This window comes from Bradyrhizobium sp. BR 1432, assembly GCF_051547705.1.
GTDB lineage: Bacteria > Pseudomonadota > Alphaproteobacteria > Rhizobiales > Xanthobacteraceae > Bradyrhizobium > Bradyrhizobium zhanjiangense.
Window position 1 is genome coordinate 807,401 of sequence record NZ_JBPUGF010000003.1, and the last position, 115,343, is coordinate 922,743.

The window sequence follows — 115,343 nt, forward strand, 5'->3', positions numbered from 1 at the left end:
CGGCCTCTCGTCTTCAGACAGCGGCGCCGTCTTCAGCTCAACTTGACTTTGCGCAACGCGATCCAGCTGCTCGAGGGTCTCGAGATCCTTTCTGCCCCCTCGGTGATAATCCAACGTCCTGGCTCTCGCCCGATCAATCTTTGCCCGAACATGTCGAGCTGGGGATCACGGCCTGCGATCCGCGTCATGCGCGCGGGCCACTCTGGCCCGCTGCTGTAATAGATGGCGAGGTACTGTTTGACGACCTCGATGCGCCGCGAATGGCGGCACGTTGCGCGGCGGTTGGGGCGTGGTCGGCGAGCGCGGCCCCGAACTGATCAACGTTCACAAAGGCGGCGTCACCGTCGTTCCGAACCACATGTCCAAGCCGTTCCTCCCGGTTTTGCCGACGGCGGCACGATGTCTCCGAATGGCATGGTCTCGCGCCTGGCGGCGGCGGGTGGTGGCGGCCCGGCCTTGGTCATGCAAGACAACCGGCAAATCAACATCGGCCAGGGCGCACCCGCGCAGACCGTAACGCAACAGCGTGAGGAGTTGGCCCGCGATCGCGCCGCCCGGTACTCCGACACGGTACGAATCGTGCAGAGCGCGAAGAAAAGGCGGGATCTATGACGAAGCCTAAACAACAGCGGCAGCGCGCATCATCATGAGGAGCAATCCCCGTTGCCGGTTGGCGACGTGCTCGACTTGGATTTTGAAGATCTGCACTGAGTAGACGCGGAATGGTGAGCATGGCGATGGCCAACACATGAACGCAGCGAGTGAGACCCAAACCAGCTGGTTTTAAAAAAAAATATATAACTATTTAAAATGGATATTTACTCAAAGTGGCAATCGCGATATTATTCCTTCGGTAATTGCCGCCACCGTCCACCCTGACCCCATTTAATTTGGATTGAAATTCGCTCCCAAATTTTTGTCTGGGGTGGCGGATCTATGGGAAAATAATAGTCACGGGAGGTGCTTCGATGATGTCCAAAAACCTAATTGTTCGTTCACTCCGATCCAAAACTGCCGGGATTATTTTTGGAGTTATATTTTTAGCTCCAATCGCCAACCTTGCCTCCGCTGCCGATCCTAAGGCCGTTGTTGACAAAATACTCGGCGAGGCAATTCCCGCGATCCAAGGTCAAATGGGTTCAATGAGCGAAGGTTGCTCAGGTGGAAGCCACGGGAGACCCCCCGAGAACTGGGGCGCGTTGCAGGTCCATGGTCACACCGCCGTGAATGCATTCAGCCAAGCAAGAACGTCCTTGGCGATAGGCAAGACAGAGACTGCAATTCAACAGGTCAATTCTGGTCTGGGTCAGTACGACTCCTTAATCAACGGTCTGCACGAAAACTGTTCTGGAGGCGCGCACGGGGAAGACCCAGTGAACTATGGTGGGTATGTGGCTTTCAGGAATAATCTGAAAACGCAACTCGAAACCGCGATCCGCTTTTTATAAAGCAGCGGCGCGTCCTTTCCTGCACCGGGACCGATCCAGCGGATCTTCGATGGCCTCCAGCGCGGCCCAGCATTCAGCTGGCTTGCCGGAGGCCATCTCACAAGTCAATCAACTACGGTGATTATCCCGCTCGTCGATACTCCCAGATGCAGTTCAGGAGGGTCTCATCAAGATCAGGAAGCGGCAATAATGTCATGCCTTGATTGAGATCGTCGCGGAAGAACAAACCATTGGACCGCGCTACCAGTTTGCGCCGGATTCCGTCATTCTGATCCGTCCAGCGCGCTACAGTAGCTAGGTTTTCGGAGGATAGGAACGCGTCCGCATCGTTGTAGATTTCCGCGCAGCGCTGCAGGTCTTCGAAGGAACGCTCGACCGCTTTGCGGCGCTTCTTCATGTCAAGCATCAACGCCCTCTCGAAAGAATGGTCGTTGACGCTTTGGATCGCCTGTGCGACCGCTCGATGCGTGTTCAAAGGATCAAAGAAGCCGGATCCGAACAAACTTCCGACAGTCATTTCTTGCGTAGTGAAGCGCTCTTTACTGTCATCGTCATCTCGAGCAAGAGCTTGTTGAAACGCAGAAGCACGCACTTTCCGGTAAACGGTAAGCCTGCCGTCGCCGCGAATTGCAACTTCGTTGAGCCGGGAAGCGACCTCGCCGAAGATCCGCGAGAATGCAGCCTTCCGCCCCTCAAGGTGTGCGAAGACCCGAAGCCACTGCGGCAACTTTACCTGTAGTTCCTCCCGGATCATGGTCAGGCGGTCGTACATCAGAAGTTCGTACTGATGATCACTCCTCAACCGCAAGCGCTTCTCGGCCTCCTCCCAACTTGCGCCGAATTTCTTCTGACCGCACGCGCTGCCGACCAGCACGCGATGCCCCGTCGTCAGCGCGGCTGTGAAGCCTCTCTTATGACGACGGCCTTTGCAGACAACGCAGAATGCCTTCTCAGTCGGGAAGCGTTCGAACTCGTATATGTTCAGGATGTCGAGTAGCTTCGCATGCTCTGGAATGAAGTTGATAAGGTCGCTCTGATCATACGGGTCTGTAAGGCGAAAAACCGTATTGCGAATGTTGTCAGTATTGAAAGCACCTGCCACGTCGGATCTCTCCTCGGCTGTTGATGCGATCACGTTGCCTGTGGACTTCTGTCCGAAAGGGCTTAAAATCGACTTGCTCTTGCAACTAGGGACGCGCCTAGTGGTCGGGCGCGTCCCTAGCCGCAACGTATTGCATCGATCCGCGTGATCTGGTTTCGGTCAAAGAAACGGCACGATCCTCCTTCGGCGACGAATCACCCGCGCCAATCCTCACTTTACCAGTTCCCAGCGCAGAACCTTCCGCGGCGCGTCGGTACATGCGACGTATCCACCGTATTTGTGCGGTCCCGGCGCCGAAGATCGCGTCGAGCTGAGATGAGCGCGCTGCCGTTACGGTGGCGACAACCCTCTCGGGCGTTGGAGCGCGAACACGCGGCCAACAATCGAGCGACTCCGTGTGCCAATCGTGTCACACGGAGTCGCGAAGAGCGGTTTGCAATAGATGCCAGAACGGATGGGAATGCTTGAAAATGTTGCGCAATTTCCGGCCGCCTGCGCCATAGCTTGCGGCACACGGAATCGGTCGAAAACTGAGCGTGAAAATTCAAAAAGTCCTTGTGCCGCAAGGGCATTCGATTGGAGCGGGTGAAGGGAATCGAACCCTCGTATTCAGCTTGGAAGGCTGATGCCGCCTCGAACTCAAGCAATATCGGCGTCCCGTCCCAGCTGAATCCTGCGCGTGGTCCATATGGCGATCGGGTGGCCTTTCGCAGCGCGATTCAACGGCATTGTCTTAACAAGCGACAACGCGAAGATTGTTTGTCGCGCCTCTAAGTCCAAACGGCACTCCAGAGACAATCACAGCCAAGTCGCCCAATCGAACATAGCCTTCGTGGTGCGCGGCCGCCGAGGCGATCCGCGTCATCTCCTCGTAACCAGAAGGATCGCTGGACACGGCACTGTGCACCCCCCATAACAAGCACATGCGCCGAGCCACTTCTCGTCCGGAGTAAGGGCAAGAATCGGCACTGGCGGCCGGCTGCGCGAGATCCGAGCGGCTGTCGTCCCGCCTGCCGTGAACCCGATGATGACCTTGGCGCCAATTGTAGCGGCAAGATCTGCCCCTGCGGCCGCGACGGCATGCGAAGGGGTACTCTCCACGTCAGCTCGAGAAGCCTCGATCAGCGACCGATACAGATGATGCCGCTCCGTGCTTTTGATGATGCGATCCATCATGGCAACAGCGTCGATCGGGTAGGCCCCGCTTGCCGATTCAGCAGATAGCATCACTGCATCGGCTCCATCATAGATGGCGGTTGCGACATCTGAGGTTTCCGCCCGCGTCGGCGTCGGCCCAGCCACCATGGAATCCAACATTTGCGTTGCGATGATGACGGATTTTCCGGCACGCCGACAGGCGCGCACGAGCTCCTTTTGCCGGCCAGGGACCTCCTCGGCCGGGATTTCGACGCCAAGATCACCGCGCGCGACCATAACGCCGTCCGACAAGCCAATGATGTCGTCGATGCGATCGAGCGCCATCGGCGTCTCGATCTTGGCGATCAGACCTGCGGCCTCGCCAATGATGGCGCGCGCCTCGATCAGGTCGGACGGTTTCTGAACAAAGGACAAGGCCACCCAGTCGACCCCAAGATCAATGCCGAACGCGAGGTCGGCGCGATCTTCTTGGTGAGTGGAGATAAGTCGAGCATGGCCCCCGGCACGTTGACCCCCTTGTGGTCCGAGATCAGGCCTCCGACCGCCACTTGCGCAACGATTTCTCCGTCTCCTGGCTCGGTGACCTTCAAGCGCACCCGGCCATCGTCAATGAGAAGTTCTTGTCCGGGATGGACGGCTGCAAAAATCTCCGGATGAGGCAAGGGTATCGATTGCTTTGCTCCTTTGGCTCCATCGATCACAAAGCGGACCGTTTCTCCAGCACGCAAAGCCAGCCTGCCTTCTTCAAGGGAGCCGATGCGCAGCTTTGGTCCTTGGAGATCCTGCAGGATGCCTATCGGCCGGCCGAATTCCCGCTCGAGTTCACGGATACACACATAACACTTGGCGTGCTCGTCGTGGGTTCCGTGACTGAAGTTTAGCCGAAAGATATCGACCCCAGAAAGGTAGAGAGCACGTATCTTCTCAGGCTCGGCACTTGCCGGACCGACGGTTGCCACGATCTTAGCGTGACGCGAGCGATGCAACGTATCCCCCTCTGAAAGAATGTGATTGATCTAGCCATAAAGACCAAAGCCGACCCTTGCGGACTGCCTTCGACGGCAGTTGAGCAAGCCGATGTCCTGTTCGTCAGTCGGTTAACACCATGCGATCGACGCTATTGGCAAAGTAAATCCTGCTTTGAACCGATCCATGACAACCATTGTTTCAATGCGCTTTATGTCTGAACTTTCCTCTGTAAGGCGCCGGGCAAACCGCTCGTAATCTTCCATATCGTTTACCGTAACGAGCAAGACGACGTCGGCCAGACCAGTAACGTAGAATGCGCTCATCACTTCAGGCATCTTTCGAGTTTGCCGCTTTAGACGATCAACGGTATCGGCGCGCGCGCGCTCTAAGGAAATGAGAACCACTGCCGTCACATTCCGCCCAATTGCTTTTGGAGAAATGATGGAAACGTCGGCCTCTATGACGCCCTTGGATCGAAGGCGCTTCAGCCGACGTTGAACTCCGGATGCGGATAGGCCGACCTTACTTCCAAGTTGTTCACTGCAGAGGCGATTGTTTCGTTGGATGAGATCAAGAAGACGAAAATCGATCTTGTCGAGTTGCATCACTGCCTCGCGGCCGGCGGATTGCGATCGCATCGGGGAAGCAGACGCGTGCGCGTCTTGTCCTGACATTTTCGATTCGTCACTACGCAGCCCAGCTGTTGAACGATCGATTTCTCCCGCTGTCATGTGCCTTGGAACACCTATGGGAGCCCAGCTCTTTGCGATCTACCGAAGACAGGTGGTGCGGCCGCCGGGCTCACCACGCTCGAACCCGGCCGCCATCTCGAGAATGTCGCGGATCGGGACCCACGACCGCTGAGAGCTGCTGATGAAGGCTGTCCGACTCCAGTTCTATCGATGCGCGCTCCCGGACCCGTACACATGTTCCCCGCCACACCGAGTGTGGTAGATGGTCAAGCTCCGGAAGCGACGGCTTTTTGCTCCTGATCAGCGGAAAGCATTATTGCGTTGACGGTGCGATATGCGAATACGATGGCGGGACCGATTGTTATGCCTGCCCCGGGATAAATTCCGCGCATCGGCGACGTCATGTCGTTGCCGCAAGCATAAAGACCTTGGATTGTGTTGCCTTGTGCATCCAGGACGTTTCCGTAACTGTCGGTCGCCAATCCGGTCGCCGTGCCAAGCGTTGCCGGAACGATCGGCAACGCGACAAATGGTCCGTCTTTGATTGGTCCAAGATTTGGATTTTTTCCCACGGTCGGATCGCCGAGCGTTCGATTGAAAGCCGATTCCCCACGCTTAAAGAAGGGGTCCCGTCCTTGGGCAGCGTGCGCGTTGTGTTCCTCGATCGTCTTTTGAAGTACGGCGGAATCTAGTCCCAACTGCTTTGCGAGCTCCGAAATCGTTGCACCTGCCTTGATGTAGCCAAGCCGGACATATTTACCGATGCTCAACGTCCAGGGCCATGGCAACAGGTGTCCCATGCCCCTCAATCGCACGAACTGGTGATCGCAGATGAAGTAGAACCGCTTATCTGCGGGATATCCGTTTTCAAACATTGCCAGGCAAATATCGTGGTACGAATTCAATTCATTGACGAAGCGTCTGGCATTTGGACCGACAGCAATGACCCCAGGACGGCCACGGTCGAGCCAGCCGTATGGCACGACCTGCGAGCCGCTGCCGCGTTTCAGGATTGAAACTGGGGTCCAGAAGCCGGCGGATGCAACATCTTTGTCGATGGCGGCCCCGAGCGTGGTTGCAAGCCCAATGCCGTCACCGTTAACATCGACGTGGGCCAACGTAACGTCATGCTGGTGTGCACCACTGAGGTCCGCCCTCAACTGCGCGTTCCCGGCAAAGCCGCCAGTTGCGAGAACAACACCACGCGAGGCGCGCACGCGGACGTCAAGATTGATCCGCCTGACAACGGCACCCGTGACGCGCCCGCCTTCCTTCATGAGTTCGAGCGCTGGAGAAGATGGCCAAATTTCCACGCCGTACTCGCGCAGGCTCACCAGCAGCCGCGCAATCAGGGCATTCCCGCCGCTGAGTTCAGTACCACGCCTGAAGCTGAGCCGATCCCGCGCATAGCGGCAAAGGCGAGTTAAGACGTGCTTGAGCGAGGCAATAGATTGGAGCGGGTTGAGAAAGCTTCTCACCTCGCTCGATGAGATCATCATGCCCCCGAGCACAACCCGAATGGGGTCACCAATCAAATCGAAGTCCTTGCCTAGAAGCCGCCCATCATAGGGAGCGGGACTCAGTGCCCGTCCCCTATCAATGCCGCCAAGTTGGCTCGAGTGATAATCGGGCGTAGAGGCCAAGTTAAACTTGACATTCGTGCCGTTCTCGAGCGCGGTTAGCGCCGCCGGGCCGACTTCGAGATAAGTATCAATGAATTGCGCACGATAATGAGCGCCGAGTTCATGCTGCAGGTATGTCCTCGCATTGGCTATGGTGTCATCGATGTTAGCCGCGCGCGCCTGAGCAGAACAAGGAACCCAGATCATGCCATTCGACAGGGCCGTCGTTCCGCCAAGTCGCGGAGATTTCTCACATACAATGACGCGCAGTCCGGCCTTTGCTGCATAGAGCGCCGCCGACAGTCCAGCCGCGCCGCTGCCGATCACGAGGACATCTGTCTCCCAGTCCTGATCCGACCTCGCCCCTCCTTTGGAGGCGAAAGCGACCGCGTCCGGTTTAGCTCGGTCATTTGGTGTGTTCATGCGGCCTCGCTGCATGTTGCAGTGAACATCAATGAGTTTGCGGAAGCGGGACAGCTTTGAATTCCGCCGCCGCTGTTTTCACTGCCCGTTCAATTGGAATCCTTTCGATTGAGGATGCGCCAACAAAGCCGACACACGCGGTCGCCCGATAGACCTCGATCGTATCTTCAGGCTCGGCAATTGCCCCACCATGGCAAAGCGAGAGGACGTCCGAGCGGACGCTTCGCGCCGCCGCGTTGATCTCATTGATGCGCCGGATCGCCTCCTTTATGGATTGCCCGTCCTCATGACCGACCAGGCCGCCGCGCGTTGCGCCGACATGTGGGACGATGCAGTCGGCCCCTGCACTTGCCATCGCTTTGGCGTCTTGAGGGCTGGCGACATAGGCGAGCGAAAAGATATTCCTCTTGCGCGCGAGAGCGATCAGTTCGACCTCACGTTCAAAGCCGAGGCCGACCCGGCCGCGGCGGTCACGCCAGTTGTCACCCATGGTGGAGATCGTCGGATAGTTGATGACGCCGGAGAACCCAGCAGCCCAGAGCTTGTCCAAAAGAGCATCGAGGTCGAGTCGGAGAGGATCCCAAGCCTCGATACCGCCCACCACCGGCACGGAAGACACCACGTTACGAATTTCCGCGGCAAGCTCCAGCGTGCGTGCGTTGGAATCACCAATCCGGCTCGTGGGAAGTCCCATCAGGCGCGACAGGCCGGTCGAGTAGACCACCAGCATGTCGGCACCTCCAAGAACAGCACATTTCGCGACCAGGCCGCAGCTACTTCCTGCCGCGAGAATTGCTTTTCGCTCCGCCACTTGTCCTTCGATCCTGGAAAGAATTTCGGTTCGCTCAAACATCCGCATGGGATGAACCTTCTTGCGTGAATTGTTCCAGGATCCATGCCGCGGCAGCCTCGGCGAACTCGCCATCGTTAATGTGACAGTTCAGGTCGCGGACCATGACGTGCGCGGAGAGATGTTCCTTGAGCCCATCCAGCCAAGCCTTGTCGGCCTCGGGATCGTAGAAGATGCCGCCTTGGCGGTCGTAATCGGATACGCCTTTCGCCGGCCAAAGGACCATTGTGGGTCCTTTTGCTCGCGATAGCCGTTCTGCCGTGAGCCGGCCAATGCTCGCGTTCTCAGACGCCGTTGTGCGCATGAGCGTCGTGTAAGGCGTATGGGCGTAGAACTGGCGACCGCGAAACTGATCAGGAACGCTCGATGGCAGGCCAAAATTGACCATATCGACCGCACCGGGCGCGATCACTTGCGGAATCTTTTGCCGCGACGCTGCCTTGAGCCGATCCGGACCGGCGCTTGCGGTGCCTCCAACGACTTCGTCTGCGAGCTCCGTCGTGGTCAAATCAATGACGGCGTCGAATTCACCAGCCGCGATCAGCTGCTCCATTTTACGGCCGCCCGCCCCGTTAGCCGGAAAGACGATCGCGTCTACGCCGGCGTCGGCAAGCCGCGCTGCGCACTGATTCGCCGCCGGCGTAGTCACGCCGAAGGCAGTGATCGCAACGATCTTCTTGTCTCGTCCAACCTTGACGGGAACGTAGTGCGTGGCCGCAATGGCACGCCCCGCGTTATCGAGCACCCTTGTGGTAAAGACATTGATGCCGAAGAGATCGACCAGCGTCGGATAGAGGATGATGTCGCTGTGAGTGGCCAATTCGGCGAGTAGCGCAGGCCTTGCGCTACTCACCAGAAGTTTTGGAAAGCCATAAGGCAGCTCAGAAACAACCTCGCCGAAAACCGCGCTCCCCCTGCCACCGGCAACGCCGACAACCGCGCTGATCGCTCCTGATCGCAGGAGGTCACCAACCTTACTGCGCGTCCTTTCAGCAATCTGCTTCAAGAGTTCGGTGGGGGTCTTCGCATCGGCTTGTTTGTCGCCATCACTCCTCTTAGTGCCGATATCGATTAGAATGGTTTTGCGGCCGCACGCCTCGATAATATCGGCAAGGTAAGACGCCTCGCGGCCCTTGGTGTCCAGCGTCGCCACGATCGCGACCGCGTCCGTAGTCGCGGATCCAGTCGCCAGTTCGGACAGGTTACCATCCCGGGCCGACCTCTGGTCGTCCGTACAATGGTGAGACACGATCTTCCTCCCAGAACCATTCCTAACAACAGGTGGTCTAGACCCGGCTCTATCCGGGTATAAGATCGGTGAGGCGTCCAGATGGGTAAGATTGGGTAGACACGGTGAGAGCGAGAGTTCCGGGCAAACTTGCCACACACATGTCGGACATAGCTAAAGGCGGACAATTGCAAGTATACGCGCCTTCTTTGCGCAGCCTTCCAGAAGGCTCCCTGCTGGTCATGGCGACCCTGCCAATCCTCGACTGGAACGACTGTCTTTTGCGAGACTTGCTAACCCTCGACAAGGCAACGTCCGCTCCTCATGTGTATGCGGCGATACTCATGATCGACCCCTTCGCTTGCTGGGAGGATATTGCCGAATTGTTGAAGGATGCAGGCATCACCGGCGTCGCCAATTTCCCGCCCGCATCTATGATCGAGCGGTCGGCGGCGGGCGTACCTGTTGATGCCGGACAGGAGCTCGAACTTCGGCGGATGGAATGGTCACAAGCCTTGGTTTCAAGGCGTTGTTTGCCATCGCGGGCGATTCTGAAATTACCGCAGCGGAGAAGCGACTTGGCTCCCATCTGGACGGGCTCATCCATCTACCAGAAGAGGCTCTTACACGGACGATGAGCGAGCAGATGGAACTGGTGAGCCTTGGCCTGCACGGATCGTCTTTACCGATGTTCGCGCTTTTGGATGGGACGACTTCGAAGCGGCTAGCTTGAGCAAAGTGACGAGCGGGACTGCTCTCTAAGATCCGCAGCTTACTGAGGAGGGGTTAGTCTTGACGACCCCAAGAAACTGGCCGCCTTTCCGCGATGAAGTCTGCTTGATTCAAGCCTTCCATAAATCGCTCTCGCTCGAGAGAATGCATTTTTCGGCTTGACTGTGCGGACTCGCTCAACGGCGGTCTCAGGACGCCCTGATATGCGTATCTGGGAGCGTCAACAGCAGGTTCATGATCTAGGGGGGAATTCAGCGCAGTTTGTGCATTTCCTGCTTGGACCGGCAACGCTGGGCTGCCTCGCGAGGTGATCTCGTCGCTAGCGTCGGAATCAGTCGCAGCTGGCGTTGCAATAGGCATTAGCTAGAAGTTGGATGCGGTCCCGTCGCTAACTGCTATTGCGGCTATTCTCACAGGTATATGGAGGTGATCGTGGTGACGCTTGAAGAACCGCACGGGATCGCAGATTTCCGAGCGCGCGACTTTGTGGCGGCGGTGCACGGCATCGGGACGCCGGGACAGCGCGCGCTTCCAACTCGATGAACTCGCCGGCTCCTTTTGGAGCCTCGGATGGCCTGAATGCACTTGTCACATTGTTTCCGGCGCTGCTCCGTCCCATGATCTTGTTCGTAGCCCGTCTTTTTCGTTACATACGACTTACGCAATGGGCGGGTGTGTCAGGCACGACTATCGTTACGCTGTTCGCCCATCGGACTGGCTGCAATCACCTCAATATTCTCGACTGTGAAGTCGGCATGATGAATCTCCAAAAACACCGCTGCCGGATTTCTCCGGCAGCGGCTCAAGTCTTGGGAGAAAGCAGACGAACCGGTCTGCCAGCGGACCCAAGAGGTCAGAACGGAATTCTGGCCGCCGGTCGCTATTATTCAAATGATGTCGGATTGGTCACGGCGCACGACCTCAGCATCCGGGTAACGTTGGGTAAACCGATCGTATTAGGTGCAGCTGTCTTCCAGGGCTGACGCGACAGTTACCTTCCAACGGCTCTAGCAAAGCGATGTTTGCCGAGCCGTACGGGCACGATTCACTTAACAGATGGCCGCCGGCACTACCGGCCCGCGTGGCCGTCAAAGAGCAACCGACCCTTCGTCAGCACAATAGGCGGGCCAGCTTATTTCCTAATCTAAAGGTTTCTCGCGGCGAGTGATCCGGCCGACGACCAGCGCGGCGTCTTCAGTGCCATCATGCGCGAGCTGTGCCTCCGCTCCGCCATTCGACCCATCATCGGATACGTGAAGCTCCAAGGTCACCTCGGCCGCTGCTGCCTCAAACGCAGTGCCGATGATGCCGCGACGGTCATCCTCTCAGCCGTTGGCCACAACTCACGCCGCACTCTTCCTTGGGTTAGACAACGCTTGGACCTCTTCCCCAACTACTGCGCCGAAACACCCGCCTGCCCCGTCAAGGTCACCGGCGAATGACTCAAAAATCTTCTATCTAGAATTGGCGCTGGAAACCTATGGTGCGAGGTACCGCAGAAGTTCCGGATTGCCGCGGACATCGCCTGCCGCGCCCTGCAGCGCGATCCGGCCGCGATCGAGTACGTACGCGTGGTCCGCCACGCGCAATGCGAGATCGAGGTGTTGCTCGACGATGATGACCGCGATCTCCTTGGCAAGCTCAGTCAAGCGTTCGGTGATCTCCTCGATCACGCCGATCCACACTCCCTCGGTCGGCTCATCCAGCAGCAGCAGTTTTGGGTTTCCAAGTAGCGCGCGCCCGATTGCTAGCATCTTACGCTCGCCGCCCGAAAGCGTGCCAGCCGCCTGATTCAGGCGGTGGCCGAGCTTGGGAAAGATTGTCAGGACCCGATCAATCGCCGAACCGTCGGCGTTGAAGAGCGATCCCATTGCGAGATTATCCCGCACTGAGAGGCGTGCGAACACCGAGTGCTCTTGCGGCACATAGCCGATGCCGGCGCGCACACGCTGCTCGGTCGGGAAGCGACTGAAATCGTGGCCAGCAAAGACCACCTCACCTCTCCAGCTTGGTAGCTCGCCGACAATGGTCTTCATCAGCGTGGTCTTGCCTGCACCGTTGCGGCCAAGCACGGCGACACCGCCACGCCAGGGAATGCCGAGGGTAAGGTCAAACAGCACCTGGCTGCGGCCATAACCAGCGTCAAGATGCCTTATGTCGAGGAATTGTTTAGGCACGGCGTAAGTAGATCTCCTGGACACTCTTGTTGGCCTGGATCTCCGCGACGCTTCCTGTCGCCAGCACCTTGCCCTGATCGAGAACGGTGAGTCGGTCGCAGATGTCGCGGATGAAATCGAGATCGTGCTCGACGATAACGAGGGAGCAATGCTGTTTGATTGGTCGCAAGAGTTCGCCGGTGACGCGGCGCTCCTCCAGGCTCATGCCCCCGGTAGGCTCGTCTAGCAACAGGAGCCGGGGCTTGCCCGCGAGCGCCATCGCAATCTCCAGCCATTGCTGCTGGCCATGGGAGAGCGTTGCGGCGGCATCAAACGCGCGATCGGCGAGACGGAACTGGGTGAGCATCATCATGACTTGGTCGTGCAGCTGTCTGCGGCTGCGCGAGAACACAAGATCAAGCAGAGAGCAGTGCCCCTGCAGCGCGAGCAGGATATTGTCGTAGAGGGTGAGGGTTGGCAGCACCGATGTGATTTGAAACTTCAGGCTCATGCCAGCCCGGGCGCGCTCGCTGGGCGTGAATGCGGTGATATCAGTGTTGATGAAGCTGACCTTGCCTTGCGTCGGCACCTCCGCCCCCGCAATGCACTTCATCAGCGTGCTTTTGCCCGAGCCGTTCGGCCCGATCAAACCGTGGAACTCGTTCTCGCCGACAGTGAGCGCCGCACCATCGAGTGCAGTGAGCTTGCCGAAGATCTTTCCAATGCCTGCGGCTTCAAGAAGCGACATGATGCTGCGCCTTCTTGTCTTGCGCTTTCGCGGCGAAGCTGCCAACGCGCTCACGCTCCGTCAACATCATGCTGATGAGCCCGAGCGGCCGGAAAAGGATCACGAGCAGCAGGAGCAGGCCCAGAATAATCGGCCAGATGTCGCGGTAATTGTCCGACAGCCAGAAGGAGAGGCCTTCGACGATAGCCGTACCGATCACCGCGCCGATCAGCGTGCCGGAGCCGCCGAACAGTACGTAGAGCACGACCTGCGTGGAGACCACAACGCCGACCATATTGGGCCAAACGAAACCCTCGTGGGAGGCATAGAGGCTGCCGGCCAGGCCTGCGATAGCACCCCCGATCGCGAACACGCTGGCCTTCAGATGCTGTGTCTTGTAGCCGAAGAAAGCGATGCGCTGCTCGTTCTCGCGCAGGCCTGCGAGCGCGAGGCCGAACTGCGAGCGCACCAGGAAGCGGCATGCGAGATAGACAATGACAAGAAGCCCCAGTGCGAGATAGTAAAAGATCGGCCCTTCCGAGAATTCGTACGAGCCGAGCGTCATTGGCGGAATCGAGGGAATGCCGTTCTGGCCGCCGAGGTAGTACCAGCCGCGCGCGAGACGATCGGCGGCATAGGCGCCGGTGAGCGTACCGAGTGAAACGAAGATCACGCTGGCCGGATGCTTACCGAGTATGAGGAATCCACCGAGCAGCAGCGCGAAGACGAGGCCGATCAGTGCGCCAGCCGGCAGCACCAAAAGGATCGAGGTGATGTCGAGGTCGCGTGCAAGCAGCGCGACGCCATAGCCTGCCGAGCCGAAGAAGAGGGCCTGCCCAAAACTCATGATCCCGGCATACCCCCACACCAGATCGAACGAAAGAGCGAAGAGCGCCAAGATCACGACGCGAGTCGCAAACACCGTAAGATAGTCATGCAGCATTACCGGGAGGACTAGTGCTGCAATCAGCACTAGCCCTTCGATGATGAGCAGGACCCGTCGCGCAGGGCTAACTTGTCCCGCAAAGCCAGTTTCAGCCAATTCAGCTGTCGCACAATTCACTTCTAATGTGGGCACCGATGGCCTCTCTACCGCGCTTGTCGCTTTCATGGCGATGCGTCAGCATTCCCTGGGATCGACAAGCCCATTGCTGCGTTGCACGATTTCAAAATTCCCGCTCTTGCACACGGCCGTGTACATGTTCATCTTACAGTGGCGCTTGCCCGGCACCATCTCGGCCGGTCCGCCCGGCCCTTCCGCGATCTTAGCGTGATCGAGCGTCGCAGCTACCGACTCGCGATCGACCTTCCCCGCTTCCTTGACGGCGGCTTCCCAAAGTTTCAGCCCGCGATAAGTGCTGGGCGCGGCGCTGCTCGCGGCAAACAGGGAATCGCCTGGATAGTCCTTTTCATAGGCCGCCTGAATTCTGGCGGAGACCGGATCATCTTTGGCGACTGCTTTGTAATAATCGAGACAACTCGCAAGCCCTTCCATCTCATTGACCGCATGGAGGCTGAGATAATTCTCATCCTCATTCACGGCAGCAAGCCGGCCGCCGTTCTTGAGATAACCCGCTTCAGTGAGCTGCTTGAACAGGGGGCCGACGCCGGGTGGAATGACGGTGTTAAAGACAGTATCGGCCTTGTTGGATATAATCCCGTGGACAGTGGCGGAGAAATCGACCTGGTCGAGAGGATAATACTCCTCGTACACCACTTCGCCGCCATTGGCTTCGATCAACTTACGGGCGTATGCGTTCAGGTTGCGCGGCCAGATGTAGTTGGAACCTGGAAGGGCAAACCTCTTGCCGCCGTTTTTGATCAGCCAAGGGATGAATGTGTCGCATTGCTGCGCCGGTGTGGCGCCGCTACAGAACAGGTTTGGTGTGCATTCCTGACCTTCATAGAATTGCGGATAAATATAGAGCGTCTTGCCGCGTGACACGATTACATCCTTGATCGCGTTGCGCATCGAGCTGGCGAGGCCGCCGAGCACCATGTCCACCTTGTCGCGCTGGATCAGCTTGCGCACGTTACCCACCGCGACCGATTCATTGGAGGCGGTGTCTTCGACATACAGCTCGATCGGTCGGCCCAAGAGTCCGCCGGAATTGTTGATCTCCTTGACCACCATTTTGGCAACATTGGCATCCGCCTTTCCGGCAAAGCCGATCGGGCCGGTGAGATCGATCGCGATGCCGACCTTGATCGGACCTTCGGCCGCATTGGCCCAGTCGGGGCGGATCACCCAGCTGCCGGCGCCTGTGGCGATCGCACCAGCCGTGAAAGCGAAGTTCGAAAGGAAACGACGGCGTGTAAGTTGGACGCGATCAGTCATCATATGACTACACTCCCCTTTGCGCGATGAGGCCTTGCGGCCGACACTTGATGAAAGAAATAGCAAGCACGAAGACGAGCACATCGGCGACTACTGGTGCGACAGCCCAGGGTAGCGCCGCGCTGACAGCGCCAATGATGCCGGCTCCTGCGACCGGTCCGATGAAGGAGCCGACGCCACCGACCATGACCGCAACAAATCCCTGGATCAGAAAACGAATTCCGAGATCGGCAAATAGATCGAAAACCGGCACGATAAGGGCACCGGCGAGCCCCGCTAACGCTGCGCCAAACGCAAAGGTGGCGCCATAGATGAACGTCGTCGAAACGCCAGAGGCGCGCGCCAGCGCCGGATTTTCCAGTGTCGCCCGAATGCGCAGGCCGAAGCTCGTGCGCGACAGAAGCAAATAGCAGGCTCCCATCACCAAGCCCGTGATCACGAGTATCGTAAAGCGCCAGGCCGAGATGTGCATCGTGGCGATATTGATAGATCCGCCAATCGGCTCCGGAACGGTCAGATAAAAGCCGCCAATCAGGCCACGCACCGTCTCTCGGATGATAAGACCGAGCGCATAGGTGCCGAGCATCGCCACGATCGGTGCCGCATAGAAGCGGCGGATAATGAGCGCTTCGAGCACAAAACCCAGCAATCCGACCAGGATCGGTGCGGCCGCCATGCCAACCCAAACCGGCAGGCCATGACGATAGGCGAGATACGTAATATAGGCACCGAGCAACACGAACTCGCCTTGGGCAAAATTGAAGATGCCCATCATGCTCGCTATGACACCGAGGCCGAGCACGATCAGGACCATGATCGCGCCGAAGCTCAGAATGTTGAATGCCGCCATGAAAGTGTTAATCATAATCCATCCGCGCGCGATCGCAGCTCGCCTCACATCTTCTTCCAGTCGCCTATCTGTTCGAAGGCATGGGCAGCGCGATAGACGGTGGATTCCTCGAAGTAACGACCGACCAGCATCAGGCCGACTGGCAAGCCGTCGACCATTCCGCAGGGCAGGGACATGGCTGGATGATGCGTAATGTCGAATGGCGCGGTATTGGTGAACATCTCAATCGCGCGCGTGAAATAGTCCTCGCGACTGGCGTCGGCAGGCGGCAGCGGCGTTGCCTTCATCGGCGTCGTCGGCATGAGCAGCAGATCGTAGGTCTCGAGAGCTTTGTCGTATGCTGCAGCGAGGCGGCGGGAAATATTGAGCGCCTTGCCGTAAAACCTGGAACCAAAAGTGTTTTTGATGTGGGTGCCCAGCAACAGGAACAGCTTGTTCGTCTCCGACAACGAGTCCGCCTGCCGCCGCCAACCGCGATGGAAATCCATAAGCGACGTTGGGTACAGATCGCCTCGGCTGAGACCATAGCCGTCGCCGAACATCATGGTCTGGACGGCGCCCTCGGTTCCGATCGGGGTCCAGATCGCCGCCCCCAGGAGATGCATCGGAATCGAGACGGTCTCAACGGTTGCACCGAGATCCTTAAAGCGCTTGGCTGCCTCGCGCACGCTCTCATTAACCGCAGCCTCGGCAGACGGCTGCTCGAACCCTTCCTTGAGGATGCCAATCTTCATCCCTTTGATGCCTGCACCCAAGGCCTTGGTGTATTCATCAACCTTTGGCGCCTTGATGCGCGAATCGTAGCCGTCGTCACCGGCGATCACCTCCAGTAGCAGCGCGTTATCGGCCACTGTTGCCGTGATCGGTCCGGTGTGATCGATAAAGACCTCGATCGGCATGATTCCCGTGTAGGGAACGAGACCCCAAGTCGGCTTCATACCGTATGTGCCGCAGAACGAAGACGGCATACGGATCGAGCCGCCCTGGTCGCCGCCGATCGCCATGTCGACCTCGCCGAGCGCGACCACAACCCCGCTTCCCGAGGAAGAACCGCCGGCCGAATAGCCCATCTTGTGTGGATTGTGCACCGGGCCGGTTGCATTGGTGTGGCTACCGCCGGAGAGACAGAAGGCCTCGCAGTGGACCTTGCCGGCGATCTCGGCGCCAGCGTCGAGCATGCGTGTAACGATAGTGGCGTCGAAGTCGGGTACGTAGCCTTCGAGGGTGGCCGAGCCATTCATCATGGGCACTCCGGCCAACATAATGTTGTCTTTCAAAGCAACCGTCTTGCCCTTCAGCTTGCCGCTGGCGTTGCCCTGGATCGTCGTCTTGCGGTACCAGGCGTTGCGAGGGTTTTCGATCGGAGACGGCCGATAGCCGGGGGTACGCGGATATCTGACCACCGGCAATTCGTCGGGCATCGCAGCGACGAGATTGTACGCTTCGAGTGAGCCCTGCATCAGGCCTCGGAACGAGGCAACGTCCTCATCGGTCAGCGAGAGACCACACTGTTCGGCGATGCTAAGAAGCTGGGTTGGCGTGGGAAGGGCGACTGACATGAGGCTCTCCTAAGAAATTTCGTCCCGGCATTTGGACGTGCCGCCTATCGAGCATTCTACGATGGCCGCTTACCCGTCATATACTGCGGAGCACCTGCATTCGCCCAAAGAGGGCGCGCAACGCGATCTGGGTAATATTGGGTAAAGTGGTCCGGCGCTGAGTGCATTTGCCGGTGAGGAGCCCCTGCCGAGCCGTCAAGCCTTTGCCGGTTCGTATCGCGGTTAGCGCAAGCACCGCGTTAAATGACGAAAGGGCGCGGCGACGCAGGAAGACCAGCGTCGCCACCTTAGAGTTGCAATGTGGCAGCCATCTGACAGAGCTGCGCAAGGCGTTAGCGGCTTAGTTTCCCGAGGAAACACGTAGCTACTTGACATTGGATCAGCAATATCTGCGCGCTGTGAGAAGCCGATGTGCTCCAAATATTGAATGATCAAACGTTGGAAGCTGAAACCGTATTGATTCAATTCCCTTCGGCGCGCCGCCAAGTTCGGGGGGCGGTGCCGGTGCTGCGCTTAAACTCACGACTGAAGTGATAGACATCGCAGAAACCGCAACGTTCGGCGATAGCACCGAGCCCCGCGTCGGTTTCCAGGAGTAGCTTTTGTGCCATCATAATTCGCTCTCGGATCAGCCAGCGCCTCGGGCTTATCTGCAGATACTTTTGGAATAACCGCCGCGTTTGTGCGGCGCTGAGACCGGTGACAGAAGCCAATTCCTCGGCATGCCAGGATCGCTCCGGGGCGTGCCGCATCTTTGAGACGATAGCGCGCAATGGGGCGGGAAGACGCAACTCACCGTGCTTAGGTGAAGGCGCTGCGATCAGGTGCAACAGCTCCGCCACAAGGTGATTGAGAGCCATATCGATATTATCATCTCTGGCGCGCAAAACATCAAACAGCTCGTCGAACCACCGTTCGATGTCGTTCGGCGTCAATATCGTCGCAAGAGTTGCGCCAGCGCCAAACACCTTTCGCCGAATGGCCGCACAGTTCGGTCCGTCGATCCGTACCCATAGAACGGTCCAGGGATCGCTCTCATCCGGCCAGTGCGCATGCGGCGTCTCGTTAGCGATCCAAATCAACTGATTGCGCCCAATACTGAATGTCCTCCTCTCGCTGGATACGAAGCCATGACCCGCCGTGCAGTAGAGAATGTCCTGGCCCGGATAGCTATCTCGCGCGATGTGATGGTCAGGGGCGGTAATGGCTTTACCAGCCCTCAGCACCGTAAAGGCGCAGCGAGCCCAGGCGACATCAGGAAGGACATACTGATGGCTCTCAAGGAAAAGGGTGCGCTGCAGTATTTTCTGCATGCGCGTTTTATATAAATCCGAGCGCGCTTTGTCCATTTCTACCTGCGAGCTTCACACTTATGCTTGCTCATAACGATAACAAGCAAACTCGCCGACGGGCATTTCCGGATGCACGTTTTGTATCCTTTGGCTGCCGCGAGTACTCAGGGAGGAGCCGGTGCCGATACTCAGCGCCTGCGATCAGCGCCACCAAGCTGAGCGTCGCAATTTCCCTGTGCCGATATCGTGGAGGCAATCCACACAAGCGCTGGTCTTAAGCACCTTCAAGGGAGGAGTTGATGGGTAAACCGAAAATCACCGTCGTTGGCAGCTTCGCAGTGGGACTTACCATTCGGGCTCCGAACATTCCGGTCTTCGGCGTGACAATGCTCGGCAGCAGTTTCGATATGGGGCCCGGCGGAAAGGGCTCAAACCAGGCGGTTGCGACCGCGCGGCTGGGGGCGGACTCTTCGCTGGTGGCCATCATCGGCAAGGACAAGTTCGCCGATATCGCAACCGATCTGTTCAAGGCCGAAGGCGTTGGTACAGCAAACGTCAAGCAAATTGCCGAAAGTCCGACGGCGGTGGGCTTCATCATTCTCAACGAGCGCGGTGAGAATTTCATCATCATGGACTATGGCGCAACCAACGCCATGGACCCGGCTTTCGTCGATCGCGCCGAGAGCCGCGTTCGGGAAAGCGATGTCGTGATGGCGGTCCTCGAACCTCCGGTCGAGGTAGCAATGCGAGCCATGGAGCTGGGCCGAAAACACGGCAAGATCACTGTCCTTAATCCAGCTCCCGCGGCGCCACTTCCCGATGAGATCTTCCCGTTAGTCGATTACCTGACGCCGAACGAAAGTGAACTTCGCATTCTGCTCGGTCTGCGACCGGACGATCCACGGCCTTCGCGCGAGCTTATGGAGGTCCTGCGTAAGCGCGGCGCCGCCAATGTGATCGTAACCCTTGGCGATCGCGGTGTGCTCATCGTCACCGACACGATCGATACAGCCATCCCGGCCGCTGAGGTCCACGTCGTGGACACGACAGGCGCTGGCGACGCCTTTAATTCGGGCTTCGCCGTGGCTCTGGCCGAAGGCCGGGATGTGATTGACGCCGCACGCTTCGGGGTTTGCTGCGGCGCCCTGGTCTGCACCAAGCTCGGGGTCATTCCTGGCATGGCAACACGCAGAGCCGCCGACGAGATGTATCGTACAATTTTCGCCTCGGGTTGAAAGGAAGCAGGGAATGAACCCGAACCACACCTTCCAGATTTCGACTCGGCTTGCACCGTGGTCAAGACAGGCAATAGCGAGGTGAGGTGCGGCTTCCAGCCAGAGTGCCGAAACCCGCCGCACTCCTTTTCGCCTGATCTCGCCGTCGATCCAGGGCATCCCGCATATCGAACCGTGTGCGCGGTGATCGAGTAAGCGCGGAGCCGGCGCGCCGAACGTCTGGCAGAACTTAGAGAGCTGATTAACACAAGATGCCGCGAATTTACGATTGGGCCGCGCGCGAAGCTGAGCGCACTCTGACGGTGGCCGACCTGCGGGCGGCCCGCGACTCGGGCAAACGCTACACTCAAGTCACCGCTGAGACGGCGGACGAGGCAGCCGCGGCAGAAGAATCTGGTGTCGAGATGCTGGTCACCCGCGCCCGCAACGTGGAAACCGTGCGCAAAGGCTCGAAACAGCTTTTCGTCACAGCGGCGCTGGGCTTTGCCGACGCCGCAACCCAAGACGATATCCTACGCACCGCATTGAAGGCGCTGATCGACGGCGCCGATGCGGTGATCACCGCACGTGGCATGGCGACCGTCTCTATGCTCGCAGCCGAAGATATCCCGGTCATGGGTCACCTGGGTCTCGTTCCAAGGAAATCGACCTGGGTCGGAAAGCTTCGCGCTTTCGGCAAGAATGCCGACGAAGCCTTGACGCTTTTTCATCGCTTCCGCCGCCTGGAAGAGGCCGGCGCTTTTGCAGTGGAATGCGAAGTTATCCCAGCCAGAGTCATGACGGAGATTCGTCGGCGAACCGGACTAGTGACGGTTTCGCTTGGCTCTGGACCTGATGCGGATGTGATCTTTCTCTTCACCGAAGACATATGTGGCGGGGAAGGCCGGCGGCCCCGGCATGCTCGGACCTATGGAAACCTGCAAGCACTGCAAGAGCGTGTCAAACAAGAGCGTGTGAGAGCTCTCAGTGCATTTCGCGCTGACGTAAGCGCGACTGCTTTTCCGGGGCCGCAGGAAATTTCGCAGATCGACGACGATGAATTCGCTACGTTCATGTCAGCGCTGAAGCGAGAGGGCTTTTGAGTGTTGATTCGCTAGTCGTGCGAGCGATATCCGCAAGAACAGCGATTTCTTGGCGCCTGAGGATTTCGCATAGGCAGGCGATTTCTCATCCGAGAGTTCCATGGAGTGGAGGTAACTATGGATGACACCTTATACGGCACGCGTGACAAACGCGGGAACTGGATGCCGAACAAGAGGCCAGAACGCGCGCCGATTTTTGTTTGGCCGGTGCAACCGAAGAAGATCCTTCGTTGGTTGCCGGGATACCTCTTGCCTTGGAATACCCTTTACTTCGTGATCTCGCTTGTATCGTGGATCTATCTGACGCCTACACTGGATACAATGCGGGAGTTCCGCGCTGACTGGATTTTGCTCATTCTGCTGCGCAATGCGGGGTTAACGCTCTTTGTCTACGGCAGCTTCCACTTCATTCTCTATGTCCAACGGCGTCAGCAAACGCACTTCAAGTATAATGCAAAGTGGCCTGACACCGACAATACGACCTTCATGTTCGGTAGCCAGACAGCTGAAAATGTGTTCTGGACTATGTGTAGCGGCGTGCCGGTATGGACCGCTTATGAGGCCCTCGTCTGGTGGATGTACGCTAACGGCTATGTGCCGTACGTCGATTTCGGAACGCACCCGGTGTACTGCGCTGTCCTTGTGTTGGTGATGCCGGCCTGGCGCGAGCTGCACTTCTATCTGATTCACCGGCTCATTCACATGGGACCGCTGTACCACATCGTACACAAGGTACACCACAAGAATGTCAACCCGGGGCCGTGGTCCGGCTTGTCAATGTCTACTCTTGAACACATCGCCTATTTTTCCGGCGTGCTGATCCATTTCGTCGTGCCCTCCCACCCGGTACATGCAATGTTTCAACTCATGCATGCAGGGTTGTCGGCCGCGAAGTCTCACACAGGTTTTGACCGAGTAGTCGTGGACGATGCGACAGCCATCAACACGGACAACTTTTACCACTACCTGCATCACAAATATTTCGAAGTGAACTACGGTGAGCGACGCATCCCGCTCGACGAGTGGTTCGGCACAGCTCACGACGGTTCTCCGGAAGCGGACGAGAGGATGTACAAACGCATAAAGGCCAAGAAGTGGGCGCGCGGCAGTTAGCTCTGAAGTTGGTGACGCGAGACGGAATGTCCGTCTAGGCTTTTATGAGCGTTTAGCACGCGCGGAGAGCCTCCCTGCCGTCCGCCAACGGCACACGCGCCCAGACGAATATGGGCAAGGCATCGACGCAATTCTTGCGAGTAGATTCAGAGGAACACCAAATGACTAGCCAAGGCGAATGGGTTGCGGCCTGCGCTACCAATGCATTGATGCCCGAAGAAACACTTCGCTTCGATCATGGCAGCCGCACGTTTGTAATTGTTCGCTCTGCCGAAGGAGACTACTTCGCGATCGATGGCCACTGCTCCCACGAGAAGGTCCATCTAGCGGATGGCATCGTCGACGGCGGAATCATTGAGTGTCCCAAGCACTTCGGGACCTTCGATTACCGAACGGGCGAGTCGCGTGCATTGCCTGCATGCGTTGACCTGCGCAGTTACGAGGTGAAGGTCGAGAACGACACCGTCTTCATTAAGCTCTGAACGAAGCCAAAGGGCGGAATGCACGACAATGACGAAGCAGATCTTGCTTGTCCTACAGTCACTCTGGGCGATGGAACGGCGCCAGCCCGATGGGATCGAACGTTCTGTCGACCAGAATATAGAGATGATCCGAGAAGCGGGGTTCGATGGCATCAGCGCCTCGTGTACTAATCCTGCGCGCGTTGCCGAGCTTGGGCGCGCACTCGCCGGCTCAGGACTTGCAGTCGAAGGTATGTGCTTCCCGCAGACGATCGATCACCTAAAAGCCGCCATTGACCTTGCCCGGCATCTCGACGTCTTGCATCTCAACGTCCAGCCTGACATCCGCCCGCGCCGTGTCGCCGACTGTATCGCGCTGCTGGAGGGCTGGATGAGGTTGGCGCAAGATGCGGACATGCCCATCTACTTCGAAACGCATCGCAATAGGATGACGACAGATCTCCTCTTCACACTCGACCTGATGGACCAGGTCCCTGAGATGCGCATGCTTGCCGATCTCTCGCATGTCCTGCTGGGCCGGGAATTCTGGTATCCGATCTCGGACGAAGACGAAGCGCTGGTGCGGCAAGTGCTCGATCGCTCCTGGGCATTTCATGGTCGCGTTGCGTCCCGCGAGCAGATACAGGTCGAGATCACATTCCCGCAACACAAAATGTGGCTGGATCTGTTCCTCGGTTGGTGGAAATACGGCTTCAAGAGCTGGCAAAGGCGCGCCGGTGCGGAGGACCGCCTCACTTTCGCGTGCGAACTTGGCCCGCAGCCTTATGCAATTAGCGATCGCCAGGGCAACGACACCACAGATCGCTGGACGGAAGCTCTCCTACTCAAATCTCTCGTGCGCAACCTGTTCGAGAGTGCGGCAAGCGATGCTCACTCATCGCTCGGAAATGGTTCGCGCCCTTGAGTGACCAATCCACGATAGTTATCGTTGGGGCGGGCGAAGCCGGCACCGCCGCTGCCGTCGCCCTGCGCGAAGGCGGCTGGCGGGGTATCGTGGTCCTCATTGGCAATGAAACTATGCTGCCGTACGAGCGCCCGCCTCTATCCAAGGCGATCCTGATCGACGAGGCGAGCCATGAACCCAAGCTGATTGTGACATCACAGCGCCTCGCCGAGTTGAAAATCGATTATCTCCAGGGCAACGAAGTCGCTTCGATCGATCGTGGGAACAAGTTAGTCGCGCTCTCTAACGGATCAAGGATACCGTATCACCGGCTCCTGTTGGCTACGGGAGCCCGACCTCGGAAGTTGAGCGTTCCGATCGCCGAAGGAGCCAGGGTGGCGACACTGCGCACATACGACGACGCCATGCGTATTCGCCAAGTCACCGGCCAAGGATGCGATGTCGTCGTGATTGGGGGCGGTTTCATCGGGCTTGAGGTGGCCGCGAGTGCGGTCTCGAGAGGCGCTTCGGTGACCGTACTCGAGGCAGGACCACGACTGCTTACGAGGTCGGTGCCAGCTTCTATGGCCGAGCTGATCAGGGCCAAGCACGAACGTTCTGGCGTGCGCATCGAGACAGGCGCTATCGTCGAGCGTATCGGTATCAGCGAAGGACGTACCAAGGTGGTGATAGCCGATGGTCGCTCGCATGTGGCTGATCTGGTGATCGTTGGAGTTGGAGCGACGCCCAATGTCGAACTTGCGCAAGCGGCGGGATTAGCGGTCGACAACGGCATCGTTCTGGATGAGACGCTCGCGACTTCGGATCCGGACGTTTTCGCGGCGGGTGACTGCTGTTCGTTTCCGCATCGTCTCTATGACAAGCGCGTCAGGCTGGAGGCCTGGCGCAACGCGCAGCGGCAAGGTGCGGCGGCGGCGGCGAACATGCTGGGCGAGAATCGTCCCTACCAGGACGTTCCTTGGTTTTGGTCAGATCAATATGACGAGACACTGCAAATCGTCGGCATCTGCCCGGAAGGAGGAATTCCCGTAACCAGACACCTCGGTGCAAGAGGCCAGATCTTGTTTTACCTAGCAACCGGCGGGCGCCTGGTCGCCGCATGCGGATTCGGGAGCCTGGGCCCAGTGGCGAGAGAAATACGTTTCGCCGAAATCATGATCGGGAGGCGACTTAGCCCTAAAGCAGAGGCGCTCGCAGACCCCGAGATGAACATCAAGAAACTATTGGGTTAGAATAGAATTCAGCATCCGACACTGCTTGTGCGCCGATCGTGACGACGGCCGAAGAACTCGATGTCCGGATGCGCGCCCTTTGGGACAAGGCAACGGCGCTGCAGCGGAAAGCCGCGTTGAAGATCATCGTCGGTCGAGAAAAGAGAACCCGCTCAGGCCGCGTAGTATTGTGCACGGAACGGTCAAACACGTAGACAAGCTATAGCGCCCGCATGTTCGAGCCCCGTCTTGTGCTAACCAGGCTGAACAGCGGCGGCAGACAAGGATTCATGTCTATGAAGACAATTCGATGCTGATTCGGGCGCTCCGCGGCTTGGCCATCTGGTTCTCAACGAAGCTGGATTGCCGACCCCTGATCCAGAGCAGCGTGTTTCTTCGCGCGGGATCGATCTGAATGAGAAAGGCCCGTCCAAGGGCGGGACCTTTCGTAATGTAATATCGTTCACGCTGGGACGGCCAAAGCGGGACGAAGCCCTGCCGTGCTTAATCTCCGACGTAGACGCCGCCGCGCTTTTTTGCGATCAGATAAACTAGGATGCTAAGCAACGCGATAGCCGTGCCGTAGAATGGAAACACCCACGAGAGGTTAGAGCGTTGGAGCCATAGCAGCAGGAACGGTGTGGTACCGCCGAAAACCGTTGCCCCGATAGCGTATCCAAGGGCGACGCCAGTGGTCCGAACATTTCTCGGCATCAACGTTGTGGCGATGAAATTATAAAGCGCCATATTGCAGCCGACGAGAGTTCCGCCCACCAACATAACGATTGAGAAAGTCAGAATGCTGTTCTCGGCATAGAACAAAGATAGGAAGAACGATGGGATGAGCAGTAGGCGCATCCCGACGAAGGCCCGCGAGGGCTTCACTTTATCCGCAAAGGCACCGATTGCCGGCGAGAACACCATCCAGATGGCGCCCATTACCGTCACAATGCCATACACGTAGGTGCTGTTTTCCTTGAATACCCCGTTGGCGATGTTGGGCAGACCGAAATTGTACGTGTAGTTTGCGATCTGCACGCCGCCAACGACCAGAATGGCGGCGAAAAGCGATAGCCTCGCCTTCCAAAGTGCTTTCCACACTCCGCCGGTCGTCTCTTGGATGCGCGAGTCCTCGTCCACCCGATGCATAGCGCGAGCGATCAGGGTTTCTGGAAGGGTCTGCCGAAGATAAATGATGAGCAAGCCTAGCACGCCGCCGACTCCGAACGGAACACGCCAAGCCCAATCGCGCATGACGTCACTGGACACCGCGGCGCTGACGAGGAAGGCAACCAAACTGGCTCCGATCGAGCCCACCATAATGAATGTGCCATTGATCAGTCCGAGGTATCGTCCCTCCCGACCTGCTGGTGCCAATTCGATCGCGATCGCATTCGCGACGCCCGCTTCGGCGCCGACGGCGAGGCCTTGCACCAGTCGGAGCGTGACCAGCACGATGGTGGCAGTGATGCCGAGGTCCTTGTAGCCCGGCAGCACTGCGATGATCAGCGACGATAGCGCCATGGCCGAAACAGCGATCATCATCACGGCTTTGTGGCTGATGCGATCAGCGATCGGGCCGAGCAGCGCCGCCCCTATAGGCCGCGCGGCAAATCCAGCGCCGAATACTGCCAATCCCGCGAGCAGGGAGACGACCGGGTCAGTCGCTGGAAAGAAGTGCGGCGACAGGAATGCCGCCATGAAGCCATAGAGCTGCCAGTCGTAGAATTCGAGGGCAACGCCCCCGCCGAGGCCCAGAGTCATTGAACTTGTTGCGACGGACTTTTCAGGTTCAACGATGGTGTCAACGGGATGTGCAATCAGCTGCATGGTTTTGTTTCCGTCTTTAAATCAATTCGTTATGGTTGATGATCGGAGGAGCCGGAGCCGAACGGTCATTGCCGTTCGCGGGCTTCCGTGGCGCTAATGTGGAATACACGCGAGCATCTTCGCGCCGAGCGCCTTGGGCTCAGGCGAGACCACCGACATGCCCGGAGACGTCTCCGAGTTAGTTTGTTTTGATTTTTCAGGCAGCCTGCATATGCGAGCACCAGGCTCATTCTCATCGTTTCCCCTCCTGTTGCACCCGCGGTTTTCCGCGTCGCCCTCCGAGGCCGCGAGTTCGCGGCATCCGTGGCGAAGGGAGCGTCTCGCTCACATTCGCTCTCTCATAACGGCTGGCAATTCCTGCTCTAGTCCATTACACGAAGAGAACACCACGCACATAGGCCAATGTCAACATTGCATCATCTCAATCCTTGACTTAGTACTGCCCAATTAGAATCGAGCGGCATTGACCTCTTCGTGACGCAAAGATGCACAGGCGGCTGCGCTAATAAGTTTTTGTAAACACTACATATTTTTCCTGGCGCGTCCTTCGTCAACCGCACTTGAGCTATCTCATTTGATGTTTTCTTGATACTACGCGCCGGAAAATGAGGGAGCGATCAGTGCAGTTCTCCCGCAACGTCAAGCGCAGTTGACGCAACACCAGGACTTGAATTTGTCGATGAGGAAAACGGAATGAGCAGCGGCGCTGCGCTTGATGGGTTTGTCGGAAGATCGATTGCGATCGATAAGACTATCACTGGAGGTGATCGCGTTCGCCGACATCTCGCTGAACTCGCATCCAAAGCCATCTTGACGAGGCATGTGCAAAGGCAATGGCTTGGGCGGGCGCGTCTTCCAAGGCGCATTGTTGGTAGGCCTCATGGCGGGCGCGGGAACAGCGACGCTTCAGTCGATTGGCCGCCCGGCTGTGTCATACGGCCGCGACCGTTTGCGCTTTTTGCGCGGCGTCCATCTCGGCGAAACCATCACCGCGACGTACACCATCACAACGCCGTCGAACTCAAAATCAAACTGTGAGGCGGAGGTGCGCGTCACGAACAGTGCGTGCAAGTCGGTCGCCCTGGCAACTCATAGCGCCCATTTTACGCATGGACGCGGTTGCGTCTCACCCAATATTGCGAACGACGTCCTTAATCCAAGTCGAGATCGGAGCGTCGTCCGCTATTGACATTCGGGTTGGTGAAGAACGGCGCCGCTTTTGTCGCCTCGTGCCGCTGTCCTTGGCGCCGCCGACGAAAAGCAAAGGCGCTTCCGTCGAGATATCTCACTCTCCCCGAAATCTGGGCGGGCGCTTTTCAAAGAACGCATCCATCCCCTCTTGCTGGTCCGAGGTCGAGAAGGCCACCCGGATTGACTGCCGTTCGAACTCTATACCCGCATCCAGAGGCGTCTGATATGCAGCGAGCACTGATGATTTTGCGAGTTCAACGGAACGCGGCGGCTTCTGCGCTATGACGCCTGCAATTTCGAGCGCCCTCGCGGTCGCCGAGCCGGTGGAGACGATGTCCGCGATGAGCCCGGCCTGCAGCGCGGTCTTAGCAGAAATCGGCTGACCGCCAAGAATCATCAACATTGCCAGTGATTTTCCTGCTACGCGCGTCAGGCGTTGAGTGCCGCCGTCGCCCGGGATCACGCCGATATTGATTTCTGGCTGCCCAAACTGCGCATGTTCGCCTGCCACCACGATGTCGGCGAGCATCGCGAGTTCGTTTCCGCCGCCGAAACATACACCTTCAACGGCCGCAATGATGGGCTTCACGCAGTTCGCAATATCCCTCCAGTCACTCCGCCTGGCTGGATTGTTAATGGCTTCGAACCCGCGCTGTTGCATTTCTTTGATGTCAGCGCCCGCGCAAAAGAAGGCGTCGCCTCCAGTGAGAACGATGCAACGTACATCCTCGTCGGCAATGGCAGTGCGGCAGGCTCGGGCAATATGTGCGATAAGTTCATTGCTCAGAGCATTTCGCTTCGCATGTCTATTCATGATCAAGAGCCGAACATGCGGGGAAGGCGTGGTCGCGATGACGAGATCTGATGTGGTCACAGGATGATCCGTGGAAGTTGGCTCGGAATTATAAGGCGGTTCTTCACGTGAGCCGCGAACGAAGGTCCGCGCCGACTAGCCAAACGCCTTTTTATCGCGTGCCTCGGCAATAGCGACGGCTGTGAATCCGAATGAGGACAGAACCTCGTCGGTGGCAGCACCGATCGGCGCTGGGTGTATCCGGACGGCTGGCGGGGTCCGCGAGAGGCGAACCGGAAGACCGGCCAACGGGACAGTCCCGCGCCCCGGTACATTGACTTGCCACATGATGCCGTTATGCGCAGTTTGGGCCTGACTGACGGCGTCGGCGATCTCGTTGACAGGCGTGCAAAGAAGATCCACGTCGGACAGTCGCTGCACCACCTCGTCCGTCGTGAGCGAAGCTATCGCCTGTGCGCAATGCTCCTGAACAATCGAAAAATTCGCAACCTGACTTTCGCGTGTTGAGAGCTCGGGTCGCGCGCTGATGTCGGGCAAGCTGAGCGCTTGGCACATGAGCCCAAGCGGGTTGTCGCGGAACAGCATAACCACCGAAACCCAGCCGTCGTTCGTCTTGAAGAAGATCGACTGATTGATCCAGTTGGTTTTCGTCCCGTAAATGCTCTCGCTCGCAATTTCACAGAGTTGCATGGCGAGTGCGACATCGTACAGACAGGTCGAAACGACTTGGCCGAGCCCCGAGGTCTGGCGCTCGATAAGCGCGGCGAGAACACCTTGTACAAGCGACATTGCCGCGCCGTAGTCGACGATAGGCGAATTGGTCAGGTGAGGCGGCTGATGCTCTTCGAGCCCTCCGCGAGCCAACCCGCTGAAAGCCTGGGCCAACATATCCTGGCCGGGCCGGCTCGCCAGAGGCCCGCTCTCACCGAAGCCGAACCCGGCGGCATAGACCAACCGCGGATTGCGCGCGCTCAGTTCACCAAATCCGAGACCCAATCGCTCCATCACGCCCGGTCGGAAGTTATGCATAAGCACGTCGGCCTTATCGACCAACCGAAGAAGGATTTCTTTGCCGACTGGATTCTTGAGATCCAAGGCGAGTGCACGTTTATTGCGGCCCATTGCTGCATAGTAGGAGCTCATGCCGCCGACACGAGTTGCCTCGAAATCGAGCCCGCGGGTGATGTCTCCCTGGGGCCTTTCGACCTTGATGACGTCCGCGCCGAGATCGCCCAAGACTTGGCCGGCAAGTGGGACCTGCATCACCATTCCCACTTCCAGCACGACAATTCCTTTAAGTGCGCCGGCTTTGGGGGTGAGCGTGTTGTCTGTGGGTTCAGCGATCACTTGGCGCCCTCTCTAGTAATCTGATCTTGATCGGCCACCAGCCGACGACCAAAGCTACAGTACATCCCGAATAAGGTCAATAAGTACACTATTCCAATTGTAAATTGCCATATCTCAATAGCTACGGGAATTGCAGTGACGCCTCGGAATGCCCGCGCCGACGCCGGTACGAGATAATGAATGCGCCATGACGCCAGCATGGCGTTTTTCAACGAAGCTAACGTTGATGGACACGGATGAATGGCGGACGAGAAGCTGCCGTCCGTTCGCGCTGGAGTGGACGTCGAAATTTTCCGAGAACCCGTGGGCGTTGTCGGGCTCATTACGCCTTAACTCTCCCGTCGCAATCCCTGCCTGGAAGATTGCCCCTGCCCTCGCCTACGCGCACGGGAGGAGATATTCGGAGCCGTTGCAATGCTGATCCGTGCTCGGAACTATGAAGATGCCCTGGAGATCGCAAACGATACTGCGTTCGGACTGTCGTCCGGGATTTGCAGGTCGAGCCTGAAGTACGCGAGCCACTTCAAATCCAATGCTCAAGCCGGGATGATCATGGTCAACCTGCCAACTGCGGGCGTGGACTACTACGTACCGTTCGGCCGTAGCGGCTGTCCTACTCACCGCGTGAACAGGGCCGGTATGCAGCCGATACCTACACGACAGTCAAGACGTCCTATTCCTACGACGGCAACATCTGACCAAGCTCAACTGCCGGAAGAGACAGCACGACCAGATGCGCTCAGCGCATTCTGGGTTCAGATGATCGACATGTCAGCGTCGTTGCTGGCCTCTAAAGATCCGGCCAATTGCCGCAAGGCCCACTCGAGGTCGTCGATGCTCTCCGGCACGCCGATCGAGATTCGTAATCCCGAGATCAGGGACGGATCGACAAGCAGCGCGGAAGACGGCGTGGTGATCACTCCGCGTTGCAATGCTCGTGCAGCAACATGCTCGACGGCGCCACTCGGCAGATCCAGCCAGACGTGGAAGCTCGATGGGTGGTTGGCCCGAACATACGGCCGTAGGATCTGTGAAGCGAGTTTTACGCGCTTCTTCGCTTCTTGCGCCAACGACTGACGTACTTTAGCGGCCATACCGTTCTCGATCCACTCGGAGGCAATCATGGAAGAGATCGGAGATGCCATCCAGACGGTTGCCCGCATAGCCTGATGGATACGGGGAACATACTGTTCGGGCGCGATGAGCATGCCCAGGCGTAGGCCGGGCGCCAGACATTTCGACAGCGTGTTGACGTAGAACGTCCGCTCCGGAGCTAGCGACGCGAGGGGAATGCTGGCCTCATCCAAGAAGCCGTAGGCATCATCCTCGATGATCAGGATATCGTGCTTGCGTGCAATTCGCACAATTTCCTGACGGCGAGCGGCTCCCATGATCGTTGCCGTGGAACTCTGGATCGTGGGCATCGTGAACAGCACGCGTGCATCGCCCGAAGCCGCCGCTCTGTCGAACGCTTCCGGAACGAGTTCCTCGCTATCCATTGGAAGTCCGACCAGCTCAAGCTTGGCGAAATGAGCGTACGATTTCATGCCGTGGTAAGTGGCGGCCTCGACGAATACTTTATCACCCGGCTGACAGATGGCGCTCAGCGTCAACGAGAACCCGTGTTGCGCTCCATTCGTGACGACGAGATTGTCCGGTCCCGTATCGAAGCCGATCTCGCGCAATAACCTGGCGAACTGGATGCGATGATCCAATACCCCGGACTGAGAGAGGTAGCCGACGCAATCGGAGATGTCCTTGGGGAACGTCCATGTGCTATCTGCAAGCACCTTTGGCAACCGCGAAGGGCCAGGTATGTTCAAGCTCAGATCGATGACCCGCCCTCGAGACCGGGCATTCTGGCGCTGTTCTGCAACAAACGTCCCTCGGCCAACATGGCCAACGAGCAGGCTTCTGCGCTGCCCCTCTGCATAGGCCTTGATTACAGTACCGACGCTGAGGCCGATGCGCTCGGCCAAGTCACGCTGAGTCGGGAGCTTAGTCCCGATGGCAAGCGTGCCGGACGAAATGTCCTTCTCAATAGATTCAACTAAACGGAGAAAGGCGGGTGCCTTGCCGGGGCGCAGTTCGGGATACCATTTTTGCATCTCAACTCTTATCTCAGTGGACCTTGACCTTCAACTCCCGAGGCGCAGCTCGCAATCGCGAATTTGGGTGAAAAACGGCTGATTTTCAATAGTCCGAGGTGTATCCGGAGGTCGGTGGACGCTCGAGGATGAAGAAGTCGGTGACCGCCCGGCCTCGCGAATGGTCACCTGCTCCATGCAGAACGCAATCGTTATTTAGGCTCTTCGGGTCTCGATTTTGAAGCTACAACACCTTGACCGAAAGGAGCTCCATCTTTTCGTCCGCGATAAGTGGGTTGCGCAACGGCCGGCCAAACGCCTTCGAATTCCACCTCGAAGACGTCACCGCTCCGCGGCCTGATGCCTGCGGCGAAGCTCAAGACGCTCGCGCCGAAGAAATGAATATGAACATCACCTGGCCGACGGAAACCGCGATACTTGAAATGGTGATGTTCAAGGTTGCGGATGGTATGGGACATGTTGTCTTCGCCGGAAATGAATTTATCAGACCAGATCGTTGAGCCGGCCCTCAACACTCGGACGGTGCCGACTACGTCACGCGGAAGTTCGCCGAGCAAAATTTCGGGACCGTAGGAGCATTGGCGCAATTTTGAATGGGCGAGATAGAGGTAGTTCTGCTGCTCCATCACGTGATCCGAGTACTCGTTGCCCAGGCTGAAGCCCACACGCAGGACCTCCCCTTGGTCGCCGATGACGTAGAGGCCAACGACCTCCGCCTCATCGCCACCATCTTCGGCCCACTCCGGCAAACTCAACGGATATTCGGGAGGCACCGCCCACGAGCCATCCCCTTTGTAGGCCCATTCGGGCTGGACCCCGATGCTTGCACGGTTCGGCTTGCCACCTTCAAGACCGAGCTTGAACATCCGCATCGAGTCGGAAAGATCACCTGCGGCCAATTTAGCGTGCATGGCATCTCGAGATTCGGCGCTTCCGAGATGCGTTAGGCCCGTCACAGAGATGGTGCAGCGGGACGGCTCTGCATGATCGAGCGGCAGAAGCAACCTCTTCTCGGCGACGATCGCGTCATAGTCGACTTGTCCCTCGACCCCGCGCGCCGAAATGAGCTGTTCCAAGGATGCATCCGAGCGCGCGGCTTCCAGCGCAAGGGCGCGGACGCTCGTCGCATCTTTGACGATAACCGGCGGGGCGCCTTCTTTGAGAATGGCGCCCACCTGCCGGCGACCTTCCGAAGTCGAAAATTGAATTAGTCGCATCTCAGGTTCCTTACACGTCGGAGGGCTGCAATCGGCCACTGAGCATCAGCAGCGCCTCGAACAAATAGTAGCTACCGAAAATCAGCTCGGCGTTGCTCACGTAATCCTCGGGTCTGGAATCTTCCCGTTTATTAAAGCAACCTTCGACCAACATGCCGACGGGCCTCTTGTCACTATCTTCCACCGGAGTGAGATAGCCGTCGACGAGGGCGGCGGCCGTTTTTTCCGCAGCATCTTTGTATTTTTGACGCTTGCTGTCAGAGGGCGCGATCGAACTCAGCTTCAACAGAGTGGAAGCCATAAACGCGCTCGCGGCTGTGTCTCGTTCAGTATTAGGGGCGGCAGGATCGTCGAAGTCCCAGTATGACACGCGATCGGCTGGCACGCGATCAATCCACCAATCCGCCCCCTTGACTGCGGCGGTCAGGAAGCGCTCGTCGACGCCTCCTAAGAGGCAACTGATGGTCGCACCCAGCACACCCCACGCCTGCGCCCTCGCCCAAACGCTGCTTCCGCTGTAACCCTTGTGCGTGTAGCGTTGAAGCACTTGGCCACTCTGCACATCGAGCGAAGAGGATTGGACGAAGGCACCATCTTCTCGTTGATGGATTGAGAGAACCCGGGCTGTATGTTTAGCGGCGATGGTCCGCATTTGGCGGTCGTTCAACTCCCTTGCAGCCCAAAAGAGCAGCAGAGCTACGACCAAGCTGTCGATGCTGCTTGCTGTTGCTCCCACGTGCGATCCTTCTTCGGCATTTTCTCCGAGCGGGACCAGGCCGAGCTTGGGGTTGAACCGTTGCTCGATGTCTTTTGCCGCCGCGAGACCCAACTCTCGCGCTGACTTGCTTGCTGCGAGGAGCGCCCCGAGGCCTGCACCGTAGTAGAACGTCGCAGCCTTGAACGCTGTGTCGGCATTCACGCGCGATACGAGACGCTTACAGACCGCCTCTGCCAGATGCTTGTAGCCCTCGCCCCCTTCATCTCGGGATGCGAGCCACAACATTCCAAGCCAGTAACCACCGGTCCAATCTCCGTGAGCCGTCGTTTTCCAGATTCCGGTATTTGGATCAGCCCAATGCGGGAAGCCATCGCCCACCTGCTGCGCTGTCGCATGGATGCGAACTCTTCATGCGGCTGATCGCTTCATCCCAGTTTGTATTCTTCATCTTAGGTCCCTCGTGGGGCGGTATTGGCCGCCGAAGCAGCCCGCCACTGCATGGCAATTCACCCTGCACTGGTTCTTGAGATATAGCAACTTAATGAATGGTGCATCTCTATTTGTTGACATGCGGCATTACTTCGCCTATGGTCCTTCCGACGAAGGTGCCCGCAAGCTATTTCGCCACCTGGCCTGGAGGACGAGCGGCCTGGGTTACGCCATGTTGAGAAGCCGCATTAGGCTTGGATGGGCGGCGGACGTCTGCGATAGCAGTCCAAGAAACAGTCTCAAGAGTAGTCTTGACCCAGGCGAGGATAGGTATGGCCGTGCTTGAGCGTGAACGCGCTCAACTGCTGTCGGACCTGTATTGAACGTGACCGAGATCGCGTATCGCTCGTGACTTTGTGGGACTCCATACGTCCTGAGTTCGCGGGACCGTAGTAAGCCGGCGAAGGAAACTGCGCCGTGGCGGTTCGTCCGCACCAGACCCGTCTTCCTGAGATCAGTGATGGCGCAACCACCCGTTCCGCCGCGCTGCGGAAGTCGAAACGAGGGTGCGGATGGCCGGATAGACTGCCAAGCACCCAATGTCGAACCTGCGAGTCTCCGGCGAATTTGCGCGTGGCGCAGAGATGGAGATGATGGTGCAGCTCATCATGCTGCCAGAGGCGGCAAGATCTTAAAATAGCGCCGCGCCGCCTTCATCAAATGGCGACGTGCAAAAGAATCGAGAAGGTGCATCTACGACGCATTGTCGGAGTTGCGACGGTTCGTCCCTACTGCGACACGCGCCAAATGGAAATTAGCCATCGGAATCAGTGCGGCCCGTTTGGCACGCTCTTTGAAGCGACGAAGCCATCCCGGCGTAATGATCCTTGTGAGTGTTGCAATGAGCCTTCCAAATTTGACGAAACGAGCAAATACCCTCGGAACCGATAAGGGGGATGAGGTTGGTGACGCCCACGGCTACACCAGCTTCTACTCTTTTTTGTTCGAGGAGTTCCGCCACGAAGCCTTCACGATGGTCGAGATTGGATTACAGCACGGGAACGGCTCTCTCGATCCGAATATAATGGTCGGTCGCAAGGTTGACGATATTCCGTCTATCAGGATGTGGTTGGAATTTTTTCCCAAAGCCGAGATCGTCGGCTGCGACGTTGCTGATTTCAGCGCCTTCAGAATGGACCGCTTCCGTTTCGAGCGCCTTGACATGGGCGATGCGGCAGCCTTGGAACGCCTTGCGAATTCGCTCCCTCCAGTAAGGATCGTTATCGATGATGCTTCACACGCAGCTTATCACCAGCAGCTTGCTCTAGCGAAGCTGTTTCCCATCGTCGAGCCTGGTGGTTTCTATTTCATTGAGGATCTGCACACGACGCACGGGATTGCCGTACGGCTGCCGCCCTGCGATTCAACTGAGACGCTAGTGGAAAAGTTCACTCAGACGCGTCAGATTGACATTCCGTTCCTGTCAGCGATCGAACGCAGAAACCTTGAGACCACGATCAGGAAGATGTTCATCCATCGCAACGATAAGGGGGGCGTCAGCCGCTGGACCATGAAAATGGTCGGATTTGAAAAGCAATAGCAAGTCAACTGAACCTTCCGTCGATCAAGCGGCGATCTGGTTGGCTGTATTGGCTCGCCCAGACGAGAACTCCAGAACCTGGATCTGCGAAATGTGAATGCGTTGAAAACGGCGACAGGTGATTGCTTTGCTGGCTTGAGTACCCTAGGGCGTTCTTGTTGCTGTTGCGCGATGTGACGGCTCGAAGCCTTTTCGACCGCAAAGTTGTGGGGTTAAATGCTGCGGGGCAGCTCTCCCACTTGATTGACAATGGTCACACCTGTCTGATCAACAGCCTTTCCTTGTAAGACCTGGCTCTTTCCCGACTTCAAGGTCCGAGCAGTGCGATGAGTTCGCCGACCGCGACAGGTAACGCAAGGTCTCGGTGAGTGGGCCGCCGGCGACGAACAAATAAAGATAGCGTACCCCCAGTCGTTCAGGAACCGCATGCGGCAATCCCTCCACTTGCACTTGCGCACACCGAACGAATCCGAGAAGACATTCCTATTGATCGAAACCACCCATTCCACCCGTCGCGACTGGCCTGTGGAGCGGTCGGGCGCCGTCGCATGACCCGGAATTGCAGGGCTTCGCTCCTTTCGACGAAGACGAGGGCGCAAACGCAAAGAGCGAGATTAATCCGCAATGCGCGACATGCTGCGGCTGTCTGCTGATGGCTTGCTCCAATTCGTGTTGGCCCAAATCGTGCACTGCGCTACGCGCGGCATCTATGAATCGGATCTCCGTGGTGGAGTCTCGCTGCCGATACCCAAACGGTTATCGAGAGCGGAATGAAACGTTGACCGAGGTCGAACACGAACAGTGCGTGCCAGGAGATCAATCGGCTATGACGAGGGCTTGCTTGCACGCTCTCGGAGTCCGGCCTGATCTTCAACTCAGGCAAATCGCCGCGCTAAACATGGAGGCACTATGCGCATCTGCGGTATCAAGCTGTCGCATGACGGGGCGGTGGCCCTTGTCGAGGACGGCCGGCTTATTTTTTGCATCGAGCAGGAGAAGCGGAGCAATAATCCGCGATATCAAACGATCGACAATCTTGATGCGATCGTCGATGCCCTGGCGGAACACGGACTGGATCCACAGGACGTTGATCAGTTCGTCATCGACGGCTGGGCGGGGAAAGTGGAGTCGCAATTCCAGGTCCTCAGCGGAACAGTACCCGTCACTCTAAAAGGGGGGCCGTATGTTGAACGCCATGCAGAGGGCCTTCTCACCTCGCGCGACGCCGTTGGCCTGAGGCTCGACGGCAGAGATTTCCCTTATAGAAGCTTTCCGCACGTCACAAGTCATGTGGCATCCGCATACTGCACCAGCCCCTTTGCCAAAGCTGGACAGCCCGCCTTTTGCCTCGTGTGGGACGGCGGCACCTTTCCACGTCTCTATCATGTAGAACGTAGGAGCGCCGAGTTCATCGAATGTCTATTCCCGATGATTGGACACGTCTATGCCGTCGCGGGCCTTCACTTTGGACCGTATAAGCAGACCAAGCGCCCCAACTGGGACCTGGGTGATCCCGGCAAAGTGGACCCGGGCGGTGCCGGCAAGCTCAACCTGGGTATTGCCGGCAAGCTGATGGCCTATATCGCGCTCGGGTCTGTTAATGAAAACATCATCAAGATCTTTCAAGGCCTCTACCAGGAGCGCTTTGCGGCTGACACGACGCTTGCCAGCTTTCGTACCGACATCAAGAGCATGGAGTCCGCACTGGCTACTGTGCATGACTTCTTCGATGCTAGCGCGCAACAATTGAAGGCCACGGCCCCCCAAGATGTGCTCGCATCCTTTCACTGTTTTCTCGAGCGTCTGCTCGTCCGCGAAATGGCGATTGCTTTGCAGCGGCATTCGCGCTTTACGGCGCGCAATTTGTGCATAGCCGGCGGCTGCGGCCTCAATATCAAATGGAACAGCGCGCTACGTGCGACAGGCCTGTTCGATGCCGTCTGGGTGCCCCCGTTTCCGAATGACAGTGGCTCGGCAATCGGAGCCGCTTGCTGCGCAATGGTGGCAGACAACGGCTTTGGGCCGTTGGAATGGTCGGTATATAGTGGTCCAACCCTACAACGTAGTGATGTGCCACCCGAATGGGAGGCCTCACCGTGTAGTATGCATGAACTGGCGACCATCCTCGCCCGTAACAAGCCCGTCATTTTTCTTGCCGCCCGCGCCGAACTTGGACCTCGGGCATTGGGTAGCAGAAGCATTCTCGCGGCCGCGACCTCACCCCGAATGAAGAATCATCTGAACGACATCAAACTTCGCGAACACTTCCGACCGGTGGCGCCGATATGCCTTGAGGATCGCGCGCCCGATATCTTCATTCCCGGAACGCCGGACCCCTACATGCTCTTCGATCACGAGACGCGAGCAGAATGGCGGGACAAAATCCCCGCTGTTGTACATCTCGATGGATCTGCGCGATTGCAGACAATTTGCAGAACCTCTCAGCACAAAGTCGCCGAGCTTCTCGTCGAATACGAAAACCTCACGGGCATTCCGCTGCTTTGCAATACGAGTGCCAACCACAATGGACGTGGGTTCTTCCCGCATGTCGCAGCTGCCTGCGAGTGGGGACGCGTTGAGCACGTGTGGTGCGATGGCGTGCTATGGACAAAAACTCCGTAAGCGAGCTGTCGCTCGCGGCGCACTATGGCATCGCCTGACGAGGCTAGTTCAAGTTGTTGCGCGAGCCTTTGCCGGGAACCGGGCTTGGCCAGCACCGATGTGATCTCGCCGCTGCGAAATAGCCCAAGCGACATTCGCCTATCGCCAGCTCCTTTGAGCATGCGTTGACCACGATTGTCGGTGAACGGACGCCGGGGTGCATCGTGACGATGGAATCGGGGTGCAGTACACCAGTCAATAACAATCCCGAGTAGCACTCGTCTGAAATGATCCAATACGGAATTCGATAGCGAGCTCGCCGATGTTTTGAAGTATCGCTCAATTATAAACTGCGCCCGTCGGAGTGTTAGGCGCATTGATGATTATGGCTTTGGTCCGTAGCGTGACGGCAACTCGGATTGCGCTGATATCAGGAATGTATCTCGGGCGGTGCGCATCGACGAACACTGTGTTGCGCCGGCGCCAAGGACCTGGGCCAGGAATGTCGGCTGCCAAGGGCGAATAATGATAACCTGGTCGCCGCGCTCTAGGACGGTCACGGCCACGGAGAGCAATGCATTCTTTGAACCCGTAGTGAATACGATCTCTTCCGGGCCCCAACTCACGGCTGGTTGAGCCGAGAGCTTTTCGGCGACGGCCCTACGAAGCGGCATGAGCCAAGGGGATCGACATAGCGGTTGTCCCAGCATTGATTGCAGCCATCGTCTCTTTGCGCGCCGACGAGAGCGGCTCGACGATTTCGTCGGCCGCCAGACCCATGAACTGATCTCCGACAGCAGCAGCCGTCGTGGCTAAGTCGCCACCGCCGGCAATGCGCGATCTAAATAGAAAGGAGCCACCTCGGGCGCGACAGCATGAGTGGCCTCCTACAAGGTTGTCGAGTTCGTGGAGTGATCCAGACCGCGTGTCCTCCTCGCCCTTGCGGTTTACAACTTAGCTCTAGCCGCTGACGCTGACGAGTTCATACAAACCAACAAACCTGTTTCTCAACACGGGCCGTGCCCCGTTGCGAGTACTCTCAACTGAGGTCTATGCGATAAGAGAAGTGGACCGAGCAACCGGAGCCGATGCAAGACGTCGTAAACCCCGGCGAGTGATTGGGCCGAACAACAAATGAATTGATCCTCGGAACCGACCGCCGTTCGGCAGGACATCTCCTCGCGTCCCTGGCGCGCGAAACGAGTCCTGCCATCGCTCGCCCTGCCGAAGCTCCTTTCGTCATCAACGAGGCGTGCAATTCAGTTGATCTCACATCCCCCTGGCTTTGAAGGGGCGAGAGCTACGCGGCCCGCGACGGTGCTTCGACATGACCATTGACGATAGCTAGATTGTAGTTGGCCTTGTATGCCGAGCTCCTTGCATCTGACCTACGATCCGCGCCGATCACCCACCGGTCACCCACTGATCATTCAGGACACTATATCTGACAAATCGCTAATGTTGGCAGCTCATTCCGGCAAGCGTTGACCACGCGTTGAGCGATCACGGCCGCGCTGGATTCGATCACGTCAGGGAACTGCCGCAAGTAAGCTCGAAGTGCAACGCTCTCCGTAAATTCCTTGAACGTCAACTAGCACCGGTTTTGGCTCGATGCTCCTCGCACTAACTCGTCGCATTTTGGACAAGTGTGTCGGGACTCGGACGATAAAAACTCATCCTGGCAGGACCAAATGGTTGAGTTTTCGACTTCCATCGCTCCGGCAGCGCCCGCCAAGTCACGCAGAGACTGGTACGGCGATTGCTTAACGAGAGGCGGCCCCGCATCTCACGCGGTGGAGCCCAAATGCATTGGCCTGTAATGCGGGCTGGGACATCGGCTATTCAATAAAGAGGAACGTGAATGTCCGGCGTTGCTGCTGCGTTTCTATACTCGTCAAGCACTTCAACAGCGACCGTTTACGATCAACTCAAGCACATGATTCCGAAACTGGCACTTCGTGGACAGGCGGGGGTCGGAGTTGCCGCTTTCATGCATAAGCGGGGTATTCGATATGGGAGAGCGCTTCCGTCATCGCGCGATTCTGTACGCATTGAGCCCATTGAACAGGATCGCAGTTTTCGTCCTCATGTTGCAATCGCCCAAATCCGTAGCCGATCGCGCGGAAGCAGCGATCGTGACGACGACCTTCAGCCAATTCACAACAATGAGGGCACCAGCCACCATTTAGCAATTTCTCTGGATGGAGCTTTGGTCAATGCCCGCGAACTCAGGGGAGAATTGCTTACCCAGGGGCAACGGTTAGGTCCCAACAACGATGCTGAGCTCCTACTCAAGTGGATTGAACGCTCCTGCGAACGAGAGTATTGGCGCCGCGGTCTACCCGCCAGTTACGAAGCCGTCTTTCGCGAACTTGATGAGCGTATTGATGGCGCTATTAGCGCGCTTCTCCTGAACGGAGAAGGAAATCTTGTCGCATACCGCAATCGAAGCGGTTTGCGACCATTGGAAACCATGCGAACAAATGACGGGTTCTTTCTCTTTGCTTCTGAAAATTGCGCGTTTGCTGCTTTGCAAGGTAAGACGCAGCAACTCTTGCCCGGCCACATAAAGTATGTAGACGGGCAAACCGGGTGCAGCAATGATCATTCCGTGAGCAAGGGGCGATATAGGGCCAAACTCTGCGCATACGAAACTCTCTATTTGGGAAGTCCACACACGTCGATCGACGGCCAATCACATTTCGAAACCCGCTACAACATCGGGGTCGCCTTGGGCGGACCTGTGTCGCAGCGACTGCAAGCGGAATCACGCTCAGCGCCTACAATTGTTTCCTCTATGCCTCATACGGGGGGCCCGTACGCGGACGGGCTGTTTGCATCGCTCGCTGAGCACGGCATTTTCGCTGAGCGTCGCGAAGTAGTCGCAACGCAATTTGTTGAACGAACCCTCATCGGCACACTTGACGGACGAAAGTCTCGCATTTCTCAAAAGTACCGAGTGTCGGAGCCTGACATTGGTGGAAGCACTATAATGATGGTCGACGAGGCTCTAATTCGTGGCGATACCAGTCAAGCTGTTACGAGTTTGCTCCTTGCCGCTGGAGCCACGAGCGTTACATTGGGCGATCGGTTCGCCGCCTATCGTGGCTCCGAACTACTACGGCATGGGTATTGACACACTGGATGAGCTAGGATTCTGGCAGATATGGAAACGATTGCCGCCCGAACAGCGCGCGCAAAGCCTTCGCTTTCACCAAATGGAGCCGCAAGTGCTAAGAATCATCGAGAATAGTATCGCGGCGTGCATCAACGCAGCCACCGTATCGTATCTGCCCCTCCCGCTCCTTGTATCATCGCTTGCCCACAGGCTAGAAGGCTTCGATTTGTCACCCTTTACATTCAAGATGCCGACCCGTGCGGGACAGCAACGCGCGGACAGGAACTTGCGTGCATTGGTCGGCAGCGCGCCCTGTTTGGAATCAATCGCGGCGCGAGAGGTCGGATTATGAAACCCGTTCTCGTCTTTGATTGGAATGGAATGCTGCGCAACGATGTACGCGCTGCTCCAAACGACCAATGCCATTCTAGCCCACTTTGGTTCATGCAATGATCGATGAAGACGCTTCGGGAACACTGCGATGTTCCGCGGTTCGTTATCGCAGTCTCTAATGGGAGTGCGGTGTTTCACGATACCGACCGAACCTCATGCGGATAAGGCACCGATCTGGCGAGGTCGCGCAGAATGTGGAGCCAGCGCACCGGGAAGCTGCTTTGCCCATCATCGTGAGCAACCATACAGTCACCCCTATTCGGTCCCAATTGATAAGACTCGGAAGCAACGACTACATCAAGGATGTGCTAGCCTTTGAAAGCCGCATCACTCTGTCGGATGCCCGCTTGCGGGCTGCGTATCCAGACTACAGGATTAGCACCATCACGAGTTCTTTCCCGACTTAGAAAGTCACGGATTTTTTCGGGATCTATAGATCATGATTGGCGAGGAACCATCACCCAACGTCGGCCCTAAAACGCCGAAGCGGAGAATAGGGGTTGTCGGAGTCGGCCGCATGGGAACCGGAATGGGTATCAGCCTATTACGTAGCCAAGTCGAGCTGCATATCAAAGCCAACAAGAATTGTGCCGGTGCAGATCGCTTGACTGACGCGGGTGCGCGTGAACATTCCTCGATCGCTGAGTTGGCGCAGTATGTAAGTGCTGTCGTGTTGTCCTTGCCGTCGAGCCGCGAGGTTGAGACGGTGTGCCTTGGGGAAGACGGGCTTTTTGCTCATATGCCCCGAGGAGGCTTAATAATAGACTGCACGACCTCTTATCCCGCTTCGACAATCGCACTGGCCGAGCAGGCTCACAAGTGTGGCCTAAGCTTTATAGATGCCCCAGTAACGCGGAGCCCCGAACAAGCAGAGTTCGGCCTTCTAAACGCGATCGTTGGATCGAGTGATACGCTTTTTCCGGTGGCTGAAGGCATTCTTGCCGCATTTTGTGAGAGTGTTTTTCATGTCGGAGATGTTGGACAAGGTCACAAGCTCAAGCTTGTTTATAACAGCATGACAATGGGCATAGCGGCGGTAGCCGCGGAGGTCTGTCAATTTGCGAATAGTCTTGACATCGATCTTGTGACGCTCCGCTCTTTGGTCAGTCGTGGTTCCACCAATAGCGGAATATTCCAAGCTTTCGTGGCCTTTTTGTTGGGCGAGAAACCTGATGCGCTGGCGATCTCGATTGCGAATGCCGCAAAGGATATTGAGTGCGCAGTGCGCCTAGCAGAGGAAAGTTCCGTTTCGGTGCCCGTCCTGGCTGGCTGCTGCCGCCAGGTTAAATGCCGCGGTTTTCCAGGGAAAAGCCGAACTGACGCTACCTCATTTGTCTCACCCGTAGACTCTTTGACTTATCGAGACGCAAGGTAGGAATGCTGTCCATCTGTTCCGTTATATGGCTTGCATTACTGCGCTGAGGCAACCGATTCAATGCTGGGCATTCCTACAGCTTTCATGAATGGGCTCTCGCGTGGCCTGAAGCGAAGAGATCAGTCAGACCAGCCCTACCAGCTTGAAGGGTACGCAGCCGCCTCGTCGGATATTCCTTCCAGGCTGCTTTCGGCCACCGCTTGGTGCGATGCGACCAGACCCTTCGGACGATGGCACGTATACGACGAAGACGGCCTGATTGGCGCATGCGCACGAGTATGGTGAGCTCTATGATGGCGTTGCGCAAAGGTCAGGCGGCCTGCTGATCGGCGGGCTTGTCGTCTTGGCGTAGGAGCTTGCATTTTCAGGGCAGCAGTTCGTGCAGACGCGAAGCGAGACGATCGACGATACGGGCGAGTACGTCGGCGAGCCAAGGCCTGGGATCGACGTTGAAGCTAGGTAATCATCGCCAGCATGATGGCGGCACGGTTGGCACCACGCTGGCTGCCAGCAAAGGTCCAGTTGCGCCCCAAGGCGATGCCTCTCAATGCGCACTCAACGCAATTTGGTCAAGTCGATTCTGCCATCTTCCAGGAAGCGGGCGACGGCGTCAGCGCCTGAGCATGCAATTCATAGGCTTCAGGATCTCGGAGGAGTGCGAGAGGGTTTCACGCTCACGCAGTAACCAGGCCCGCACGTCCTCGAGAAACGGCTTGCCCTTTCCTGGCGCGGGGCGCGCCGCTGAACGCAGAAGGATAACTTTGCGGTGGAGGAGCGGTTACGGAATTATCGGTGGCGCCGGGCGCCTTTCCACCCGTGGGCGGATGGAGTGGCGGATGACGATACTTGTCGTCGCCGAGGAGGACTTCTCACCGGAAGGTGCAGCACGCGTTGGCGTTCGATTACACCGACGGATGAGCGCAGGCGATCGAGGAAGCTCCTGACGGCGAGACGCAGACAACCTTCCTGCTCCTTCGATCGGACTTTGATCTCTTGCACTCCAACAAGCAAGCCTGTTCGCGGCTGCGCAAATCGGGCATGCGAGTGCGCAGCTCTTCAAGTGAGAGAAGGCTCTCCCGCGAGGCCGTGAGCAGACGCTCGAGCTTTCCGGGAGCCCGCAAGATCGCGGTGAAACGTTTCTTCCCGGTGTGTGTGGGATCGGCGTTGCGCGCCGCCTTGAGCCGGCGCTCAAGTTCGTCTTCGATTAGATGTCGGTCTTCCGGTAAACGCGCGATCTCTTTCCATACCACCGCGTCCAGCAGAATCGGACGCATCGGGCTGATTGTTGCAGACTGGCCCGCCGAGCGCGCGCCTGCCATCCGAGCCCAAGCAGCGGTGGTAATGGATGGTTCGAGCGCTCGACCTGGTGGACGCGATATCGCTCATAGCCGCATTTGGCGCGGCTCAACGATCCTTGCAGGGCGCTCGGCGCGATCGTGCGTCGCGGGGTATGCTTCTTGTTGGCTTCCAAAGGCTCATTCGCCAATACGAAAGTCTCTTCGCTGATGATGGTCGGCACATGGATTCGATCCACTTCGTGCGAGGAAGGTTCATGATTGGCGCTGTTGCGAGGACGCCGCCGCGCAATCGCAACGGCCTCGTCACACGCATGCGCGGCGCGATCCGCGTCTTTCCAAAGTCGGCCCCTCCTTTATACGCAGGACTGCGCAGCATCGAGCCGCCCCGCGGCCTGTTTCTCTGGCTATCGGAATCTGACCTTCATTGAGCAGGCGCGTGATGGCGCCGACGCTGTGACTTTTTGCGGTGTAAAGCTGGCGGATGAATGAGGGTCGGCGCTGGAGCGCATGCAGAGCCCGAGTTGCTCGACACGCATAGCGTCGACACGACTTTCCTTCTCGCTCGGACCTTTTTAACAACGGGTAGTCTACACTAGGCTGAAAATGTCGTATAAGAACAGACAAGAGTCCGAGATGGGTAAGATCGGATAGAGCAGTGAAGGCCAAAGTCGTCTGCAGGCTTGCCACCGATTTATCGGCAGCACTCAATGGCGCGTCCCTGGAAATCTACGCGCCTTCCTTGCGGAGCCTTCCAGAAGGCTCCTTGCTTGTAATGGCAACCTTGCCCGTGATCGACTGGAACGACTGCCTTTTGCGAAACTTGCAGACCTTGCACGACAAACCATCCGTTCACGTTTATGCGGCAATGGTCATGATCGACCCCTTCGCCTGCTGGGAGGATTTTTCCGAGTTATTGAAAGGCGCAGGAATAGCCGGAGTCGTAAATTTCCCACCTGCATCCATCATTGAGCGACCTACGACTGGCATGCCGGTAAATCCTGGGCTGGAGATCGAACTTCGGCGCATGGAATGGTTCGCAAGCCTGAAATTCAAGACGTTGTTTACTGCGGCCAGGGAATCTGAAGTCATGGCAGCAGAGAGGCGACTTGGTTCGCATCTGGATGGTATCGTGTATTTGCGGGAAGAGGATCTCGCGATGAGGATTCGGGACGAGATGGACTTGGTCAGCTGTGTAGAACAGGAATCGATCCCGAAGTTCTCGCTGTTGGGTGCGACGGCTTCGAAGGAACTTGTGCGCAAAAAGTGAGAGTAGGCTACTCCAGGATCCGTAGTTTCTTGATCTTGTTTCTTTCTCGAAAGCCCCAGAGAACGAGCAGTCTTTCCGCGATGCAGCCTGTTTCTTTTCAGGCCTTCGATGATCCATTCGCGCTCGGAGAATGCCGATGTGGGCTTGGGGTATACTCCAGCGCTCAACAACGGCTTGAGTACCTCCGCGACTATATGAGCATCTTTCAGGGCGACAAGTTGGTTGACGATCTGGCGCAATTCTCTCAAGTTTCCGGGCCAATGATAGCTCGCTAGCGCCAAGAACGCAGATTTTTCTATTGCAAGCGTTGACGCGTTCGAATCTCCCTTGGCCTCGACAGTGAAATGCTGAATGAGCTGTGGAAGGTCTTCGAGGCGGTTGGCCAAAGCGGGCAACTCTATGTCGAGCCCAACAAAGAAGGCAAGCAGGCGCAGGCATAGAACACTTTCCAAGCCGGCTCCACGAGCCACTGTTGCAGTCGCCACTATCCGGGCGTTTGACTTTACAAGGGTTACGCCATTGAACGGAGTGAAACTGCCGGTTTCGAGGTAATCGGCAAGACGCTCCTGTCCGTCTCGCGACAGCTGATCGATATGTGTCAGCAAGACTGCGGTATCACTCGCCGTTTCAAGAACCGACAATTGACGTTTCCTGTTCTCGCTGCGCTCGGCTCCGAACAGCGCGCCGACCGTATCGATTGCCGGTCCCGGGCGACAATGGAACAAGGCTGGCTTCATCTGCTTCCGATCGCTGAAGGCGTGAACGAGGTGGGCTATTCGTCGCTTCCCTGACCCCGCCTCGCCCCAAACCAGCACAGGATTGGGACTGCTCGCCAAACGCCTTGCGGTTTCGAGCACGCGCTTCATGATTGAGGACTGCGCGATGACACCGTGCCTGACCCCGCTCAATTGGAGTTGGCGCTCGAGGAGGTCGACTTTCTCACGAAGCAAGTGAATAGTCTTGAAGCCCGACGTGACTTCAAGGACCGACATTTCCAGTGGGACGCGATCGAGCGAGGAGCCGCCGATGAATCCCTGGACGCCTGTTTCGCGGCAAATATCCAGCAATTCATCCGGCTTCTTAATAGGTCCGCCGCCAAGCAGGCAGATCGCATTCTTGTCAATCGATTGAACCACACGCGCAACAGCGCTCGTGCGAGCAGCGAGTTCCGTCAAGCTGATCGTTGGGTCCGCCGCACTTTCAGCGCCCCAGTTGAGATTGAAGTTGATGCAGATGGCCTCGGCTCCCGCTTCAAGCATCCGTCAGACTGGGTGCGGGCATAGGCGATGGTCATAAGGCCGAGGCTTGCCGCCTTCACTAGGAGTTTGATTTCCCGCTCGTAGCCGAGCCCGCACTTTTCAAGAAGCGACCTTCGATAGTCATCGATGTGGATGACTGACGGGAAATTTGTGACACCTGAAAAGCCCCATCTGGTGATGCGCTCGAGAAAGCCGTCAATATCGAGTTGCGGATCAAACGTGCAGGCGCCAAAAATCACAGGCAATTTTGTGCTGGGCAGGATTTCGGTCGTGGCGAAACTGGCCACGAATTCGTTGGTGTTGCGGATTGGAAGAATTGAGGCCGGTGACGAGCCCCCCATCGCACGAAACCGGCCAGCGTTAAGTGCAAGCAGAAAATCTGCCCCCGCTCGTTCGGCGGCTCTCGCAGTCATCCCCGATCCGATTCCCGCCCCAAGCACAAAGGAGCGGGAGTTCCGGAAGAACTTTCTGATCCCGCCGTCCTTTATCTGGTCCGCCCGCGTGTGCATACCGGCCCGCCTCCTGCACGGCAGGTTCGAAAACTAGCTCCAATTTGCGGGCGGGTGAAGCCGTCTTAGCGCCCTTCCGTTCGACATGAAGAGGTGACAGTCCGCAGGCGACGCCGCAAGACGAACCTTGCCGGCCCCCTTGGGTGAAAGATTTTGCCAGTGCACTCCTGGTCCATGTTTAGCGGCTGATAGTCGACGAAGGTCTTGCTGCACTCATCGATCAGCGAGCGGACTTCTCCGGTGGCTGCTACCACTTCTAGACCTGTGTTCACGAATTGACCTTCCGCCGAGCTTGGTCTTATACCGAACCAGTGACAACTCGGAGCTCATGCAGGTCGAAAGCGCCGACATTTCGGAGCTCGTCAGAATGGAAGAGGAGTGCGCTCACCGCATTCTGACCACCGGCGGACGCACCAAAAATGCCGAGGTTTGAAATATCGTACCATGGATAGTTTGCGCTTGCGGCCTTGTGCCACAGGATTCGATCGGGAAGGCCACCGTCCTTCAGATTTTTCCAGGCGACGTCGTGGAACGCTCGGGAGCGATTGTTCGTCCCCATGCCATCGGTCTGTACAACGACGAATCCAAGTTGCGCGAGCGGCTCGGCCGAGGCTGAGAATGGACTTCGGAACGAAAGAACCGTGAGGGCCAGCATATATTCTCTCTACGACCGGATATCGCTTGGTCTGATCGAAATTAATGGGAAGGTGAATGACGCCCCAAATATCAGTCTCGCCATCTCTCCCCTTCGCATGAAAGCTCAGCGGCGGCGTCCAGCCAGCAGCCACGAGCTCCGAAGTGTCGGGGTTTGAGGGCCTGGATTGGCGGTTGGTCCGCCCGGAGGAAGCGCGGCGTCCACAGATCGCTGGATAAGTGCGGTGCAGAAGCGCCCTTGCCACGACAGAGTCCTTGCCAGCATTACCGTAAATGTAGGTGACGCTGCCGTGCAGGCGATGATGATGAGAGCGGCGATCTACACAATGTTTAGTGAAGGAAAAGCAGGCCGGTAAGTCGCTTAAGAGGTGAGGGAGGCCGCGCGTGTCCATGGTGCCAAGGGCTGGGCAACCTTCCTGCACATAGAGTTTCCGCTGATTGCGCCATATATTCTAATCGCCGCTGTGTTTCGGCTGATCGAGTCCCTCAATCAGTTCGACATCATTTTCTTGTTCATTTTGGGCTTCCGCTTTGCCCCCGTCCTCTTGGTCGTCATCCCGCTCTTCAGCGTCTTTCAGACGATTGGATTGTATGACACCTACATTGGGATGATCTGGGTCTACCAGGTTGCCACATTGCCGATGATGGTTTGGATGAGCCGCTCTTATATCGAAGACATTCCGAAAGACATCGAGGAGGCCGCGGCCATGGATGGCGCCAAACCAATTCGGGTCGTGTTGCACATCGTGCTACCGCTTCTGAAGCCCGGACTGATCGGCGCCCCGTTGCTGATCTTCCTGCTCGCCTGGCACAACTTCGCCCTCGGTCTGATCCTCTCCTCGACCAAGACACCCGTGACGGTCGCTCTTCTCAAGCTGCTGAATCCCGGTGTGCAGTTGTCAGTCGTCGACTGATCCACGATGCGGCCGCGTCTGCAAATTCCGGATCGTTGATGTGACAATCCAGCTCGCGGACGATGATCGAGGGCGGTAGATTTTGCCTGACAGCGTCGAACCAGGCTCTATCGGCATCAGGATTTCGAAAGATGCCGCCGTCCCGGTCATAGTCAGACACCCCCTTGGCCGGCCACAAAACGAGGGCGGGCGCCTTTGCTTGCGAAAGGCGCTCTGCTGTGGCCTGCCTATGCGCTCGTTCTCCGAGACGGTCGTGCGCATGAGCGTCGTGAAGGGGGTATGCGAATAGAATTCGCGCCCCTTGAATTCGGCAGGCACGCGCGAGAGGCGGCTTCTAGAATTTTGGAAGCGACGTGCGCTCGGATGTCGGTCTGTGCCGCGACAGATCCTTGCACACTTCATCCAGAATTCGACGGAGACAGGCGGCGGTTTCGGGGTTGAGCATAGAAGGCCGCAATGGAGCGGTGCAATGACTGCACTGCACGGCGAATTTCACGACATAAATATTAGCAATTGCCAATGTGAACGGCGATGGGAATGGCGCTCAAACTTCTTCACTTAGGTTGCATGATCATCATTCCAGCACAATCGGCCGATATTCTGGACGTCGCGCGATGGGTCACGATTTCAGATCGCATTCTTCCTTCTTTCCAGGACTTGTCCGGACGCAAGATGGGCACACGGCCGAAGAGCGTTCAACGATATCGCCTAGAACGCGCCGCGGACGTTCGGCGACAGCGATCTCGCCCACTGCACTAAGCGGTTCGTCGGACTGATCAGCTGTTCGAGATCGAGCACGAGACCTATGGGCATAACGCTGAGGAGCGGCTGCAGCTTCGGCGGAGAAAGCGCGGCGCTGTTGACCGATCCAGAGGCTTGGCCGCCGGGACAGACCTGCCCGGCTCTCGCCTTCATCGCGTTCCAATGATCGCGCACAGTTATTCCGATCTGATGCCGCGCAGCGTTCTGATCTGATCACGCGCCCGATCGTAAAGGTAATTGGCACTATCGTCTAAGCTGTGGTCAAGCCGCTGCCGAAGGGATCAGATTTGATGTTTGGTCGTGATCGCTCGACGGAGCGAAGCTGGCCGGACGCGCACCCTCACTAGTGCCGTAGCGGCCGGTCAGCTTCGTGGGATGCAGCTGTCGGTCTTTATCGGTCGATCACATAATTAAGGCCGAAGACGAACGGGCAGGAGACGCATAGAGTCACCGTTCAGTTCGAGCCTAAGAAGCAGGCGATCAAGCACGGCATCAAGTCAAGTTGGGTGATCTATGAGCTCACGCCATTCGGCATCTGCAAGCAGGCTGGTGACGAGTGTTGGCTACGGCCGTAGCGATCTTCGAGGATTTCGAGCAGATAACCATTGACGTCGACGGCGTGGAAGGTCCGTCCAAGATTAGGAGGCGACCGCGGCGATGCTCTTCATCTGCGAGGCGAGTCCTCGTTCCAAAGCAACTCTAATCGTATCGAGTCGCTTGTACGATGCGCAAAAAAGGACCACTCCGAAGGAGTGGCCCAAGTTTGCGAGGAACGTCCCCTCGAGGACCTCTGGTGATCAAGCCGCAGCCTGTTCGATTGGTGAGAATGGCAGGCCGAGGCTCTCGGCGACAGCTCTATGGGTTAGCCGCCCCCGAAAGACATTGAGACCTGCGCGCAGATGGGGATCTTCGAGTACGGCCGCAAATCCCTTGTTGGCGAGAGCCAAGCCAAATGGCAGCGTAGCGTTATTGAGTGCTTGGCTTGAGGTTAGCGGGACAGCTCCGGGCATATTGGCGACGCAGTAATGAATGACGCCGTCTACCTCGTAAGTTGGATCAGCGTGCGTCGTTGGACGCGATGTCTCGAAGCATCCCCCTGATCAATCGCTATATCCACCATTACAGAGCCCTTGCGCATCATGCGTAACATGCCGCGGCTGACCAGTTTCGGCGCGCTGGCGCCGGGAACGAGCACCGCGCCAATCACAACATCTGCCGCAAACACCTCCTCCTCAACCGCCTCTGCCGTCGAGAACCTGGTACGAACGCGCCCCACGAATAGTTCATCCAACTCGCGAAGCCGGGGTATCGAACGATCGAAGATCGTGACCTCGGCGCCCAAACCCGCTGCCATTCGCGCCGCATGCGTACCAACGACGCCGCCTCCGATCACCACGATACGCGCCGGCTGAACACCCGGCACGCCGCCTATCAACAGCCCCCGTCCGCCCGCATACCGCTTTAGGGCGGCTCCGGCCGCTTCAATCGCAAGCCTTCCCGCGACCTCGCTCATCGGCGCAAGCAGCGGGAGCCCCCCATGCGCATCAGTGACGGTTTCGTAGGCGATTGCGATGCACCCAGACTTGATGAGGCCTTTGGCCTGTTCCGGGTCTGGCGCAAGATGCAAATAAGTGAAGAGGATCTGGTTCTCTCGCAACTGAGTCCATTCGGAAGGCTGGGGCTCCTTGACCTTCACGATCATATCGCTCGATGCAAACACCTCGCGAGCCGAGTCCAGAATCGTTGCGCCGGCATTCCGGTAATTGTCGTCTGTCGCGCCAATGCCAGCGCCAGCATTGGTCTCAACCGCTACGCTGTGCCCGGCGGCCACATACTCACGGACGGCTCCAGGCGTAAGTCCTACCCGGTATTCGTGCGTTTTGATTTCCTTGGGAACACCGACTCGCATTTGCCTCTCCTTGCTTGGACAAGGTTTTACAATTCGAACGGCGGCGCAAACTGGCGAACCAAGGCAAACGGCGCACAAATTGAGCAAATTCTGACACTCCAGCGCATTATTCCAACAGAATGCGCGACGAGGTCAATCTTCGCCAGCCCAGCCTGGCCTCGCCATTTTTCTGCCCCGCTCAAGACTGCGTGCGCGGATCTTGATCTTGTCGATTCAAGTTCGCTTCGGCATCGCAATTGAGCCGAACAGGCGGTTTGGCCTGATCGTCCAACGCGCGCAGCCTGACGCATCAAAACGGCACGAATATCGAACGAAAGGCAGTGAGGACCGTTCAACTGGAACGATGGCGTTCAGATACCTGCATGACGAGCATCTGATTGTTGCGTTCACGACATCAAACGTCTTGCGAACGAATGGCATGTGGCTTGCTTCACTGAGGCCGGAATGGTCGCTTTCCGCGCGCAGCTAGGTTGTGAGGACAATATGCTTGGAATTGGAAGCAAATTACCATCATTTGAAATCACCGGCGTGAAGCCCGGTTTTCACGCGCAAGAGGAGAAGGGGCAGAGCGCGTTCGAGACGCTGACTGAGAAGAGCTTCCCTGGGAAATGGAAAGTCATCTTCTTCTATCCTAAGGATTTCACCTTCGTTTGTCCGACTGAGATCTCCGAGTTCGCTCGTCTCTCCGAGGATTTCGCCGATCGTGATGCAGTCGTACTCGGTGGCTCGACCGACAACGAGTTCTGTAAACTGGCCTGGCGGCGCGAGCACAAGGACCTGCACCATCTACCTATTTGGCAGTTCGCCGATACCAAAGGGGCACTGATCGATGGCCTTGGAGTGCGCACGCCCGAAGGCGTCGCCTATCGCTACACTTTCATTGTGGACCCCGACAACATCATCCAGCACGTCTATGCAACCAATCTCAATGTCGGCCGCAGCCCGAAGGACACGCTGCGCGTTTTGGATGCCCTGCAGACCCACGAGCTCTGCCCCTGCAACCGCGAGATTGGCGGCGAAACGCTGAAGGTTGCATGAGGCATCATGTCACTTGAACAGTTGAAAGAGCGGACTCCGGCCACGGACATCAACCTTAACTTGGCGTCGGATGGTATTGGATGAAATTCTGTCGCCGCAGAGCAAATATGGACTGTTGCAGGCGACCGCAATCGCGACCCGAAATCCGGTGTGACCGCTGCGATGGAATCGGCTGCGGCCGTTGTGATGACGCCGACGGCAGCCGCGACCGGGAAACCGACGGCTTGCGTGATGGTAATGACAACGTTGATTACCGGTTCGTTCATCTCGCCTCCAATCCGGAATACAAGCCGAGGTCCGCGCGGCTGCGCATGAACGTGATCGGCAACCCCGGCGTGGAAAGGGCCGATTTCGAGCTTGGTCACTGGCGGTCTCCACCATCAGCCGCTGCGGGGCTTGCATGGATGCCCATGAGAGACGGTGCAGGAAACCGGCGTCGGCTCGGCTGAGATCCAGGGCGCCGTGCGTTTTGCCGCGACCGTGCAGTCAGTTCTGTTGCGCCGTGAAGGCGATGCCAAGCCGGCGAAGTGATCCACGCCTCCCGTGCGCTGGCTGCTCCTGGCCGGGAGAGGTCCCGGCGGGGCAACACCAATAAAACGACGGGGCAGGATGCGCCCCGCGAGGATCCCAAACACCTGTCTGAGCCCAACGAAAGCATCGGCCAGCGACGCATCCCACACGACCGCGATTCAGAACTCGAATGAGCGAGCGATATGACGGTTCCTTGGCTCCGCATCGCTCCTGCTCGCGTATATTTCAACAGCCTGACCTGCAATAATCCTTGAATCGGCGGATCTGCACTTAGGACTTTGGATGCCGATCCGAGACGAATTTGAAATAGATTTACAAAAGACGACATGACTTGACTTCGCATCATACGGTCAATCGCAACGAAATCTCAGTGCTCGCGAAGATCCCGTGTGGCGTCGACATCTCCATATCGACAACGCGCATCGATGCACGTTGGTTTTCATAAACGTATCGCACGTGCCAAATCGGCCCTATGTCTGGCGTGAAGATGAAATCGCCCAACTCAAGGGCTGCCGCGATCATTCGGACAGCTTCGCTATTGCTTATTCGCAATGAAAATGTCGCATCGATGAGTGCCGCCAAGCTCATGCCCTGTGTGAGTAACGCACGTGCAATGTTGTCGCCATGAACTCGTCGCAAAGTTGAGACGATTACCGCCACCGCATATGGATCTTTGAACTGCACTCTGCGCTAGCCTTGTTGAGCCGAATGCTGAGGCCTAAATGCCCTGTAAAATTTGCCGTGATGTTCGTGGAGTTTAAGCACGAACGTGTCACTAAAAGCACTCCGTCGCGAGTGTGCAGGCATCCGGCTCGGCGTTTCCAATTGAGATCGAGGAGAGCGTACCTGATAAGACCTGCCGGCTAGGGCTCGAATTTGCTTTCGCGAGCTGCCGTTTCGGGGCACGAGGGCACGGCTCCCAACGTGGCCCCACTGGGCATTTGTAGCCAGTCACCCGCGGCTCGCATGGCTGCTTCGAAGGTTGGTGCTCGTCTTTATCTTTGGCGCAAACCAGCAAGACCTCAAGTTCTCCATCACTTCGGTGTACCAAGCCTTCATGAGACGCCCTCTGGTGCCAGATAGGTGAATCTGATTCTCTCTCAGCTAAGATGACCACCCGAAGCCTCGAATTCCTGAGCCCTTTCAATCCTCCTGCTCGATGCAAACACCTCAGAAGCAGTCCGGATCGTTTTGCACCAGTCATCGGTAGCGCCAACGTCCGCGCCGGCATTGGTCTCGACCGAAGGGGCCTTGCCCGAGAAGCATCTCGCCGACGGTTGCTGGCGCAAGGCCAGGCGGCACCATGCATCTTCATGGTGCGAACGATCGAGCCTCATTGCAATCTCTTTACCATCCTACTAATCGGAAGCGCGGTGCAAACCCACCAATGGCGCCGAGGTTAGCGATTTGGCCGCCATAGGGCGCAAACGAGATCGACTATCCCGAGCCGAGCTCAGCACTAATGCCCGGATGGGCCAACTATCAAATGAGGTGGGACAACCAGTACAGTTCGTCTGTGCGCCGACGCGAAAGGATGAACTATGCATGGCCAGTAATACCCAAGCCGATCTGGAAGCGTTCCAATCCTAAGTCTTACCATTTCATTCTCCATATGTTCGAGCGCGAGATCGCGGCCGGATCGTTGCGCCAGGCTGGCAATCGCTGTCATCCTTAGCTCCAATGCCGGAGCCAGCATTGGCCTCAACCATTACGCGGTGGCTCGGCGACGAGATATTCGCCAGCGGCTCCAAGCGCAGCCTTTCTTGGGAACAACGGCCTTCATTTGCATGAGCGAGCTTTCTATCGGAAGAGCGGTGCAAACCTGTGACGCAGACGCGAGACTTGCGCAGCAATTCCGCGATATGTCCGGCTATAGCGCAGGATTCCAAACCGCTTTCGGTGAGGCAACGTCGAGATAAGATGTCCAAGCCAAGCGCGGACGAGCCAACTTGCTATTTAATCGAATGACACAGCATTGCGAATGCGCGCCAGCCGCCGAAAAGGAGGAACGGAGATATATTAAGCTGTTCGGCCTCAACCCAACGTGCTCTCACGCTCACCTCGGGGGATTTCCTTCGACTAAGCAGTCCGGTGCCGGTTATCCTGTGAGCTCGTGAATCCTGATCATCGGATACGATCATGCACCGTATCTTTCAACAATTCATGGATCTTCTGTTGAGCGCTGAACATGCGGATGCCTTTGCAGAGGCGATGGCGATCACCGCGACCGCGCTTGATCTGACTTGCTTTGCATATCTTGCGATGCCGCAGCGGACTGGCAAAGAGCCGTTCATAATATCAACGTATCCGAACAACTGGGTCGCCCATTACGTCCGCAGTCACTACGAACGTCTGGATCCGATTGTGACGCAGGCGTTGGAGAGCACTGAACCCTTCCGATGGGGCTTGGACTTATCCGCGAGATCGATTTCCCTTGCGCAACAGAGATTTTTCGGCGAAGCCGCTGAATTCGGGATCCGCCTCGGCTTTACCGTCCCAATTCACGATGAAGACGGCTCAGTTGCTGCTCTGACCTTTGCCGCTGACCAAAGACGCCCGCAATTTGAAAAGTGCATTGATCTGCATGCGCGTGTCCTTCAGCTGATGGCGAGGTGCTTCCATTCGCATCTGCGCCGCAAGCTTTCGCATGTGACGATCGACGGCATCCTCCTATCTCCTCGGGAGCTCGAATGCTTGAAATGGGCCTCGCAGGGCAAAACCGCTTGGGAAATAGGACAGATTCTCGGCATATCGCGCAATACCGCGGCTTATTATTTAAATAGTGCGAGAGACAAGCTGGGGGTTCGGACAGTCGTTCAGGCGGCAGTGCGATTGGCCGCTGCCAAAGCAGATGGGCAAGATTAAGACTCCGATCCCGCATAGTTGTAGGGGATGATGTTCGCATGCCCCTCCTTCAGAATCTCACCTCCTGTGGGAGGGACCATGATTCAACTTATTACGGAGTCATCGTACAGCGCGTTTTCCTACACGTTAGCGTCGATGTATAAGTTGCGCTATCGCGTTTTTAAGCAGCGGTTGGAGTGGAGCGTTCAAGCCTGCGGCGATATGGAAATCGATTATTTCGACGCTCTGCATCCGGCCTACCTAGTCCGTACGTCGCTTGAGGGACATGTGGAAGGCTCGGTTCGGCTTTTGCCGACCATGGGCCCTACGATGGTGCGCGATAGGTTTCCCATGGTTCTTGGGGGGCTTCCTGCTCCAGCAGATCCGCTGGTCTGGGAGAGCAGCCGGTTCGCAATTGATGCTTCTCCCAATGCTCCGAAGGGCGAGCATGGACTCGCCAAAGCGACTTACGAGCTTTTCGCAGGTATGATCGAATCGGACTGTCCAGACGACTGAGCCACATCGTCACGGTTACCGATGTTCGGATGGAGAGAATACTGAAACGCGCGGGCTGGCCACTCTGCCGTATCGCCGCTCCCTGCAACATCGGAAACACTCTCGCTGTGGCAGGACACTTGGAAATCTCGACGGAAGCTCTTCAGAAGGTACGTGCTGCTGGTGGTCTCGAGGGACTAATTCTCTGGACACCAGTCTTGCTGAACGCTGCCTGATTACCCCCACCTCCCCGGCCGGATTGAGTTCGCCGAGTCATCTTTACATCTCTCACGTCCAACTTGATCGAGAGCGGATTCATCGTGGCTGCGCGTGTCAGATTTGCGCTCCCAGAAATATCTGAACTGCGCGTGGCATCCAGGAAAGACGAAACAATCCGGGTCCATATGATCGGCAGCAAGCCACAATCGCAAACAAGACGATGTTCACCCGCCTGGCGCACACGCTCGCCAAGACAACAGGATGAATCAAGCGCTAGTAAAGCCTTTCGTTCTCCTGGCCACATCTCGCCGGCCGGTGATTCCTCTTCATTTTCTCAGGAACGCCATTTGGTCGGCGTTTGAATTCCACGGTGCTACAATGGTGCGACACAGAAGCTTCGTCGATCTGAGTGCCGGAATTCGACGTCTCAATTTGGACCTCGGTCAACTTCAGCTAGCAATTGCCGCCGCGGAATATGGGAGCTTTCGCCGAGCTGCCGATACTTTTTGCATCACGCAATCAACGCTTAGTCGCTCAATTCATCTACTGGAACATTCAATCGGAATAGTCATCTTCGAGCGATCGCGTGCTGGCGTTACGGCCACAGCAGCAGGACTTGAGTTTCTGCGAACAGCGCGCTCAATTCTTGAACAGATGGATACGCTCGTCGCGAGAGCAAAACCTACTGACCGTGGGGAACGCGGCCGGTTTGTTATCGGATTCGGCACATCTCTTACCGCTGGTCATCTACGTGCGACGCTGGTCGAATACTGTTCGCGATGTCCGCAGGTAGAGCTTGGAATTGTCGAACGGTCTAGAGCCCGATTAGCAACCGCGCTCCGCAATGGCATGATTGACCTCTATGTTGCAGCAGGAGATTCATTCAATATCAGCAGCAGAAGCACTCCCCTCTGGAGCGAGCGGGTCTTTGCTGCTCTTCCTCACGATCATCCCCTGGCTCCGCAGGATGGCATCTCATGGGTCGATTTGAGTAACCAAATCGTTTTGATGAGCCAATACGATTCGGGGCGCGATCTCGAAGCATTGCTAAATGCAAACCTTCTCACCTCAACGGAGGGCCTGCGGATCGAGCATCGTGATGTCAGCCGCGGAGAAATCCAGAATCTCGTTAGTATGGGCCTCGGCATTACGCTCGTGCTGGAATCCGACACGGGTACCAATTCCTCTGGCTTGGTATATCGGGAATTGCGCAACAGCATGGGACCAAGCCGCGTCGGCTTTTCCGCGGTTTGGCGCGGTGACAACGAAAATCCAGCTCTGGCCAAGTTCCTCAAATTGCTCGCCGAACGCTACCCTACGTCATCTTTGGCGTGACGCCGCTTTCGCGCTCTGGCAAAGGCCCGGTCTGTCGCCATGAAGCGCGCCACCATTGGCGCTATCAGTTTATTCGGGTCGCTGATTTTCTGGCCAGTTTCACGGGAGAGGATTTCCGCGTACGAAATCAGATCGCGATGCACAGCAGCAGGCAGGTCGATGGCGATCCGAACGGGCTTGTCGTCTGGCAGTGTTCCAATTCTCAACTTCGTCATTTCATCCTCTGTATGGTTCGAGCACGAGGTCGCGGTTGACTATGACCCTCACCGGAAATCCCGGCCGGATGGTCAGTGTCGGCTGAATGTTCAGGTTACGCCGAACCACCTGTTGTCCGGCCTGATTAAGGGAATCTCCTGCACCGCGTCGCAACGCCTGAATGATGTCACTGTTGGAGCTATTGGCATCTACCCCGGAGTTGACCTCAGTCCCCACGGCGAGCAACGTCGATAAGGCCGCGGCTCCCAATAGCTCCTTCCAGTGGTTGTCGACCTGATCTTCGAGACCGGCGTAACCACCTACATCTGCGCCAGGTTGGCGTTCGAGCACGATGGAACGTCCATTGGGCATGATCAGACGCGTCCAGACGAGGAGCACACGCGACTGTCCGAACGCGACCTGGCTATCATAGATCCCGATGAGTCGGGCGCCTTGGGGGATCAGCCGAGCTCTGCCGGTCGGGGTGTCGTAGACGGTTTCGGTCACTTGAGCCGTGATCTGGCCGGGTAGATCAGACCTGATCCCCGTAATGAGAGCAGCCGGAATGACAGTTCCTGCCTGGACCACGAAGGGCGATACGGGCTTGACCAGACGATCGGAACTTGTTGTACGCCGATCTACGACCGCGTTGACGAACGCAAGCTTGCGATCCTGCCCATTCTGAGCAAAGGCTTCATCGGAAGACGTCGTCGAGTTGCTAGAGGTCTCACCGGAGGGGGGTGTTGCCGCCAATGGACGAACGTTGGTCGAGGCGAACACCTTGCTGGTCCGCGCTGCCTCAGTTTCCTGATTCACGCGCTGCTGTTCAGCGTCGGCTACGAGCGAGCCGGATTGCGTTTGGGCTTGGGCTGCAAGGATCGGCCGCCCCAAATCGCCGGGCAACGGTGCTCCGAGCCGTGGCACGTCATGGGGTATTCCAGCGTAATCCTTCGGCAGCGTCGAAAGTTGATCCGCAATGGTGTGGTGATCGGTCGAATAGAGCTCCTCAGTCGTCGGGTTACGCTTTTCAGGTCTTTGCAGCGCCCACAGCACGGCTACGGAGACAACGGCCAGAGCCAAACCGGCGCCAGCCAGCAGGGCCTTTCGGGAGAGGCGCATCACTCGCGGCCGTTCGGCTCGCAGGCGCAAGGACTGGGCAATGTCCGTGGGTGCATCTGCTCGGGCCGGCTCGCGACTTTCGGAATCTCCGCTGGAATTACTCACAGCGACCTCCCGTCGTTTCTTACGATACGGACTTTCTGCTGGCCTTCACCGCCGAGCCGCAATTCTGCGGCCGCAAACAGTCGATCGACGATGACGACATTGCCGTAGACGCGGTAGTTCACGATCTCGGCGTTGCCGTCCGGTCCAATGACAAACAACGGCGGCATCTCACCCTGAGTGATGCCTGCTGAGAATTCGATGTAGACCTTGCGTCCGTCGTCATAGGCCTTGGCCGGGCGCCAGGGCGGGCTGTTTCCTGAAATCGTATAACGATAGCGGCGCTCCGCCGGATTCGGAATGTACGGCGTGGCAGCAACCAATTGACTAGGAGCGGTCCGAGGTTTGGGATAAAACCAGGCAACCGAAGGCATGTAGGGCTTTTCTCGGGACCGGAGTTCAATCAGATAGGTGCGGCGGTCGGTGTTGACGACGAGATTGGTCGTAATCGCAGGGCGCGTTGGCTTGACCAGAATGTGGACGCGGCGGGCATCACTGCTGCCGCTCTCGGTATCGCCCACCACCCACCGCACGGTGTCGCCGGCGGCAATGGGACCTGAGCCGATCAGCTGCTCCCCCGGCTCGAGCGCGATATCGGTGATCTGTCCTGGTGCGGCGTAGATCTGGTAAAGCGCGCCGGGGCTATAAGGAAACACCTGCACCGCATTGAAATAGCCCGCCTTACGAGGTTCGATCCGCGCAGCGTCATTGGCCGTCTCGATCCGCTCGACCGGCTCCTTGGCTTCGGCCTTCTTGCCGCCGCGCGCCGGCGTCCAGGCAGGCGGCACGTGAAGTGGTTTTGGACGCTCATCGGCCAATGCCGGCAGATCGGGAGATGGCGGGATCTCCTCATCATAGCTGATCTGCGGCGGCTTGAAGGTGGAGCAGCCACCAAGCATACAAACACTGATCAGGAGTGCGGACACCGCGCTTCGTCGGATTTTCTGGAGGCTCGGCACGATAACTTGAAGCGTCACGATCCGAACTCCTTTGACCAGTTGATCGCGTTGACGTAAATGCCGAGCGGGTTCTTGCGCAGCCGCTCGATATCGCGGGGCGGTTCAATGACGATCGTGAGGATGGCGCTCCACCGCTCGGTCGCCGCTAACTGTCCGTTCTCGTAATGCCGCTCGGTCCACGTTAAGCGAAAGCTATCCACGGAGGCCCGAATGACGCTCGAGACCTCGACGGCGACTTGCGTTTTTCCGACCTTGGCGAAGGGATCGTTGTTGCGGGCATAGTCATTCAGAGCGCCAGCACCACGGTCGGTGGTGAAGTCATACGCGCGCAGCCAATCCTGGCGCAGCACGATGGCGTCCAATGGAAGGCCACGCACATGCTCGATAAAGCGCGCGAGGTGGAAGGCGATCTGCGCATCGCTCGCCTCGTAGCGGGCATTTGCTGGAGCTATGGTTCTTGCCTCGCCCAGATGATCAACTTCGACGACCCAGGGGGTCACCGTTCCCTGCGCCGATTGCCAGACGAGGGCACTCGCAAATCCCGCGCACAAGAACAGACATCCAAACGCCATCAAGCGCCAATTCCTGGCCTGCACGCGCGCTGAGCCAATACGATTGTCCCACACCTGGGCTGCCCTCTGGTAGGGCGTGACGGGTTCGGGCGTGCGGCCATAGTGAACAGCCGATCGTTTGAACATGCAGTGATCTCCCTAAAACGAACGTGCCGCCTTGTCGCCGGCCCGGAAAGGATAAAAGAGGCCTTCGCCGGCATCGTTATTCCTGCTCCTTGAGATCGACCGATGCGCCACCGCTTGCGTGATCGCCGGCACGAAGGGCATTTGTCGCGGCTGTCGCGCCATGGTGGATCGCTTGTGCGCGCGTTGCACGGCGTGCCCAGGCAGGGACATCCTGAGACGTCGCAGCTGGTGCATCTGACGTACTCACATCACGAGCCGGGGCGCCTCCGCCAAGACGAGCCGCGAGCGAGCGCAAAGGACTTGCCGCGGCAGAGGCTCCTGCTTCGGCGACACCGGCGAGGCTGCCTGCGCGGAATGCGCTAGAGGTTGCGCTCGCGATTGCCGAGCTGGCCCTTGCCGCAGTTCCGATTGCGCCGCTGGCTAGTCCCACTCCACCTGCGGCAAGACCGGCTCCAGCAGCAACCAATCCTCCTGCCGCAAGACCCGTGCCGGCGGCTGCGCCCGCACCAAGCTGCGGTCCGCCGGAAACGATGCCGTTGGCGATACCGGGTCCGAAGATTCCGAGGCCCAGCAGCGACAATGCGGCGAGGACCAGCGCCATCGCGTCCTCAACCGTTGGCTGGTTACCTCCAAAGCCGGCGGTGAACTGTGCAAACAGGGTCGATCCGATGCCCAAGATGACTGCGAGCACGAGGACCTTGACTCCGGAAGAGATCACGTTGCCGAGCACCCGCTCAGCGGCAAAGGCCGTTTTTCCAAACAGCCCAAATGGGATCAGCACAAAGCCGGCGAGTGTTGTCAGCTTGAACTCGATCAGGGTGACGAACAGCTGGATCGCCAGGATGAAGAAGGCGAGCAGCACCACGATCCAGGCGAACAGCAGGACCGTGATTTGAACGAAGTTTTCGAAGAAGCTGACATAGCCCATCAGCCCCGAGATCGATTTAAGAATCGGCCGCCCGGCGTCCAGACCGACCTGAGCGATCTTTCCTGGCCTTAAAAAGTCCGCCGAGGAAAGGCCGGTGCCGGATGCTTTCAGTCCGAGGCTAGCGAAGCTCTCGAACATGATCCGGGCCAGGCTATTCCAATTGCCGATGAGGTACGCGAAGACACCGACAAACATGGTTTTTTTGACAAGTCGGGCGATGATCTCCTCATCAGCGCCCCAGGACCAGAACAGGCCGGCGAGCGTAATGTCGATCGCAGCTAACGTGCTCGCGACGTATCCGACTTCGCCTCCAACCAGCCCGAATCCGGAGTCGATGTAACGGGTAAAGGTCTCCAGGAATTGGTCGATGACACCGGTGCCGCCCATCGGTCACTCCTCATTGTTGCGAATGGAGGGATATCCGGACGGCAAACGGCTCTCATCCTTGCCGCGCACAGGCGATGATGCGTCTGGATTAGTTTCGCTAATGCGAGCCCTTGAGGATCCGGCGCCAGATCCGAAGAACTCACGACGCTTCGCGTCCCAGAGCTTTCGGCACGCGAGCAGAGCATCTTTCTGCTCGTATTGGACCGTGCGGCATCGTTCGAGCTTTGAGGCGATCGCCTCAGAGGACCCTTGCGCGACCGACGCTTCGGACGGAGCCTGATCTTGATCGCCGCGCAGCTGGATCGTGCAAGCCACAACAACCAGGACAGCAAGCATCGCCGCCAATACGATCGGAATTCGTTCAAGTCTGTTCGTTGACATTAGTGGAACATCTGCACTGTTGTGGATTGGTAGCCTTGTCCTTGGGCCAGGAAGCGCCTGAGCTGCTCCCTGCCCTGATCCTGGGCGGCCGCTCGCCCTGCCTGCTCCAAGGTCTGAGAACGCCCCTGCGCGGCAATTGCCGCAGTGAGATCCGCGAGCTGCTGATTTTGAAGCGCAAGCAGCTGATTGCCGGCTTGGCTCGCCTGCAGCGCACCACTGGCGCTCTGGCTTGCACTGACGAGGGTGGACATCTGGGCACGATTGGTGTCGAGATTACCGACGACTGTTGCCTGCATGCGCATTGCGTCCTGTAGGCCGGCAACAGCGTTCTGCCAGCGTGTTTGCGCATTTGCGATCAGCACCTGGGCCGGCTGGTTCGAAGAAGCCGGTGCGTAGGTGGATGAGAACGCGCGGTCGATCTGCTGCACATCGTAAGCGATGCGCTGCGCCTGGCCGAGCAACTGCTGGGTACGCTGGATCGACTGCTCAAGCTGCTGCAATGAAGAATACGGCAGGCTCGCCAGATTTTTAGCCTGGTTGATCAACATGAGCGCCTGGTTTTGCAGCGATGTGATCTGGTTATTGATCTGCTGCAATTCACGGGCAGCAGTCAGCATATTTTGCGCGTAGTTGTTGGGATCGAACACGATCCACTGTGCGGTGGCCACTCCTGGCGCTTGGAGAAAGCCAGCAGCAATCAAGCCCGCCGCTAAGAGCTGAGTTAGACGTCGCATCAGAGGCTCCCTGCCCTTGCAAGTTGCGGAATAAGGTCGCAGGCCCAGGCGAGTTCGCGCGCCTTGAGCCAACCTGTCACGAAATTCTCCCGGCCGTGCTCGGCTAGGACTTGATCAATCAAGGCCTGGTCCGCCTTCGCAGAGGTAGCTGTAAAAGCGAGCGCGACCTCGCCGAGGCCAAGCTCGAATAGGCGATTGCCCCGACGGGACTGACAGTAGTAGTCACGCTTCGGTGTTGCGCGAGCGAGAATCTCGATCTGCCGGTCGTTGAGGCCAAAGCGGCGATAAATTGCCGTGATTTGCGGCTCAACCGCGCGGTCGTTAGGCAGGAGGATTCGGGTCGGACAGCTTTCGATGATGGCCGGCGCAATAGGCGAGCCGTCAATGTCCGCAAGCGATTGGGTCGCAAAGATAACCGAGGCGTTCTTCTTGCGAAGCGTCTTCAGCCATTCGCGGAGTTGACCGGCAAAATGGCCGTCATCGAGGGCGAGCCAACCCTCATCAATGACGAGAAGGGTCGGTCGGCCGTCAAAGCGGTCCTCAATCCGATGGAACAGATAGGAAAGGACGGCGGGGGCGGCAGCGGTCCCGATCAGCCCATCGGTCTCAAACACCTGGACGGAGGCTCCGCCGAGCTGCTCGCTTTCCGCATCCAGCAGACGATCGTATGGACCGCCCAGACAATAGGGCTGCAGCGCCCGCTTCACCATATTGGACTGAAGAAGCACTGATAAACCCGTGAGGGTGCGCTCAAGAGCGGGCGCCGAAGCGAGGGACGTGAGGGCGGACCAAATGTGCTCTCTGACCTCGGGCGTGACCTCGACCCGCTCGCGCGACAGAATCGACGCAATCCAGTCGGCCGCCCAACCACGTTCGGAGACTTCGTCGATCTTTGCGAGCGGCTGCAGCGCCGCAAATTCGGACGATTTTCCGGCGCCGGCGCCACCAAGATCATGCCAGTCGCCGCCCATTGCGATGGCCGCAGTGCGGATCGAGGCGCCAAAGTCGAAGGCATAGATCTGTGCCCCGGGGTAGCGGCGGAACTGCAATGCCATGAGCGCCAGGAGAACGGATTTGCCGGCCCCGGTCGGCCCTATAATAAGAGTGTGCCCGACATCGCCAACATGCAGGGAGAACCGGAATGGCGTTGATCCCTCCGTCTTGCCAAAGAACAGAGGCGGCGCCTTGAAGTGATGGTCCCTCACCTCCCCTGCCCATACGGCCGATAGCGGGACCATATGAGCCAGATTAAGGGTCGAAATCGGCGGCTGGCGGACGTTGGCATAGACGTGTCCAGGCAAGCTGCCGAGCCAGGATTCGATTGCATTGACCGTTTCCATCATGCAGGTGAAATCGCGGCCCTGGATCACCTTTTCGACCTGACGCAGCTTTTCGTCGGCGGTGCGCGGATTGGTGTCCCAGATGGTGACGGTCGCGGTGACAAAGGCTTCACCGCTCTGATCCGAGCCCAATTCCTGAAGGGCCGCATCGGCATCGATGGCCTTATTGTTCGCATCGGTGTCAAGCAGAGCTGACGCCTCGTTGGTCATCACCTCTTTCAGGATCGCCCCGATCGACTTGCGCTTGGCAAACCACTGACGCCGGATTTTTGTGAGGAGCCTTGTTGCGTCGGCCTTGTCGAGCATGATGGCCCGGGTCGACCAGCGATATGAGAATGCCAAGCGATTCAGATCGTCCAGAATCCCAGGCGTCGTAGCGCTTGGAAATCCGACCACCGTCAGAATGCGGATGTGGGCTTGACCGAGCATCGGCTCGAGCCCGCCGGTTAGCGGTTGATCGGCGAGCAAGGCATCGAGATACATGGGAATCTCGGGCACTCGGACCCGATGTCGTTTGGTCGAGATGGTGGAATGCAGGTAGGTTAGGGTGGCCTCGTCATCGAGCCAGCCGCATTCCGGCATAAACCCTTCAACGAGCTGGAGAACGCGGTTGGTGCGATCGAGAAAGCCGCTCAGGATTTCCCGCGAATCTTCGCCAACCGTCCCTTGGCCGCCCTCATACAGCAGCTGTTCTGCGACCGCGGCGGTCTCAGCTTGCGGCAGATAGAGGAAGGTCAGATAGTAGCTCGACTCGTAGTGAGCGCCCTCCTCTTCAAATTGGGCCTTTCGCTCGGCATCGACCAGGGCGGAAGCGACGTCTGGAAAAGTGGTCGGGGGATAGGCGCCTGCGGCATGGCGCTGCGCCTCCACAAACACCGCCCAGCCGGATCCGAGACGCCGCAGCGCATTGTTCAACCTCCCTGCAACCGCGACTAGTTCGGCCGGCACTGCACTATCGAGATCTGGTCCGCGGAATCTCGCCGTCCGCTGAAACGAGCCATCCTTATTAAGGACCACCCCCTCATCGACGAGCGCCGCCCAGGGCAGAAAATCGGCAAGACGCGTGTTTGAGTGCTGGTATTCAGCGAGATTCATCATGGGACAATTCACGTGTTGAGGTGACCGGGAATGCGGACGTGGCGACGCACGACTTCGACGAACTCTGGATCGCGCTTGGCGGCCCAGACGGCGGCCATATGGCCGATGAACCAGAGCAGCAGACCTGCGATCCAGAGTTGGCAAGCCCAACCCAAGTGCGGCCGCCAAAGTGCCGTTGAGGATAGCAACTGAACGCGGCGCACCGCCCATCAGGATCGGTTCAGTTAAGGCGCGATGGACCGGTGCGAGAAAACCTGGGACCTCATCCATCAGATCACCACCCCGCCGCCAAAGGAGAAGAACGAGAGAAAGAAGCTAGAGGCGGCAAAGGCGATCGATAGACCGAACACGATCTGCACCAACCGCCGAAATCCGCCCGAGGTATCTCCAAATGCCAGCGACAGCCCGGTCACGATGATGATAATGACGGCAAGGATCTTGGCGACAGGCCCCTCAACCGATTGCAGGATTTGGTTGAGTGGCTGCTCCCAGGGCATGTTCGAGCCAGCGGCCCAGGCGGGAAGCGCGCTCGTGAGCGCGAGGGTTAATGCCGCGATGGCGATGAGAGGCTTGTTGCGAGGCGATCTAAGGCTCATGGTTGATCTCCTATTGGTAAAAGGCTGTAGTCTCCGGACGGTCCGAGCCCTGAAACGCGAGCAAGCTCGCCGAGGCGGCGCTCGGCGCCGCGGCCAACAAGAACGGCGATCACATTGATCGTTTCGGCAATAAGCGCCCGCGGGACAGTGACCACAGCTTCCTGGATGAGCTGCTCAAGCCGGCGCAGTGCCCCGAGCGCAGTCCCGGCATGTATGGTTCCGATCCCGCCGGGATGGCCTGTCCCCCAGGCCTTCAGGAGGTCGAGAGCTTCGGCTCCGCGTACCTCGCCGATCGGAATACGATCGGGCCGCAGGCGCAGCGAGGCGCGGACTAGATCTGATAGAGAGACGACGCCATCCCGGGTGCGCAACGCAACCAGATTTGGTGCTTTGCATTGAAGCTCTCTTGTATCTTCAATGAGAACCACGCGGTCTGCCGTCTTGGCGACCTCCGCAAGAAGCGCGTTTGTCAGGGTGGTTTTCCCGGTGGAGGTACCGCCTGCCACCAGGATGTTGCGGCGAGCGGCGACGGCGGTTCGAAGAGCGCCGGCCTGCTCCATGGTCATGGTCCCGGCGACGACATAGTCATTGAGAGAGAATACAGCCACGGCTGGCTTGCGGATCGCGAATGCGGGGGCGGCAACGACGGGCGGCAGCAGACCTTCAAATCGCTCCCCGGTCTCCGGTAGCTCGGCCGAGACACGTGGCGCACCCGCATGAACCTCGGCGCCGACGTGGTGAGCGACCAGCCGAATGATCCGTTCTCCGTCGGGAGCGGACAGGCCTTTGCCGGTCTCGGCCAGGCCACTCGACAGCCGATCGATCCACAGCCGACCGTCCGGGTTAAGCATCACTTCGACGATGGAGGGATCTTCCAGAAAGGACGTAATCGCGGGGCCAAGCGCAGTGCGCAGCATGCGTGCTCCGCGCGAGATCACCTCCGGCTGATAGGGTTGGATTATCATCGATGCCCCAAGTGCTGAGGCACCCCAAGTGGCCTCAGATGGGTATGATTAGAAAAGCAGGTCCTTCATTGGCGCAACGAGCGACGCGCGGTGGTCGTAGGTTGGCGTAGGAAAAGAAAGATCGAACCGGAAAGCAGGGGCGCGCTGTGTTGATGCTATGGCGGATTAGGCGAGGGAGCGGAATTATCCACGCGGGTCGCATCACCATTCCTCGTCTTCAGGCTCGAGTACGGCAGCTTCTGCTGACGTCACGGATATCTCAACGTGGTCTGTATTTGCTTCGGTATCGCGGAGGACGAACTTGGCAACTAGTCTCCCGAGGAGACGAAACCATGGGATCGTAAACCAGCCTAGTGCCAGCATTTGCACACCAACGGCGGATGCGAACGCGACCTGGTAGGCAATAATCGGATAGTGGCCGTCGTGAACGGCCCATTGGTCGAGGATGAGTCCGGTCCCGTATTGGACGATGAAACACCAGCCGAAGTGAAGCACATTCAAGCCGGCATTTGCTCTGCCGGTGAGCTCACTTGGGAAATATTCCGTTACGATCGCATAGCTGAGGACCGTCGCGGCACCGACAATCGATATGACAAGCCATGGCAGTAGCGATGGCAACGGCAGGCGCAGGATCAATGCAAGCTCGGCCCCTACAAACAACACTGTTACTGCAGCAAACAACACTTCCGACCCTATCCCACGTCGCCGCAGCCGATCGGCCAATGTACCAAGTAGCAACGCCCCGGCGCTAATTCCTATGGCCATGATGAAGAGCTGCGTGGTCGAAGATTTGCGATTGAGCCCTTCGACGTTCATCAGCCAAGGTGCTGCCCACAAGGCCTGCAATGACCATGCTGACCCAATACAGCTTGCCGACAGCGGTGCTATTCGCCAGAAGCGTCGATCTGTGTAGATCGCACTTAGTTTTAGGGCGGCCAGCTGGGTCACATGGGGTCGCGCGATATCAGGAACCGCCCAAAAGATCAGGAGAGCCGAAGCGAAGGTCGCAAGGGCCAAAAATCCAAACAGCCCACGCCAGCCCGTATATTCCAATAGCCACTCAGTTGGAGCGGTTGCAGTCACCGCACCCAGTGCACCGAGCATCATCATGTAGCCATTGACCAAGGTAACGCGTTCCCTTGGAAACCAGGTGACAATAGCTTTCAACCCAGCCATTGCTGCAGCCGAAACACCGACGCCAATCATCGCACGCGCAGCTAGAAGCTCCGTGAAGTCGCGAGCCGCTCCAAACAGAGCCGCCCCGCCTCCGGCAACCAGGAGGAGCGCGCTCTGGATCCGCCGCGGGCCAAATCGATCTAGCAGTGTTCCAATTGGAATCTGGGCGCCTGCGAACACCAGGAAGTAAACCGACGTCAGCAGGCCAAGATTGGCAGCATCGAGATCCAGGTCAGCTGAGAGTTGTCCCGAGATCAGCGTGTTGATGGTCCGGAACAGATAGGAGAGATAGTAGCCGGCGACGAAGGGTAGGAAAACACAGCCAATCAAGCGCCAAGTCGGAAGTCGGCGCTCACCGGGGGATGGGCAAGGATTGAGAGAGGATGGGCGTTTCTCCGCTTCTTGCGTGCGGATCCGGCCGTCACCGGCCGGTTTAGCAGAACGCGTTTGGCAGATTTTGAAAGTTGCTGGTGCTGCCGCCCTCCTTGGCGGCAGCGCTCATGTGGGCGGTTGCGTCTAGAATGATGTCCGCAGCGCCTTTCTGGGCAGCATCCGCAGAAACTTGCGAAATATTGTCGGCCGCCTGACGGCAAGCATTCGGGGCACTGATTTGGTCGATCGTCTCTCGCAGTAAGGGCCGGTTCGAGCGCACGCGCCGGTCAACCTGTTCGGCCAGGGCCTTGAATCGTTCCTGGCCGCGTGCACACGCTTCAAGCTGCTGTGATTGCTGCAAATGAGGTGTGACGGTGAGGTGATAACGGGCGTGCAGCGCAACCGTCTCGGCGATCGTGCGGACGTCGGTGTCCAGACGTTCAAGTTGCCGATTTATCCGATCGAGCGCCTCATGAATGAGACCCTCGATGGGCGGCGCCGGATCAAGGAAGCGTTCAAGAGCGGCCTCCACCACCATGCTCTTGCCGAGGCCAGTGGCCACTTCGAGACGGCTGGCAATCTTCTCGGAAAGCAGGACGGTGATCTTTCTTGTTGCTGCACTATTTTGCTGCCCTATGCGCTCGGCAGCATCGGCCTTTTTCAACTTCGGCCCATTCGTTTCGTCGCCCGCTGTATCGAAGTCCATTACTCGGCTCTCCTCGGATACCAGAAAAGGTCCATCGCACCCATGACTGAGCGCGGCATGAAATCGGTTAGAAATGACAGTGATTGCCCCACCGATGATTGGACGACACAAAGGGTAGGAGGGCTGGCCGCTATCAATCGCGCGAAACTAAAAAGCGTAGTTTGGCGTAGCGAAAGAAAGGAACGGCGGGTTCGTGGGCTCGGAGTTGCGGGCCGTTCGCCCGCCTTTCCGTGCAGGCTACGTCCTTCAGAAGACTCCGCTCCTGCGCTTGACGACCACTAAAGTAGTGCATCGCAGCGCTCGCGTGCCTTCGCGCCGACGGCTACGATCGTGTCCCTGGGCGTGGTGTAACTGGCGGTGGGTCACCGCATTCGCCGGCCTGGGCCGGATCGGTCAGCTGGCGATTGCCGGGAAGCTGACGGCGGGATCATCGCCCAACGGCGCGATCGTTTCCAGTGTCATGTAGCGGCCGCGCTGGACCGCCCACTCGTCGTTCTGTTCAAGCAGGATGGCACCGACCAGACGGGTGATGGCATCCTCATTGGGGAAGATACCGACCACTTCGGTTCGCCGCTTGATCTCGCCGTTGACCCGTTCGAGCGGATTGGTCGAGTGCAGCTTGGCGCGGTGCGCGGCCGGGAAGCTCATGTAGGCGAGCACGTCGGTCTCGGCCTCATCGAGGAACGCCGCGAGCTTCGGCAGTTTGGGGCGTAGCTGATCAGCGATGCGCCGCCACTGCGCCCGTGCCGCTTCAGCGTCGTCCTGGGCAAAGGCGGTGGCAATGAAGGCGGAGACCACCCGCCGCCCGCTCTTGCCGGCATGCGCCAGCGCGTTGCGCATGAAGTGGACGCGGCAGCGTTGCCAGGTGGCGTTGAGAATCTTGCCGACCGTGGCTTTGATCCCCTCATGGGCATCGGAGACGACGAGCTTGACACCGCGCAGGCCACGGCGGGCCAGCTTGCGCAGGAACGCGGTCCAGAACGTCTCCGCCTCGGACGGGCCGACATCCATGCCGAGCACCTCGCGTCGGCCGTCGCCGTTGACCCCGACCGCGATGATCACCGCGACCGAGACGATGCGCCCATTCTGGCGGACCTTCACGTAGGTGGCGTCGATCCACAGATAGGGCCAGTCGCCCTCGATCGGGCGATTGAGGAAGGCCTTCACCTTGTCGTCGATCTCGCCGCACAGCCGCGACACCTGGCTCTTGGAGATGCCGCTCATGCCCATCGCCTGCACCAGATCGTCCACCGAGCGGGTCGAGACGCCCTGCACGTAGGCTTCCTGCACCACGGCCGTGAGCGCCTTCTCGGCCATCCGCCGCGGCTCGAGGAAGCCCGGGAAGTAGGAACCTTTGCGCAGCTTGGGGATGCGCAGCTCGACCGTGCCGGCACGGGTCTCCCAGCTCCGATCGCGGTAGCCATTGCGCTGGATCTGACGCTCCGAGCTCTTCTCGCCGTAAGCGGCCCCAGTCAGGCCCTCGACCTCCAGCTCCATCAGCCGGTGGGCGGCAAAGCCGATCATCTCGCGCAACAGATCGGCATCTGGGGTCTTCTCCACGAGCGCACGCAGGTTCATCATGTCGTCGGTCATCGGTGGTTCCTCGAATCAGGTTGGTGTCGCAACCCAAACCTTACCGACGAATCATCGGTGGCCACCCCCAAAGCCGCTCGCTCGCTACGGCGCTATGTGGGGCGCGCGTCGCGAGCGGCTTTGCTAATCAGCTACACCACTCCTTGGGACACGACCACGGCTACGCCATATCGATATCGGGCAAACAGGAACTCGCCGTGGACCAGAACCCGACGAAGAGGTTCGGCGGCTCGTTGGAAGAATGATGACGCGACGCGGCAACCACAACTTCTGCCCGTCCAACCGGACGTGACGACCTCCCTTTGCTCCGAATGCTGGGGGCAGGACCACAGACCTCTCAGGGTAAGACTCTTGCACCTTCGTGCCATCGGACGATGGACCTAACGTTTGGTGAAAACCGTCAAAAGCTCTCGAGTGCGAAATTTCTTAAGGAGGCCGCCTTAGAGGCGGCCTCTCACTTATTCAGAATATGAGTTTCCCAGTAATGGCAATTCTTGCCGCGGCGAGAGCGGGCCAGTGGGCCTAGCCGAAAGCGATGTCCGACTCTCGGACGCAGACTTTATGCGCCTGTACCTGATTTTCTTGTTGGATGCGTTGATAGCCGTAGTAGTTAAGGCTTGACCGTGCATTTCCGTTCGCAAGCCAAGCGCGTGCGAGTGAGGTCCTCGCGGTGGATACGGCGCTATCCACGTATTAATGGTGCCAATTACGAGGGCCTGTAAAGAACTCACCTCAAGTCATCGACCTGACACCGCTCCGGTCAAATCGCGCGATGTCTGGCGCACGGAAAAAGGCCGCCCCAAACGGGGCGGCCAGTGGTGTTCGTCGCGGGAGGAAAAATACGACGAACGAATTCAGTCTTACCCAACCGACACAGGCTGGTTACAGCTGCGGCTTTCTTCGATCAGACGGCACATCGCCGTCTGCATGCCCAAAGCCCATAAGCGCGCGCCTCGAAACTAACGCATGTCCGTTTGCCGCTGCACAGTAGCCACTTCTCGACGTTGATTGATGCAATGGTTCGCATATTGACGCTGAAATTCGGCGCAGAATACGTAATTTAAAAGATTTCCACTCGTGCTGGCGCTAGCTCTATCGGATTTCAGCGGCGCAAGCGCAACTCGCCGCGGCGCCCCAGATGCTCGCTTAATAACAGTCCCGAAGCCGCTCGCTTGCGGCCAGCCGGCCGCTTGTTGCCGCTTGAATCCGGCCACCGCTTTGTGTCGCACACCAGCCATCGCCTCACACACGAAATCACCTTCTCCTGAAGTCGATCTCTGGATCAAAACCTTCAGCACGCCTCGCTCGGCTCGGCGACACATCGCAAAGTTGTGAACTGCTACTGGCCAACTCGAGATTTGCATCCCCCCGTTCCGCGCCGATTCTGTTTGAACTTCAGCTATGTTGAACCTCGACTTCCTGTGCCTCTCCATTAAGCTGAATCTTAAGCCTGCGCCCCGGCTCAACGATCGAGGCCGCAGTGCCATCCCTACTCCCTAGCCTGCCGCAGAGATCCGGTCGAACTCGGTGGCTTGGCTCTCGAGCAGCCGCCTATAGATCCCGCCGGGTCGCCTCGTCAGGGCAGCATGCGTGCCCTGCTCGGCGATGATGCCGCGGTCAAACACCAGGATGCGGTCGAGGCCGCGCACTGTCGACAGGCGATGTGCGATCACGATCGAGGTGCGGCCCTTCATCAGCCGCTCCATCGCTTCTTGGATGAGGGCTTCCGATTCGGAGTCGAGGCTTGAGGTTGCCTCGTCCAGGATCAGCACCGGAGCGTCAGCTAGAAAGGCGCGCGCCAGCGCGATGCGCTGCCGCTCGCCGCCTGAGAGCTTGACACCGCGCTCACCTACCAGCGTGCCGTAACCCTTGCGCAGGCGTAAGATGAACTCGTGTGCATTGGCGAGCCGCGCCGCCCGCTCGATCGCTCCCATACCGGCTCCGGGCCGACCATAGGCAATGTTCTCAGCGAGGGAGCGGTGGAACAGGATCGGCTCCTGCTGCACGACGGCTATCTGGCTGCGGAGCGATTGCTGTGTGGCTAGAGCAATGTCCTGACCGTCGATCAGAATGCGGCCGCCCGAGACATCATAGAGACGCTGCACCAGCTTGATGAAGGTCGTCTTGCCGGAGCCGGAGTGACCGACCAGTCCGACCCGCTCACCGGCGCTTATATCAACCGATAGCTTGTCATAGAGCGGGACGCAATCAAGACCATACTGAAAAGTGACGTCGTCGAATACGATCTCGCCGCCTTCAATCGCGATCGGCTTGGCATCCGGCACGTCCACGACCCCGATCGGCTCGTCGTGGAGCGCGACGAGCTCCTCCATGTCGTTGACCGAGCGCTGGAGGTTGTTAATGTACAGGCCGACCTCGCGCAGATACGCGTGGATAACGTAGTAGCTGGTCAGCACATAGGCGACGTCGCCCGGCGAGGCGAGCCCCGCCATCCACAGCAGCAGCGAGCCGCCGATCACTGACGTCCGCAGGCACAACAGGATGGAGAGCTGAGCCATGGCGGCGCAGTTGTAGCGCTGCCAGGTTCGCAGAAACCGCACCCGCCAGCGCTTGATGGTGCGGGCGAGCCGCGCATCCTCGCGCTCTTCCGCGCCGAATGATTTTACCACCGCATTGCAAGTCAGCGCATCGGCTAGCGTGCCGCCGATCTTGGTATCCCACGCGTTGGAGACTCGAGCGGCGGGCGCAATATAGCGGACCGCGAACATCAATGTCACGGCGACATAGATTTCCGCACCAATCGCGATCACGCCGCCCAGTACACTCCAATGCAGCCCGAGCAGGATCATCGAACCGACCAGGACCGTCAGGGACGGCAACAGGGATATCAGGATGGTAGTGTTGAGCAGATCGAGGGCCCACATGCCGCGCGTGATCTTCCGAACGCTCGATCCGGCGAAAGAGTTGGTGTGCCAATCGGTTGAGAACCGCTGGACTCGCATGAAGGCCTCGCGCGCCACGTCCGACATCGTCTTGAGCGTGAACGGAACGATTGCTTGCAGACCTATGAGGCGCAGGATCATCGAAACCAGGCCAAGTGCGACGATACCGCCGAAGGCGGCCAGCGCCGCATGTCGCGCGGCGTTGTTGTAAGGGCCTGACGTCAATGCGTCGACGAGATGGCCCGAGTATAACGGCATGAACAGGTCGGCCGCCGTTGCACCCAGGAAGCCAACCAGCACAAGAGCGGCGCGGTAGGGCTGGAGCAGCCAGTGACGGAAAACGAACGGAATCACCGCGCGGATCGCGATAGGACGTTTGTCAACCAGATCGGTCATGCCGCAATCCGAAGATGCCCAGCGGGCGAGTCGGCGCCATCTGAATTGACCCCGCATCACAAAGGCGCGATCGAGCAGCGCAATTCGCCCCGCATTCCTCATCTAAGCGAAGTGCTCGGCGCAAACCGTCGAAGCCGCCGAAACAAGGGACCCTAGGTTTCCAACGAAGCTTCCTCTCATGCCAACGAGAACGACCCGCCTCTTGTGTTACAAGCCCGAAGAATTCGCTCACAATGCCAATCCTGCTCGAGAAAGACCTCTCCTTCGAACAGTAGCCGGAGAGCAGGCCCGGCACGGTAACCTGCCCGTTTGCTCGAGAACGTTTGCGTGCATGTAAGCTGTCGGCGACCAAAAAGAGAGCCCAGTATCGTGTCCCAGGGAATGAAACGATCGCAATTTCATGATTGCAGGTGAGAAGGCAGCAGGGCCCATCGGATTCGGCGCGGCCATATTGATGTTAGATCCCGAAGACACGGGGGACGCACATGAAATGCCACGTGCCCGTCACCTCAATCAATTGCCAAGCCTAGTAGTTGACCTCGGCGCGAAAGGAGCACCTTTCGTGGACAGCAGGCGTAGAATTAATCGCTTCACGCGCCGGCTAAACAGTCAAACTCAAAGCGCGCTTCCATTCCGCTGGCATCGAGAGAGCTTTGATTCGCACGTATGGTAATATCGTATGTTGCCCTCATAGGCTCGACCCTACGTTCCGCAATGCCGGTAACATTTCTCGTGGCCCCATTGACTGATGGATAGTCGCCGCGACGCAGGACAGATGTTGTTGCAACGATCAGATACTCACTCAACACCAACCATGCGTTCCTTCTCGAAAGAGGAACCACAAACATCGAGATGAGCGGGACTCCTTTCTCGGCACCAAAGCGCCCTGCTTCACTTTCAATCAAGGCAGCGGGAGGTGAGCCATGCGCGTGAATGATCTACAGCGCTTGAGCTTCAGCGCGTCGCGCTTATGCCCCATTATTTTGAGATGATGTATCAGTGACCCGCATGAGGGGCGCAAATCGCGCGGCCTCCATCGAGATCTCCTATTTTGGACACCGAGAGGGCCGTGAAAGTGAACAATTCGACGAAGATAGAGGATCCCCATTCTGCGATCCCCGACGGCAGGGTCCTGGAAGTAACTACGACCACGGGCTGTGTCGTCGGATGTTCTTATTGTCCGCAGGACAAGTTTGCCCTTCGGCAACGAGCTGTATCTGGTGCAAAGCATCTTCGTCTCGACGATTTCAAGAAATGTTTGGCGCGCGTACCAACCATTGTCGACATCAGCTTTGCGGGCTACTCGGAACCGTGGCTCAATCCAGCTTGCACCGATATGGTTGAGCATGCCTACGCATCAGGCCACGGCATCCGGGTCTCGACAACGCTTGTAGGAATGAACGGGCGGGATCTGCGACGGCTGCAAGCCCTACATTTCCGGGTCTTCTTAGTCCATGTCTTCGATGACGGCAGCTACATGAACAGCCGCCTCGTCAGAGGCGAGTATGTCGATTTGGTGCGTCAACTTGTCGAGGCCGACATTTCCTCGATGCTATTCATGGTCGTGGGCGACGTTCATCCTGATCTCGTCGAGATAATCCCCGAGAAGGCGCTGGTTCGCTCACGCCCCCACAGCGCAGAAGTCCATCCTGACATCGTTGAAGCAGGGCATTCAATCGCAGGCGCCGTGACATGTGCTGACGAACGATACCATCGCAATCTTCTTCTCCCAAACGGCGACGTTACTCTTTGCTGCATGGATTTTGAGCGACGCCACGTCTTAGGCAATCTTCTCCGCGACGAGTATAAAGATCTCTTCGAAGGACCAGCTTTTGGTGAAATTTCCGCTCGCATGGCCGGAAAAGAGGGTTTTTTGCTTTGCCGGATGTGTGAATCTGCCGGATCGAAAGCAGCTAAATGCTGACGTGTAGGTATTTGGGCGAACCTGCGCGAAGCTAGGCACGGAATATTGGCTGTATCCTGCTGAGCTGGTCCGCAGTTCCTTGCCCGGCTCGGCGCATATCACCCACCGTGTCGCAAATTCATCAGACAATCGATCACTGAATTACGAACATCAATATCTGCAAGAACTCGCGTCTTTCTGCAGAGTAACCCAACGCGCATCTTTTGGCATACTCGCGGACGTACACCACGCTGAGCAAACATTCTACGCCGAGCTATTTGCACTGAAGCTTTCAGTCTCGGACGTCGTCTCCCTATCTGAACGGGCGGTTTGCGGCAGGATAGCCGCCTACACTCACGCGGAGTTAGATCGGCTCTAATCGGAGCCCAGTGCCGAAGGGATCGACCTGAACCTGCTCTCGCCAAACTTGTCGAGGCTACGACAGAGCCTGCGTACTTTGCTTTTAGACCTCCAACCATCCCGCAGGAGTTATTCCGGGCATGCAGCTGATCTTCGGGCAATCCTCCGGAAGTCGCCTGCCAAAATCATACGAAGCTAGCAACGTCACACTGCAGTACCGTCTACATACGGCATCGCAATGTGTAGCGCCAACGGTCATGCCCGTTGCGAGTAGACGCCTCTCACTGAGGCCGAACCTCATTTATTGCACGAGCCGCAAGGAGGGCTCCGAAAGTAACCCGGCCACTTGGCCTCATGGTACGCGCCTTGCAGTCATGATCCTTTTGAGTTGTGTTGAACCCCTGCACCACTGTTTTTGGGCTTCCCATTCGAGATAAGAATGAAATGGGGGGTCTAAACGCTGCGGCTGCCGGTGCTTCATCAGCAAACCAGACGCCAAGTGCTTCCGAGATACTGGTCTCTCAATATTCGATCCGTTCGCCACTTCAGACGTTCTTGAACATATCAATGCGATCGCGCGCAAAGGGCTTGAATCGTACGGAACGTCATATTGTACGAGTCTCAAGGTAGGTTGCGACGTCTGACCAGGACGAACGTTCACGCTGGCGGTGGCTGTTCTCACAGCCGTCTCGACCTACCCAAATGATGGACATCGCCATGATGGATGGTTGATGTTTTTGTCGCAGGTGGGACAATGACGTCCAACGCCGTTGATGTGTGCGTAGTCGGCAGTGGTGCCAGTGGCTCGATAGTTGCCCACGAGATCGCCCGAAATGGATTCCAGGTGCTCGTCCTCGAAGCAGGCCAGGCGCTTCCTGCCGGCGCTTCATTGAAGAGTGTCCAACGTGGTTTTGGTAACGCCCTGGTGCGCTCTCCGTCCGGGACATTGATCCCGCGAGGCCGTCCCTGGACTGTATCGGCACTGGGCGGCGGCATGACGCTGTACGCCGGGATCGCATTCCGCTGTCGCGCCGTCGACTTCGATGCACGAGCGCATGTTGCCGCGGACGCGCTCGACCCGGTCTGGCCTTTCGGTTACGGCGAACTGCGCCCCTATTACGAAGAGCTTGAGCGGCGGATGGGGGTTGCCCGATTGGCCGGCGCTGATCCACTCGAGCCGCCCAGCGATCCCGCCCTGCTGCCGCCGCACAAATATAGCCTGCAGGGCAGTCTGATCGCCACTGCGGGACGACGCCTGGGCCGGTTGCCGTTCCCGACACCGCTCGCGATCAACTCGGTCCCCTATCGCGGTCAAGCGGCCTGTGACCGGTGTGGCCCGTGCAACGAACACCTCTGTCCAAGCGGCGCGCGCGCCGATGCGCGCTCGCCATTCACGGATGTGTCACTGCCGTGCGGCGCCCTAACGGTTGCCTCAGGCAGCAAGGCTGTGCATATCGAGCTTGGCAGCGTCAGCCGCGTCGCCTCAGTGGAGTGGCTGGACACTGTCATCCAACAACGCGCTCGGGTCCGCGCCCGCTGCGTAGTGCTCGCTGGCAACGCGATCCAGTCTGCCGGCTTGCTGCTAAGATCCGCGCAGCCCGCCGCACCTCGCGGTATCGGCAACTCCACCGGCATGGTCGGCAGCGGCATCTGCTTCAAAATCAGCGGCTACGTGTCTGGCACCATTATGATGGATCGCTTGCCGTCGCATCCGCCCGGCGGTCCGTTCTCCACCGTTGCGATGACCGATCACTACCTCGACGCGGACGCGCCATCCGGCTTAGGCGGACTTCTGTACGAAGCCAGCCCGGCAGAGCGCGAGGTCAGCGGCGGGAAGCTTAAGTTAAGAGTGCATTTCCTGGCGGCCGATCAGCCCATGCGGAGCAACGCCGTTCGATTGGCGAACAGTCGCGATCGATTGGGTCTGCCGAAGATCATTCTCGAATACAAGACCCATCCACTGGACAAGAGCCGATTGGACTATTTGTCCCGTCGCGCCTCGGACTTGCTTGCCGAGGCAGGCGTAAAAAAGATCAAGTACGAGGATTCCAACTATCAATTAGGTAGTGGTCATCTGCATGGCGGCTGTCGAGCAGGGATTGATCCGAAGGAATCGGTGGTTGACCGCTGGGGTCGCGTGCACGACATCGACAATCTCTATGTCGCGGACGGCGGATTTTTCCCCTACCCCAGCGGCGTCAACCCGACCTTCACCATTCAGGCAAACGCGCTACGGATCGCTCGGAGAATCATTACGCAGCTTGCCTGAGCAGGCTGTGACCGGAGAATTGTTGATGTTCACCAGCCCCCCTAATGCCACGGTGGTCGCGAGGGATACGCACAGATCCGCATTGCGCCGCGCTTTGCGGGTTACTGCGTCGGAAAAGTGGGACCTCAATCGGCGTTTTCCGGTCGTGATGAGCCGTGCCTCCGGTGCGCATGTCTGGGATGTCGAGGGAAGACGATACGTCGATCTCACCTCCTGCAGCGGGGCTGCGCCGCTTGGAGCCGGATACGAACCGGTCGTCGATCACGTGGCCTCGGAAATGCGCCGCACCGGCGGGATCCTGCCCGGGCCCTTGTCGGAGCACCGGGTCGAGTTGGCGGAGCGGCTCGCCAAGATATTCCCGCTCGCGCAACGCTCGATATTTTTCCGCACCGGCTCCTGCGCCACGACCGCCGCAGTCCGCCTCGCTCGCGCGCACACGGGTGTGAACCTTGTGCTGACCAGCGGATATCACGGTTGGCACGACTGGCACTTGCAGGACCGTCCCCCGATGGGGCTAGCTGATCGGGACCGGGACAGTGTCGACTTCCAATATGATTTGAGATTGCTCGACAAGTTTGCCCGCGCGCAACGCGTCGCTGCGGTGATCGTCACACCCGAAGTCAACTTCTTCCCACCCGAATATCACCGGGAATTGCAGAATATGGTGCACCGCTACGGTGCCCTGCTCATCCTCGACGAAGTGATGACGGGGTTCCGCTATGGCCTCGGCGGCTATCATACCGCGATCGGGCTTGCGCCCGACCTGATCACACTCAGCAAGGGGCTTGCCAATGGCATGGCGCTGTCGGCAGTGGCTGGCCGCGCAGACGTGCTCAACGCAGCCGAAAAGACCTACCTGGGCAACACCTATCAACGCGAGATCACGCCTTTCGCGGCCGCGCTGAGCACGCTGGATGCGCTGCGCGATGGCGCCTCGCTCGCTCGGATGCGCCAGGTTGGCGAGCAACTCATCAACGGCCTCAACCAGATCTTCGCCAGCCAGGGGGTTCAAGCGCGCGCATTCGCATGGCCAACCATGTTCGATGTCGTGTTTGCCAACCCAGACCTTGGTCACGCTTTCTTTCAGGAGATGTGGTCGCGCGGCTTCCTCATGCAGTACGGCGGCCGGTTCATGCCGTCCGCGGCCTTGTCCGATGCCGACGTGCGGGCCGCGATTGAAGCCGCCGGTCACGCCTTGCTGGCGGTCGAGAGGCGGGCAGAGACCATTGGCTACGATCCGGATCCAATCGCAGCTGCGGTGCGGTTCGCAAGTGACCATTTCCTCGCCACGCCGGATTCCGTTCGGCGTTGGTTCACCGCGCCGAGCCACCCATGAACACCAGCAATCGAACAGGAGACACTCCCATGTCCGAGGCCGACGCGTTCTCTACCTCGCCGGTTCTGCTCGGCGGCGAAAACCGATCCGGTACCACATTGCTGAGCGTCGTACTGGACTCTCATGCCGATCTGGTGGTGGGGCCGGAGATCGACTTCCTGGAACCGTTGAACCTCGGCTCGCACATTCTGGAAGCGACCGATCTCCTCGAAGCCAGGGATCCCCGGGTTACGGGCAAGACCAAAAGCTTGATTGACCCGTTCTGGTATGATGGCGCGCACTTCGTCGTGCAGTGCCAGCGGTTCGGCCTGACCTTGGATGATGTGCGCAAGCTCGTCACCAAGGTGATGGCGGAGTCAGAGAGTGACATCGTTTCATTCGCCGACAGATGCAGGCTGATTAATGAGATCGGCGAGTTCCGAAGGGCACAAACCGGGGCAAGGCGATGGGGACTGAAGCTGCAACGCAAGATCACCCAAATCGGCATCTTTGCCCAGCTGTGGCCGCATGCGCATTTTGTACACATTGTAAGGGATGGCCGCGACCTTGCCGCCTCGCATTTGAAAACGGTGCCCGACTGGGGTTACCAGACCGTGGCAGACGCTGCGCAAGGCTGGCTTGAAGTCGTATCTCTGCCGCATCTCCTCGCGCCACCGGAGCGTTATCTTGAGGTGCGCTATGAGGATCTAGTAACTCACCCCCGTCCCAGCCTGATGCAGATTTTGGATCACCTGCAACTACCCTGGGACGAAGCCGTGCTGCGCCACGCCGAACATGAGCACGCACTGTTCGAAAGCCCGCACGGCCACCCGGCAGCCGAGTCCGCGGGCAAACCGCTGCACGCTGGCCGCCTTGGCCGCTTCAGGCAGGATCTGACGCTCACGGAAGTCGCGGAATTCGAGCGGATCGCGGGCGGCGAATTGGCCCGGTTGGGCTATCTGTCGGCCTCGAGCTCGGCCATCGACGCATGAATCCCACCCATATCTCCACCCCGCCTCGCGGATTGCCGCGCGGCTACCTATGGCTGCTCGTCGGGCGTACGGTGTCGGAATTGGGATCCGAAGTGACGGTGCTGGCGCTACCGCTGACGGCGATCACTCTGCTGGGAGCGGGTCCGGGACAGACCGGGTTGCTGCTCGCCTGCGGTCGGGCGCCGTACCTCGTAATTGGCCTGATTGCCGGGGTGATCGTGGACCGCCTCCCACACCGATGCATCCTGTTGACTGCCAATTTAGTGATGGCCCTAACGCTCGCAACGATTCCGCTGCTCGCCAGCCTTGGCCAACTTGGAATGGTCCAACTTTATATGGCAACCACGCTTGTCGGGACGGCTGCGGTGATCGCCGAGGTCGCGTATCTGGCGTGCGTGCCAACCGTCGTGGATCGGGCTCGACTCGTCAGAGCGCAGAGTTCCTGGCAGCTCAGCAGATCTTGCGTCGTGACCATCGGTCCGTTCCTGGCAGGTTGGCTGGTCAGCGCGTTCTCCGCGCCAACCGCGATTCTCGCCGACTCGGCCTCCTTCGTGCTGGCCACTCTCTTGCTGCCGCTGGTGCCGGCCCGCGCGGCCGAGCCGACGCCAGCTAGATCGAGCTCGGTAATTGGTCAGATCGCGGAAGGACTGACGGCCGTGTTTGGCAACCCGATGCTGCGGGCGGTTACGTTGGCGACCGGCAGCTTCATCTTCTGCTACAACGCTTACTCTGCGGTTTTTGTGCTTTACCTGACCCAACATCTTGGTTTGGACGGTTGGACGACGGGCTTGGTTCTCAGCATCGGCGCGCTGGGTGGTATTGGGGGCGCGGTCACCGCAGCATGGGCCGGCCGCGTGATCGGCGTCGGGCCGGTATTGATGGTTACCTTGGCGCTCAGCGCCGCGGGCATGACTCTGGCAGCGCTGTTCACACAGCCGCGGTCGGCGGCAGTCATTTGCGTGGCGCTGTCCCAGTTCATACTGTCGTTTGGTCAAGAGATCTACAACGTGCACCAAGTCTCCGTTCGATACGCGCTGGCGCCGCCTCGGGCGCTGGGCCGCGTCAACGCGAGCATTCGGAGCCTGGTGTGGGGGCTTGCGCCGCTGGGCGCCCTACTTGGCGGCGCAGTCGGGGCCGGACCTGGACTGCGCACTGCGCTACTGGCCAGCAGCGCGCTGGCCGTCGCCTCCGTGCTATGGATCTGGCTATCGCCCCTGCGCCGCACCCACAGCTTGCATCTGTGATACCAGGAATCGACAGCCGCGAATGAGTATAACGCCCCAAGCTCGGCGCGTCGAACTACGGAATACTCTAAAGAAGAACGTTGGATCCGGCGGGACTGGCCGGTCCCGATCCACCATAGGACTGGGCCCATGACGCGAGTCACTTTCTTTGAGCAGCGTCCGGCCAAGCTGTGAACTCCATCTCAAATCTGCGAGACCCGATGGGCTTGGTCGTGAATTTCACCGTCTTTCCTGACAGAGCCGCGAGAGAGCCGGATGCGAACTTAAACACGGTCTTACCAGAAGCTGCGATGCCGGCAGCCCTGTTGCCTTCCATGACCGAGGAGCCGTCCCCTCCAAGAGCTGACCAACCGCATATCCTTCAAGCGCGCGATGAACGTCGAGGGAAGCCAAGTACGTCCCTTTCTCACTGTCCCACTCGCTGACCGATATGGCCGTGATTCCCGCGTCCCTCAACAACCCATCTTTGACGCGGCAGGTGTATTGAAGGCTGACAATAACGTGCCCATTCCGATCACCTACCGGCTCTCGATCGGTTCCGTCTATGGTGCATTCGTAGCGCCGGACTGAGTCCGCAGGCGCAACTCGAGTCAGCCCGAGCAAAGCGAAAGCAGAACATAGTACAATAATGCGAAGCGGTTGCTTCATTTGCCGATGCTTTCGCGGACATGCCTTCGTAAATCTGTACAACTTGACGCGACGGCCAATTCAAGCTCCTTCGATGTCTCGCCGCGTGGGTGCTACTCATGCTGACCGCGGTCGTTTTCGGCGACAGGGCGGCCGAGACGCACGGCAAGTGCTTAGCTGCAGTGAAAGTTTGATGTTGCTGACACCAGCACCAGACGTCCTTCGAGCACGGGATTGGTGCAGACTAAAAATGCCCCGCGAACTTACGCGGGACCGGACTTCTCCGGCCCTTCATCGCTTGGCTGTACGTCCGAGCTAACCTCCTTGGCAAAACTCTGTCCCTTTGCCAAGCGTCGGCCTAATGCTTCGACGAATGAATCGTAGCGCTCGCGTCCTTTGGCCTGGGCTGCTGGTTGCGCCGTGTCAGGCAAAGGCGGAGTCGCCGTCAGCCAAAAGCGAACGAACAGGGCTAGCGCTTCGTTCGAAATCGTGACGTGGCGTTCAAGCCGCTCGATTTGGCGGGTCAGTCGGTCCAAACGGCGGCTGAGCGCTGCCTCCATTCGCTCAGAACTGTCTGGCGACAAGAACGTCGATAACGCCGTCTCTACAACGAGAGCCTGAGCCACTCGCTTGCGGCTGGCATAGTCAGCAAGCTGAACAGCGAGATCCGGCGGCAGACGAAAAGTATGCTTTGTACGCATGTCCTCAACTCAGAGATCGAGACCGTCGCCCGGATCCATTGCCGCCTGACGCGCAAGGCCCGACGCCTGCTTACGAAGAACGCCGGCGCGCTGGACCTCATCGTCACCCTCCTCATCGGCAAACTCGAACTCTGCCCTTTCCGTGCTGCGGTCCATCTCCACCTCCTCGTGCTGGTCGAGCTCCGGTTCGCGCCGAATGCCGCCATTAGCGGGATCACTGCTGGACGTCGTGTGGTCTGTGGGACGCTTCTGATTGGCCCCTGAGGCGACAGGCGAAGGCAGCCTGCTCCAATCGTCGGGAGGCGACTTCATGCCATCTTCACTGTTACCGGGCCGAGCTGGAGGGAGTACCCGTTCACGCAGTCGTGGATCTTCGTAATAGCGCGCCTTCTTGGCTCGGATCGGCGGGCAGCCCGAGACCAACACGAGTTCATCGTCCGACGGCAACTGCATGACTTCGCCGGGGGTCAACAGGGGTCGCGCCGTTTCTTGCCTGGACACCATCAGGTGCCCCAGCCAAGGGCTTAACCTGTGACCAGCATAGTTTTTCATGGCGCGCAGTTCGGTCGACATTCCGAGCGCTTCTGAGACCCGTCTTGCGGTTCTTTCGTCGTTCGTCGCGAATGCGACGCGGACATGACAATTATCGAGAATGGAATTATTGGGGCCGTAGGCCTTTTCGAGCCTGATTCAGGGATTGGGCGATTAAGAAACTCTTCAGGCCATAACCCGCCATGAATGCTAGCGCCGATTCGAAGAAGTCGAGCCGGCCCAAAGCAGGGAACTCGTCAAGCATCAGCAGCACACGATGCTGGCGTGCCGCGGCGTGGAGATCTTCTGTGAGCCGCCGTCCGATCTGGTTGAGGATCAACCGCACAAGCGGCTTGGTCCGGCTGATATCCGAGGGCGGCACGACCAGATAGAGCGTTGTCGGTCGCTTTGCCTCCACGAAATCGCGAATACGCCAATCGCTGCAGCGCGTGACCCGCGCCACGACCGGATCGCGGTACAGCCCGAGGAAAGACATCGCGGTCGAAAGCACGCCGGAGCGCTCATTTTCGCTCTTGTTCAGAAGCTCGCGCGCTGCGGACGCAATGACGGGATGCGGACCGGCGTCGCCGAGGTGCGGCGTTGTCATCATCGCGCGCAGCGTCGCCTCGATGGGACGCTTGGGGTCCGAAAGAAAGTTGGCGACGCCCGCCAATGTCTTGTCCGGCTCGGCGTAAAGCACGTGCAGGATGCCGCCAACCAGGAGCGAGTGGCTTGTCTTTTCCCAGTGACTGCGTCGTTCGAGTGCACCTTCAGGGTCCACCAGGACGTCCGCGATGTTCTGGACATCCCGAACCTCCCATTCTCCCCGACGGACCTCGAGCAGTGGATTGTAAGCCGCAGAGTTTCGGTTCGTCGGGTCGAATAGCAGGACGCGTCCATACGCAGAGCGAAAACCGGACGTCAGACTCCAGTTCTCGCCCTTGATGTCGTGGACGATGCAACTACCCGGCCAGGTCAGAAGGGTGGGAACGACGAGGCCGACACCCTTGCCCGATCGCGTAGGCGCAAAGCAGAGTACGTGCTCAGGCCCATTGTGCCTGAGATAGCTGTGATCAAACCGCCCGAGGATGACGCCATCCGGCCCGGTAAGCTGCGCTGATCGAAGTTCGGAAGCCAGCGCCCAACGTGCAGAGCCGTAGGTTGCGGCCGTCTTCGCCTCTTGGGCTCGCCAGACCGACATGGCAAAAGCAACTACAATCGAAATGATGCCACCCGAAGCTGCGATGCAGGCTCCCTCAGTGAATATCACTGGCGCATAGGCATCGTAGGCATACCACCACCAGAAAAACGCGGGAGGCAGGTACACGGGCTTCCCATGCCCGAGCTCAAACCACGGCTGCCCGAGCTGCGGCTGGAAACCGAGCTTCCAGGCAACCCACTCCGTCGCCGCCCAGGTGGTCATGAGCACGATGGCAAGGACAAGGGTGATTTGGCCCCAAAGGACCTTCGTCGAAGACATGACAAATGTTCATCGACCCTGCCAGCCTTGACCACAAGGCTAGATTTGAGCGAGCGTAGAAATGGTGGCTGTAGCGTAAGTACAGGATGATCTTGGACTTGAAGCTCCGGGGAATCCGCCAGCTATTCCTTGTCCTCGGATGCAATTTTTCCCTGCTGTTGTGGCGGCAAGGACTGCCGGACATGACTATCGCGACCTCGCCGCTCCGTTTCCAGGCTTGGCGCCGAGCAATGCTTGCCGTCGGCCGACGCGATCGGGCACGCTGCCATCAGCTATAGCCCCAATCCTTTCTTGCGGCCCAGCTGCCATTCTACTCTACCGCCAGGCATCATGATGCCAGATACCTGCTTTCCGAGATGTTGTTCGAGAGCCGGCCGCCACGGCACCAACTCAAAGCCGAGCCCATCGTCGATCATGGCGAAACGCCCGGAGGCAAGCGTCACGCGCTGGCGGTAGATGCCGGTCACATGATCGCCCTCAGTTGAGGGTTGATAGGTAAGTCCCGACTCTCCGGAAAGCTTGGCAGTCGCGGCTTGCAGATCACGCTGCTGCAAAGTCGCGAGCAAGTCGCGTGCAAACACGATGCGCTGTCCGTACCGGTGCACAAGGCCTTGGCCGGCGAGGTGATCGAGCCGTGCATCCATTGCGGACCGCACCTCAGCGCCAAAGCCGCCTCCGCTGAGCGGCGGATTTTTGGCGAGAAGCTGGCGGTCGAGCCAGGTGGCACCCCTCGCGCTCACCTGCTCCTCGATCGACAGGTCCGAGCGACCGGCTAGTGACATGCGAGGTTTTCCGGTCGCATCCGTGTAGGCGCGCAGCTCGACGATAGCACCGGCTGGCGCATCGCCGGTAAATTCGAGGTCGCCGAACCGCAGATGATGGGTTCGGCCATCGACGCCTGCGACGATCGCATAAGCGGTCCCCTTCAACTCATCGTCCAGACCACGTTGAACCAGGCGGCCAAGGACCGGATCTGTGGGTTCTTCTCCGTGGAGGGCAAAGGTGGCGATGTCCGGCTCCCGCCCCTCGGCACTCATCGCTCGATGCATGGTTTTGATGATGTCGCCGCGCATGCCGAGCTGACGAAGGGTCTGCTCCAGCCCCGGTTTTAAGGTCCAGCAGGCGGGACCTGTGGATTCGGCGAGGCCGAGGCGTTCGAGCTTGACCGCCCTGCCCAGCAGCAGGGGACGCAGTTCAGGATCCTCACCCTTGCGCCCAAGCCTGAGGTCGGCCACACCGGCGCAGTCATCGCAGATCTCGCGCAGCGCTCGGTCAAGGCTGGTCCAGCGCTCAGCCTCGACCTCCCGTTCAAGGCTGGTGCGAACCTCCTGTTCGCTCCGAGGGCCTAACTCAAGGGTGATGCGCTCGGCGGCGCGATCCCGCAAACCGCGGCTGATGTACTCGCGGCTGATCACAAGATCCTGTCCGTCGTCGGCGCGGCCGCGAATCAGGAGATGGACATGCGGGTTGTCCGTGTTCCAGTGATCGACTGCAATCCAATCGAGCTTGGTCGCGAGATCTTTTTCGACGTCGCGCAGAAGCTCGCGAGTAAATGCCTTCAGGTCACCAAGCGCTGCGGCGTCCTCAGGCGAGATAATGAACCGGAAATGGTGACGGTCGCCCTCGCAGCGCTCGGCGAAACCCCGATCGTCGGCGGCATCAGAGCTTGCGTCGAACATCGAAGCATCCTGGCCATCGCGTGTAACGCCCCCACGTTTAAGATAGGCGACGTGCTTGGCCAGTGGCGCAGAGCGGAATCGTGTCCCCCGATGGCGCACCACGCGCGCCTTCGTGACCACGCGCCTGCCGTTCGAACGCAAGCGGATCGAGATTGCCGCACGCCGGCCGCGGCCAAAGCGGGAACGGCTGCGGTCCGAACCTGACCGAAAGGTGTTGCCAACGTGCCCGGCCCTCTTAGCAGCACGCATGACCTGTCCGACGAACGTCTGCGGCCGCCTCGCACCACGATTGCCGTGGTCAATGCGCCCAGGTCGGACGCGCAGGTCATCGTCGCGCATTGTCATGGCGCAAAAAAGCCGCGCGTCGCTGAGGGATGGCGCGGTCGAGGATGATTTTGTTGAGGTAATTTGCAGAAGTGATGGCAGGAGCAGGTGCGCAGATGGCTAATTTCCCAATCCAACCAACCACAAGCGCCGGACCGACGGCCGGCCTTTTCCCTTGCCATCCGCGGTCGGCTGGTCCCTGCAAGTTCCCCAACACTCTCCAACTCGCGACAAACTTCGACGACACACGACGAAATGCGATTGCGATCATCGGGACCCCGTTTCGGTCGATCGCTGCATAAAAAGCTCGGTCGCGCCTGGTACGCGCGCGAGCCTGCCCATGTTCGGGAGATCTTTCGGATTGTTCATTGGATGCAGAACGGATGTTGATCTCGACATAGCCGGCCAGCTATCGGAGCGGTCAAAGAATAGTGCTGCCTGCCGCCACGGAACAGCTTGCGAAATGGCCAAAGTCGCATGCTTGTGCTGATTGATGCCAATCAACCGTACGAGCCTAGCAACGTAGATTTTGGTTTCGTCAGGGAGTGGCCGTCCCGTGGCCAGATAGGCCTCGTAGCGCGTTGGACCGGCGTTGTAAGCTGCGAGAAATCCTTCTGATCCAAACCGGTCCAGCATCTCGCGAATGTAGGCCGTACCTGCGAGAATGTTGTCGTGGGGCTCAAAGGGGTCGACACCGAGATTGTAGCGAGTACTTAGCTCCACCCAAGTCCGGGGCATGATTTGCATCAGGCCTAACGCGCCTCGAGATGAAACGGCGCGCACATTTCCGCCGCTCTCGACTTGCAGAACGGCACGAATCCAGTGCTCCGGGATGGCAAATCGTCGAGATGCTTCAGTCAAGAAAGCAGCATACAAATCTGTAAGCGGAGAGCTCGGCGACAGCACGCCGAGCGCCGTTATTTCCGTCTGCGCCAAAGCATGTGCCGGGGATTGAAGCACCAGAACAGCGCCCAACAGGCGGACTGTCATTGCACGGATCAAAGCGTAGGCGCTTGCGCTCGAGCAGGTCGTGGGAGGCCGGTCCGGCCGCAGAATGTGAGGCGATCGCCGCCAGGCACCCCGCGCGATTGTCTGCAGAAATCTGGCCGGAACGGAGCAGGAGTGCTGTGACCCATCGACTAGCGAAACTGCATCTCCACGAATTGGACCGAGCAAGATCAGTCTCCCTCTGTCCACACCGGCAGGGCTTGCCCGATGATGGCGGATGCTGGGATGGGTCCAAAGTAACGCCCATCGAACGAGTCAGCTGACTGCCAGTTCATGAGAAACACTTCATCTGGCGCTATGATGCGGCATCCGCGCCAAGCCGGCAGCGGCCGGCCACGTGTGTCGCGCTCCTGCGCCAGTCCCATCTCAATGTTATCGACTGAGATGGCGAGGCCATTTCTGCAAACGGTTTGTCCAGGCAACGCCAGGACGCGCTTGAGCATGGGAACACCGGTTGGCAGATAGCCATTCAGGTCGAGGAAGCTCGCAAGTGGCTCGGGCGGCCGAACTGCCACAAGCTCGGTAACCGTCAATCGTGGCGCTGGCTGGAGACGATAGAGACCGATCGGGACGCTCTCTGAAGCGTTCCAGATGTACGATGGCGCCGCCTCTCTGTCGGACGAAAACGCGAGAGCTACCGATCCGCAGATCGCCAAAATAATCATTGACCGTCCCATCAGAGCCCTCGCTTTCGACGTCGCAGCCAAGCCTGATGGCGCGCCTGAGTGTAGGTTCGCGGGGTTTCGCTGACAGAGAGACGGTTGTGAACATGATGCCAGTAATCCGGTGCAGCATCGGCAGGATCGATACCGAGCGCCTCCACCGCATCGATCAATTGCAATGCGCGCTCAACTTTTGTCCATCCTGATAATCGCAGCAGGCTCTCCCCGCCGGGAATAACCCAAGGGATCGTTGAATACCGTTGCCGTGACGATGCGGCGCGTAAAATGTCGATGCGGGACAGAACGCTCCCAAAATCGTTGGACGTCCAGCGCACGAACGCGAAGATGCTGCCGGTCGCAAAAGAAAGAACGCGGCGGTGGCGGTCGATGATCTTTTCCGACACCGGCCGGCCGAATCGAATTCGATTCTCGATTCGCCCTTTAAGCCACAAGATTTCAACAGTTGTGAGTTCACTCATCTGGCGGCTCCTTTGCTCAAAGACATCTCTGGACCGCCCAAACGGCGCTTGTCCTCGAAAAGGGGCAGCACTGAGATCGGCAGCGGCTGAGCGCTTGTCGTGAAACGCCGTAAGGCGCCGCTGCGCAAGCCTTGCGACGGTTGTCCTGCTGATCGCAAACCCAAAACATCTGATCCGTTAGCAGGAATCCGAAGGATTCCACGTCGTGCGGATCGGCTGTCTCGCGCCATTCGTTGATCCAGCGGAAGCGATGCCGTCGGCGCTCGGTCGGCAGTCGAATTGAGCTCAGGACCGTTGTTGGTTGCAGCCGGACGAGTTGAGCCTTGGGTCGCTCAGAGTCGCGCACGCTGGTGCCGCGGCTTACAAAGGTCAGGATTTCACATGGAGTGGCCGCCATCAATCTGGACGTTTTCAGGCCGGCGTCGCGGGCCGCGACGATCTGCGGAGCGGCCCAGATCAAAACCTCTGCATCCCAAATCGCCGCCGTGCCCCGGTCCGGCACAGCGTCCACACGAATCGTGAGTGTCCCAGCGCGGAAGTCGATCGGCACGACCCGTTTCGACCTTGCCAGCGAGAAGAACGGATGCACCATCAAATCTCGCGCAACGCGTGGTGCGGGATTGCCGCGCAATGAGCGACACAGATCGAGTTGACCGCGCTCCGAACGACGTCGCCCATTGGCAGATGATTTGGCATCCGACATGGTCAGCGCCGTTCCTTGCCCGCATACGGAATAGGTGTGTGGCGCTTTGCGGGCAAAACCGTCCCTACGCCTGGATCGCTGGTTGATTTCTTGGCTCCGCGGTCTGCCCACGCTTTTAGGTCTTCGAGCGCATAAACAACACGACCGCCGAGCTTGCGATAGGTCGGTCCAGTGCCATAGGTGCGATGCTTTTCCAGAGTTCGGCCGGAGAGGCCGAGAAAGCGCGCCGCTTCAGGGGTGCGCAAATATCGCGGCGGCAAGCCGGCAGTCGGATCGGGCATTTGAGAGGCTCCGTGCTCGTCTGGAGGACGGGCGAGATTGATCGCGCGCCGACGAGCATCATGGCGGAGTAGAAGCGCTTAGGGGGATGCCGAAGATGCAGGGATGATTTTCGGCACCCCCTGTTCGGTTCCTTGCAAGAGACAGGCCGATCGGTCGCCGCACATCAATGCGAATCAGGTTGCACAAAGCGACAATCCGTGCGCGGTTCGGAGGTCGAGAGGCGTGCTAAACCCGTTGCAAGCCCGAATAAAACGCTTGCAGGACGACGCGGTATTTGACATCGCAGCTGGCGGCGCCGAGCGAAACAGTTTGGGCCGGCAAACTGGAGAGAACTCCTCGTTAGCTTTTAGGCTCCTCGATATCTCTTCGAGCGCAACGTTTAGCCGAATCCAAGAGGGAGGAGAATTTGCGGGTCGCAAGTTCAATCGCAGCGCAGCTGACGAGGCGCTCACGGCTTCGAAGCCGCATCAGAGGTACTGCCCGGAGGCCATTCGTACGGGTTGGCTGAGTGGTGATGCTGTGAGGCAAGCTCGTGCGGCTTGGGCATACCTCTTCATTTCAGAGACTGCTTAACCCGCAGCTTCGGCTGTCATGCGCAGCGACATGGAAGTGGAGAACTACATGCGGCATTTGAGACACAGGTGGCCGAGGTATCCGGCACAGATCAGAACAATCGTTAACTTGCTCTCGTCAGAATTCGGGGATCTCCGGGCGCGCACGACATCCATAAGCCGTCGTGCCACACTCGAACTCGCCAAATTCAGGGAGCAGCTGCCGGAACGCCATCCAGCATCCGAAAGGATGCGACCGGCTTGTCTTACTGAACCCCAGCATAAAGCTGAGGTGAGCGTGCAGGGAGGGCGACAGGTAGCCAACGTCTCTGCAGCACTTCCCAAAGGTTACGTCGTAGTTCCGTCACAACGGCGCGACCGAGTGCTTTCAAGGGCCGACGAACATCATCGTCCCCTCTCTATTCCTTACGAGATGAAGGACGGAGCAATGCGCGATAGCCACCTCGCATCAGCGCGAAACCCGACCGAACCAGGCGAATAACTCGGCTACGCAGCTCGTGGGTTTTCCAGGCCTGCTCAGAGATGCGTCTTGGGCCAAACAGCACCTCGGCGATGGCACGATAGGAAATCCCATCCATGCGCCCATCGAGGGCACGCAGAGTCAGGGCCAATCGCTTGCGTCGGTGTGCCGATAGTTGATCAATCGGACGTCTTGGCGAGCGACCATTGATCGCACGCCACAATCGAATTGAGGCGTGCGCGCGAATCTCGAAGTCCGGATCGAGTATCGGCAGTTCGATCGCATAAGCCGCACCTAAACGCTGGGCCTGTTTCAGCCACAGGTGATGTTGGGTTCCGTGAATTCGCAATACCGCATGCCAACCATCAGCTGCCTGTCGGATGCTGTGCGAAGGAAGATCGGCAAGGGCAAGCCCAACGGCAACGCTGCCCGAACCGGCATCGCTTTGAACGACGGGTAGCACAGCTGGCATGGCCTCCGGCGCCCAGAAGATGGTTTGCTCCTGAAAAGACCTCTGCGGGTCATGAGCGAAAGCAGAGGCCCCATCTCCTCCGGAATTCAGGCGTCGCTTGCCCGTGTTTCGCGAACGTGTCGCGGTAGTCAGCTTGATATTCGGGATTGCGACGGAGGCTTTCCCAAGCGAAATCCGACATCTCGCCGGCTGTAACGCTCTGATACGACTCCGGTGAGCGCCAGTCGAATTTAGACACTGCTGTGATCTCCCGCCAAAGAAATTGCGGCGCAGTGTCTATTAAGCCTTGGGTTGTCGCGGAAGTCCCTAATTGTGCATCACGGTGATGCACGCAGGCGATCACCCTATCAATGAGAGAGATCTTTTCTAAGTGGCGCAGCCCGGACGATATAATTTTGCTATTTGGGGCCGTCGGTGCGGAGCAAGTGACGGTAGCCGCGCTCAGCCATCCATTTCGCCCGCGCCAAATGGCTGTCGAATGCATTGCGAGCGCGGTCGGGTTCGCGGTCGGCATCAAGATGCAGCACGATCCTGGAAACTTCTTTCCAGTCGGCGCCATCGGCCTCGGCATCGAGGAGTCGCCAATACGTCACCAGATGCTGCTCGTCATACGGCGTCAACGCCGCATCTGTGGGCGCCAGGTCTGCGACATCGGGAGCAAGCGGTGTTTGCATAAGAATCCCGCAAAGAATGAGAACAAACGTGCGCGTGGCGACTCAAGGCTGGGGGCTTGCTCGTTGCAAGCCACACTTTAGGCCTATTCCTGGTTCCGTCCCACCCGGAATACACATTATAGGAGATAAACCTCAGAGTATGTAAAGACGCAACTTGCGCGGATGGACATGCGCAAGTTGGTGGGCCGGAATTTCGTAAAGCTGCGGAAGCGGAAAGGCTTCACGCAGGAGAAATTCGCCGAGGCATCCGGCTTTACTCAGCAATACATCAGCGGGTTGGAGACTGGTCGGCGCAATCCGACTGTGGTGACGCTGTTCGAGCTCGCAGACGTCCTGGGCGTCAGCCACGTCGACCTTGTCTTGCCTGATGAAGAATTTTGCAAACAGCGTCCCAAGACAGGGAAGCGAAATTCATAGGAATGCGGTCGATCCGGATGGATCCCCATCTCGGTGAGGCTTGCTGCCGGCGTCAAGAGTGCCCGTCCCTATTAGATAGGACCGGGCATTGGCGGAGCTAGTATGGACACTTATTGCATCCACAAGTCGAGTGGCAGCGAAAGTGCGCGATAATGCCGGGCGGTTTTTCGAAGCGGGTTTGGAGAAGCAGCACTCCACGAGTGCGACGCAGGACATAGAGATGCTTGTCGAGCGGATATTTGAGCCGCGTGACGGGCTGTCGGGGATGACGGCGAGCACTCGCTAGGCCGCGATGTCCTGGCGCAAAGATCGGCATCATAGGCTGCGATGACGACGACGGCGGGCAGTCCCTCGATCAATGCGGCGGCTTGCGGTGCATCGCCCTTCTGGCCTGCGGTGAGCGTGAACCATACGGGACATCGCAGTCCGCGAGCGGCCATATGTATCTTCGTGGCCGCGCGAGCGGCCGGCGTACTGATGCGCCCGGACGATGGTGGAATCGACGATCAAATATTCCAAGTCTGGATCACCGGACATCGCCTCGAAGATCCGCCGGCAAACACGCTTATTGCCTCTCTATCACACCCAACGTCGCCTCCCAAAAAGAAGCCTTGAATCAAATTTGCGCCTAAAAGAAACTCCTTAGAGTCCACGCCATCTGTGGCATACGTCTATGTCAGCGAGGTTTTCGAAGGTGGAAGTCATCACCGACGTTGCCGCCAGCGTCGGTTTACGACGGAACTGAAGCTTTGGTCGTCCACGAAACGCTGCCCGTCGCCATGAAGCCTCTCGAGCATAGTCTTCCGATGGAGACGGCTGATGAGAGAAGCGAACAAGGAAGCAGTGCGGGAGGAGGATGATGTGGTCGCGCCGATCCGAGGTCCGGCGGCTCGAACGGGTACGTGACCTCAAATGCATGTTCGGCCGCAAGACCATCAAATCCCAAGGGAGGCTCTTGAGCTTGAGCGGGTAACAAACCGACCATGCTGCCGCGATCGCAGCACCGGAGGATACTCTGTGAAACAGATCGGAGGCCCCGGTGGCCTGGGCGTCCATTCGTGGCCTACTGCAGTCCTTACTCAGTCCGTACCCTTTGCGTGGTGATGCTCAACAATTGCAATCCATTGGGATTCCTGTAACGATTGGCGAGGTTTTCGAACAACTCACCGATCTCCTGTGGTCGGACAGCAAATTCTCCATAGTTCGGATCGAACAGCGTAACCATTCCGCCCGACGCTGATGTCGCAACCAAGTGTCTTTCGCGTCGTCCACCCCGCTCGAAACACAAGCTGAGCGAATACTTTCTCCCATCGGCGGTGATTTTGCGCGCCAATTCCGAGAAGCTCGTTGCATTGCCAAATGTGTATGTGTTCCCTGTTTCGGACGGATGCAAGCCAGCGTCCCTCAACACGGTGGCCCTTGCACGAAAACCCGCCTCAGACCTTCCTATCTCCTCGTTTCGCGAAGATCGCATAAGCCCCTCATAGTTCCGCTGGCACGCAGCCGCTGCGTGGTGCCCATCCGAGCCGGGTGCCAGCGCAGCCATTCGGGATCTCGGGCTGTTCGGGAGATTGCTGAGCCATCCTGCAGTGAGCCCAACGCAGATGTTAGCTCTGTTCGCGTCCTGCAATTCGGCCGTCCTTTGTCGGGACAGCGAGATGCTCATCCTAGGTGGAGAGGATGTGCCGGGGTTGGCTGGATCCGAGGCATCTGCCTTGCTGGTGCAGCACCCCATTCTTTCAGGCAGACCCGCAAGAGCTTTATCAAACCTGTCACTGTTTGCCGACTCGCTTAGCTCATCAGTTTGGCCAGCGAGTGTTGATGAGTGGCTGATTTGATTGAGCATGTCGATTTCGCCTTTGCTAAGGTTGTGTCGCTCCCGCGTTGCGAACGATACTCAGTCAAGCTGACGGCAAGCTGATTGGCGGGTGTTGCCCAAGTCCGAGAGCAACCTTTGGAGCACCGCTAGCGACGCGGAGGCAACCGGAAACGGAACATCAGGATCTTGTTCATCCAGTTCTCTCTTTCCCAATGCTCGCGTTCAACGTGAAGGGAGTGAACTGCTGCATGATGGTGGCGCGCACCGAGTTCGTGCAGCCTATGATGCAGGTGATGACGTGCAAGCTCTAGGCGGCCTGGACTTTAAGGGTACCCATTTGAGAGCAAATCAGATTCAAGTCTTCTTTTTGGGAGGCAGCGTTGGGTGGGATGGATCGCTTGGTACTGAGCGACGCGGCCTGGGAGTGAATGGCGCCGCTGATCATAGGCCGGTCGGACCAGAAGGGCTCGACCGGGCGGGATAACCGGATGTTGGTGGAAGGTGCGCTTTGGGTCGTGCGCACGGGCTCTGCCTAGCGGATCTTCCGGAGGCCGTCGGGGAATGGAACAGCGTATTCCGGCGCTTCAGCCGATTGAGCATCAAGCGTGTTTGGTGGCGGATCTTCGAGGCGATGTCCGATGATCCGGACTTGGAATATATGATCGTCGATTCCACCATCGTCCGGGCGCATTAGCACGCCCGGCGAAAAAGGGATCTGAAGATCAGGCGCTTGGCCGCTCGCGCGGCGTACTGAGCACGCGCAACTTCGACGGGCGTCCCCGAATTCTTGGTCGCAACCGGCCAAGGTGGGCCCGGAGCCACGAATTGTGCATTACGTGATGCACGTACGCGATCACGCCCATCAGCGAGAGAAATTCCTTGCCTCGAGCGCGATCTATACGAAAGATTTTACTACTTGGGGGCGCAAATGCGAAGCAAGTGGCCGTAGCCATGGTGAGCCATCCATTTTGCACGAGCCAAATGGCCGTCATATGCATTGCGAGCGCGGACGGGCTCGCAATCGGGATCAAGATGCAACACGATCCGCGCAACTTCTTTCCAGTCGGCTCCATCGGCCTCAGCATCGAGGAGACGCCAATACGTCACGAGATGCTGCTCGTCATAGCTCGTCAGCACCGACTCATTCGGCACGACGTCCGCGAGATCTGGATCTAACGCCAGCTTTTTCATGTCAGCCCACGCGCCGAGTTCGCCATCTGCATTTGACGAACTTAGTGCAATAGGATGGCTATAGCCAGTGGTTTGATGGCCTGCCAAATGGCTGCTTTAGCGCATGAAAGCTCGTGCGCTTGTGGCCTGGAATGTGCGCCGGATTCGCGTGAATCTCGGTATTCCGCAGGAGCAATTGGCTCACGATGCGGGGATTGACCGCTCATATATGGGCGGGCTTGAGCGACAAGCAGCGACCCCAACAATCGATTTTCTCGACAGGCTCGCTAAAACGCTTGGTGTTCATCTATCTGAGTTCTTCGTCCAACCACCCAAAGGAGCGACCCCTCATAAAACATTGCGCAAAGGTCGCAAGCCGGCGCGTCCACATTACAAGAAGAAATGACGCGCTGTTCGCTTTGGGTTCGCCCGGCCTCAAAGAGAGCCCCGCCCGATGAGATCGGGCGGGGCGTTGGCGGCACGAGGCTTATTCGCCGGTCTTGCGCGGCCGGGACCAGAGCAGCGTGTAGCCTTCGCCGGCTTCATCGTCGAACAGGTTCGCATAGATCGGCGCGTTGAACGAAGGATCATCGAGCTTGAGCGAGAGGTAGTCGCGACCTTCCTCGGAGCGCTTGGACCAGGCCGCCCCGATTTCTGCCCGGCCCACATAGACGCGGTGGCTGGGAGCGTTCTCGTTTGAGCGGTTGGTCTCGGCGACGATGCGGACGCCCTTGGCCTGCAGAACTCAGCGTGACGATCTCACCCTGGAAATCGTTGCCGATCTTTTTGAAGGTACCGATGCTAGCCATGTCACTTCTCCTTGAGTTGTTTCGAGCCCGCGACCACCGCGGCCTCGATGGCGATCTGAGGGCGGAAGACGATCGGCGACGCACCCGCTCTTTCGCGGGCCGGAGCGTCAAGCGGAGGACACCGCCGGGGAGACTTTCTTGGCTCGCGAGGAATGGGCGTAGCCCAGGGGAAGAAAGTCTCAACCGGCGGCGTTGCGGCTCAGACGATCGAGGCGCAGCCGGTCTTCGGCCAGATCAAGCCAACGAGGCGAGGTGCGTCCGAGCGCTGAACACAGACTTAAGCGGAAGAAAAATGGCGGAGCTCGTTTTGCAAAACAAGAAGGCGGTCGGTTTCGAGGTAGAGAAAGAAAGAGCATGCGGGAAACGGCGGCATCGTCGCTCGGCAAAACCCGCCGCCGAGCCTCTCCCATTCTCCCTCGAGTGGGCCGAATGAGGCCGGCACAGCGTGATCTAGCGCAAGGAAGACCACCGTTTTTTTTTAGAGCTTTATCGATGAGAGCCTGGGCAGCCCGGAAAGAAAAGCAATTGCGGACATAGCGGCCGGACGCTAATCCCCGCGGCTCTTGTCCGTCACAACCAATTGCGGCAGATTTTGCTCGCGCCCACGCATTGGCCGGTTGCGGGCGAGCCGCACTTTCTTCCCGGACACTATGACCGCTTGGCTGTCAATCGGCTTGCAAATTTGACCCCTCATCGGCGTCCAATTTTGGCCCTGACTCACTTTTGATGCAGTTCGGGAGATGTCTGGCGCTTTGATTGGGGAGAATCAGCGCCATGCAGCGAGCACTCCAACGCTCCAGTCTGGTGCCGCGTGGGTTTGTTGTAGAGAGTGCGTGCTACGAGGGTGATAAGGCCGTCATCACTGTCCGGCCATCCGGAAGTGTCGGCTTGTGTCCATCGTGTGGACAGTTTCGCGGCGTATCCATAGCCGGTATCGGCGCCGCGTGACCGATCTGCCGCTGTCCGGGCGGGTCGTAGAGCTCCAGGTGATCGCCCGCCGCTTCCGCTGCGAGGCCGTCCTGTGCGGACGCCAGATCTTCACTGAGCGTTTCGCCGACGGGATATTGGCTCCATCGGCGCGACGCACGGCGAGGCTGGACTTTATCGTCCATCACCTCGGTCTGGCGCTTGGCGGTCGACCGGCGGCGGGCTTCGCAAAACGGCTGATGCTGCCAGTGAGCAAGGACACGCTTCTGCGCGTGGTCCGACGCCGCAGCCGTTCGCCGGCCGATCCTCCCAAGGTCATCGGCATTGATGACTGGGCCTGGCGGCGCAATCACCGATACGCCAGCATCATCTGCAACCTGGAGATGCGCCGTGGTCACCTTGCTGCCCGATCGTGAGCCCGCGACCGCCCACGCCTGGCTGGCTGCTCATCCCTCGATCTCGGTCGTCGCCCGCGATCGTGGCGGCGGATATGGCGAAGCGGCAGCAAAGGCCCTGCCGCACGCGGTGCAGGTCGCCGACCGCTGGCATTTAATGGAGAACGCCAGTCGGGCCTTCCTTGACGCCGTCCGCAAATCGATGCGCCAGATACGCACCGTCATCGGTGCAACCAAGATCGATCCCACGCTGCTAACAGCCGCCGAGCGCCTCCAGTATGAGGGCTATCTGCGCCGCGAGGAGACCAATGAAGCCATCCTGGCTCTGTCGAAGAGCGGCATACCCATCAAGCAGATCGTGCGCCAGACTGGCCATAGCAGGAAGCTGGTACGGCAGGTGATCCGCGGTGAACGCACCGATGTATTCCGAGCCCGACAAAGTTCGTTGGATCCGCATTTGCCATGGCTCGATGATCAGTGGGCGTCCGGCTGTCGCAACGGGGCTGAGCTTTGGCGCCGCTCAACGGCGCGTGGCTTCCGCGGCTCGCTCCGCGTCGTCAGCGAGTGGGCGACCCGCAGACGACGGGCTGAAAAGGCCGACGCAAAAAACCTCCAGCGGATTCCGTCGGCCAGAACAATCGCGCGCCTCATGACAATCGGGCGGGACCTGCTCACGAAAGCGGAGACCGTCACGGTCGCGGCGATCGAAGCTGGCGTACCAACCCTGGTCGAGGCACGCGAGATCATCGCCGAATTCCACATGATGATCCGGCGCAAGACCGAGGCGGGTCTCATCCCATGGATTGAGCGCGCCCGCGCCAGTCCCGTCGCCTCGTTCGCCAGCGGCGTCGCGAAAGATGAAGCGGCGGTTCGAGCAGCGATCACTTTGCCTTGGTCCAACGGACAGACTGAAGGTCAGATCACGCGCCTCAAGCTAGTCAGACGTCAAATGTACGGTCGCGGGAAAATCGATCTGCTTCAAGCCAGATTGATCGGCGCCGAATAATCGGAGCTGCACCAAAATTGCGTCAGAGCCAATTTTGGACGCCGATCCCCCGGCTTAGGGGGTCAATATTGCAGGCCGAATGACAGCTTGGCTTTGCCAATGTCATTCAGTCCCCATGGGCAATGAGATCGGTGGGACGATCATCGAGGCCACGTGTCAAAGCGGTCATAAAGCGCCAGGGGAGTCCCTCGGGCTCCAGAAAGCATGTGAAATTTTCGAGCCCTCAAACCTTCCGGTACTGCGCGGGCGATCGGGGCCGAACCATGGTCCGCCGCCTCCCCGCTCACATCGCGGAATAGCTGTCATCTCCGGGTCGGCCCCTGTGGGGCACGATGCGATTCGGCCGATTCGCCCAAGCGTGTTGTGGTGTTTCTGGTCGTCTGGCCGGTTGCCGATCGGAATAACGGAGATCGCTGTCGTGCGGGTCTTGCTGTCTTCTGCCAAGAACGCCTCATCCGAGTAGATCGGGCGAGGCGTTTGTTGAGCGAGGCCGGGACTAAACACGCGCCGACAGAGAGACGGTCTGCACGCTCCGACACCGGCCGCCCCCTGACCTTACCCCAGGCGATCAGGCCGAACGTGGCTTTGTCAAGCAATGCGCCTTCACGCGCGTGCCGATCCTCACGTTGGCGGAAGGCAAGATCAGTTCGATCACGTCGGACTAAAAGAGTACGACGACGCGCTGTTAAAGCTTTCGACCAAAAGGCACCGGCTGATACGACCTAGCTGTGGTGTCTCAGGAGGTTGTCCATCTGTTCTGAATCAAGGAGCTGAGGTTGCGGCGCTTCCGTGTTCCAAGGAGAGACCAGATGAAGGTTCACCAGAGCGCGCCTCACTCTCGCCTCGTGCCCCCGAAGGGCAGGCCTTCGAAGCACGAGGCACATCCTGCTGTGAGCACGCGCGACAAGCCGCGCATGATTCTCCGGGGTTAAGCCGCCTTCTGCCCGCTCCCACCAGCATCGAGCCCGGCATAAATCCCGCGCTCGAAGCCCGCGAACGTCTCCAGACACTTCGCGTCGGCGAACGGCAACAGCTGCATCAGGATCACGCCGGTGACGTCGCGCGACGGGTCGATCCAGTAATAGGTGTTGGCGAGGCCCGCCCAGGCGAGACTGCCCGCGCTGCGCCCTTCCGCGGTCTTGGCGGTGTTGATGAGGAAGCTCAGCCCCCACTTCTTCACCTGCTCCGGATAGAGATCGACGTCGTTGGTGTACATCGGCGCCGCCGTCGTCATCTTGCCCATGGCGAGATCGCCGATGTGGTTCTGTCCCATCGTCGCAACCGTCTCCGCCTTCAGCACTTGGTTGCCGTTGCCGCGGCCCTTGTTGAGAATCATCTGGGTGAACTTGATGTAGTCGCCCGCGGTCGAGTAGAGGCCACCGCCGCCCATGTGGAATTCCGGCTCCTGCTCGAGCTCGAACGGGATCGATGCGAGCTGGCCGTCCTCGCCGCGCGCATGCATGCCGACCAGACGCTTGTGCATGCTATCGGTGATCTTGAAAGCGGTGTCGCTCATGCCGAGCGGCGCGAACATATTGTCGCGCAAATACGCATCGAGCCGCTTGCCGCTGACGGCCTCCACCGCCTTGCCGACGAAATCGATGTTGGTGCCGTATTCCCAGCGCATGCCGGGATCGGTCATGATTGGCGTCTTCAGCGCCGCATTCTGGCAGGTGGTGATGGCGGGGATCCCCGTCTTCTCCAGATACACCGCGAGATCGCCGTTCCACATGTTGTAGCAGAAGCCCGCAGTGTGGGTCATGAGGTGGCGCAGCGTGATCGGCCCCTTCGCAGGCCGCAGCTTCGGCTCGCCCTTGGCATCGAAGCCTTCGAGCACCTGCGGGGTGGCGAGATCGGGCAGCACTTCACCGATCGGCGCATCCAGCGACAGCTTGCCCTCTTCGACGAGCTGCATCGCGCCGGCTGATGTCACCGCCTTCGTCATCGAGGCGATCCAGAACACGCTGTCCGCGGTCATCGCATCGGGCTTGGACAGGTCGCGCTTGCCGAACGCACCCTGATACAGCACTTCTTTACCGCTGGCGGCGATGGCGACGACGCCGGGAATTTCCTTGGTCTCGCTCTTCTGGCGCAGAAGTTCGTCGATCTGGGCTCGGCTTTGCATACGTGTTTCCTCCGGTTTGAGATTATTGTTGGAAGTAGATCAATTGTCATCCTTGCAGGTCGTGTGGCAAGCGCATCAACCTTGGCAACTGTTCGCGATGTCCCAATTTGAGCGGGAGCGTGCTAGCCCAGGACGACAAAGCGACTTAACTGCAACACGTCGACAGAAACTGCAGCGATGGACGCGCTTCGCTGTGCCCATTGGAGGCCGAGGCGATAAGTTTCGAGAGTTTCGAAGCACTTGAGACATTTTGTTGCTGCGACGTTCGGCTTTGGGCCGGACCGATGCGGCCGATATTAAGCTTGATGCAAATTTTGGCGGCGTTTGGGCCACGAGGGAAGATGATTTCGATGTCGGTCGAATGAAAGCGCTCTCCCTTTGAATGGCGAGGCGCTGCCGGCCCGCAGGTTTTGTTCTCAGAGGGAGCGCAGTCACGGCCTGTCGCCGCCTGCAGCAGGCTGAGCGTCACGTCAGTTGAGATCAGGGGCAGTCCCGACTGGCGTTGACACACAAAAGATAGCAATGTCGGTGTCGCTATCCTTTGAAACGGTTTCTCCCTGTCACTCTTCGCCTGTCCGCACGAAAAGGTGCCCCGCCCGATGAGATCGGGCGGGGCGTTGGCGGCGCGAGGCTTACTCGCCGGTCTTGCGCGGCCGGGACCAGAGCAGGGTGTAGCCGTCGCCGGCTTCATCGTCGAACAGGTTCGCATAGATCGGCGCGTTGAACGAGGGATCATCGAGCTTGAGCGAGAGGTAGTCGCGGCCTTCCTCGGAGCGCTTGGACCAGGCCGCCCCGATTTCTGCCCGGCCCACATAGACGCGGTGGCTGGGAGCGTTCTCGTTTGAGCGGTTGGCCTCGGCGACGATGCGCACGCCCTTGGCCTGCAGGCTCAGCGTGACGATCTCACCCTGGAAATCGTTGCCGACCTTTTTGAAAGTACCGATGCTAGCCATGTCACTTCTCCTTGAGTTGTTTCGAGCCCCGCGACCACCGCGGCCTCGATGGCGATCACCGAAGACGATCGGCGACGCACCCGCTCTTTCGCGGGCCGGAGCGTCAAGCGGAGGACACCGCCGGGGAGACTTTCTTGGCTCGCGAGGAATGGGCGTAGCCCAGGGGAAGAAAGTCTCAACCGGCGGCGTTGCGGCTCAGACGATCGAGGCGCAGCCGGTCTTCGGCCAGATCAAGCCAACGAGGCGAGGTGCGTCCGAGCGCTGAACACAGACTTAAGCGGAAGAAAAAAATGGCAGAGCTCGTTTTGCAAAACAAGACGATCGGTTTCGAGGTAGAGGCTGCGATCAGCGCCTGATCTTACCAAATCGGGTCGCATCCGACAGCTGCCGTGAAAAAGGCGGCGCTGAAGTACCAGGGTCTTTGATCTGCTCGCGCAGCTTGGCGAGTTGCCCACGCTCCACGCGCATGATGCGAATATTCTCGTGAACTCGCCTGCGGATAGATCAGCGCTTTCAACTGCGCTCGAGCCAAGGTCGATCGAATGCTCTGCGTATCCAGCCGGAGTTTGATCCACCATCGGCACCACCGTGCGCGCGTTCGATACCCCCTCCTTGGGATCCACCAGCCTTTGTTCGTTCAGGCCGGGAGTGTTGCGCAAACTCACCGCATGCTTGCGAAGCAGGACGCGTGTCCGCAGACCGGAATACTCAAAACCAAGGCGTATTCTATGGAGTGGGAGCCATGGTGATTCTGTTTTGTCGATGCATGCGTGAGAATGCCTTCGTCAGCTGATCGTCAGCCAGGCGGTCTATCTAAATAGGCTTCGCATTCTCGCGTGGATCGGAGGTCGAGTATGACGGGCATTGAGCGGCCTGGCAAATCGCACGTTGGGGCCACTCGAGCCGACGAATCGAGCAGTTCGCGGTCGGAATCAAGTCTCGCCCATGCGGAAGACAGCCAATTGTTCGATTCCGCGGTGCAGCGGATGCGCTCTGGGCCTCAAGATAGACCGGCGCCGGTCGGCAGCCAGCCGCGAACTTCGGATATGGCAGTCCCCATTTCATCGACGGGTGACAAGATCAAGGCAACAAAGCGACAAATGGAAAGCCTGCTTGCGGAACTTGACGCTTGCCGTAAGGCGGCCATGCAAGCGCGGAGCTCGTCAGAGGCACAAGAGCTGATCGACCAGCTCATCCACGTAGGCTCAAAAGTTCTGGAGTACTACGCCAGCCTGCCCCAGCATGAGGCGCGCAGGATTTTGTCTGACGATCAGGCTCGCGGTCTCCGCGACGAGGTGCTCCATGCGGCGGAGCAATGTAACGCACTGGCCGCCCCGACCATCTACGCCTTGGAGGAGAGCAGGATAAGTGCCACCGTCGTGCTCGAACGGATGCTATCCAACACTCCCTCTGACCAACTGAACCGAGCGGTTTCCAGCGTAGCAAACCGCTATGCGGACTGCATGGAGTGGTGGGGAAAGAAGGCGTTGCGTTCGGAACGGCTGCAAGGCGTCTGCGCCGCTACTGCTAACTTACCCAATGCAACGGCCGAAATGCGGCAGGCCGATGAGGCCGCACTGCGGCTGCACAGCGGTTGGGCACTGCACACGAAGTGCATGCATCTGCAATCGCAGGTCGCTCTCGCACAAATCATGATTGAGCCTCACGAGAGCACGTTCGACCCAGCCACGAGGGAAATCCTCATAGCCGAGAACGGACGGGCGCGCCTGCTCGGAACCTTCATCGCGGACGTTTTTCCGGCATTCGTATCGACAAAGGACGCAGTTCTACAGAGCCAAGGACGCACACTCGACGCAGCGCACTGCGCGGTCCTGGAAGGAGTTATGGAGCGGCTTTCTGAATTTGCGTTGGGCGTGCACAACCTCGTTTCAAAGCTAAGCGATCCCAGGACAGGTGTCGACCTGCCATTGAAACTGTTGCATCAGATCGTGGAAGGCGCGTGGGTCACTGCACACGACGTTATGCGACTGCTGGATCTACAGCCCAAAACGTCGGCCATCATTTCGCCGGCGGTCGAGGCTGGGGCTGCGAAACCGGCCGACACTACGAGAGAGGCTGTAGCGGCCGAAGGCACGTCAGCGCGCAGGAAGGGTAAAGGCAAACGTACACCGAGCGCTGTCGCCGGGAGTTCGGCACGCGACCGGACGCAGCCGCAGGTCGCTACAACCGACAAAGCCACGGCGCCAGCAGCCAAGGTTGTCGTGCTCTCGGATTTAGGTACGAAGAAGCTCGTGAGCGCGGAGGAGGCGCATGCGAGGGCGTCATCCTCGGCGACGGGACACTTGGCGATCTGGCAGGCCCCGCCATCAATGGAGGCGCTGACGCGCTTCCTCGAGCGCTTGGACGCACTTCTGCAGTTTGATCTGGCTGGTCAGCAAAGGGCCGTCTCGCAAGCCCGCCAAATGAAACCCGAGGACGCCGACCACGTTGTGGATACCGTGATCGAGCGCCTGCAGACCCAGGCCGCCGAAATGCAGGCTTGTGTGGCCTCGTTGGAGGAGCCTCGTCGACGCGTCCTACTCACGGCAACGCAAGTGCCCGAGGTGCACGACAAACTAGTCCGACTCAAGATGATGCGGGCCGAGGCGCAGGGGCTCGCCAAGGCTTTGGATGAGCGAAAGGCGTCGACTAGGATTGAATGCATGAAGACCTACGGCTTTCCGTCGCAGAAGTACCTTGAACAGTTGCGCGCGGCCGAGGAGTTGGCGCCTGCAGATCTACCGCGCGCGTTAAAGGGCGAGCCAGGGGTGTTGTTTGAGGTCAAGCTGCAACCCAAGGCGCTGCGCAATGGTGCAATGCCGAGCCCTATGTGGGTTCACATCCATACGAAGCGGCCGGTACATGTGCGGCAGTTGACGACGCTGGATGACGCCGACTTCGCCGCTTGCCACGTCAAGTCCAATGAACAACGCGGCTATAATCAACAGTGGCAGAACGCCCGGGCGGCGACGGGTCGCGAAAACGTCGTGGTTCACCGCGGCAAGCTCACGCCTGCATTCTGTAAGTCCTTGTTGGCCACAGTGCATAGTGACATCCCACGCTATCGGCTTGCCGAGGCGGACCAACTGTCAACGCAGGCCGCTCGACTTGGGATCTAGGGCCTTTAGCGGAAGAGTACCGAGTGGAGACATCATTGGTCAGACCCAGGAAATCTGGAGCCAGCGGGCCGTACTCAGGGTCGTGGGCCTACGGCAGCCCGTAGCCTGAAAGCTTCCGAGACGAAGTACTTTCGCTCTTCGCCGAACGCGTGGTCAGTTTCCCCCGACCAGCTACAAGACCAGCTTGCTGAAGCCAAGCGGCCGATGACGATTGCCGGAATCGGCCGATCACGGCTCGGCGCTGGTTGCACTGGCCGGCGACAGCTCGCGCGCGACTGTCCGGTCTGGCCGCAGCGATTGGAAGAAGACAAACTGAGTGTCGGGCGTACCCTTTCGCCACTGCGGACGATCAACCCGCGTGAGTAGATCAGGCAGGCTTTGTTGCAGCTAGTCCTAAGCGGTAGTCTTGCGGAGTGACACGCCTACAACGCGCTGGCGTCGCAGCCGTGATGTCCGATCCGCGTTCGATCAGGCGTGTCGATGGTTACATAACCGCGCGCAAGGCGCGATACGCAGGTGCAGAGCTTGCTGTTTGTCGCCCGCTCTTCGGTGCTGAAGAACACATCGCGGTGATCGACCTCAGCCGACGCCTCCAGGATCGGCAGCACGCAAAGACCGCATTCTCCGCGACGGCAACCGAAAATCATGTTAACGCCGGCATCTTCAAGCGCCTCCAGCATCGAGCGATGGGCAGGCACGTCAATTTCCAGGCCCAATCGGGGAACCATGATCTTGAAGGGGACGTCCGCGAAGGCGCCAGCATTGCCGAAGGTCTCGTACCGGAGATGCTCCGCCGGTCTGCCCGCTTGGCTCCAAAGCTGCTTGGCCGCCTCTAACATGCCGAACGGGCCACACACATAGAGCTCGCCACGCGCGTCGAGTTGGGCGATCTCGCCGCCGAGGTCGATCCGCTGTCCCTCTTCACCGACGAAAAGCTGAAGTCGTTCGCCGATGTAAGTGGCAAGCTCGTCCGCGAGCGCGAGGTCGCGACGGCTGCGTGCGGCATAGAGCAGGCGAAAATTCGCACCGGCTTGCTTCAGTGCCAGCGCCATCGTGTAAATCGGCGTGATGCCGATGCCGCCGGCCAGCAGCAGGTAGTCCGGCCGGTCGTAGCTCAGTTCGAAGCTGTTTGTTGGCTCGAAAATCGTGAGCCGTTCGCCCGCTTTGAGGCGCCACATGCCGATAGACCCGCCCCGGCTCGATGCAAGCCGCTTGACGGCGATGCGATAGAGCCCGTCCGCACAAGGCCCCACCAATGAATAGCTACGAAGCTTCGGCTGCGTGTCGGTCGGCACGAGAACGTCGATGTGACTGCCAGGAGTTACCTTGTTCAATGGACACTCCGGCTCGATCTCGAAGAGACGGACGTCAGGAGTGAGATCGCGCGTGGCGCGAAGGCGTGCGCTAATCGGTTCTGTCGGCTTGGCCATGACTTTCTCACTCACTCGGCCGCAACCTTAGCGACCACGGCGGCCTGCTCGTCAGCCATCATTCGGTCGATCAGCCGCCGTGCCCAGAGCGCGCCCGCATCGATGTTGAGATCGTAAAAGGGAGAACGCGGATTCTTGTCGATGGCAGCCTGCTGCGCCTCCAACACCCGGTGATCCTGATCGTAGACCCCTGCCCCGCCATTAACATGGGCGAGCTGGAGCTCTTTCGTTAGCTGCGCATCATCTCTGCGATAATTTCGGACAAAGTTCCAGAAATAGTGGCAGGTCGTCTCAGTTTCCGGTGAGATCGCCGCCAAGAACGCACCGCTGACGCCGTGCGAGCGGTCGCCTTGCGGCGCGCCGGTATTGGTCAGCGCCACGCCGACGTCTCCGACGACCACCGATGGCGCCTGGAACGTCACGATTTGCCAGCGATCGACGCGGCCCCGCCGTGCAAGTTGGCGGCCCCAGAATGGGGGCGGCTCGATGTCGATCATCCAGCGCGTCATCGTCGCCGTGTTATCGGTGTGGGTCACATCGAAGGGCGCGGCAGTGATCGCCTCGTCGCCAATGCTGCCCGCGTGCACATAGGTCTCGTGCGTAAGGTCCATCAGGTTGTCAACCACGAGGCGATAATCGCATTTCAGCTGATAGAACGTGCCGCCGTCGCCGACCCATTCTGTGCCGTCGTTCCAATGAAAATCTGGAATTTTGGCGGGGTCCGCCAGCGCTGGATCGCCGGGCCACAGCCAGACCAGACGATGCCGCTCAGCCACGGGATAGGCACGCACGCAGGCCGACGGATTGATCGTCTTCTGCGCGGGCATGTAGGAGCAGCGGCCGGCCGAATTGAACACCAGCCCGTGATAGCCACACATCACGTCGTCGCCCTTGAGATGTCCGAGTGACAGCGGCAAAAGCCGGTGCCGACAGGCATCCTCCAGCGCCGCGACGAGGCCATCAATGCGGCGGTAAAGCACGACGTTCTTGCCGCAAATTGTGCGGGCGGAAAGCTCGCGGGCGATCTCATGGGACCATGCAGCCGCGTACCAGGCATTGAGCGGAAAAGGTTTGGGTGCGTTCATGGGCTCTCCATGGCTGAGGCGATCGTCGCGGGCTTGCCGCTTTAACTCCCATATTCGAGCAGATTGCGCTGACAATAGTGATCGGACAATCGGGCAGAGTTGGTAACCGTTATCTACTCTTTCGATAGGGTGGTTTGGTTTCCGCGAGGAGGGACTTAAGGAGATGGCAAAGGATTGGGATCCACTCGCGATTGATTTTGCTGCGATCCGTACTTTGCGCCTGGTGTCGGAATTGGGCTCGTTTTCGAAGGCCGCCGAAGTGCTCGGTACGAACCAATCGACGATTAGCTATACGATGGACCGGCTGCGCGCGGCGTTCCACGACAAGCTGTTCGTGCGTCAGCATGGCGGGATCGCGCCAACGCCTCGCTGTGTTGAGATCGTTGAGTGTGCCAGCCGCCTGCTTGAGCGCTTTGAGAGCCTCATGCAGCCGACGGATTTCGACCCCGCAAGCGCGTCCGGGCAGATCACGATCGCCTGCAACTATTACGAACGGTCGATCATTCTGCCGCGCACGATCGCTGAGATCAGGCGCCGGGCGCCGCGCCTGCTGCTGGAAATCAAGACGGCGCGCGCGAAAGGAATCGCGTATCTCAAACGGGGCGAAGCCGATCTTCTTATTGGCCCCTATGAGGTGCAGGGGGAGAGTTTCTATCATCGTCATCTGCTGGATGACCACTATGTGTGCGTTATGCACAAGAGCCACCTGCTCGCCGGCCGGAGGTTGGCGTCGATGACTATGTCAAAGCGAGCCACGCCGTCGTCAACTATGGAGGCACCTGGCGCTCAGGCTACCTAAGAGGGCTCGATGAACGCGGCCTGTCGCTCAACCAGGTGGTCACGGTGCCGAGCATCTCCGATCTAACCCACATTCTCCCCGGCACGGACCTGGTCTCGACGGTGCCAAGCCGAATCGCTTCGAACATCGCCAAATCCATCGTAGCAACGTCGTGTCCTTTCCCCGAACCGTTTCAAGTCGGCATGACCTGGACGTCCCGGACCCATCATTCTGCCGCCCACCGGTGGCTGCGGCAACTTATGGCCCAAATTGCCGGCGGTCTGCCGTACAAGACCGCTCTCGCGCCTTCCGGGCGCAGCCGCGGCAGCATCAATGCCGGAGTTTGAATCTCCGGGCCCTCGGCATGCGAGTGTCTCCTTCTCCGGCTGGATTTCGCACCAACCTCCTCGTTATCTACTAGTTCCGCCAGCTCCGACGTTCGTTACCAGGAAGCCAGTTTCTAGTCGCCCGACGAGAGGAGGCGGTGGCATGAACTTCGCCGGGTCGATCTTCCGGTGGTTTGGGACGCGCGACATGCGCACGCGGTTTTGTCGGTACGCATGAACAAAAGCGATCAGAAGGCACGAGGGCTCGCCGAGCTGGTCCGTGTCGGCTTGGAGGTCAAGGTCAATGCGAGCAAAGTCGAAGGATCCGCGCGATACTTGTCGCAAGATCCCGGCTCGTGGCCATTCGTCGAGATACGAGAACCAGCGCCGCAGCCTGATCAAAGAATAGGGTTTGATGTTTCCAACGCGTGATCGGACTGCAGTTTTGCAATCTGGTGCGCGAGCTGTTGGTCGAAGATCATCAGCTGCTCGGTGCGATCGAGCCGCCGTTAAAGCATGATCCGGAAATGTGTGAAGCGGTTTTGCGGAAAGATCATGCGCGAACAATGTCCCAAAGCGCGATGATGATTCACGACTCTCGCAATCAATGCTGCTTCACAGTTCAACCCCGTGGTCCCTGAGCACTTGGCGCATCAGCGCGCCTTTAATCTCGCAGGCGATCTCGTCACGGATCTTTGCTCCGAACTGCAACTCGGCATCGCTGTTTCCAGTCAGGTCATGAGCGGCCAGCCGTTGCTCGAGGCGGCTCTCGAACTCCTCACCCATCGCCGCGATCAGCCGGTCCTGCATCTGTGCATAGGCTTCGGGGGCAATCCGGCCCACCACCGTCTCCCAAGGTCGCCAGCGAGTTGCCAGATAGTCGGCGAATCCCGCCGCCTCCTCATTGCGCACCTTCGTCTGGGCCGCGGTGAGGTCGTGCTCGGTGACGTAAGAGACATCAAAGAACCGCATGTCCGGAGCGATGAGCTGCAGGTCCAGCCGCTCGCGCAGCTTGACTTGATAGGCGAGATAGACCTCGATCTCGTCGACGAATTGGAGCGAGCCGACCCTCTCACGAGCGATCGGCTCGAGTGCGCCCAGGCGGAACAGGACCCGCGCCTGGTGGACGAGCTCGCCGAGACGATTGTCATAGGCCCCTTCCTCGACATCAGCGTTCAGGCGTACTGTCTGCATGCCGTTCCAGGTTAGGGTGATGCGATCTTGGCAGGTCTCGCTCGCCCCAAACGCGAGCTGGAAATACTGCTGGCGCAAGTGCGGCCTGATCGCTGCTTGCCGCAGATCCTCGGCTACTGCTTTTCGAAAGTCGGGATTGCCATAATTCACGGTGCTCCGCAGCCTGTCGAGGAAAAGCGCATATTCCGACGCACCCGCCTCGTCGGCGAAGTTTTGCCAGGCCGCTATCACCTCCGGCTCGCCCTCCATCCAGTCCGCGACCACCTCGCTCAGGGGTCGCGCTGAACCGCCCGCCGTTCCCTCATTCATCGAGAAGAAGACCCGCGGACCGCTATAGCCTGGGACATTCAGGGCTCCCGCAAGATTCGTCCGCACCCGCTCGGACAGCGGATTATCCTCTACATAAACCATGCACCCAAAACCCAGCTGGGTTAGCAGCGTCTCCGGCAGGCTGGTCAACCGGTTACCTCGTGCCTCGAGCACCTGGAGCTCGGCCGGGAGGGTCTCAGGCAAGCTCGTCAGCCTGTTGCCGCCGACGTGGAGTCTCTGAAGCTCAGGCGGGAGGGTGTCGGGCAGGCTGGTCAGGTCGTTGTCGCGGGCGAAGAGCAACGGGAGTTCGGCAGGGAGGGCGTTCGGTAGGCTGGTCAGCCGGTTGCCGTCGGCTTCGAGCTCCTGGAGGTCGGGCGGCAGGGTCTCGGGTAGGCTGAGTTAGCCGGTTGCCGCCGACGGCAAGTGTCTGAAGTCCGGTCGGGAGTGCGTTGGGCAGGCTGGTCAGCAGGTTGCCGCGGACATCGAGGTCCTGGAGCCCGGCCGGCAGTGTATCCGGCAGGCTCGTCAGCCGGCAGCTGCCAGCGGCGAGCGTCGCAAGGTTTTCCGGAAGAGTTTCGGGCAGTCTAGTCAGCTGGTTGCTGCCGATTTCGAGTGACTGGAGGCCCGCCGGGAACGTGTCGGGCAGGCTGGTCAATCGGTTGTCGCTGGCGCCGAGCCACCGGAGGCCGGCGGGGAGCGTGTCGGGCAGGTGCACCAACTCGTTGTTGCTCACGTCGAGCGACTGGAGTCCGGGCGGAAAGGCGGCAGGCAATGTTGTTAAGCCTAGGTATGGCAGGTCCAGCCGTGCATAGACGTCGCCGGCTTCTGCCCAGGCTCTTATTCGTCTTACAGCCTCGTGCCGGTCCTCGTTTTCCGTCTGCCCTGGCTCGCCAGCAAAGGTGTCTAGGATTTCGTCAAGCCGCGCTTCGCTGAGGACGGGGTCTTCAAGGTCCGTCAGATTGCTGGCAGAGCCGGAGGTGGAGGGGCCTGTGCCGTGCAAGGCTCCTTGCGCCGCGGCCGGGGCGAGCCAGGGGCCTCCTCTTGAAGTATTGCCGTCGCCCGGCCGGGAGTGTCGGCCGGGGTTCGATGCCGCGAGATTTTGCTCCCAAGGAATCACGCCGGACGTTGGCCACTCCGCCACCACATCATCGGCCTCAGCCCACGAATGCTCCTCCTGATCGACACTATGCGTCGGCCAATCGGCAACTGCATCCATCACGTGCCAGCAATCTGTCAGGCTGAAACTGCCGGCCGGCAACTGGCCATGGTGATCCGCGGCCGCAAAAAGCACATTCTGATTGCCCCCTTGTTCAGAGGCCGGATCCGAGGGCGACCGCGAGGTGCTCTGCCCGACGCGATCCTCGTGCGGCATGCTCAACTGCTCTGCATCTCTGTTCGACACAAGATAGGGCTGGCCGAGGCGATTTGAACTGGGAGGTTGGCGCTCGTGCGGATGAAACTCGTTCAGGTGCTGCTGAAAGCCCGCTTGGTCCGCCTGCTGCGTTTGCAGCGCGTCGTCATGCGTCCGCTCGACGCCCGACGCCTCGAAGGGGTTGAGCTTGTTGAACGGATCCATCCCATTCTCCTGGCAGATCTAAGCAGTTGACGCCGGATCTGGATAAACACGTTCTCGCTAATAGGTTTAGCTTTCGAGAAGCTGACGAGGAATCAGCATGATCGTGGGCGCCCACATGTTGAACGAGACCCATGATCGACGATCTGCGGACCGTGGCACCGACTTTGTTTGGCCGTTCCCAGTCTTTGCCCCCGTCCCTTTCGCCCCGCATCTCGGCTGGACGACAAAGCAGAGCTGTGCACGTTCGTTCCTCCTGGGTGCGGAGCCGGCCATTTGCAGCACGAGGAGGAACGGAATTAGACGCGCGGCTGTTACAGTCCTAAACAGGACCTGTCGCCATGCGCCGCCCGAAACCGCAGCCGATCCGTAACAAGCTCGACCTGACCGACCGCACCCAGGTGCGCCTCGTCAAAAAGCGTCTCAGACTATCCGACGCGGAGCTGACCAGCATCGTCGGGCGGATCGGCAACTCGATTTCAGCTATCAGCAAAGAGGCCGCGCTGCAAAGAGCATCCGCGCTGGCCAAGCCGGCCAAGGTGCCTTCCGCCTCGGTGATCGCCTCGGCGGCCGCCAACGAGCCGGTAACGACCGAGGTCGAGGCGACCGCGCCGACATTTTGACGGGCTAGTTCGGGGGCGAAGATGGATGAACCAATACATTCAGACCACGCCCTGACACGGGCGGCTTCAAGCCTGCGCCGCTCCCGGATCACCGAGGGCAAGCCGTTTCCGCTAGGCGCCACTTGGGATGGGTTAGGCGTCACTTCGCACTGTTTTCGGCCCATGCCACCAAAGTTGAGCTCTGCCTGTTCGACGACACGGGCGAGACCGAGCTGGAGCGGATCGAACTCCCCGAATATACCGACGAAGTCTGGCACGGCTATCTGCCATCTGCCCGTCCGGGCACGGTCTATGGCTACCGCGTCCATGGCCCGTACGAACCCGACGCGGGACACCGGTTCAATCCCAACAAGCTCTTGCTTGATCCCTATGCCAAACAGCTGGTCGGGCATCTGCACTGGGGGCCAGAGCTGTTCGGTTACCAGCTCGATCATGCCGAGAAGGACCTCTCCTACGACGACCGCGACAGTGCGCCTTTGATGCAGAAGTGCCGGGTCATCGACCCGGCCTTCACCTGGGGCGCGGCGCGCAAACCGGAAGTGCCGTGGGAGCGGACGATCATCTACGAAATACACGTCAAGGGGTTTACCCAGTTGCATCCGCTCGTTCCGGAAGCGGACCGGGGCACGTTGTCGGGCCTCGCGCATTCGGAGGTTCCCACTTATCTGCGGTCGCTCGGCATTACCAGCGCGGAGCTATTGCCGATCCATGCTTTCGTCGATGACAGCTATCTGGTCGAGAAAGGCCGGCGTAACTACTGGGGCTACAATTCCATCGCCTTCTTTGCACCGGAGCCGCGTTACCTGAAGACGCCGCTTGCGAACGAGTTCAAGGCCATGGTCAACCAGTTCCATGCCCATGGCATCGAGATCATTCTCGACGTCGTCTACAATCACACCGCGGAAGGAAACGAACTCGGCCCAACTCTATCATTCAAGGGCATCGACAACGC

Annotated in this window: 82 protein-coding genes and 21 pseudogenes (1 of these 103 cut by a window edge); 37 read left to right on the plus strand and 66 right to left on the minus strand. The window is 58.8% G+C overall.

From position 1 onward, the window contains the following. Positions 1-399 precede the first annotated feature (399 nt). Positions 400-612, plus strand: coding sequence for a hypothetical protein (locus tag ACSKB8_RS03900; protein WP_438102635.1), 213 nt, complete (start codon positions 400-402; stop codon positions 610-612). Positions 613-968: 356 nt separating this feature from the next. Further along, positions 969-1,448, plus strand: coding sequence for a hypothetical protein (locus ACSKB8_RS03905; RefSeq protein WP_438102637.1), 480 nt, complete (start codon positions 969-971; stop codon positions 1,446-1,448). 121 nt (positions 1,449-1,569) lie between these two features. Here ACSKB8_RS03905 and ACSKB8_RS03910 read toward each other — a convergent pair whose 3' ends face one another. The 6 genes and pseudogenes from ACSKB8_RS03910 to ACSKB8_RS03935 all read right to left on the minus strand — a co-directional run bounded on the left by ACSKB8_RS03910 (position 1,570) and on the right by ACSKB8_RS03935 (position 9,513). After that, positions 1,570-2,550, minus strand: coding sequence for a hypothetical protein (locus ACSKB8_RS03910; protein ID WP_438102639.1), 981 nt, complete (start codon positions 2,548-2,550; stop codon positions 1,570-1,572). A gap of 733 nt (positions 2,551-3,283) precedes the next feature. Further along, positions 3,284-4,628 (minus strand): annotated as a pseudogene (pyk, locus tag ACSKB8_RS03915) (pyruvate kinase). A 177-nt stretch (positions 4,629-4,805) separates the two neighbouring features. Continuing rightward, positions 4,806-5,282 (minus strand): Lrp/AsnC family transcriptional regulator, encoded by a 477-nt coding sequence (locus tag ACSKB8_RS03920; RefSeq protein ID WP_438110374.1) that lies wholly within the window; start codon positions 5,280-5,282, stop codon positions 4,806-4,808. Between the two features lie 353 nt (positions 5,283-5,635). After that, positions 5,636-7,414: an FAD-dependent oxidoreductase gene (locus tag ACSKB8_RS03925; protein WP_438102641.1), complete on the minus strand. Its 1,779-nt coding sequence runs from the start codon at positions 7,412-7,414 to the stop codon at positions 5,636-5,638. A 28-nt stretch (positions 7,415-7,442) separates the two neighbouring features. Then, positions 7,443-8,273, minus strand: a complete 831-nt coding sequence (locus ACSKB8_RS03930) for a phosphoenolpyruvate hydrolase family protein (protein ID WP_438102643.1) — start codon at positions 8,271-8,273, stop codon at positions 7,443-7,445. Then, a complete protein-coding gene (locus ACSKB8_RS03935) occupies positions 8,260-9,513 on the minus strand; it encodes a Tm-1-like ATP-binding domain-containing protein (protein ID WP_438102644.1) in 1,254 nt (417 codons plus the stop codon). Before ACSKB8_RS03935 ends, ACSKB8_RS03930 begins: the two co-directional genes overlap by 14 nt. A 140-nt stretch (positions 9,514-9,653) precedes the next feature. On the opposite strand from ACSKB8_RS03935, the gene ACSKB8_RS03940 reads away from it, so the two are divergent. Both ACSKB8_RS03940 and ACSKB8_RS03945 read left to right on the plus strand, forming a co-directional pair. Next, the gene (locus ACSKB8_RS03940) at positions 9,654-10,130 is read left to right on the plus strand and encodes a hypothetical protein (RefSeq protein ID WP_438102646.1); all 477 of its coding nucleotides are present in this window, start codon (positions 9,654-9,656) and stop codon (positions 10,128-10,130) included. Between the two features lie 633 nt (positions 10,131-10,763). Next, complete coding sequence (locus ACSKB8_RS03945; RefSeq protein WP_438102648.1) at positions 10,764-11,207, plus strand: hypothetical protein; 444 nt, start codon at positions 10,764-10,766, stop codon at positions 11,205-11,207. 495 nt (positions 11,208-11,702) lie between these two features. On the opposite strand, the gene ACSKB8_RS03950 is transcribed toward ACSKB8_RS03945, so the two are convergent. The 7 genes from ACSKB8_RS03950 to ACSKB8_RS03980 form a co-directional block, all read right to left on the minus strand. Beyond that, on the minus strand, positions 11,703-12,401 hold the full coding sequence (locus ACSKB8_RS03950) for a branched-chain amino acid ABC transporter ATP-binding protein (protein WP_438102650.1): 699 nt from the start codon (positions 12,399-12,401) through the stop codon (positions 11,703-11,705). Beyond that, positions 12,394-13,128: an ABC transporter ATP-binding protein gene (locus ACSKB8_RS03955; protein WP_438102652.1), complete on the minus strand. Its 735-nt coding sequence runs from the start codon at positions 13,126-13,128 to the stop codon at positions 12,394-12,396. The genes ACSKB8_RS03950 and ACSKB8_RS03955 overlap by 8 nt, the downstream gene beginning before the upstream one ends. After that, the gene (locus tag ACSKB8_RS03960; RefSeq protein ID WP_438102654.1) at positions 13,115-14,218 is read right to left on the minus strand and encodes a branched-chain amino acid ABC transporter permease; all 1,104 of its coding nucleotides are present in this window, start codon (positions 14,216-14,218) and stop codon (positions 13,115-13,117) included. Before ACSKB8_RS03960 ends, ACSKB8_RS03955 begins: the two co-directional genes overlap by 14 nt. A 9-nt stretch (positions 14,219-14,227) precedes the next feature. Continuing rightward, entirely contained in the window at positions 14,228-15,445 is a 1,218-nt protein-coding gene (locus ACSKB8_RS03965) for a substrate-binding protein (protein WP_438110376.1), read from the minus strand. Positions 15,446-15,452: 7 nt separating this feature from the next. Next, the gene (locus ACSKB8_RS03970) at positions 15,453-16,310 is read right to left on the minus strand and encodes a branched-chain amino acid ABC transporter permease (protein WP_438110377.1); all 858 of its coding nucleotides are present in this window, start codon (positions 16,308-16,310) and stop codon (positions 15,453-15,455) included. Between the two features lie 29 nt (positions 16,311-16,339). Continuing rightward, entirely contained in the window at positions 16,340-17,854 is a 1,515-nt protein-coding gene (locus ACSKB8_RS03975; RefSeq protein WP_438102655.1) for an amidase, read from the minus strand. Between the two features lie 461 nt (positions 17,855-18,315). Then, complete coding sequence (locus ACSKB8_RS03980; RefSeq protein ID WP_438102657.1) at positions 18,316-19,203, minus strand: helix-turn-helix domain-containing protein; 888 nt, start codon at positions 19,201-19,203, stop codon at positions 18,316-18,318. Between the two features lie 242 nt (positions 19,204-19,445). Here ACSKB8_RS03980 and ACSKB8_RS03985 point away from each other — a divergent pair, with 242 nt between their 5' ends. The 6 genes from ACSKB8_RS03985 to ACSKB8_RS04010 all read left to right on the plus strand — a co-directional run bounded on the left by ACSKB8_RS03985 (position 19,446) and on the right by ACSKB8_RS04010 (position 25,194). Continuing rightward, on the plus strand, positions 19,446-20,381 hold the full coding sequence (locus ACSKB8_RS03985) for a ribokinase (protein ID WP_438102659.1): 936 nt from the start codon (positions 19,446-19,448) through the stop codon (positions 20,379-20,381). Between the two features lie 251 nt (positions 20,382-20,632). After that, positions 20,633-21,463: a 3-methyl-2-oxobutanoate hydroxymethyltransferase gene (locus ACSKB8_RS03990; protein ID WP_438102661.1), complete on the plus strand. Its 831-nt coding sequence runs from the start codon at positions 20,633-20,635 to the stop codon at positions 21,461-21,463. A 117-nt stretch (positions 21,464-21,580) separates the two neighbouring features. Further along, the gene (locus ACSKB8_RS03995) at positions 21,581-22,576 is read left to right on the plus strand and encodes a sterol desaturase family protein (protein ID WP_438102662.1); all 996 of its coding nucleotides are present in this window, start codon (positions 21,581-21,583) and stop codon (positions 22,574-22,576) included. A 161-nt stretch (positions 22,577-22,737) separates the two neighbouring features. Then, positions 22,738-23,058: a Rieske 2Fe-2S domain-containing protein gene (locus tag ACSKB8_RS04000; RefSeq protein WP_438102664.1), complete on the plus strand. Its 321-nt coding sequence runs from the start codon at positions 22,738-22,740 to the stop codon at positions 23,056-23,058. A 28-nt stretch (positions 23,059-23,086) separates the two neighbouring features. Then, positions 23,087-23,962, plus strand: a complete 876-nt coding sequence (locus ACSKB8_RS04005) for a sugar phosphate isomerase/epimerase family protein (RefSeq protein ID WP_438102666.1) — start codon at positions 23,087-23,089, stop codon at positions 23,960-23,962. After that, positions 23,959-25,194, plus strand: coding sequence for an NAD(P)/FAD-dependent oxidoreductase (locus ACSKB8_RS04010; RefSeq protein WP_438102668.1), 1,236 nt, complete (start codon positions 23,959-23,961; stop codon positions 25,192-25,194). The genes ACSKB8_RS04005 and ACSKB8_RS04010 overlap by 4 nt, the downstream gene beginning before the upstream one ends. A gap of 483 nt (positions 25,195-25,677) precedes the next feature. Here the strand turns inward: ACSKB8_RS04010 and ACSKB8_RS04015 are convergent, their stop codons facing one another. The 4 genes from ACSKB8_RS04015 to ACSKB8_RS04030 all read right to left on the minus strand — a co-directional run bounded on the left by ACSKB8_RS04015 (position 25,678) and on the right by ACSKB8_RS04030 (position 30,355). Further along, positions 25,678-27,003, minus strand: a complete 1,326-nt coding sequence (locus ACSKB8_RS04015; protein WP_438102669.1) for an MFS transporter — start codon at positions 27,001-27,003, stop codon at positions 25,678-25,680. A 906-nt stretch (positions 27,004-27,909) separates the two neighbouring features. Beyond that, the gene (locus ACSKB8_RS04020) at positions 27,910-28,074 is read right to left on the minus strand and encodes a hypothetical protein (RefSeq protein ID WP_438102671.1); all 165 of its coding nucleotides are present in this window, start codon (positions 28,072-28,074) and stop codon (positions 27,910-27,912) included. A 214-nt stretch (positions 28,075-28,288) separates the two neighbouring features. Then, positions 28,289-29,008: an enoyl-CoA hydratase-related protein gene (locus tag ACSKB8_RS04025; protein ID WP_438110379.1), complete on the minus strand. Its 720-nt coding sequence runs from the start codon at positions 29,006-29,008 to the stop codon at positions 28,289-28,291. Positions 29,009-29,143: 135 nt separating this feature from the next. Then, positions 29,144-30,355 (minus strand): CaiB/BaiF CoA transferase family protein, encoded by a 1,212-nt coding sequence (locus tag ACSKB8_RS04030; protein ID WP_438102673.1) that lies wholly within the window; start codon positions 30,353-30,355, stop codon positions 29,144-29,146. Positions 30,356-30,739: 384 nt separating this feature from the next. Here ACSKB8_RS04030 and ACSKB8_RS04035 point away from each other — a divergent pair. Next, positions 30,740-31,053, plus strand: a pseudogene (locus ACSKB8_RS04035) (aldehyde dehydrogenase family protein); the annotation flags it as partial. Between the two features lie 57 nt (positions 31,054-31,110). Here ACSKB8_RS04035 and ACSKB8_RS04040 read toward each other — a convergent pair. The 3 genes and pseudogenes from ACSKB8_RS04040 to ACSKB8_RS04050 all read right to left on the minus strand — a co-directional run bounded on the left by ACSKB8_RS04040 (position 31,111) and on the right by ACSKB8_RS04050 (position 34,776). Next, positions 31,111-32,463, minus strand: a complete 1,353-nt coding sequence (locus ACSKB8_RS04040; protein WP_438102674.1) for a PLP-dependent aminotransferase family protein — start codon at positions 32,461-32,463, stop codon at positions 31,111-31,113. A 223-nt stretch (positions 32,464-32,686) separates the two neighbouring features. Then, positions 32,687-33,680 (minus strand): annotated as a pseudogene (gene araD1 / locus ACSKB8_RS04045) (AraD1 family protein). A gap of 10 nt (positions 33,681-33,690) precedes the next feature. Then, positions 33,691-34,776, minus strand: a complete 1,086-nt coding sequence (locus tag ACSKB8_RS04050; protein WP_438102676.1) for a hypothetical protein — start codon at positions 34,774-34,776, stop codon at positions 33,691-33,693. Between the two features lie 814 nt (positions 34,777-35,590). On the opposite strand from ACSKB8_RS04050, the gene ACSKB8_RS04055 reads away from it, so the two are divergent. The 4 genes from ACSKB8_RS04055 to ACSKB8_RS04070 all read left to right on the plus strand — a co-directional run bounded on the left by ACSKB8_RS04055 (position 35,591) and on the right by ACSKB8_RS04070 (position 43,914). Continuing rightward, positions 35,591-36,427, plus strand: coding sequence for a hypothetical protein (locus tag ACSKB8_RS04055; protein WP_438102678.1), 837 nt, complete (start codon positions 35,591-35,593; stop codon positions 36,425-36,427). A gap of 909 nt (positions 36,428-37,336) precedes the next feature. Continuing rightward, positions 37,337-39,049, plus strand: coding sequence for a nodulation protein NodU (gene nodU / locus ACSKB8_RS04060; RefSeq protein ID WP_438102680.1), 1,713 nt, complete (start codon positions 37,337-37,339; stop codon positions 39,047-39,049). Positions 39,050-40,889: 1,840 nt separating this feature from the next. Next, positions 40,890-42,164 carry a hypothetical protein gene (locus ACSKB8_RS04065; protein ID WP_438102682.1) on the plus strand — a complete coding sequence of 425 codons (1,275 nt, stop codon included), beginning with the start codon at positions 40,890-40,892 and terminating at the stop codon, positions 42,162-42,164. 814 nt (positions 42,165-42,978) lie between these two features. Further along, positions 42,979-43,914: an NAD(P)-dependent oxidoreductase gene (locus ACSKB8_RS04070; RefSeq protein WP_438102684.1), complete on the plus strand. Its 936-nt coding sequence runs from the start codon at positions 42,979-42,981 to the stop codon at positions 43,912-43,914. 364 nt (positions 43,915-44,278) lie between these two features. On the opposite strand, the pseudogene ACSKB8_RS04075 reads toward ACSKB8_RS04070, so the two are convergent. The 5 genes and pseudogenes from ACSKB8_RS04075 to ACSKB8_RS04095 form a co-directional block, all read right to left on the minus strand. Then, positions 44,279-44,662, minus strand: a pseudogene (locus ACSKB8_RS04075) (IS66 family transposase); the annotation flags it as partial. Positions 44,663-44,816: 154 nt separating this feature from the next. Further along, entirely contained in the window at positions 44,817-45,233 is a 417-nt protein-coding gene (locus ACSKB8_RS04080) for a hypothetical protein (RefSeq protein ID WP_438102686.1), read from the minus strand. 834 nt (positions 45,234-46,067) lie between these two features. Beyond that, on the minus strand, positions 46,068-47,471 hold the full coding sequence (locus ACSKB8_RS04085; protein ID WP_438110381.1) for a sigma 54-interacting transcriptional regulator: 1,404 nt from the start codon (positions 47,469-47,471) through the stop codon (positions 46,068-46,070). A gap of 21 nt (positions 47,472-47,492) precedes the next feature. Further along, a pseudogene (locus tag ACSKB8_RS04090) lies at positions 47,493-48,247 on the minus strand (phosphoenolpyruvate hydrolase family protein); the annotation flags it as partial. A gap of 334 nt (positions 48,248-48,581) precedes the next feature. Continuing rightward, positions 48,582-49,050: pseudogene (locus ACSKB8_RS04095) on the minus strand (prolyl oligopeptidase family serine peptidase); the annotation flags it as partial. 219 nt (positions 49,051-49,269) lie between these two features. On the opposite strand from ACSKB8_RS04095, the gene ACSKB8_RS04100 reads away from it, so the two are divergent. Continuing rightward, on the plus strand, positions 49,270-49,815 hold the full coding sequence (locus ACSKB8_RS04100) for an ABC transporter permease subunit (protein ID WP_438102688.1): 546 nt from the start codon (positions 49,270-49,272) through the stop codon (positions 49,813-49,815). Here ACSKB8_RS04100 and ACSKB8_RS04105 read toward each other — a convergent pair. Next, a pseudogene (locus tag ACSKB8_RS04105) lies at positions 49,772-50,217 on the minus strand (hypothetical protein). The gene ACSKB8_RS04100 and the pseudogene ACSKB8_RS04105 sit on opposite strands and share 44 nt — an antisense overlap. Positions 50,218-50,488: 271 nt before the next feature. Here ACSKB8_RS04105 and ACSKB8_RS04110 point away from each other — a divergent pair. Next, positions 50,489-50,695: pseudogene (locus ACSKB8_RS04110) on the plus strand (IS66 family transposase); the annotation flags it as partial. 679 nt (positions 50,696-51,374) lie between these two features. Here ACSKB8_RS04110 and ald read toward each other — a convergent pair. Further along, a pseudogene (gene ald, locus ACSKB8_RS04115) lies at positions 51,375-52,486 on the minus strand (alanine dehydrogenase). Positions 52,487-52,691: 205 nt separating this feature from the next. Here ald and ACSKB8_RS04120 point away from each other — a divergent pair. From ACSKB8_RS04120 to ACSKB8_RS04130, 3 genes and pseudogenes are all read left to right on the plus strand, one after another. After that, positions 52,692-52,955: a hypothetical protein gene (locus ACSKB8_RS04120; protein ID WP_438102690.1), complete on the plus strand. Its 264-nt coding sequence runs from the start codon at positions 52,692-52,694 to the stop codon at positions 52,953-52,955. A gap of 14 nt (positions 52,956-52,969) precedes the next feature. Further along, positions 52,970-53,524, plus strand: a complete 555-nt coding sequence (locus ACSKB8_RS04125; RefSeq protein ID WP_438110383.1) for a peroxiredoxin — start codon at positions 52,970-52,972, stop codon at positions 53,522-53,524. A 6-nt stretch (positions 53,525-53,530) separates the two neighbouring features. Then, a pseudogene (locus ACSKB8_RS04130) lies at positions 53,531-54,055 on the plus strand (carboxymuconolactone decarboxylase family protein). A 342-nt stretch (positions 54,056-54,397) separates the two neighbouring features. On the opposite strand, the gene ACSKB8_RS04135 reads toward ACSKB8_RS04130, so the two are convergent. Next, a complete protein-coding gene (locus ACSKB8_RS04135; protein ID WP_438102692.1) occupies positions 54,398-54,739 on the minus strand; it encodes a hypothetical protein in 342 nt (113 codons plus the stop codon). A gap of 1,455 nt (positions 54,740-56,194) precedes the next feature. On the opposite strand from ACSKB8_RS04135, the gene ACSKB8_RS04140 reads away from it, so the two are divergent. The 3 genes and pseudogenes from ACSKB8_RS04140 to ACSKB8_RS04150 all read left to right on the plus strand — a co-directional run bounded on the left by ACSKB8_RS04140 (position 56,195) and on the right by ACSKB8_RS04150 (position 58,948). Next, on the plus strand, positions 56,195-56,920 hold the full coding sequence (locus ACSKB8_RS04140; RefSeq protein ID WP_438102693.1) for a helix-turn-helix transcriptional regulator: 726 nt from the start codon (positions 56,195-56,197) through the stop codon (positions 56,918-56,920). 78 nt (positions 56,921-56,998) lie between these two features. Next, positions 56,999-57,630: pseudogene (locus tag ACSKB8_RS04145) on the plus strand (acyl-homoserine-lactone synthase). A gap of 244 nt (positions 57,631-57,874) precedes the next feature. Beyond that, positions 57,875-58,948: a LysR family transcriptional regulator gene (locus ACSKB8_RS04150; protein ID WP_438102695.1), complete on the plus strand. Its 1,074-nt coding sequence runs from the start codon at positions 57,875-57,877 to the stop codon at positions 58,946-58,948. Here the strand turns inward: ACSKB8_RS04150 and ACSKB8_RS04155 are convergent. The 16 genes and pseudogenes from ACSKB8_RS04155 to ACSKB8_RS04230 all read right to left on the minus strand — a co-directional run bounded on the left by ACSKB8_RS04155 (position 58,924) and on the right by ACSKB8_RS04230 (position 75,596). Next, positions 58,924-59,163, minus strand: a complete 240-nt coding sequence (locus ACSKB8_RS04155) for a DUF2274 domain-containing protein (RefSeq protein ID WP_438102697.1) — start codon at positions 59,161-59,163, stop codon at positions 58,924-58,926. The two genes, ACSKB8_RS04150 and ACSKB8_RS04155, sit on opposite strands and share 25 nt — an antisense overlap. A 1-nt stretch (position 59,164) precedes the next feature. Next, positions 59,165-60,304: a TrbI/VirB10 family protein gene (locus ACSKB8_RS04160; RefSeq protein ID WP_438110385.1), complete on the minus strand. Its 1,140-nt coding sequence runs from the start codon at positions 60,302-60,304 to the stop codon at positions 59,165-59,167. 59 nt (positions 60,305-60,363) lie between these two features. Beyond that, complete coding sequence (trbG, locus tag ACSKB8_RS04165; RefSeq protein WP_438110386.1) at positions 60,364-61,263, minus strand: P-type conjugative transfer protein TrbG; 900 nt, start codon at positions 61,261-61,263, stop codon at positions 60,364-60,366. A gap of 74 nt (positions 61,264-61,337) precedes the next feature. After that, entirely contained in the window at positions 61,338-62,021 is a 684-nt protein-coding gene (trbF, locus tag ACSKB8_RS04170; RefSeq protein WP_438102699.1) for a conjugal transfer protein TrbF, read from the minus strand. A 76-nt stretch (positions 62,022-62,097) separates the two neighbouring features. After that, on the minus strand, positions 62,098-63,336 hold the full coding sequence (gene trbL, locus ACSKB8_RS04175) for a P-type conjugative transfer protein TrbL (RefSeq protein ID WP_438102701.1): 1,239 nt from the start codon (positions 63,334-63,336) through the stop codon (positions 62,098-62,100). Positions 63,337-63,339: 3 nt separating this feature from the next. Continuing rightward, complete coding sequence (gene trbK-alt, locus ACSKB8_RS04180) at positions 63,340-63,717, minus strand: putative entry exclusion protein TrbK-alt (protein WP_438102703.1); 378 nt, start codon at positions 63,715-63,717, stop codon at positions 63,340-63,342. Beyond that, positions 63,717-64,451, minus strand: a complete 735-nt coding sequence (gene trbJ / locus ACSKB8_RS04185) for a P-type conjugative transfer protein TrbJ (protein ID WP_438102705.1) — start codon at positions 64,449-64,451, stop codon at positions 63,717-63,719. The genes trbK-alt and trbJ overlap by 1 nt, the downstream gene beginning before the upstream one ends. Next, a complete protein-coding gene (trbE, locus tag ACSKB8_RS04190) occupies positions 64,451-66,889 on the minus strand; it encodes a conjugal transfer protein TrbE (protein ID WP_438102707.1) in 2,439 nt (812 codons plus the stop codon). Before trbE ends, trbJ begins: the two co-directional genes overlap by 1 nt. Before the next feature lie 8 nt (positions 66,890-66,897). Then, a pseudogene (locus tag ACSKB8_RS04195) lies at positions 66,898-67,159 on the minus strand (VirB3 family type IV secretion system protein). Further along, on the minus strand, positions 67,159-67,485 hold the full coding sequence (locus tag ACSKB8_RS04200; RefSeq protein ID WP_438102708.1) for a TrbC/VirB2 family protein: 327 nt from the start codon (positions 67,483-67,485) through the stop codon (positions 67,159-67,161). The pseudogene ACSKB8_RS04195 and the gene ACSKB8_RS04200 overlap by 1 nt, the downstream one beginning before the upstream one ends. Continuing rightward, positions 67,482-68,402 (minus strand): P-type conjugative transfer ATPase TrbB, encoded by a 921-nt coding sequence (gene trbB, locus ACSKB8_RS04205; RefSeq protein WP_438102710.1) that lies wholly within the window; start codon positions 68,400-68,402, stop codon positions 67,482-67,484. Before trbB ends, ACSKB8_RS04200 begins: the two co-directional genes overlap by 4 nt. Before the next feature lie 249 nt (positions 68,403-68,651). After that, a complete protein-coding gene (locus tag ACSKB8_RS04210; protein WP_438102711.1) occupies positions 68,652-69,956 on the minus strand; it encodes an MFS transporter in 1,305 nt (434 codons plus the stop codon). A gap of 103 nt (positions 69,957-70,059) precedes the next feature. Then, positions 70,060-70,704 carry a hypothetical protein gene (locus ACSKB8_RS04215; protein ID WP_438102713.1) on the minus strand — a complete coding sequence of 215 codons (645 nt, stop codon included), beginning with the start codon at positions 70,702-70,704 and terminating at the stop codon, positions 70,060-70,062. A gap of 393 nt (positions 70,705-71,097) precedes the next feature. Then, on the minus strand, positions 71,098-72,297 hold the full coding sequence (locus ACSKB8_RS04220) for an IS256 family transposase (protein ID WP_438102715.1): 1,200 nt from the start codon (positions 72,295-72,297) through the stop codon (positions 71,098-71,100). A gap of 959 nt (positions 72,298-73,256) precedes the next feature. Continuing rightward, complete coding sequence (locus ACSKB8_RS04225; protein ID WP_438102717.1) at positions 73,257-73,595, minus strand: hypothetical protein; 339 nt, start codon at positions 73,593-73,595, stop codon at positions 73,257-73,259. A 198-nt stretch (positions 73,596-73,793) separates the two neighbouring features. Next, positions 73,794-75,596: an ABC transporter ATP-binding protein gene (locus ACSKB8_RS04230; RefSeq protein WP_438102719.1), complete on the minus strand. Its 1,803-nt coding sequence runs from the start codon at positions 75,594-75,596 to the stop codon at positions 73,794-73,796. Positions 75,597-76,665: 1,069 nt separating this feature from the next. On the opposite strand from ACSKB8_RS04230, the gene ACSKB8_RS04235 reads away from it, so the two are divergent. From ACSKB8_RS04235 to ACSKB8_RS04255, 5 genes are all read left to right on the plus strand, one after another. Beyond that, entirely contained in the window at positions 76,666-77,520 is an 855-nt protein-coding gene (locus ACSKB8_RS04235; protein WP_438102721.1) for an SPASM domain-containing protein, read from the plus strand. 1,093 nt (positions 77,521-78,613) lie between these two features. After that, entirely contained in the window at positions 78,614-80,128 is a 1,515-nt protein-coding gene (locus ACSKB8_RS04240) for an FAD-dependent oxidoreductase (protein WP_438102722.1), read from the plus strand. 25 nt (positions 80,129-80,153) lie between these two features. Beyond that, a complete protein-coding gene (locus tag ACSKB8_RS04245; RefSeq protein WP_438102724.1) occupies positions 80,154-81,464 on the plus strand; it encodes an aminotransferase class III-fold pyridoxal phosphate-dependent enzyme in 1,311 nt (436 codons plus the stop codon). Positions 81,465-81,493: 29 nt separating this feature from the next. After that, entirely contained in the window at positions 81,494-82,435 is a 942-nt protein-coding gene (locus tag ACSKB8_RS04250) for a sulfotransferase family protein (protein WP_438102726.1), read from the plus strand. Then, the gene (locus tag ACSKB8_RS04255; RefSeq protein ID WP_438102727.1) at positions 82,432-83,679 is read left to right on the plus strand and encodes an MFS transporter; all 1,248 of its coding nucleotides are present in this window, start codon (positions 82,432-82,434) and stop codon (positions 83,677-83,679) included. The genes ACSKB8_RS04250 and ACSKB8_RS04255 overlap by 4 nt, the downstream gene beginning before the upstream one ends. A gap of 890 nt (positions 83,680-84,569) precedes the next feature. On the opposite strand, the gene ACSKB8_RS04260 is transcribed toward ACSKB8_RS04255, so the two are convergent. The 11 genes and pseudogenes from ACSKB8_RS04260 to ACSKB8_RS04310 form a co-directional block, all read right to left on the minus strand. Beyond that, positions 84,570-85,007: a CopG family transcriptional regulator gene (locus ACSKB8_RS04260; protein WP_438102729.1), complete on the minus strand. Its 438-nt coding sequence runs from the start codon at positions 85,005-85,007 to the stop codon at positions 84,570-84,572. A 9-nt stretch (positions 85,008-85,016) separates the two neighbouring features. Continuing rightward, positions 85,017-87,018 (minus strand): annotated as a pseudogene (locus ACSKB8_RS04265) (conjugal transfer protein TraG). A 272-nt stretch (positions 87,019-87,290) separates the two neighbouring features. Next, the gene (locus tag ACSKB8_RS04270; RefSeq protein ID WP_438102731.1) at positions 87,291-89,042 is read right to left on the minus strand and encodes a relaxase/mobilization nuclease domain-containing protein; all 1,752 of its coding nucleotides are present in this window, start codon (positions 89,040-89,042) and stop codon (positions 87,291-87,293) included. Positions 89,043-89,288: 246 nt separating this feature from the next. Then, the gene (locus ACSKB8_RS04275) at positions 89,289-89,996 is read right to left on the minus strand and encodes a lytic transglycosylase domain-containing protein (RefSeq protein WP_438102733.1); all 708 of its coding nucleotides are present in this window, start codon (positions 89,994-89,996) and stop codon (positions 89,289-89,291) included. Between the two features lie 203 nt (positions 89,997-90,199). Further along, positions 90,200-90,694: a S26 family signal peptidase gene (locus tag ACSKB8_RS04280; RefSeq protein ID WP_438102735.1), complete on the minus strand. Its 495-nt coding sequence runs from the start codon at positions 90,692-90,694 to the stop codon at positions 90,200-90,202. A gap of 11 nt (positions 90,695-90,705) precedes the next feature. Beyond that, on the minus strand, positions 90,706-91,170 hold the full coding sequence (locus ACSKB8_RS04285) for a DUF2840 domain-containing protein (RefSeq protein ID WP_438102736.1): 465 nt from the start codon (positions 91,168-91,170) through the stop codon (positions 90,706-90,708). A 205-nt stretch (positions 91,171-91,375) separates the two neighbouring features. Further along, a pseudogene (locus ACSKB8_RS04290) lies at positions 91,376-91,873 on the minus strand (replication initiator protein A); the annotation flags it as partial. A 2-nt stretch (positions 91,874-91,875) separates the two neighbouring features. After that, on the minus strand, positions 91,876-92,154 hold the full coding sequence (locus ACSKB8_RS04295; protein ID WP_438102738.1) for a helix-turn-helix transcriptional regulator: 279 nt from the start codon (positions 92,152-92,154) through the stop codon (positions 91,876-91,878). A 971-nt stretch (positions 92,155-93,125) separates the two neighbouring features. Next, entirely contained in the window at positions 93,126-93,659 is a 534-nt protein-coding gene (locus tag ACSKB8_RS04300) for a DUF2285 domain-containing protein (protein WP_438102740.1), read from the minus strand. 49 nt (positions 93,660-93,708) lie between these two features. Then, complete coding sequence (locus ACSKB8_RS04305; protein ID WP_438102741.1) at positions 93,709-94,173, minus strand: transcriptional regulator domain-containing protein; 465 nt, start codon at positions 94,171-94,173, stop codon at positions 93,709-93,711. Then, positions 94,058-94,333 (minus strand): DNA -binding domain-containing protein, encoded by a 276-nt coding sequence (locus ACSKB8_RS04310; RefSeq protein WP_438102743.1) that lies wholly within the window; start codon positions 94,331-94,333, stop codon positions 94,058-94,060. Before ACSKB8_RS04310 ends, ACSKB8_RS04305 begins: the two co-directional genes overlap by 116 nt. A 162-nt stretch (positions 94,334-94,495) precedes the next feature. Between ACSKB8_RS04310 and ACSKB8_RS04315 the strand changes: the two genes are divergently transcribed. After that, a complete protein-coding gene (locus tag ACSKB8_RS04315) occupies positions 94,496-94,750 on the plus strand; it encodes a helix-turn-helix domain-containing protein (RefSeq protein ID WP_438102745.1) in 255 nt (84 codons plus the stop codon). 177 nt (positions 94,751-94,927) lie between these two features. Here the strand turns inward: ACSKB8_RS04315 and ACSKB8_RS04320 are convergent. Both ACSKB8_RS04320 and ACSKB8_RS04325 read right to left on the minus strand, forming a co-directional pair. Further along, a pseudogene (locus tag ACSKB8_RS04320) lies at positions 94,928-95,317 on the minus strand (transposase); the annotation flags it as partial. Positions 95,318-95,825: 508 nt separating this feature from the next. Continuing rightward, positions 95,826-96,596: a YopT-type cysteine protease domain-containing protein gene (locus tag ACSKB8_RS04325; protein WP_438102747.1), complete on the minus strand. Its 771-nt coding sequence runs from the start codon at positions 96,594-96,596 to the stop codon at positions 95,826-95,828. Positions 96,597-96,997: 401 nt separating this feature from the next. Here ACSKB8_RS04325 and ACSKB8_RS04330 point away from each other — a divergent pair. Then, a pseudogene (locus ACSKB8_RS04330) lies at positions 96,998-97,331 on the plus strand (transposase); the annotation flags it as partial. Positions 97,332-97,481: 150 nt separating this feature from the next. Here ACSKB8_RS04330 and ACSKB8_RS04335 read toward each other — a convergent pair. Continuing rightward, entirely contained in the window at positions 97,482-97,760 is a 279-nt protein-coding gene (locus ACSKB8_RS04335) for a DNA -binding domain-containing protein (protein WP_438102748.1), read from the minus strand. A 103-nt stretch (positions 97,761-97,863) separates the two neighbouring features. Between ACSKB8_RS04335 and ACSKB8_RS04340 the strand changes: the two genes are divergently transcribed. Next, positions 97,864-98,145, plus strand: coding sequence for a helix-turn-helix domain-containing protein (locus tag ACSKB8_RS04340; protein WP_438102750.1), 282 nt, complete (start codon positions 97,864-97,866; stop codon positions 98,143-98,145). 81 nt (positions 98,146-98,226) lie between these two features. Here the strand turns inward: ACSKB8_RS04340 and ACSKB8_RS04345 are convergent. Then, a pseudogene (locus ACSKB8_RS04345) lies at positions 98,227-98,548 on the minus strand (DUF736 domain-containing protein). 774 nt (positions 98,549-99,322) lie between these two features. On the opposite strand from ACSKB8_RS04345, the pseudogene ACSKB8_RS04350 reads away from it, so the two are divergent. Next, positions 99,323-100,876, plus strand: a pseudogene (locus ACSKB8_RS04350) (ISL3 family transposase). Positions 100,877-101,804: 928 nt separating this feature from the next. Here ACSKB8_RS04350 and ACSKB8_RS04355 read toward each other — a convergent pair. The 3 genes from ACSKB8_RS04355 to ACSKB8_RS04365 all read right to left on the minus strand — a co-directional run bounded on the left by ACSKB8_RS04355 (position 101,805) and on the right by ACSKB8_RS04365 (position 103,954). After that, entirely contained in the window at positions 101,805-103,001 is a 1,197-nt protein-coding gene (locus ACSKB8_RS04355; protein ID WP_438102751.1) for a serine hydrolase domain-containing protein, read from the minus strand. A gap of 145 nt (positions 103,002-103,146) precedes the next feature. After that, a complete protein-coding gene (locus tag ACSKB8_RS04360; protein ID WP_438102753.1) occupies positions 103,147-103,470 on the minus strand; it encodes a hypothetical protein in 324 nt (107 codons plus the stop codon). Positions 103,471-103,633: 163 nt separating this feature from the next. Then, positions 103,634-103,954, minus strand: a complete 321-nt coding sequence (locus tag ACSKB8_RS04365) for a DUF736 domain-containing protein (RefSeq protein WP_438102755.1) — start codon at positions 103,952-103,954, stop codon at positions 103,634-103,636. 854 nt (positions 103,955-104,808) lie between these two features. Here ACSKB8_RS04365 and ACSKB8_RS04370 point away from each other — a divergent pair. Further along, a complete protein-coding gene (locus ACSKB8_RS04370; protein ID WP_438102756.1) occupies positions 104,809-107,073 on the plus strand; it encodes a hypothetical protein in 2,265 nt (754 codons plus the stop codon). A 422-nt stretch (positions 107,074-107,495) separates the two neighbouring features. Here ACSKB8_RS04370 and ACSKB8_RS04375 read toward each other — a convergent pair whose 3' ends face one another. Both ACSKB8_RS04375 and ACSKB8_RS04380 read right to left on the minus strand, forming a co-directional pair. Then, on the minus strand, positions 107,496-108,503 hold the full coding sequence (locus ACSKB8_RS04375) for a PDR/VanB family oxidoreductase (RefSeq protein ID WP_438102758.1): 1,008 nt from the start codon (positions 108,501-108,503) through the stop codon (positions 107,496-107,498). Positions 108,504-108,514: 11 nt separating this feature from the next. Further along, positions 108,515-109,588, minus strand: a complete 1,074-nt coding sequence (locus ACSKB8_RS04380; protein WP_438102760.1) for an aromatic ring-hydroxylating dioxygenase subunit alpha — start codon at positions 109,586-109,588, stop codon at positions 108,515-108,517. 163 nt (positions 109,589-109,751) lie between these two features. Between ACSKB8_RS04380 and ACSKB8_RS04385 the strand changes: the two are divergent. Together ACSKB8_RS04385 and ACSKB8_RS04390 are read left to right on the plus strand one after the other, a co-directional pair. After that, positions 109,752-110,713: pseudogene (locus tag ACSKB8_RS04385) on the plus strand (LysR family transcriptional regulator). A 138-nt stretch (positions 110,714-110,851) separates the two neighbouring features. Next, a pseudogene (locus ACSKB8_RS04390) lies at positions 110,852-111,228 on the plus strand (IS110 family transposase); the annotation flags it as partial. A gap of 79 nt (positions 111,229-111,307) precedes the next feature. Here the strand turns inward: ACSKB8_RS04390 and ACSKB8_RS04395 are convergent. Together ACSKB8_RS04395 and ACSKB8_RS04400 are read right to left on the minus strand one after the other, a co-directional pair. Further along, a complete protein-coding gene (locus ACSKB8_RS04395; protein ID WP_438102762.1) occupies positions 111,308-112,495 on the minus strand; it encodes an NEL-type E3 ubiquitin ligase domain-containing protein in 1,188 nt (395 codons plus the stop codon). Further along, positions 112,440-113,771 (minus strand): hypothetical protein, encoded by a 1,332-nt coding sequence (locus ACSKB8_RS04400; RefSeq protein ID WP_438102764.1) that lies wholly within the window; start codon positions 113,769-113,771, stop codon positions 112,440-112,442. Before ACSKB8_RS04400 ends, ACSKB8_RS04395 begins: the two co-directional genes overlap by 56 nt. A gap of 338 nt (positions 113,772-114,109) precedes the next feature. Between ACSKB8_RS04400 and ACSKB8_RS04405 the strand changes: the two genes are divergently transcribed. Both ACSKB8_RS04405 and glgX read left to right on the plus strand, forming a co-directional pair. Then, entirely contained in the window at positions 114,110-114,391 is a 282-nt protein-coding gene (locus ACSKB8_RS04405) for a hypothetical protein (RefSeq protein ID WP_438102766.1), read from the plus strand. A 21-nt stretch (positions 114,392-114,412) separates the two neighbouring features. Next, a pseudogene (glgX, locus tag ACSKB8_RS04410) lies at positions 114,413-115,343 on the plus strand (glycogen debranching protein GlgX) (it continues 1,306 nt past the right edge of the window).

Bases quoted from the DNA above. Each gene is read 5' to 3' on its own strand.
- ACSKB8_RS03900 (WP_438102635.1), top strand. From the start codon at position 400: ATGTCTCCGAATGGCATGGTCTCGCGCCTGGCGGCGGCGGGTGGTGGC.
- ACSKB8_RS03905 (WP_438102637.1), top strand. From the start codon at position 969: ATGATGTCCAAAAACCTAATTGTTCGTTCACTCCGATCCAAAACTGCC.
- ACSKB8_RS03920 (WP_438110374.1), bottom strand. From the start codon at position 5,282: ATGCAACTCGACAAGATCGATTTTCGTCTTCTTGATCTCATCCAACGA.
- ACSKB8_RS03925 (WP_438102641.1), bottom strand. From the start codon at position 7,414: ATGAACACACCAAATGACCGAGCTAAACCGGACGCGGTCGCTTTCGCC.
- ACSKB8_RS03930 (WP_438102643.1), bottom strand. From the start codon at position 8,273: ATGCGGATGTTTGAGCGAACCGAAATTCTTTCCAGGATCGAAGGACAA.
- ACSKB8_RS03940 (WP_438102646.1), top strand. From the start codon at position 9,654: ATGTCGGACATAGCTAAAGGCGGACAATTGCAAGTATACGCGCCTTCT.
- ACSKB8_RS03945 (WP_438102648.1), top strand. From the start codon at position 10,764: ATGAACTCGCCGGCTCCTTTTGGAGCCTCGGATGGCCTGAATGCACTT.
- ACSKB8_RS03955 (WP_438102652.1), bottom strand. From the start codon at position 13,128: ATGTCGCTTCTTGAAGCCGCAGGCATTGGAAAGATCTTCGGCAAGCTC.
- ACSKB8_RS03960 (WP_438102654.1), bottom strand. From the start codon at position 14,218: ATGAAAGCGACAAGCGCGGTAGAGAGGCCATCGGTGCCCACATTAGAA.
- ACSKB8_RS03965 (WP_438110376.1), bottom strand. From the start codon at position 15,445: ATGACTGATCGCGTCCAACTTACACGCCGTCGTTTCCTTTCGAACTTC.
- ACSKB8_RS03970 (WP_438110377.1), bottom strand. From the start codon at position 16,310: ATGATTAACACTTTCATGGCGGCATTCAACATTCTGAGCTTCGGCGCG.
- ACSKB8_RS03975 (WP_438102655.1), bottom strand. From the start codon at position 17,854: ATGTCAGTCGCCCTTCCCACGCCAACCCAGCTTCTTAGCATCGCCGAA.
- ACSKB8_RS03980 (WP_438102657.1), bottom strand. From the start codon at position 19,203: ATGGACAAAGCGCGCTCGGATTTATATAAAACGCGCATGCAGAAAATA.
- ACSKB8_RS03985 (WP_438102659.1), top strand. From the start codon at position 19,446: ATGGGTAAACCGAAAATCACCGTCGTTGGCAGCTTCGCAGTGGGACTT.
- ACSKB8_RS03990 (WP_438102661.1), top strand. From the start codon at position 20,633: ATGCCGCGAATTTACGATTGGGCCGCGCGCGAAGCTGAGCGCACTCTG.
- ACSKB8_RS03995 (WP_438102662.1), top strand. From the start codon at position 21,581: ATGGATGACACCTTATACGGCACGCGTGACAAACGCGGGAACTGGATG.
- ACSKB8_RS04000 (WP_438102664.1), top strand. From the start codon at position 22,738: ATGACTAGCCAAGGCGAATGGGTTGCGGCCTGCGCTACCAATGCATTG.
- ACSKB8_RS04005 (WP_438102666.1), top strand. From the start codon at position 23,087: ATGACGAAGCAGATCTTGCTTGTCCTACAGTCACTCTGGGCGATGGAA.
- ACSKB8_RS04015 (WP_438102669.1), bottom strand. From the start codon at position 27,003: ATGCAGCTGATTGCACATCCCGTTGACACCATCGTTGAACCTGAAAAG.
- ACSKB8_RS04025 (WP_438110379.1), bottom strand. From the start codon at position 29,008: ATGAATAGACATGCGAAGCGAAATGCTCTGAGCAATGAACTTATCGCA.
- ACSKB8_RS04040 (WP_438102674.1), bottom strand. From the start codon at position 32,463: ATGCAAAAATGGTATCCCGAACTGCGCCCCGGCAAGGCACCCGCCTTT.
- nodU (WP_438102680.1), top strand. From the start codon at position 37,337: ATGCGCATCTGCGGTATCAAGCTGTCGCATGACGGGGCGGTGGCCCTT.
- ACSKB8_RS04065 (WP_438102682.1), top strand. From the start codon at position 40,890: ATGTCCGGCGTTGCTGCTGCGTTTCTATACTCGTCAAGCACTTCAACA.
- ACSKB8_RS04070 (WP_438102684.1), top strand. From the start codon at position 42,979: ATGATTGGCGAGGAACCATCACCCAACGTCGGCCCTAAAACGCCGAAG.
- ACSKB8_RS04080 (WP_438102686.1), bottom strand. From the start codon at position 45,233: ATGGCAGGCGCGCGCTCGGCGGGCCAGTCTGCAACAATCAGCCCGATG.
- ACSKB8_RS04085 (WP_438110381.1), bottom strand. From the start codon at position 47,471: ATGTCGGTCCTTGAAGTCACGTCGGGCTTCAAGACTATTCACTTGCTT.
- ACSKB8_RS04125 (WP_438110383.1), top strand. From the start codon at position 52,970: ATGCTTGGAATTGGAAGCAAATTACCATCATTTGAAATCACCGGCGTG.
- ACSKB8_RS04140 (WP_438102693.1), top strand. From the start codon at position 56,195: ATGCACCGTATCTTTCAACAATTCATGGATCTTCTGTTGAGCGCTGAA.
- ACSKB8_RS04150 (WP_438102695.1), top strand. From the start codon at position 57,875: ATGAATCAAGCGCTAGTAAAGCCTTTCGTTCTCCTGGCCACATCTCGC.
- ACSKB8_RS04155 (WP_438102697.1), bottom strand. From the start codon at position 59,163: ATGACGAAGTTGAGAATTGGAACACTGCCAGACGACAAGCCCGTTCGG.
- trbG (WP_438110386.1), bottom strand. From the start codon at position 61,263: ATGCTTGGTGGCTGCTCCACCTTCAAGCCGCCGCAGATCAGCTATGAT.
- trbF (WP_438102699.1), bottom strand. From the start codon at position 62,021: ATGTTCAAACGATCGGCTGTTCACTATGGCCGCACGCCCGAACCCGTC.
- trbL (WP_438102701.1), bottom strand. From the start codon at position 63,336: ATGGGCGGCACCGGTGTCATCGACCAATTCCTGGAGACCTTTACCCGT.
- trbK-alt (WP_438102703.1), bottom strand. From the start codon at position 63,717: ATGTCAACGAACAGACTTGAACGAATTCCGATCGTATTGGCGGCGATG.
- trbJ (WP_438102705.1), bottom strand. From the start codon at position 64,451: ATGCGACGTCTAACTCAGCTCTTAGCGGCGGGCTTGATTGCTGCTGGC.
- trbE (WP_438102707.1), bottom strand. From the start codon at position 66,889: ATGATGAATCTCGCTGAATACCAGCACTCAAACACGCGTCTTGCCGAT.
- ACSKB8_RS04200 (WP_438102708.1), bottom strand. From the start codon at position 67,485: ATGAGCCTTAGATCGCCTCGCAACAAGCCTCTCATCGCCATCGCGGCA.
- trbB (WP_438102710.1), bottom strand. From the start codon at position 68,402: ATGCTGCGCACTGCGCTTGGCCCCGCGATTACGTCCTTTCTGGAAGAT.
- ACSKB8_RS04215 (WP_438102713.1), bottom strand. From the start codon at position 70,704: ATGGACTTCGATACAGCGGGCGACGAAACGAATGGGCCGAAGTTGAAA.
- ACSKB8_RS04220 (WP_438102715.1), bottom strand. From the start codon at position 72,297: ATGACCGACGACATGATGAACCTGCGTGCGCTCGTGGAGAAGACCCCA.
- ACSKB8_RS04230 (WP_438102719.1), bottom strand. From the start codon at position 75,596: ATGACCGATCTGGTTGACAAACGTCCTATCGCGATCCGCGCGGTGATT.
- ACSKB8_RS04240 (WP_438102722.1), top strand. From the start codon at position 78,614: ATGACGTCCAACGCCGTTGATGTGTGCGTAGTCGGCAGTGGTGCCAGT.
- ACSKB8_RS04245 (WP_438102724.1), top strand. From the start codon at position 80,154: ATGTTCACCAGCCCCCCTAATGCCACGGTGGTCGCGAGGGATACGCAC.
- ACSKB8_RS04250 (WP_438102726.1), top strand. From the start codon at position 81,494: ATGTCCGAGGCCGACGCGTTCTCTACCTCGCCGGTTCTGCTCGGCGGC.
- ACSKB8_RS04255 (WP_438102727.1), top strand. From the start codon at position 82,432: ATGAATCCCACCCATATCTCCACCCCGCCTCGCGGATTGCCGCGCGGC.
- ACSKB8_RS04260 (WP_438102729.1), bottom strand. From the start codon at position 85,007: ATGCGTACAAAGCATACTTTTCGTCTGCCGCCGGATCTCGCTGTTCAG.
- ACSKB8_RS04270 (WP_438102731.1), bottom strand. From the start codon at position 89,042: ATGACAATGCGCGACGATGACCTGCGCGTCCGACCTGGGCGCATTGAC.
- ACSKB8_RS04280 (WP_438102735.1), bottom strand. From the start codon at position 90,694: ATGATTATTTTGGCGATCTGCGGATCGGTAGCTCTCGCGTTTTCGTCC.
- ACSKB8_RS04285 (WP_438102736.1), bottom strand. From the start codon at position 91,170: ATGAGTGAACTCACAACTGTTGAAATCTTGTGGCTTAAAGGGCGAATC.
- ACSKB8_RS04295 (WP_438102738.1), bottom strand. From the start codon at position 92,154: ATGCCCGATCCGACTGCCGGCTTGCCGCCGCGATATTTGCGCACCCCT.
- ACSKB8_RS04300 (WP_438102740.1), bottom strand. From the start codon at position 93,659: ATGCCAGCTGTGCTACCCGTCGTTCAAAGCGATGCCGGTTCGGGCAGC.
- ACSKB8_RS04305 (WP_438102741.1), bottom strand. From the start codon at position 94,173: ATGCCGACCGCGAACCCGACCGCGCTCGCAATGCATTCGACAGCCATT.
- ACSKB8_RS04310 (WP_438102743.1), bottom strand. From the start codon at position 94,333: ATGCAAACACCGCTTGCTCCCGATGTCGCAGACCTGGCGCCCACAGAT.
- ACSKB8_RS04315 (WP_438102745.1), top strand. From the start codon at position 94,496: ATGGACATGCGCAAGTTGGTGGGCCGGAATTTCGTAAAGCTGCGGAAG.
- ACSKB8_RS04325 (WP_438102747.1), bottom strand. From the start codon at position 96,596: ATGCTCAATCAAATCAGCCACTCATCAACACTCGCTGGCCAAACTGAT.
- ACSKB8_RS04335 (WP_438102748.1), bottom strand. From the start codon at position 97,760: ATGAAAAAGCTGGCGTTAGATCCAGATCTCGCGGACGTCGTGCCGAAT.
- ACSKB8_RS04340 (WP_438102750.1), top strand. From the start codon at position 97,864: ATGAAAGCTCGTGCGCTTGTGGCCTGGAATGTGCGCCGGATTCGCGTG.
- ACSKB8_RS04355 (WP_438102751.1), bottom strand. From the start codon at position 103,001: ATGCAAAGCCGAGCCCAGATCGACGAACTTCTGCGCCAGAAGAGCGAG.
- ACSKB8_RS04365 (WP_438102755.1), bottom strand. From the start codon at position 103,954: ATGGCTAGCATCGGTACTTTCAAAAAGGTCGGCAACGATTTCCAGGGT.
- ACSKB8_RS04370 (WP_438102756.1), top strand. From the start codon at position 104,809: ATGACGGGCATTGAGCGGCCTGGCAAATCGCACGTTGGGGCCACTCGA.
- ACSKB8_RS04375 (WP_438102758.1), bottom strand. From the start codon at position 108,503: ATGGCCAAGCCGACAGAACCGATTAGCGCACGCCTTCGCGCCACGCGC.
- ACSKB8_RS04380 (WP_438102760.1), bottom strand. From the start codon at position 109,588: ATGAACGCACCCAAACCTTTTCCGCTCAATGCCTGGTACGCGGCTGCA.
- ACSKB8_RS04400 (WP_438102764.1), bottom strand. From the start codon at position 113,771: ATGGATCCGTTCAACAAGCTCAACCCCTTCGAGGCGTCGGGCGTCGAG.
- ACSKB8_RS04405 (WP_438102766.1), top strand. From the start codon at position 114,110: ATGCGCCGCCCGAAACCGCAGCCGATCCGTAACAAGCTCGACCTGACC.